This window comes from Micromonospora sp. NPDC005299, assembly GCF_042872345.1.
In the GTDB taxonomy this organism is placed as follows: Bacteria; Actinomycetota; Actinomycetes; order Mycobacteriales; family Micromonosporaceae; genus Micromonospora.
This window is the reverse complement of record NZ_JBIAKG010000001.1, coordinates 403,579-516,602: the sequence shown is the minus strand read 5'-3', so window position 1 is coordinate 516,602 and position 113,024 is coordinate 403,579. Positions and strand designations below refer to the sequence as shown.

Annotated in this window: 102 protein-coding genes and 4 pseudogenes (1 of these 106 running past the window's edge); 58 read left to right on the top strand and 48 right to left on the bottom strand. The window is 72.9% G+C overall.

From position 1 onward, the window contains the following. From ACFYPD_RS02450 to ACFYPD_RS02395, 12 genes are all read left to right on the top strand, one after another. On the top strand, positions 1–404 hold the final stretch of the coding sequence (locus tag ACFYPD_RS02450) for an NAD(P)H-hydrate dehydratase (protein ID WP_387107932.1). 1,066 nt of this gene lie to the left of the window's left edge; 404 of the gene's 1,470 nt are visible here — the last part of the coding sequence; the start codon falls outside the window, past its left edge; its stop codon occupies positions 402–404. 84 nt (positions 405–488) lie between these two features. Further along, positions 489–1,607: an alanine racemase gene (gene alr / locus ACFYPD_RS02445; protein WP_387107930.1), complete on the top strand. Its 1,119-nt coding sequence runs from the start codon at positions 489–491 to the stop codon at positions 1,605–1,607. Positions 1,608–1,765: 158 nt separating this feature from the next. Beyond that, positions 1,766–2,857: an alpha/beta fold hydrolase gene (locus ACFYPD_RS02440; RefSeq protein ID WP_387107928.1), complete on the top strand. Its 1,092-nt coding sequence runs from the start codon at positions 1,766–1,768 to the stop codon at positions 2,855–2,857. Further along, positions 2,854–3,336, top strand: coding sequence for a tRNA (adenosine(37)-N6)-threonylcarbamoyltransferase complex ATPase subunit type 1 TsaE (gene tsaE, locus ACFYPD_RS02435; RefSeq protein WP_387107926.1), 483 nt, complete (start codon positions 2,854–2,856; stop codon positions 3,334–3,336). The genes ACFYPD_RS02440 and tsaE overlap by 4 nt, the downstream gene beginning before the upstream one ends. Positions 3,337–3,398: 62 nt before the next feature. Further along, positions 3,399–4,100 carry a uracil-DNA glycosylase gene (gene ung / locus ACFYPD_RS02430; protein WP_387107924.1) on the top strand — a complete coding sequence of 234 codons (702 nt, stop codon included), beginning with the start codon at positions 3,399–3,401 and terminating at the stop codon, positions 4,098–4,100. Between the two features lie 78 nt (positions 4,101–4,178). Then, a complete protein-coding gene (locus ACFYPD_RS02425; protein WP_387107921.1) occupies positions 4,179–5,027 on the top strand; it encodes a maleylpyruvate isomerase family mycothiol-dependent enzyme in 849 nt (282 codons plus the stop codon). 60 nt (positions 5,028–5,087) lie between these two features. Continuing rightward, the gene (tsaB, locus tag ACFYPD_RS02420; RefSeq protein ID WP_387107920.1) at positions 5,088–5,765 is read left to right on the top strand and encodes a tRNA (adenosine(37)-N6)-threonylcarbamoyltransferase complex dimerization subunit type 1 TsaB; all 678 of its coding nucleotides are present in this window, start codon (positions 5,088–5,090) and stop codon (positions 5,763–5,765) included. Then, positions 5,762–6,214: a ribosomal protein S18-alanine N-acetyltransferase gene (gene rimI, locus ACFYPD_RS02415; RefSeq protein ID WP_387107918.1), complete on the top strand. Its 453-nt coding sequence runs from the start codon at positions 5,762–5,764 to the stop codon at positions 6,212–6,214. The genes tsaB and rimI overlap by 4 nt, the downstream gene beginning before the upstream one ends. Before the next feature lie 5 nt (positions 6,215–6,219). After that, positions 6,220–7,266 (top strand): tRNA (adenosine(37)-N6)-threonylcarbamoyltransferase complex transferase subunit TsaD, encoded by a 1,047-nt coding sequence (gene tsaD, locus ACFYPD_RS02410; protein ID WP_254334716.1) that lies wholly within the window; start codon positions 6,220–6,222, stop codon positions 7,264–7,266. A gap of 19 nt (positions 7,267–7,285) precedes the next feature. Beyond that, positions 7,286–7,540, top strand: coding sequence for a hypothetical protein (locus ACFYPD_RS02405; RefSeq protein ID WP_091262671.1), 255 nt, complete (start codon positions 7,286–7,288; stop codon positions 7,538–7,540). Positions 7,541–7,613: 73 nt separating this feature from the next. Further along, on the top strand, positions 7,614–9,320 hold the full coding sequence (locus ACFYPD_RS02400; protein WP_387107915.1) for an ABC transporter ATP-binding protein: 1,707 nt from the start codon (positions 7,614–7,616) through the stop codon (positions 9,318–9,320). Further along, positions 9,317–11,065: an ABC transporter ATP-binding protein gene (locus ACFYPD_RS02395; RefSeq protein ID WP_387107913.1), complete on the top strand. Its 1,749-nt coding sequence runs from the start codon at positions 9,317–9,319 to the stop codon at positions 11,063–11,065. Before ACFYPD_RS02400 ends, ACFYPD_RS02395 begins: the two co-directional genes overlap by 4 nt. Before the next feature lie 53 nt (positions 11,066–11,118). On the opposite strand, the gene ACFYPD_RS02390 is transcribed toward ACFYPD_RS02395, so the two are convergent. From ACFYPD_RS02390 to ACFYPD_RS02360, 7 genes are all read right to left on the bottom strand, one after another. Beyond that, positions 11,119–11,856, bottom strand: a complete 738-nt coding sequence (locus ACFYPD_RS02390; RefSeq protein WP_387107910.1) for a DUF4142 domain-containing protein — start codon at positions 11,854–11,856, stop codon at positions 11,119–11,121. Between the two features lie 124 nt (positions 11,857–11,980). Next, positions 11,981–13,162, bottom strand: coding sequence for an ROK family protein (locus ACFYPD_RS02385; protein WP_387107907.1), 1,182 nt, complete (start codon positions 13,160–13,162; stop codon positions 11,981–11,983). A 26-nt stretch (positions 13,163–13,188) separates the two neighbouring features. Then, a complete protein-coding gene (locus tag ACFYPD_RS02380) occupies positions 13,189–14,448 on the bottom strand; it encodes a sugar ABC transporter permease (protein ID WP_387107905.1) in 1,260 nt (419 codons plus the stop codon). After that, positions 14,445–15,260 carry an ATP-binding cassette domain-containing protein gene (locus ACFYPD_RS02375; protein WP_387107902.1) on the bottom strand — a complete coding sequence of 272 codons (816 nt, stop codon included), beginning with the start codon at positions 15,258–15,260 and terminating at the stop codon, positions 14,445–14,447. Before ACFYPD_RS02375 ends, ACFYPD_RS02380 begins: the two co-directional genes overlap by 4 nt. A 106-nt stretch (positions 15,261–15,366) precedes the next feature. Beyond that, complete coding sequence (locus ACFYPD_RS02370) at positions 15,367–16,467, bottom strand: sugar ABC transporter substrate-binding protein (RefSeq protein WP_387107899.1); 1,101 nt, start codon at positions 16,465–16,467, stop codon at positions 15,367–15,369. Between the two features lie 185 nt (positions 16,468–16,652). Further along, the gene (gene ybaK, locus ACFYPD_RS02365; RefSeq protein ID WP_387107897.1) at positions 16,653–17,132 is read right to left on the bottom strand and encodes a Cys-tRNA(Pro) deacylase; all 480 of its coding nucleotides are present in this window, start codon (positions 17,130–17,132) and stop codon (positions 16,653–16,655) included. A 75-nt stretch (positions 17,133–17,207) separates the two neighbouring features. Next, a complete protein-coding gene (locus ACFYPD_RS02360; RefSeq protein WP_387107894.1) occupies positions 17,208–18,431 on the bottom strand; it encodes a methyltransferase domain-containing protein in 1,224 nt (407 codons plus the stop codon). A 313-nt stretch (positions 18,432–18,744) separates the two neighbouring features. Between ACFYPD_RS02360 and groES the strand changes: the two genes are divergently transcribed. From groES to ACFYPD_RS02345, 3 genes are all read left to right on the top strand, one after another. Beyond that, positions 18,745–19,059: a co-chaperone GroES gene (gene groES / locus ACFYPD_RS02355; protein WP_018222648.1), complete on the top strand. Its 315-nt coding sequence runs from the start codon at positions 18,745–18,747 to the stop codon at positions 19,057–19,059. A 70-nt stretch (positions 19,060–19,129) separates the two neighbouring features. Further along, positions 19,130–20,773 (top strand): chaperonin GroEL, encoded by a 1,644-nt coding sequence (gene groL / locus ACFYPD_RS02350; protein WP_387107891.1) that lies wholly within the window; start codon positions 19,130–19,132, stop codon positions 20,771–20,773. Positions 20,774–20,897: 124 nt separating this feature from the next. After that, on the top strand, positions 20,898–22,559 hold the full coding sequence (locus ACFYPD_RS02345; RefSeq protein ID WP_387107888.1) for a molybdopterin-dependent oxidoreductase: 1,662 nt from the start codon (positions 20,898–20,900) through the stop codon (positions 22,557–22,559). A 362-nt stretch (positions 22,560–22,921) separates the two neighbouring features. Here ACFYPD_RS02345 and ACFYPD_RS02340 read toward each other — a convergent pair whose 3' ends face one another. Then, on the bottom strand, positions 22,922–23,305 hold the full coding sequence (locus ACFYPD_RS02340) for a WhiB family transcriptional regulator (protein ID WP_387107885.1): 384 nt from the start codon (positions 23,303–23,305) through the stop codon (positions 22,922–22,924). Positions 23,306–23,562: 257 nt separating this feature from the next. On the opposite strand from ACFYPD_RS02340, the gene ACFYPD_RS02335 reads away from it, so the two are divergent. Further along, entirely contained in the window at positions 23,563–24,378 is an 816-nt protein-coding gene (locus tag ACFYPD_RS02335) for a response regulator transcription factor (protein WP_387107883.1), read from the top strand. Positions 24,379–24,387: 9 nt separating this feature from the next. On the opposite strand, the gene ACFYPD_RS02330 is transcribed toward ACFYPD_RS02335, so the two are convergent. Then, entirely contained in the window at positions 24,388–24,792 is a 405-nt protein-coding gene (locus tag ACFYPD_RS02330) for a DUF5319 domain-containing protein (protein ID WP_387107880.1), read from the bottom strand. Between the two features lie 197 nt (positions 24,793–24,989). Here ACFYPD_RS02330 and guaB point away from each other — a divergent pair, with 197 nt between their 5' ends. The 4 genes from guaB to ACFYPD_RS02310 all read left to right on the top strand — a co-directional run bounded on the left by guaB (position 24,990) and on the right by ACFYPD_RS02310 (position 30,716). Continuing rightward, entirely contained in the window at positions 24,990–26,552 is a 1,563-nt protein-coding gene (gene guaB / locus ACFYPD_RS02325; protein ID WP_387107878.1) for an IMP dehydrogenase, read from the top strand. A 30-nt stretch (positions 26,553–26,582) separates the two neighbouring features. After that, complete coding sequence (locus tag ACFYPD_RS02320; protein WP_387107875.1) at positions 26,583–27,701, top strand: GuaB3 family IMP dehydrogenase-related protein; 1,119 nt, start codon at positions 26,583–26,585, stop codon at positions 27,699–27,701. A 72-nt stretch (positions 27,702–27,773) separates the two neighbouring features. After that, positions 27,774–29,168, top strand: a complete 1,395-nt coding sequence (locus ACFYPD_RS02315) for a M1 family metallopeptidase (RefSeq protein ID WP_387107873.1) — start codon at positions 27,774–27,776, stop codon at positions 29,166–29,168. 90 nt (positions 29,169–29,258) lie between these two features. Further along, positions 29,259–30,716 (top strand): M1 family metallopeptidase, encoded by a 1,458-nt coding sequence (locus tag ACFYPD_RS02310; RefSeq protein ID WP_387107870.1) that lies wholly within the window; start codon positions 29,259–29,261, stop codon positions 30,714–30,716. Between the two features lies 1 nt (position 30,717). Here the strand turns inward: ACFYPD_RS02310 and ACFYPD_RS02305 are convergent, their stop codons facing one another. Continuing rightward, entirely contained in the window at positions 30,718–31,830 is a 1,113-nt protein-coding gene (locus ACFYPD_RS02305) for an LCP family protein (protein WP_387107867.1), read from the bottom strand. Between the two features lie 146 nt (positions 31,831–31,976). Here ACFYPD_RS02305 and ACFYPD_RS02300 point away from each other — a divergent pair, with 146 nt between their 5' ends. Together ACFYPD_RS02300 and guaA are read left to right on the top strand one after the other, a co-directional pair. Next, positions 31,977–33,674 (top strand): FAD-dependent oxidoreductase, encoded by a 1,698-nt coding sequence (locus tag ACFYPD_RS02300; RefSeq protein ID WP_387107865.1) that lies wholly within the window; start codon positions 31,977–31,979, stop codon positions 33,672–33,674. 68 nt (positions 33,675–33,742) lie between these two features. Next, on the top strand, positions 33,743–35,296 hold the full coding sequence (guaA, locus tag ACFYPD_RS02295) for a glutamine-hydrolyzing GMP synthase (protein ID WP_387107863.1): 1,554 nt from the start codon (positions 33,743–33,745) through the stop codon (positions 35,294–35,296). A 7-nt stretch (positions 35,297–35,303) separates the two neighbouring features. Here the strand turns inward: guaA and ACFYPD_RS02290 are convergent, their stop codons facing one another. Continuing rightward, entirely contained in the window at positions 35,304–35,666 is a 363-nt protein-coding gene (locus tag ACFYPD_RS02290) for a PspC domain-containing protein (RefSeq protein WP_387107861.1), read from the bottom strand. A gap of 144 nt (positions 35,667–35,810) precedes the next feature. On the opposite strand from ACFYPD_RS02290, the gene ACFYPD_RS02285 reads away from it, so the two are divergent. The 3 genes from ACFYPD_RS02285 (at position 35,811) to ACFYPD_RS02275 (ending at position 39,055) form a co-directional block, all read left to right on the top strand. After that, the gene (locus ACFYPD_RS02285) at positions 35,811–36,758 is read left to right on the top strand and encodes an NUDIX hydrolase (RefSeq protein WP_387107858.1); all 948 of its coding nucleotides are present in this window, start codon (positions 35,811–35,813) and stop codon (positions 36,756–36,758) included. 128 nt (positions 36,759–36,886) lie between these two features. Further along, positions 36,887–37,798 carry an NUDIX domain-containing protein gene (locus ACFYPD_RS02280; protein ID WP_387109152.1) on the top strand — a complete coding sequence of 304 codons (912 nt, stop codon included), beginning with the start codon at positions 36,887–36,889 and terminating at the stop codon, positions 37,796–37,798. 345 nt (positions 37,799–38,143) lie between these two features. Beyond that, a complete protein-coding gene (locus tag ACFYPD_RS02275) occupies positions 38,144–39,055 on the top strand; it encodes a CDP-alcohol phosphatidyltransferase family protein (protein ID WP_387107857.1) in 912 nt (303 codons plus the stop codon). 57 nt (positions 39,056–39,112) lie between these two features. Here the strand turns inward: ACFYPD_RS02275 and ACFYPD_RS02270 are convergent, their stop codons facing one another. The 3 genes and pseudogenes from ACFYPD_RS02270 to ACFYPD_RS02260 all read right to left on the bottom strand — a co-directional run bounded on the left by ACFYPD_RS02270 (position 39,113) and on the right by ACFYPD_RS02260 (position 42,937). Next, positions 39,113–40,360 (bottom strand): phosphatidylserine decarboxylase, encoded by a 1,248-nt coding sequence (locus ACFYPD_RS02270; RefSeq protein WP_387107855.1) that lies wholly within the window; start codon positions 40,358–40,360, stop codon positions 39,113–39,115. A gap of 517 nt (positions 40,361–40,877) precedes the next feature. Next, a pseudogene (locus tag ACFYPD_RS02265) lies at positions 40,878–41,156 on the bottom strand (hypothetical protein); the annotation flags it as partial. Further along, positions 41,153–42,937, bottom strand: coding sequence for a PspC domain-containing protein (locus ACFYPD_RS02260; RefSeq protein ID WP_387107853.1), 1,785 nt, complete (start codon positions 42,935–42,937; stop codon positions 41,153–41,155). The gene ACFYPD_RS02260 and the pseudogene ACFYPD_RS02265, both read right to left, overlap by 4 nt. A gap of 177 nt (positions 42,938–43,114) precedes the next feature. Between ACFYPD_RS02260 and ACFYPD_RS02255 the strand changes: the two genes are divergently transcribed. Together ACFYPD_RS02255 and ACFYPD_RS02250 are read left to right on the top strand one after the other, a co-directional pair. Next, the gene (locus tag ACFYPD_RS02255) at positions 43,115–44,368 is read left to right on the top strand and encodes a PspC domain-containing protein (RefSeq protein ID WP_387109149.1); all 1,254 of its coding nucleotides are present in this window, start codon (positions 43,115–43,117) and stop codon (positions 44,366–44,368) included. Between the two features lie 2 nt (positions 44,369–44,370). After that, a complete protein-coding gene (locus ACFYPD_RS02250; protein ID WP_387107850.1) occupies positions 44,371–45,051 on the top strand; it encodes a response regulator in 681 nt (226 codons plus the stop codon). A gap of 21 nt (positions 45,052–45,072) precedes the next feature. Here the strand turns inward: ACFYPD_RS02250 and ACFYPD_RS02245 are convergent, their stop codons facing one another. Continuing rightward, entirely contained in the window at positions 45,073–45,810 is a 738-nt protein-coding gene (locus ACFYPD_RS02245; RefSeq protein WP_387107848.1) for a PIG-L deacetylase family protein, read from the bottom strand. A gap of 430 nt (positions 45,811–46,240) precedes the next feature. Between ACFYPD_RS02245 and ACFYPD_RS02240 the strand changes: the two genes are divergently transcribed. The 5 genes from ACFYPD_RS02240 to ACFYPD_RS02220 all read left to right on the top strand — a co-directional run bounded on the left by ACFYPD_RS02240 (position 46,241) and on the right by ACFYPD_RS02220 (position 51,996). Next, positions 46,241–47,884: an ABC transporter substrate-binding protein gene (locus ACFYPD_RS02240; RefSeq protein WP_387107846.1), complete on the top strand. Its 1,644-nt coding sequence runs from the start codon at positions 46,241–46,243 to the stop codon at positions 47,882–47,884. A gap of 146 nt (positions 47,885–48,030) precedes the next feature. After that, the gene (locus tag ACFYPD_RS02235) at positions 48,031–48,957 is read left to right on the top strand and encodes an ABC transporter permease (protein ID WP_387107843.1); all 927 of its coding nucleotides are present in this window, start codon (positions 48,031–48,033) and stop codon (positions 48,955–48,957) included. Beyond that, entirely contained in the window at positions 48,950–49,933 is a 984-nt protein-coding gene (locus ACFYPD_RS02230; RefSeq protein ID WP_387107841.1) for an ABC transporter permease, read from the top strand. Before ACFYPD_RS02235 ends, ACFYPD_RS02230 begins: the two co-directional genes overlap by 8 nt. A 25-nt stretch (positions 49,934–49,958) precedes the next feature. Then, the gene (locus ACFYPD_RS02225; protein WP_387109147.1) at positions 49,959–50,987 is read left to right on the top strand and encodes an ABC transporter ATP-binding protein; all 1,029 of its coding nucleotides are present in this window, start codon (positions 49,959–49,961) and stop codon (positions 50,985–50,987) included. Next, positions 50,980–51,996, top strand: coding sequence for an ABC transporter ATP-binding protein (locus ACFYPD_RS02220; RefSeq protein WP_387107838.1), 1,017 nt, complete (start codon positions 50,980–50,982; stop codon positions 51,994–51,996). The genes ACFYPD_RS02225 and ACFYPD_RS02220 overlap by 8 nt, the downstream gene beginning before the upstream one ends. An 82-nt stretch (positions 51,997–52,078) precedes the next feature. Here ACFYPD_RS02220 and ACFYPD_RS02215 read toward each other — a convergent pair whose 3' ends face one another. Continuing rightward, positions 52,079–52,432 (bottom strand): chorismate mutase, encoded by a 354-nt coding sequence (locus tag ACFYPD_RS02215; RefSeq protein ID WP_387107835.1) that lies wholly within the window; start codon positions 52,430–52,432, stop codon positions 52,079–52,081. Between the two features lie 290 nt (positions 52,433–52,722). Here ACFYPD_RS02215 and pcrA point away from each other — a divergent pair, with 290 nt between their 5' ends. Beyond that, positions 52,723–55,176 (top strand): DNA helicase PcrA, encoded by a 2,454-nt coding sequence (gene pcrA / locus ACFYPD_RS02210; RefSeq protein ID WP_387107832.1) that lies wholly within the window; start codon positions 52,723–52,725, stop codon positions 55,174–55,176. 61 nt (positions 55,177–55,237) lie between these two features. Here the strand turns inward: pcrA and ACFYPD_RS02205 are convergent, their stop codons facing one another. Both ACFYPD_RS02205 and ACFYPD_RS02200 read right to left on the bottom strand, forming a co-directional pair. Then, entirely contained in the window at positions 55,238–56,020 is a 783-nt protein-coding gene (locus ACFYPD_RS02205) for a M23 family metallopeptidase (RefSeq protein WP_387107831.1), read from the bottom strand. A 250-nt stretch (positions 56,021–56,270) separates the two neighbouring features. Next, positions 56,271–56,981: a M23 family metallopeptidase gene (locus ACFYPD_RS02200; RefSeq protein ID WP_387107829.1), complete on the bottom strand. Its 711-nt coding sequence runs from the start codon at positions 56,979–56,981 to the stop codon at positions 56,271–56,273. A gap of 386 nt (positions 56,982–57,367) precedes the next feature. Here ACFYPD_RS02200 and ACFYPD_RS02195 point away from each other — a divergent pair, with 386 nt between their 5' ends. From ACFYPD_RS02195 to sucD, 4 genes are all read left to right on the top strand, one after another. Next, on the top strand, positions 57,368–57,772 hold the full coding sequence (locus tag ACFYPD_RS02195; RefSeq protein ID WP_387107828.1) for a cobalamin B12-binding domain-containing protein: 405 nt from the start codon (positions 57,368–57,370) through the stop codon (positions 57,770–57,772). Between the two features lie 1,183 nt (positions 57,773–58,955). After that, positions 58,956–59,510 (top strand): hypothetical protein, encoded by a 555-nt coding sequence (locus ACFYPD_RS02190; RefSeq protein ID WP_387107825.1) that lies wholly within the window; start codon positions 58,956–58,958, stop codon positions 59,508–59,510. A gap of 186 nt (positions 59,511–59,696) precedes the next feature. Further along, positions 59,697–60,875, top strand: a complete 1,179-nt coding sequence (sucC, locus tag ACFYPD_RS02185) for an ADP-forming succinate--CoA ligase subunit beta (protein ID WP_387107823.1) — start codon at positions 59,697–59,699, stop codon at positions 60,873–60,875. A gap of 2 nt (positions 60,876–60,877) precedes the next feature. Then, on the top strand, positions 60,878–61,765 hold the full coding sequence (gene sucD / locus ACFYPD_RS02180; protein ID WP_387107821.1) for a succinate--CoA ligase subunit alpha: 888 nt from the start codon (positions 60,878–60,880) through the stop codon (positions 61,763–61,765). Between the two features lie 57 nt (positions 61,766–61,822). Here the strand turns inward: sucD and ACFYPD_RS02175 are convergent, their stop codons facing one another. Continuing rightward, positions 61,823–62,092: a DUF4190 domain-containing protein gene (locus ACFYPD_RS02175; protein WP_387107818.1), complete on the bottom strand. Its 270-nt coding sequence runs from the start codon at positions 62,090–62,092 to the stop codon at positions 61,823–61,825. 159 nt (positions 62,093–62,251) lie between these two features. Between ACFYPD_RS02175 and ACFYPD_RS02170 the strand changes: the two genes are divergently transcribed. Beyond that, on the top strand, positions 62,252–63,580 hold the full coding sequence (locus ACFYPD_RS02170) for a DUF6350 family protein (protein WP_387107817.1): 1,329 nt from the start codon (positions 62,252–62,254) through the stop codon (positions 63,578–63,580). A gap of 64 nt (positions 63,581–63,644) precedes the next feature. Here ACFYPD_RS02170 and ACFYPD_RS02165 read toward each other — a convergent pair whose 3' ends face one another. Next, complete coding sequence (locus ACFYPD_RS02165) at positions 63,645–64,229, bottom strand: hypothetical protein (RefSeq protein WP_387107814.1); 585 nt, start codon at positions 64,227–64,229, stop codon at positions 63,645–63,647. 246 nt (positions 64,230–64,475) lie between these two features. Here ACFYPD_RS02165 and purN point away from each other — a divergent pair, with 246 nt between their 5' ends. The 4 genes from purN (at position 64,476) to ACFYPD_RS02145 (ending at position 70,074) form a co-directional block, all read left to right on the top strand. Beyond that, complete coding sequence (gene purN, locus ACFYPD_RS02160; protein WP_387107813.1) at positions 64,476–65,096, top strand: phosphoribosylglycinamide formyltransferase; 621 nt, start codon at positions 64,476–64,478, stop codon at positions 65,094–65,096. Further along, complete coding sequence (gene purH, locus ACFYPD_RS02155; protein ID WP_387107812.1) at positions 65,093–66,664, top strand: bifunctional phosphoribosylaminoimidazolecarboxamide formyltransferase/IMP cyclohydrolase; 1,572 nt, start codon at positions 65,093–65,095, stop codon at positions 66,662–66,664. Before purN ends, purH begins: the two co-directional genes overlap by 4 nt. A gap of 246 nt (positions 66,665–66,910) precedes the next feature. Further along, entirely contained in the window at positions 66,911–67,294 is a 384-nt protein-coding gene (locus tag ACFYPD_RS02150; protein WP_387107811.1) for a hypothetical protein, read from the top strand. A gap of 146 nt (positions 67,295–67,440) precedes the next feature. Next, a complete protein-coding gene (locus tag ACFYPD_RS02145; protein WP_387107810.1) occupies positions 67,441–70,074 on the top strand; it encodes a glycosyl hydrolase in 2,634 nt (877 codons plus the stop codon). A gap of 68 nt (positions 70,075–70,142) precedes the next feature. On the opposite strand, the gene ACFYPD_RS02140 is transcribed toward ACFYPD_RS02145, so the two are convergent. The 5 genes from ACFYPD_RS02140 to ACFYPD_RS02120 form a co-directional block, all read right to left on the bottom strand. Continuing rightward, positions 70,143–71,171 carry an ABC transporter ATP-binding protein gene (locus tag ACFYPD_RS02140; protein ID WP_387107808.1) on the bottom strand — a complete coding sequence of 343 codons (1,029 nt, stop codon included), beginning with the start codon at positions 71,169–71,171 and terminating at the stop codon, positions 70,143–70,145. Further along, complete coding sequence (locus ACFYPD_RS02135) at positions 71,155–72,192, bottom strand: ABC transporter ATP-binding protein (RefSeq protein ID WP_387107805.1); 1,038 nt, start codon at positions 72,190–72,192, stop codon at positions 71,155–71,157. The genes ACFYPD_RS02140 and ACFYPD_RS02135 overlap by 17 nt, the downstream gene beginning before the upstream one ends. Positions 72,193–72,199: 7 nt before the next feature. Further along, a complete protein-coding gene (locus tag ACFYPD_RS02130) occupies positions 72,200–73,156 on the bottom strand; it encodes an ABC transporter permease (RefSeq protein WP_387107804.1) in 957 nt (318 codons plus the stop codon). Between the two features lie 72 nt (positions 73,157–73,228). Continuing rightward, positions 73,229–74,167: an ABC transporter permease gene (locus tag ACFYPD_RS02125; protein ID WP_387107802.1), complete on the bottom strand. Its 939-nt coding sequence runs from the start codon at positions 74,165–74,167 to the stop codon at positions 73,229–73,231. A gap of 146 nt (positions 74,168–74,313) precedes the next feature. Further along, positions 74,314–75,921, bottom strand: coding sequence for an ABC transporter substrate-binding protein (locus ACFYPD_RS02120; protein ID WP_387107800.1), 1,608 nt, complete (start codon positions 75,919–75,921; stop codon positions 74,314–74,316). Positions 75,922–76,332: 411 nt separating this feature from the next. On the opposite strand from ACFYPD_RS02120, the gene ACFYPD_RS02115 reads away from it, so the two are divergent. Then, positions 76,333–77,196 (top strand): bifunctional methylenetetrahydrofolate dehydrogenase/methenyltetrahydrofolate cyclohydrolase, encoded by an 864-nt coding sequence (locus tag ACFYPD_RS02115; protein WP_387107798.1) that lies wholly within the window; start codon positions 76,333–76,335, stop codon positions 77,194–77,196. A gap of 101 nt (positions 77,197–77,297) precedes the next feature. After that, positions 77,298–78,248 carry a malate dehydrogenase gene (gene mdh / locus ACFYPD_RS02110; protein WP_387107796.1) on the top strand — a complete coding sequence of 317 codons (951 nt, stop codon included), beginning with the start codon at positions 77,298–77,300 and terminating at the stop codon, positions 78,246–78,248. A 149-nt stretch (positions 78,249–78,397) separates the two neighbouring features. On the opposite strand, the gene ACFYPD_RS02105 is transcribed toward mdh, so the two are convergent. Further along, the gene (locus ACFYPD_RS02105) at positions 78,398–79,201 is read right to left on the bottom strand and encodes an MBL fold metallo-hydrolase (protein ID WP_387107793.1); all 804 of its coding nucleotides are present in this window, start codon (positions 79,199–79,201) and stop codon (positions 78,398–78,400) included. Between the two features lie 135 nt (positions 79,202–79,336). Between ACFYPD_RS02105 and ACFYPD_RS02100 the strand changes: the two genes are divergently transcribed. Beyond that, positions 79,337–80,554: an NADP-dependent isocitrate dehydrogenase gene (locus tag ACFYPD_RS02100; protein WP_387107791.1), complete on the top strand. Its 1,218-nt coding sequence runs from the start codon at positions 79,337–79,339 to the stop codon at positions 80,552–80,554. 260 nt (positions 80,555–80,814) lie between these two features. Here ACFYPD_RS02100 and galT read toward each other — a convergent pair whose 3' ends face one another. The 3 genes and pseudogenes from galT to cysC all read right to left on the bottom strand — a co-directional run. Next, positions 80,815–81,888, bottom strand: coding sequence for a galactose-1-phosphate uridylyltransferase (gene galT / locus ACFYPD_RS02095; protein WP_387107789.1), 1,074 nt, complete (start codon positions 81,886–81,888; stop codon positions 80,815–80,817). Next, entirely contained in the window at positions 81,885–82,673 is a 789-nt protein-coding gene (locus tag ACFYPD_RS02090) for a DeoR/GlpR family DNA-binding transcription regulator (protein WP_387107787.1), read from the bottom strand. Before ACFYPD_RS02090 ends, galT begins: the two co-directional genes overlap by 4 nt. Before the next feature lie 150 nt (positions 82,674–82,823). Continuing rightward, positions 82,824–83,729: pseudogene (gene cysC, locus ACFYPD_RS02085) on the bottom strand (adenylyl-sulfate kinase); the annotation flags it as partial. On the opposite strand from cysC, the pseudogene ACFYPD_RS02080 reads away from it, so the two are divergent. From ACFYPD_RS02080 to ACFYPD_RS02060, 5 genes and pseudogenes are all read left to right on the top strand, one after another. Further along, a pseudogene (locus ACFYPD_RS02080) lies at positions 83,722–84,402 on the top strand (ATP-binding cassette domain-containing protein); the annotation flags it as partial. The pseudogenes cysC and ACFYPD_RS02080 sit on opposite strands and share 8 nt — an antisense overlap. Continuing rightward, positions 84,395–85,276, top strand: a complete 882-nt coding sequence (locus ACFYPD_RS02075) for an ABC transporter permease (protein WP_387107785.1) — start codon at positions 84,395–84,397, stop codon at positions 85,274–85,276. The pseudogene ACFYPD_RS02080 and the gene ACFYPD_RS02075, both read left to right, overlap by 8 nt. Next, complete coding sequence (locus ACFYPD_RS02070; protein ID WP_387107782.1) at positions 85,273–86,226, top strand: ABC transporter ATP-binding protein; 954 nt, start codon at positions 85,273–85,275, stop codon at positions 86,224–86,226. The genes ACFYPD_RS02075 and ACFYPD_RS02070 overlap by 4 nt, the downstream gene beginning before the upstream one ends. A 3-nt stretch (positions 86,227–86,229) precedes the next feature. Continuing rightward, a complete protein-coding gene (locus ACFYPD_RS02065) occupies positions 86,230–86,940 on the top strand; it encodes an ABC transporter permease subunit (protein ID WP_387107779.1) in 711 nt (236 codons plus the stop codon). Between the two features lie 181 nt (positions 86,941–87,121). Then, positions 87,122–87,601 carry a hypothetical protein gene (locus ACFYPD_RS02060; protein WP_262283917.1) on the top strand — a complete coding sequence of 160 codons (480 nt, stop codon included), beginning with the start codon at positions 87,122–87,124 and terminating at the stop codon, positions 87,599–87,601. Positions 87,602–87,672: 71 nt separating this feature from the next. Here the strand turns inward: ACFYPD_RS02060 and valS are convergent, their stop codons facing one another. The 7 genes from valS to ACFYPD_RS02025 form a co-directional block, all read right to left on the bottom strand. After that, positions 87,673–90,237: a valine--tRNA ligase gene (gene valS / locus ACFYPD_RS02055; RefSeq protein ID WP_387107778.1), complete on the bottom strand. Its 2,565-nt coding sequence runs from the start codon at positions 90,235–90,237 to the stop codon at positions 87,673–87,675. A 318-nt stretch (positions 90,238–90,555) separates the two neighbouring features. Then, the gene (locus tag ACFYPD_RS02050; protein WP_387109144.1) at positions 90,556–92,421 is read right to left on the bottom strand and encodes an ABC transporter ATP-binding protein; all 1,866 of its coding nucleotides are present in this window, start codon (positions 92,419–92,421) and stop codon (positions 90,556–90,558) included. Positions 92,422–92,471: 50 nt separating this feature from the next. Next, a complete protein-coding gene (locus tag ACFYPD_RS02045) occupies positions 92,472–94,286 on the bottom strand; it encodes an ABC transporter ATP-binding protein (protein WP_387107775.1) in 1,815 nt (604 codons plus the stop codon). 37 nt (positions 94,287–94,323) lie between these two features. Continuing rightward, positions 94,324–94,836 carry a methylated-DNA--[protein]-cysteine S-methyltransferase gene (locus ACFYPD_RS02040; protein ID WP_387107772.1) on the bottom strand — a complete coding sequence of 171 codons (513 nt, stop codon included), beginning with the start codon at positions 94,834–94,836 and terminating at the stop codon, positions 94,324–94,326. Then, positions 94,833–96,320, bottom strand: a complete 1,488-nt coding sequence (locus ACFYPD_RS02035) for a DNA-3-methyladenine glycosylase 2 family protein (RefSeq protein ID WP_387107769.1) — start codon at positions 96,318–96,320, stop codon at positions 94,833–94,835. Before ACFYPD_RS02035 ends, ACFYPD_RS02040 begins: the two co-directional genes overlap by 4 nt. Positions 96,321–96,578: 258 nt before the next feature. After that, positions 96,579–97,073 (bottom strand): hypothetical protein, encoded by a 495-nt coding sequence (locus ACFYPD_RS02030; RefSeq protein ID WP_387107766.1) that lies wholly within the window; start codon positions 97,071–97,073, stop codon positions 96,579–96,581. Further along, positions 97,070–97,579: a SigE family RNA polymerase sigma factor gene (locus tag ACFYPD_RS02025; protein WP_387107764.1), complete on the bottom strand. Its 510-nt coding sequence runs from the start codon at positions 97,577–97,579 to the stop codon at positions 97,070–97,072. Before ACFYPD_RS02025 ends, ACFYPD_RS02030 begins: the two co-directional genes overlap by 4 nt. Before the next feature lie 174 nt (positions 97,580–97,753). Here ACFYPD_RS02025 and ACFYPD_RS02020 point away from each other — a divergent pair, with 174 nt between their 5' ends. Continuing rightward, positions 97,754–98,218, top strand: a complete 465-nt coding sequence (locus ACFYPD_RS02020) for a hypothetical protein (RefSeq protein WP_387107762.1) — start codon at positions 97,754–97,756, stop codon at positions 98,216–98,218. Positions 98,219–98,430: 212 nt separating this feature from the next. Here the strand turns inward: ACFYPD_RS02020 and ACFYPD_RS02015 are convergent. Further along, positions 98,431–99,204, bottom strand: a pseudogene (locus ACFYPD_RS02015) (EamA family transporter); the annotation flags it as partial. Between the two features lie 94 nt (positions 99,205–99,298). On the opposite strand from ACFYPD_RS02015, the gene ACFYPD_RS02010 reads away from it, so the two are divergent. The 4 genes from ACFYPD_RS02010 to ACFYPD_RS01995 all read left to right on the top strand — a co-directional run bounded on the left by ACFYPD_RS02010 (position 99,299) and on the right by ACFYPD_RS01995 (position 102,787). Beyond that, the gene (locus ACFYPD_RS02010; protein ID WP_387107759.1) at positions 99,299–99,811 is read left to right on the top strand and encodes a MarR family winged helix-turn-helix transcriptional regulator; all 513 of its coding nucleotides are present in this window, start codon (positions 99,299–99,301) and stop codon (positions 99,809–99,811) included. Positions 99,812–99,841: 30 nt separating this feature from the next. Then, the gene (locus ACFYPD_RS02005; RefSeq protein ID WP_387107757.1) at positions 99,842–100,588 is read left to right on the top strand and encodes a Type 1 glutamine amidotransferase-like domain-containing protein; all 747 of its coding nucleotides are present in this window, start codon (positions 99,842–99,844) and stop codon (positions 100,586–100,588) included. Between the two features lie 36 nt (positions 100,589–100,624). Continuing rightward, the gene (gene ychF / locus ACFYPD_RS02000; RefSeq protein ID WP_387107754.1) at positions 100,625–101,710 is read left to right on the top strand and encodes a redox-regulated ATPase YchF; all 1,086 of its coding nucleotides are present in this window, start codon (positions 100,625–100,627) and stop codon (positions 101,708–101,710) included. 636 nt (positions 101,711–102,346) lie between these two features. Then, entirely contained in the window at positions 102,347–102,787 is a 441-nt protein-coding gene (locus ACFYPD_RS01995; RefSeq protein WP_387107751.1) for a hypothetical protein, read from the top strand. A 966-nt stretch (positions 102,788–103,753) separates the two neighbouring features. On the opposite strand, the gene ACFYPD_RS01990 is transcribed toward ACFYPD_RS01995, so the two are convergent. Together ACFYPD_RS01990 and ACFYPD_RS01985 are read right to left on the bottom strand one after the other, a co-directional pair. Beyond that, positions 103,754–104,515, bottom strand: coding sequence for a hypothetical protein (locus tag ACFYPD_RS01990; RefSeq protein ID WP_387107749.1), 762 nt, complete (start codon positions 104,513–104,515; stop codon positions 103,754–103,756). Positions 104,516–104,714: 199 nt separating this feature from the next. Continuing rightward, positions 104,715–105,680, bottom strand: a complete 966-nt coding sequence (locus ACFYPD_RS01985) for a phosphotransferase enzyme family protein (protein ID WP_387107746.1) — start codon at positions 105,678–105,680, stop codon at positions 104,715–104,717. Positions 105,681–105,785: 105 nt separating this feature from the next. Here ACFYPD_RS01985 and ACFYPD_RS01980 point away from each other — a divergent pair, with 105 nt between their 5' ends. Beyond that, positions 105,786–106,022 (top strand): hypothetical protein, encoded by a 237-nt coding sequence (locus ACFYPD_RS01980; protein ID WP_387107743.1) that lies wholly within the window; start codon positions 105,786–105,788, stop codon positions 106,020–106,022. Positions 106,023–106,036: 14 nt separating this feature from the next. Here the strand turns inward: ACFYPD_RS01980 and ACFYPD_RS01975 are convergent, their stop codons facing one another. From ACFYPD_RS01975 to ACFYPD_RS01960, 4 genes are read right to left on the bottom strand one after another with little or no spacing between them, the layout of a single operon-like run. After that, on the bottom strand, positions 106,037–106,963 hold the full coding sequence (locus ACFYPD_RS01975; RefSeq protein ID WP_387107742.1) for a hypothetical protein: 927 nt from the start codon (positions 106,961–106,963) through the stop codon (positions 106,037–106,039). Positions 106,964–107,015: 52 nt separating this feature from the next. Further along, the gene (locus tag ACFYPD_RS01970; RefSeq protein WP_387107740.1) at positions 107,016–107,564 is read right to left on the bottom strand and encodes a GNAT family N-acetyltransferase; all 549 of its coding nucleotides are present in this window, start codon (positions 107,562–107,564) and stop codon (positions 107,016–107,018) included. A 53-nt stretch (positions 107,565–107,617) separates the two neighbouring features. After that, entirely contained in the window at positions 107,618–107,986 is a 369-nt protein-coding gene (locus ACFYPD_RS01965; protein WP_387107738.1) for a hypothetical protein, read from the bottom strand. Between the two features lie 34 nt (positions 107,987–108,020). After that, positions 108,021–108,737 (bottom strand): vancomycin high temperature exclusion protein, encoded by a 717-nt coding sequence (locus ACFYPD_RS01960; RefSeq protein ID WP_387107735.1) that lies wholly within the window; start codon positions 108,735–108,737, stop codon positions 108,021–108,023. 61 nt (positions 108,738–108,798) lie between these two features. On the opposite strand from ACFYPD_RS01960, the gene ACFYPD_RS01955 reads away from it, so the two are divergent. Then, on the top strand, positions 108,799–109,254 hold the full coding sequence (locus ACFYPD_RS01955) for a hypothetical protein (RefSeq protein ID WP_387107734.1): 456 nt from the start codon (positions 108,799–108,801) through the stop codon (positions 109,252–109,254). On the opposite strand, the gene ACFYPD_RS01950 is transcribed toward ACFYPD_RS01955, so the two are convergent. The 4 genes from ACFYPD_RS01950 to ACFYPD_RS01935 all read right to left on the bottom strand — a co-directional run bounded on the left by ACFYPD_RS01950 (position 109,232) and on the right by ACFYPD_RS01935 (position 111,212). Continuing rightward, positions 109,232–109,984 (bottom strand): class I SAM-dependent methyltransferase, encoded by a 753-nt coding sequence (locus tag ACFYPD_RS01950; protein ID WP_387107731.1) that lies wholly within the window; start codon positions 109,982–109,984, stop codon positions 109,232–109,234. The genes ACFYPD_RS01955 and ACFYPD_RS01950 overlap by 23 nt on opposite strands. A gap of 1 nt (position 109,985) precedes the next feature. After that, positions 109,986–110,348, bottom strand: coding sequence for a PH domain-containing protein (locus tag ACFYPD_RS01945; RefSeq protein ID WP_387107728.1), 363 nt, complete (start codon positions 110,346–110,348; stop codon positions 109,986–109,988). A 108-nt stretch (positions 110,349–110,456) separates the two neighbouring features. Then, positions 110,457–110,774 carry a hypothetical protein gene (locus ACFYPD_RS01940; RefSeq protein WP_387107727.1) on the bottom strand — a complete coding sequence of 106 codons (318 nt, stop codon included), beginning with the start codon at positions 110,772–110,774 and terminating at the stop codon, positions 110,457–110,459. Positions 110,775–110,903: 129 nt separating this feature from the next. Continuing rightward, positions 110,904–111,212, bottom strand: coding sequence for a 4a-hydroxytetrahydrobiopterin dehydratase (locus tag ACFYPD_RS01935; protein WP_387107725.1), 309 nt, complete (start codon positions 111,210–111,212; stop codon positions 110,904–110,906). 184 nt (positions 111,213–111,396) lie between these two features. Between ACFYPD_RS01935 and ACFYPD_RS01930 the strand changes: the two genes are divergently transcribed. Next, positions 111,397–111,834, top strand: a complete 438-nt coding sequence (locus ACFYPD_RS01930; protein ID WP_387107722.1) for a (deoxy)nucleoside triphosphate pyrophosphohydrolase — start codon at positions 111,397–111,399, stop codon at positions 111,832–111,834. An 85-nt stretch (positions 111,835–111,919) separates the two neighbouring features. Here the strand turns inward: ACFYPD_RS01930 and ACFYPD_RS01925 are convergent, their stop codons facing one another. Further along, positions 111,920–113,023, bottom strand: coding sequence for a succinate dehydrogenase/fumarate reductase iron-sulfur subunit (locus tag ACFYPD_RS01925; protein ID WP_387107720.1), 1,104 nt, complete (start codon positions 113,021–113,023; stop codon positions 111,920–111,922). Position 113,024 lies beyond the last annotated feature (1 nt).

Sequence of the window (113,024 nt, the reverse complement as noted above, 5' to 3'; positions counted from 1 at the left end):
TGCGCGGGCGGGACGCGCCGATCGTGGTGACCCCGCACGACCGCGAGTACGCCCGGCTGTGCGGCGAGACCCCGGGGACGGACCGGGTGGGGGCGGCGCTGCGGCTGGCCGCCTGGATGAACGCGGTGGTGCTGCTCAAGGGCGACCGGACGATCATCGGCACCCCGGACGGCCGGGCCTACGTCAACCCGACCGGGACCCCGGTGCTGGCCACCGGGGGCACCGGGGACGTGCTGGCCGGGCTGCTCGGCTCGCTGCTCGCCGCCGGGGTGGCCCCGGAGCGGGCGGCCGCCGCGGCGGCGTACCTGCACGGGCTGGCCGGTCGGGAGGCGGCGCGCGGCGGTCCGGTGACCGCGCCCGACGTGGCGACCGCGCTCCGCCCGGTGCTGGCCCGCCTGCCCTGACCACGACGGCGGCCGGCACGCGGCCGACAGGCCGGCCGCGCGGCTCGCGGCCATGGTGATCACCGGCGGAAGTAGGCTGAGGGCATGTGGCAGTCGGAGGTGCGCGTCGACCTGGACGCGATCCGGGAGAACGTGGCCCGGCTCAAGTCGGGCACCAGCGCCGAGCTGATGGCGGTGGTCAAGGCAGACGGCTACGGCCACGGCATGGTGCCGGCGGCCCGGGCGGCGCTCGACGCCGGGGCGGACTGGCTCGGCGTCTGCACGCTCGACGAGGCGCTCCTGCTGCGGCAGGAGGGGGTCACGGCGCCCGTGCTGGCCTGGCTGCTCGACCCGGGGCTGCCGCTGCACGACGGGGTCGCCGTCGGTGTCGACCTGGGCTGCGCCAGCCTCACCCAGCTCGACGAGATGATCGAGGCGGGTCGGCGGGCGGACCGTCCGGCCCGGCTGCACCTCAAGATCGACACCGGGCTGTCCCGCGGCGGGGCCACCGTGGCCGACTGGCCGGCGCTGCTGGAGGCCGCCGCGAAGGCCCAGGCCGACGGCCTGGTCGAGGTGGTCGGCGTGTGGAGCCACTTCGTGTACGCGGACTCGCCCGGACACCCCACCACCGACCGGCAGTTGGCGGTGTTCCACGAGGGGCTGGAGATGGTGGAGCGGGCCGGGCTGCGCCCCCGCTACCGGCACCTGGCCAACTCGGCGGCCACGCTGACCCGCCCGGACACCCACTTCGACCTGGTCCGCCCCGGCCTGGCCGTCTACGGCCTCTCCCCGATCGAGGGCGAGCAGTTCGGCCTGCGCCCGGCGATGACCGCCCGGGCCCGGGTCATGCTGACCAAGCGGGTCCCGGCCGGCACCGGCGTCTCGTACGGCCACACCTACCTGACCGAGCAGGAGGCGAACCTGGCGGTCGTCCCGCTGGGCTACGCCGACGGGGTGCCCCGGCACGCCTCGAACACCGGCCCGGTGCAGCTCGCCGGCAAGCGACGGACCATCTCGGGGCGGGTCTGCATGGACCAGTTCGTCATCGACTGCGGCGAGGACGAGGTGGCCGCCGGGGACGTGGCCACCCTCTTCGGCAGCGGCGCGGACGGCGAGCCCACTGCCGACGACTGGGCCGAGGCGGTCGGCACCATCAACTACGAGATCGTGACCCGGTTCGGTGGCGTCCGGGTGCCGCGCGTCTACGACGGCGAGCGGCCGTGAGCGCGAGGAGTGAGCCGGGGTTGCGAGCCCCGCAGTCGCGAGCCGAGGTGGCGCCGTGAGCGCGAGGAGTGAGCCGGGGTTGCGAGCCCCGCGGCCGCGAGCCGAGGTGGCACCGTGAGCGCGAGGAGTGAGCCGGGGTCGCGAGCCGAGGCTGCACAGTGAGTCAGCGGTTCCGGGTTCCCCGGCCGCGGACCGCCGCCGGCCGGGTCGCCGGGGTGGTCGGGGCCGCGCTCGGTGTGGCCGCCGCCGGGGTCGCCGCGGGTGTGGTGAGCGAGCGGGTTCTCATCCGCCGCCTCAAGTCGGACCCCGCGGATCCGTACGCCGACGAGGTCTTCGGCGACCTGCGCTACGACGCGGCGTACCCGCTGGAGATGCCGGACGGCACCGACATCCACGTTGAGGTGGTCGAGCCGACCCGCCCGGTCGCCGGGCACCCGACCGTGGTGCTGGTGCACGGCTTCTGCCTGGACATGGGGACGTTCCACTTCCAGCGCAAGCTGCTCGCCGCGCGTGGCGACTACCGGATCGTCGCCTACGACCAGCCCGGGCACGGTCGCTCGGGGAAGTTGGAGGGCGGCGACTACGACCTGGCCGCGCTGGGCCACACCCTGCGGCGGGTGATCGACGAGGTGGCCCCCGAGGGGCCGCTGGTGCTGATCGGCCACTCGATGGGCGGCATGACGATCATGGCGCTGGCCGAGCTGTATCCGGAGCTGTTCGGCGACCGGGTGGTCGGCACGGTGCTGATGGCCACCTCGGGCGGGCTGCTCGCGGAGACCAAGCTGGTGGCGCCCGCGCTGCTCGGCCGGGTCGGCGCGCCGGTGATCTACATGATGAGCAACGCCACCCGCTACGGCGGCACCGTGATCGACAAGGCCCGCAAGTCGACCTCCAACGTGGCCTGGCTGCTGACCCGCAAATACGGCTTCGGCACCCCGAAGCCCAGCCCGGCCCTGGTGTCCTACGTCGAGACGATGAACTCCCGCACCTCGGCCGACACGGTCACCCGCTACCTGCGCACGCTGGCCACCCACTCCCGGTTCCCGGCGCTGGCCGCGCTGGCCGGCACGCCGGTGCTGGTGATCGTGGGGGACAAGGACATGATCACGCCGGTGACCCACTCCGAGGAGATCGTCCGGCGGCTGCCGCACGCCGAGTTCGTGAAGATCCACGACAGCGGCCACGTGGTGATGTTGGAGCACGCCGACGAGGTGAACGCGGCACTGGAGAGGTTCCTGGAATCGCTGTGACAACGGTCCTTGAGTTGAAGACGGTCGACGACACGCACGAGTTCGGCCGCCGGCTGGCCGGGGTGCTGCGCGCCGGTGACCTGCTGCTGCTCAGCGGCCCGCTGGGCGCCGGCAAGACGGCGCTGACCCAGGGCATCGGCGCCGGCCTCGGGGTGCGCGGCGACATCACCTCGCCGACGTTCGTGATCGCCCGGGTGCACCGGCCGGATCCGGCCCGGGGCGGCCGGGTGAGCCTGGTGCACGCCGACGCGTACCGGCTGGGGGAGTCGGCCGACCCGCGTGCCGAGATCGACGATCTGGACCTGGACGCCTCGGTGGACGAGGCGGTCACCGTGGTCGAGTGGGGCGAGGGGATGGTCGAGCAGCTGGTCGACGCCCACCTGCGGGTGCGCATCGACCGGCGGGACGACGACACCCGGGTGGTGAGCCTGGAGCCGGTCGGCGGCGACTGGGCCCAGCGGCTGGCCACCCTGGACTGACCCCTTGTCGTACCCGCTGCCTACAGTGCCGGGGACCGTTCCGACGCGGTGAAAGGTTGCCGATGCCCGACGACACTCCCTTCCTCGACCTGCTGGCGCTCCTGCCGGACGACTGGCGCGCGGCGCTCACCCCGCACCTCGATCCGGCCCGCACGGCGGCGCTGGCCGAGTTCGTCGCCGGGGAATACGCCACCGGCACGGTCTTCCCGCCGGTCGAGGACCTGTTCTCCGCCTACCGGCTGTGCGGGCCGGAGCAGACCCGGGTGCTGATCCTCGGGCAGGACCCATACCACAAGGCGGGGCAGGCGCACGGTCTGAGCTTCAGCGTGCGTGAGGGGGTGGCGGTGCCGCCGTCACTGCGCAACGTCTTCAAGGAGTTGGGCGAGGACCTGGGCGTGCCGAAGCCAGCCGGCGGCAACCTGAGCGGCTGGGCGGCGCAGGGTGTGCTGCTGCTCAACGCGGTGCTGACCGTCCGGCAGGCCACCCCGGGCTCGCACGCCAACAAGGGCTGGGAGGAGTTCACCGACGCCACGATCCGGGCCCTGGACGCGCTCGACCGGCGGGTGGTCTTCCTGTTGTGGGGCGGCTACGCGCGCAAGAAGGCCGCCCTGGTCACCAACCCGAACCACGTGGTGCTGGAGGCCGGCCACCCCAGCCCCATGAACCCGCGCGGCTTCCTGGGCAGCCGGCCGTTCAGCGCGGCCAACAAAGCGCTCGCCGACGCCGGCCTGCCCACCGTCGACTGGGAACGCATCGCCGGCTGACCCCTGACGCAGGGCTGTCGTTCCGTGGCGGACGGTAGTAGGCTCTGCCCCGTTCGCGCCCGGAGCGGGGAGGTGACCGTGTCGGCGACCATCACCTCGGACGGCTGGTCGACGGTGCCGGCGGCGCTGTCGGAGACCGCCGACCGGTTCCTGGCGCTGGCCCGCTCGGTCCCGCCGGACACCATGGTCACCGCCGACTGGACGGCCGCCGAGACCTTGGCGCACCTGGCCTCGATCGCCTGGCTCTACGTCGGGTTGGTCGACCCGACCGGCGAGCCGTTGCCGGTCCCCGGGCTCGGCGAGCGGCTTCCGCTGGTCACGGTCGACACCGTGGCCGACGCCAACGACCTGGTGCTGCGGCACCTGACCGAGCGCGACCCGGCACACCTGCTCGACCGGCTGCGCCGCGATGTCGACCGGCTGCTGGCGGCCTGCGCCGACCGCCGCCCCGACGAGGTGGTGCCCTGGCTCGGTGACGCCCGGGTCCCGCTCCCCGGTCTGTTCGCCCATCTGGTCAACGAACTGCTGCTGCACGGCTGGGACCTGGCCCGGGCGACCGGCCGGTCGTGGTCGGTCCCGTCCCGGGACGCGGTGCTCTTCCTCGACCTCTTCCTGGCCGGGGTGGTCCGGCACGGCTACGGCCGGCTGCTCGACGGGGTGGAGCCGCCGCGCCGCCGGATCGTGGTGCGGTTCGTCTCGGCGTACGCGGCGCCGCTGACGCTCGCGCTGGCCGACGGGCGGGTGCGGTTCGCGGCCCCCGACGAGCGGCCGGATGTGCGGATCCGTTTCGACCCGGCGACGCTCAACCTGATGATGTTCGGGCGGATCAGCCGGGCCCGCGCCGTGCTCACCGGCCGGGTCCGCGTCGCCGGTCCCCGCCCCTGGCTGCTGCCGCAGTTCCTCAGGGTCTTCCGCACCCCGAGCTGAGCCGCGAAGCGGGAGGGGCGTCACCGCCGGTAACCGGTGCGGCGACTAGGCTGGCATACCGTGCTCGTACTCGTGGTGGACTCCTCGACGCCCGCGGTGACCGCGGCGCTGGTCGAGGTCTCGGAGGACGGCGTCGCGGCCCGCGCGCAGCGGTGCACGGTCGACGCCCGCGCGCACGGCGAGCTGCTCGCCCCGCAGGTCGACGCGGTGCTGGCCGACGTCGACGCCCGCCCCGCCGACCTGGCCGCGATCGTCGCCGGGCTCGGTCCCGGCCCGTTCACGGGGCTGCGGGTCGGCCTGGTCACCGCCGCCACCATGGGCCAGGTGCTCGGCATCCCCACGTACGGGGTCTGCTCGCTGGACGGGATCGGCCACCCGGTGGCCGCCGGCGAGCCGGTGCTGGCGGCGAGCGACGCCCGCCGCCGGGAGGTCTACTGGGCCGTCTACGACGGCGCCGGCCAGCGCATCGCCGGGCCGAACGTGGACACGCCGGCGGTCGCCGCCGAGCGGGCCCGGGATCTGGCCGTCACGGTGGCGGTGGGTGACGGCGCGCACCGGTACGCCGACGTCCTCGGCCTGCCGGTCCGCGACGAGCCGCGTTACCCGGACGCCCTGGCGCTGGCCCGCCTTGCCGCGGAGCGGATCCGCGCGGGCGCCCCCGGCGAGCCGCTCACCCCGCTCTACCTGCGCCGCCCGGACGCGGTCGCGGCCACCGGCCACAAGCCGGTCCTGCCATGAGTCAGGTCCGACTGGGCCGCTTCCGCTGGTGGCACGTCGACCAGGTGCTGCCCCTGGAGGCGGACCTGTTCGGCGCCGAGCAGTGGTCCCCGGCGATGTTCTGGAACGAGCTGGCCAACGGCCACCACTATCTGGTCGCGACCGACGACGATGGCACGCTGCTCGGCTACGCCGGGCTGATGGTGGCGCCGCCCGACGAGGCGTGGGTGCAGAACATCGCGGTCCGCCGAGACGCGCAGCGCCGGGGGATCGGCCGGCTGCTGCTGGAGGCGCTGCTGGCCGAGGCGGCCCGGCGCGGGGTGCGCAGCACGCTGCTGGAGGTCGCCGCGGACAACGCGCCCGCGCAGCGGCTCTACGCGATGTACGGCTTCGAGCCGATCGGCGTGCGCCGCGGCTACTACCAACCGAGCAACACCGACGCGCTGGTCATGCAGCGCAACGAGGACTGACGCGCATGGCTGACGAACCACTGATCCTCGGCATCGAGACGTCCTGCGACGAGACCGGGGTGGGCATCGTCCGCGGGCACACCCTGCTCGCCGACGCGCTGGCCTCCAGCGTCGAGGAGCACGCCCGGTTCGGCGGCGTGGTGCCCGAGGTGGCCAGCCGCGCCCACCTGGAGGCCATCGTGCCGACCATGGACCGGGCGCTGCGCGAGGCCGGGGTGACGATCGCCGACATCGACGCGATCGCCGTCACCTCCGGGCCGGGCCTGGCCGGCGCGCTGCTCGTCGGGGTCGCCGCCGCCAAGGGGTACGCGGTGGCCGCCGAGAAGCCGGTGTACGGGGTGAACCACCTCGCCGCGCACGTGGCCGTGGACACCCTGGAGCACGGCCCGCTGCCCGAGCCGGCCATCGCCCTGCTGGTCTCCGGCGGGCACTCCTCGCTGCTGCGCGTCGACGACCTGGCCCGGGAGGTCACCCCGCTCGGCTCGACCATCGACGACGCGGCCGGTGAGGCGTTCGACAAGGTGGCCCGGCTGCTCGGGCTGCCCTTCCCGGGCGGCCCGTTCATCGACCGGGAGGCGCGTGCCGGTGACCCGGCGGCGATCGCCTTCCCGCGCGGGCTGACCGCGGCCAAGGACCTGGCCGGGCACCGCTTCGACTTCTCCTTCTCGGGGCTGAAGACGGCGGTGGCCCGGTGGGTGGAGGCGCGGCAGCGGGCCGGCGAGGCGGTGCCGGTGGCCGACGTGGCCGCGTCCTTCCAGGAGGCGGTCTGCGACGTGCTGGTCGGCAAGGCGCTGGACGCCTGCCGGAGCAGCGGCATCGACACCCTGGTGATCGGCGGTGGGGTGGCGGCGAACTCGCGGCTGCGGGCCATGGCGGAGCACCGGGCCGCGAAGCACGGCGTCCGGGTGCGTACGCCCCGGCCGAAGCTCTGCACCGACAACGGCGCCATGGTGGCCGCACTCGGCTCGCACCTGGTCGCCGCGGGCGTCGCCCCGAGCCGGCTGGACCTGCCGGCCGACTCGGCCATGCCGCTGACCGTGGTCAGTGTCTGAGGCGGGGGAGGGGACCGACGTGATCGTCCGGATGTGGGAGGCGAAGGCCGAGCCGTACGGGTTCGCCGACCTGATCACCTGGGTGTGCGAGACCGCGCTGCCCGAGTTCGAGCACGAGCCGCTGCACCTGTCCAGCGAGGTGTTCTCCTCCACCGACCACCGGGTGGTGGTCATCTCGAAATGGCGGAGCAACCCGCGGGAGCTGCCGGAGCCGCCCATGCGGCTGGTCGCCCGGCCGCCGCACAGCTGGGACTTCACGCAGGTCGATCGCTGACCCGGCGGGGCCGCCTGACCGGCGGGAAACTGGTTGGCGTCCACCCCGGCGCGGCACCTAACGTCGGGTGGTCATGCGTTTCTCACCTGCCGGCGATCCCGGCACTCCCGACGCCCGGTCCGCCACCCGTTACCTGGTCTGGCTCGCCGGTCGGCACCCGCTGCTTTTCGGCGGCGCCATCGCCCTCGGTGTCACCTGGATGCTGGCCCAGGCGCTGATGCCGGCCGCTGTCGGCCGGGCCATCGACGCCGGCCTCACCCACCGCGACCCGGACGCCCTGCTCCGCTGGGGTCTCGTCCTGCTCGGGCTGGGCGTCGTCCAGGCGACGACGGGCATCCTGCGGCACCGCTGCGCGGTGCACAACTGGCTCGGCGCCGCCTACCGGACGGTGCAGGTCACCGTGGACGCCACCAACCGGCTCGGCGCCGCGCTGCCCCGCCGGGTCGCCGCCGGTGAGGTGGTGAGCATCGGCACGGCCGACATCGAGCACATCGGCAGCGCCGTGGACATCACGGCCCGGGGCACCGGCGCGGTGGTGGCCATCGCCACGGTGTCGGCGATCCTGCTCACCGCCTCCGTGCCGCTCGGCCTCGTGGTGGTGCTCGGGGTGCCGCTGCTCATGGCGCTGGTGGCGCTGCTGATCCGGCCGCTGCACCGGCAGCAGGCCGCCTACCGGGAATCGACCGGTGAGCTGACCGCCCGGGCCGGGGACATCGTCTCGGGGCTGCGGGTGCTGCGCGGGGTGGGCGGCGAGCCGGTGCTGGGCGCCCGCTACCGGGAGCAGTCGCAGGCGTTGCGGGCGGACGGCCTGCGGGTGGCCCGGGTGGAATCCCTCATCCAGGCCGCGCAGATCCTGCTGCCCGGCGTCTTCGTGGTGCTGGTGACCTGGCTCGGGGCCCGGTTCGCGCTGCGCGGCGAGATCAGCGCCGGCCAGTTGGTCTCCTTCTACGGCTACACGGCGTTCCTGGTCAGCCCGCTGCGCAACCTCACCGAGGCGGCCGACAAGCTGACCCGGGGGCACGTCGCGGCCCGCCGGGTGGTGCGGCTGCTCCGCCTCGCCCCGGAGTTCACCGACCCGGCCAGGACGGTGCCGGTGCCCGCGGGGCCGGGCGAGCTGGTGGACGTGCGCTCCGGGCTGGTGCTGCGGCCGGGCCGGCTCACCGCGCTGGCCGCCACCGCGCCCGAGGACGCCGCCGAGATCGCCGACCGGCTGGGCCGGTACGTCGACGGGGACGTGACGCTGCACGGCGTACCGCTGCGGGATGTGGCGCTGGCGACGGTGCGCGAGCGGATCCTGGTGGCCGACAACGACGCGCAGCTGTTCAGCGGCGCGCTCCGCACGGAGCTGGACCCGCGCGACCGGGGGGATCGCCACGCCGTCGAGGCGGCGCTGGTGGCGGCGAGCGCCACGGACATCGTCGAGGCGCTGCCCGGCGGCCTGGACAGCCCGGTCGCCGAGCGGGGCCGGGAGTTCTCCGGCGGGCAGCGGCAGCGGCTGCGGCTGGCCCGGGCGCTGGTCGCCGACCCGGAGACGCTCGTCCTGGTCGAGCCGACCAGCGCGGTGGACGCGCACACCGAGGCGCGGATCGCCGACCGGCTCGCCGCCGCCCGGCGCGGCCGGACCACGCTGGTCTGCACCACCAGCCCGCTGGTGCTCGGCCGCGCCGAGCACGTGGTCTTCGTGGAGGACGGCAAGGTGGTCGCCGAGGGCCGCCACGACGAACTGCTCGCCGCCGAGCCCCGCTACCGGGCCACGGTGAGCCGGGAGGAGGACCGGTGAGCAACGCCCTGCCCGTCGCCGACGCTCAGCAGGTCCGCCGGTACGCGCGGGAGCTGGCCCGCCGACACCCGCGCGGCCTGGCCGCCGCGCTGGGCCTGCACGCGCTCGCCGCGGCGGCCGGCCTGGTCGCGCCCCGGCTCCTCGGCGACCTGGTCGAGGGGATCTCGCGCGGCGTCGGCGCGGTGACCGTCGACCGGGTCGCCCTGGCCATCGCCGGCTTCGTGGTCGCCCAGTCGGTGCTGGTCCGCTTCGCCCACCTGGCCTCGGCCCGGCTCGGCGAGCGGGTCCTCGCCGAGCTGCGCGAGGAGTTCGTCGACCGGGTGCTCGCCCTGCCGCTGTCCACGGTGGAGCGGGCCGGCACCGGCGACCTGCTCACCCGCACCTCCCGGGACGTCGCCGCGCTGTCCCGGACGGTCCGGTTCGCCGCCCCGGAGACGCTGATCGCGGCGGTCACCGTGCTGCTGATCCTCGGCGCGCTGGTGCTGACCGGCCCGCTGCTGGTGGTGCCCTGCCTGCTCGCGGTGCCCATGCTGGTCGCCGGCACCCGCTGGTACCTGCGCCGGGCGCCGGCCGGCTACCTGCGGGAGAACGCCGCATACTCCGACATCACCGACGGGATCAGCGAGACGGTCGAGGGTGCGCGGACCACCGAGGCGCTGCGCCAGCAGGCCCGCCGCCGGGCCCGCACCGACGCCGACATCCGCCGGTCGTACGCGGCCGAGTACTACACGCTCAGCCTGCGCACGGTCTTCTTCCCGGTCGCCGAGATCGGCTACCTGCTGCCGGTGGTCGGCACCCTGCTGCTCGGCGGCTGGTTCTACCTGAAGGGCTGGGCCAGCCTCGGGCAGGTCACCGCGGCCACCCTCTACGCCCAGCAGCTGGTGGACCCGGTCGACCGGCTGCTCTCCTGGCTGGACGAGTTCCAGGTCGGCGGCGCCTCGCTGGCCCGACTGCTCGGCGTGGCCGCCGAGCCGGCCGGAGCCTCCACCCCGGCACCCGACCGGCGGCCGGTCGCCGACAACGGGCGGCTCGCCGCCCACGACGTCCGGTACGCGTACCGCGCCGGCCACGACGTGCTGCACGGGGTGACCCTGGTGCCCCGGCCGGGGGAGAAGCTGGCCATGGTCGGCCCGTCCGGCGCGGGGAAGTCCACGCTGGGCCGGCTGCTGGCCGGGGTGCACGAGCCGCGGGCCGGCACGGTGACCGTGGACGGGCGGCCGCTGTCCGGGCTGCCCCTGGCCGAGCTGCGCACCCACGTCGCGCTGGTCAGCCAGGAGCACCACGTCTTCATCGGCACCCTCGCCGACAACGTGGCGATGGTCCGCCCGGACGCCGGCCCCGCCGAGGTACGCGCGGCGCTCGCCGCGGTCGACGCGCGGGACTGGGCGGAGGCGCTGCCGGACGGGCTGGACACCCGGGTCGGTGCGGGCGGGCACCCGCTCTCGCCGGCGCAGGCGCAGCAGGTCGCGCTGGCCCGGCTGGTGCTCGCCGACCCGCACACCCTGGTGCTGGACGAGGCCACCTCGCTGATCGACCCGCGGGCGGCCCGGGCGCTGGAACGCTCGCTGGCCGCCGTGCTCCAGGGCCGGACCGTCATCGCCATCGCGCACCGGCTCTTCTCCGCCCACGACGCGGACCGGGTGGCGGTGGTCGAGGACGGCCGGATCACCGAGCTGGGGTCGCACGACGAGCTTGTCGCGGCCGGCGGCTCCTACGCCGCACTCTGGCGGTCCTGGCACGGCTGAGCGAAAAAGCCCCCACCGGGCACACCGGTGGGGGCCTCGCGCGTGCGGCGCGCTCAGGAGCGGCGGAGCAGCCGCCAGGTCGCGTACCCGCCGGTGGCCAGGGCGAGCAGGAAGACGGCCCACACGACGGTGGTGCTGACCTGGATCCCGCCGTTGCTGCCGACGTTGGCCCCGGCGGCGGCGATCAGCGAATCGCTCTGCGCCGGGGGCATCGCCGGAGGCGGGAGCTGCTGCCAGCGGACCAGCCCGGTGCTCTCCAGCATCAGCATGTGATTGGTGACGAAGGTGTTCGTCTGGTCGGCGAGCTTGCGCACGATCGGGTCCCGGGTGCTGGCCCGGACCGCGCCGATCACCGGGAAGATGTTGCCGTGCGCGACCCGCAGCCGGGTCACGAAGATCTGGTCGAACTGGGCGCCGGTGGCGTTCTGCATCTCGGTCAGCCACCCCTGCTGCTGGGTGGTCGGGGTGGTCGGCAGGGTGGCGCCCAGCTTGTTCGCGGCCTCGACCACGAGCTGGTCCAGCACGCCGTGCTGTCGCGCGATCTCCGCGCCGATCTCTCGTACCCGCTTCGACTGGCCCTTCTCGGCGGCCATCTGCCCGGCCGGCATCTCCCAGAGCCCGGCCAGTCGTACCCCGTTGAGCAGCGTCATGTCGGCGGCGTTGAGCTGCACACCCGGGTTGGGCGCGGCCTGTGCGGTGCCGGGAAGGACGCCGATCCCCGCGGCGAGCGCGACGAGCAGCAGGATCACCCGGTGCGCCAGCCGGCGGCGTGCGGATTCCAGCGGTGCCATGGTTGCGGTGCCTCCTCGGTCCGGACCGGTACGCGGGATGGCGCGGACGGCCGCCCCCGCGGCCGTCCGTCCGCCCACTGGTACGGATCACGAGCCGTTTCAGTTCACCGGATTTGGCAGCCGGTCAGCCGACGTCGAGCGGGTCGGCGAGGAGGCGTTCGAAGGCCAGCTCGGCGGCGCCGATCAGCGCCGCGTCGTCACCGAGTTTCGGGGTGCGCAGCCGCACGTGTTCCAGGCAGGCGGGCAGCCCGTTGGAGTTGAGCCGGCTGCGCACCTGGGCGGCGGCGGCCAGGTAGAGGTCGCGCATGGTGCCGCCGAAGATGACCATCTCCGGGTTGAAGATGTTGACCAGGTTGGCCACGCCGAAGCCGAGCCAGTCGCCGGCCTGCCGCACCGCGGTCTGGGCCCGCGCGTCGCCCCGGTCGGCGGCGTCGAAGACGGCTAGCAGCGCCTCCCGGCCCCGGGCGTCGGAGCGGCCGGCGGCGCGGAGCAGCCCGTGCTCGCCGATCTCGGTCTCCCAGCAGCCGCGCCGCCCGCAGTCGCAGCGCATCCCGTCGCGGACCACCACCATGTGGCCGACCTCGCCGCTGTAGCCGCCGTGTCCGGTGAGCCGCCGCCCCCCGGCGATGATGCCGGCCCCGACGCCGACGTCCCCGTAGAGGTAGATGACGTTGTCGCAGCCGGCCGCGACGCCCCGGGCGTGCTCGGCGAAGGCGGCCACGTCGGCGACGTTGCCCACGGTGATGGGCACGTCGACGCCCAGCTCGGCGGCGAGCGCCGCGCCGATCGGCTCGTCCACCCAGCCGGTGGTCGGGCTGAGCCGGACCAGCCCGTCCTCGCGGCGGACCATGCCGCAGACCGCCACGCCGGCCCCGACGCAGATCGAGTCGGGCGGCACCGCCCGGTGCATCTCCCGGACCGCGTCGGCCAGCAGCGGTGCGGCCTCCTCGGCGACCAGGTTCCGCGGCCGTTCCAGTTCCCGGCGGTCGAGCACCTCACCGCCGAGCCCGACCCGCGCGGCCCGCAGCCGGTCCACCTCGACGCTGTACGCGTACGCGTAGACCCGGGCCGACTCGGGCCGGACGACCAGCGAGGGTCGTCCGGCCCGGCCGGTCTCCTTCGGCGTCCCCTCGCTGACCAGACCGGCGCCGGCCAGGTCGGCGGTCAGCGCGCCGATGGTGCTGCGGTTGAGGCCGAGCGCGGTGGTCAACTCGGCGCGGCTGGTGGCCCCCCGCACGTGCACGTACCGGAGCAGTGCGCCCAGGTTCTGCCGACGGATCTCGTCCTGGCTCGGTCCCGCGCGCATCGCCACCGTCATGTTCCGTGCCGGGTTCAGCGGGTGCCGGTCGCGGCGGCCCGCCGCCGGGACAGCGCGTCGATGGTGGCGGCGGCGAGCAGCACCACGCCGGTGACCACGTACTTCACGCCCGAGCTGTAACCCATCAGTCCCATACCGTTGTCGATGACCGCGACCACCGCGCCACCGAGCACGGCGTCGAGGACCCGGCCCTTGCCGCCGAAGAGGCTGGTGCCGCCGATCACCGCCGCGCCGACGGCGTAGAGCAGTACGTTACTGCCACCGGTGTTGGGGTCCACCGAGTTGGCCCGGCTGGCCGCCACGATGCCGCCGATCGCCGCCATCGTGGAGCAGATGACGAAGACGGAGATGCGGATCCGGTCGACGCTGATGCCGGCCCGGCGGGCCGCCTCGGCGTTGCCGCCGACCGCGTAGACGTGCCGGCCGTAGCTGGTGCGCTGGAGCACGAAGGTCCAGAGGACCAGCAGCAGCGCGATGATCGGCACCACGATCGGTACGCCCTTGAGCGAGACGACCAGCACGTTGCGGCTGCGCTCCAGGTTGAGCACGTAGACCGCGGCGCCGAGGATGACGGCGAGGCCGGCGATCCGGGCGACCACCACCGCGAACGGGTCGGTGAGCAGGCCGCGCGCGGCCCGGTTGCGGTGGCGCAGCAGTTGCACGGCCGCGTACCCGGCGACGGCCACCGCGGCCAGCGCCCAGCCGAGCGCGGGGGAGAGGTTGCGGTTGGCGATGGCGAGGACGGTGTCGTCCCGCACCGAGATGTTGGAGCCCTCCTTCATGAGCATCAGCACGATGCCCTGGAAGGCGAGGAAGCCGGCCAGGGTCACCACGAAGGAGGGGATGCCGACCTTCGCCACCAGCAGGCCGAGCCCGGTGCCGATCACCAGGCCGGTGCCGACGGCGGCGAGCACCGCGACGTACCACGGGTAGCCGAGTTCGGTGACCACGTTGGCCAGGATGGCGGCGCAGACGCCGCTGGCGAAGCCGGCGGAGAGGTCGATCTCGCCGAGCAGCAGGACGAAGACCAGCCCCATCGCGATCAGGGTGACCGCGGCCCCCTGGGTGAACAGGTTGGCGAAGTTGCCGGCCGTGAAGAACGACGGGCGGGCGATCGAGAAGCCGACGGCGAGCGCGAGGAGCATGAACACCGCGGGCAGCGCGCCGATGTCGCCGCCGCGTACCCGGCGCCAGTAGTTGCTGAGGTGGGTGCCGACGGTGGGCGTCGGCGCGACCGCGCCGGGGCCCTCCTTCTGGACGGCGGTGGTGGTCATCGGACGGCTCCTGGAGTCGTGTCGGCGGGCGCGGCGCCGGTGCCGTTGCTGCCCTGGTCGGCGAGGCCGAGGTTGCCGGAGCGACCGGCGGTGATCAGCTCGACCACCTGGGAGTGCGTGATGTCGGTGGTCTTCACCTGGGCGACCATCTGGCCGAGGTAGAGCGCGGCGATGCGGTCGGAGACCGCGAAGACGTCGTTCATGTTGTGCGAGATGAGCACCACGGCCAGGCCGTTGTCGGCGAGCCGGCGGACCAGCTCCAGCACCTGGGCGGTCTGCGCGACGCCGAGGGCGGCGGTCGGCTCGTCCAGGATGACCAGCCTGCTGTTCCAGAGCACCGCCTTGGCGATGGCCACGGTCTGCCGCTGGCCGCCGGAGAGGCTGGACACGTGCTGGCGCAGCGACTTGACGGTCCGCACGCTCAGCCCGGCCAGGGTCTCGGCGGCCATCTGCTCCATGGTCGGCTCGTCGAGCACGATGCCGCTGCGCTTCTCCCGGCCGAGGAACATGTTCTGCACGATGTCGAGGTTGTCGCAGAGCGCGAGGTCCTGGTAGACGACCTCGATGCCCAGCGCGGCCGCGTCGCGCGGGCTGTTGATGCTCACCGGCCGGCCGTCGAAGCGGAACTCACCGCCGTCGGTGGGATGGATGCCGCTGATGCACTTGACCAGGGTCGACTTGCCGGCGCCGTTGTCGCCGACCAGCGCGGTCACCTCGCCGGGGTACGCGGCGAAGGCCACGTCCCGCAGCACCTGGACGGGACCGAAGCTCTTGTCGATCCCGCGTAGCTCCAGCAGGGGGGTTGCGGACACGGGGTTCTCCTTCGGAAACGGAGGGAAGGTCTCGGATCCCGTCCAGCGTGGGCGCCGCCCGGCACGGGTGTCCGTGCCGGGCGGCGCCGCCTGGTTGCGGGGTGGGTCAGCTGATGCCGGCGTCGGCGCAGAGCTTGGCGAAGGCGCCGGTGCAGAGCTCGTCCTTGGTGACGTAGCCGTCCGTCACGACGTCCTTCACGTTGTCCTTGTAGATCGCCTTCGGCTCCAGCAGCACGGCCGGGACGTCCCGTCCGCCCTCCGGGTCCTTGACCGTCTGACCGGTGTCCTTCTTCTCGCCCTTGGCCAGCCCGATGGCCAGCTCGGCGGCGGCGTCCGCCTCCTTCTTGACCGCCTTGTAGACCGTCATGCACTGGTCGCCGACGAGGATGTTCTGCAGGCCCTCCTTGGTGGCGTCCTGACCGGTCACCGGGACCTTGCCGTTGAGCTTGTTCTTCTTCAGCACCGAGATGGCCGCGTTGCCGAGGCCGTCGTTGGCGGCCAGCACCCCGTCGATCTTGCCGCCGGCCTTGGTGAGCTGCTGCTCGAAGATCGTGGCGGCCTGCGCGTTGTCCCAGGCCGGCACGGAGTCGTCGGCGACCTTGGTGTACTCCTTCGCGTCGAACTTCGGCTTGAGCACCGAGTCGTACCCGTTCTTGAACAGGGTCGCGTTGTTGTCGGTCGGCGAGCCGTTGAGGTAGGCGATCGAGGGGTTCTTGGCGCCCTTGTCGGTCAGGCACTTGCTCAGGCCCTCGCCCTGGAGCTTGCCGACCGCCTCGTTGTCGAAGCTGACGTAGTACTGGGCGCTGCCGCCCAGGGTCAGCCGGTCGTAGTCGATGGTGGCCACGCCCTGCGACTTGGCCTTGTCGAGCACGGCCTTGCCGGTGCCGGAGTCCAGGTTGACGATCATCAGCACGTTGACGCCGTTGGTGATCATCTGGTCGGCGATGGTCTGGAAGGCGTTCTTGTCGTTCTGGGCGTTCTGGATGTCCGAGTCGACGCCGGCCGCGTCGAAGGCCGCCTTGAGGAACTTGCGGTCCGCGCCCTCCCAGCGGGCGGAGGACTTGCTGTCGGGGAGGATCACGCCGACCTTCGGCTTCTTGTCGGTCGAGCCGCCGGCCTGGTCGGAACCGCCGTTGTCACCGCAGGCGGCCATGCTGCCGGTCGCCAGAAGACCGACGGCCGCGAAGGTGAGGAAGCCCTTGCGCATATGCATGGGTCCTTTCGGGGGTTGGGGGAGTTGTTGTCGGTGTTTTGTTGTGCCCGGCAACGTATTCCTCCCGTCCCGAGCCGCGCAAGAGAGCCGAGGTCAGAAGTTTGTTGGCGGCAGTAACAATTCAGCAACGCAACTGACACCCCTCGGTCACCGCAGGGAGAGCGCTTCCCGGGGCGGCCTCAGCGGGTGGCGATCGGCGCGGTGACGGCCCCGGTCAGCGCGACCAGGTCGGTTGGGGTGAGCTGCAGTTGCAGGCCGCGGCGCCCCGCCGAGACGTAGACCGTCGGATGCTCCAGCGCGGAGGCGTCGACGATCGTGGGCAACCGCTTGCGCTGACCGAGCGGGCTGATCCCGCCGCGGACGTACCCGGTCGCGCGCTCGGCCACCGTCCGGTCCGCCATGGCCGCCCGCTTCCCGCCGGCCGCGGCGGCGAGGGCCTTGAGGTCCAGCTCGCCGGTGACCGGCACGACCGCCACGGTCAGCCCGCCGTCGACCTCGGTGACCAGCGACTTGAACACCCGGGCCGGGGGCACCCCGAGGGCCGCCGCGACCAGGGCGCCGTAATTCGGCGCGTCCGGCGAGACGTCGTACGGGTGGGTGCTGTGCGCGATCTTCCGCTTGGTCAGCAGTGCCGTCGCCGGAGTGCCCTGTCCCGCCATGAGCGACAAGCTAACCCGGCCCCCGCCCGGCGGGCGAGCAGAAACCGCCAGGCGGGAAGCGGCCGACCGGTCGGCTCAGGCGGCCGCCGGACGGCAGATCAGCACGGTCGGCGCGCCGGCCACCCGGGTCAGCACCAGGCTGGCCGCCCCGTCGCCGGCCAGCTTCAGGTCCCGGCGCAGTTTCTCCGGCTCCAGCGCCGAGCCGCGCTTGAGGATCTCCACCCGGCCGATCCGGCGCTCCCGCAGCAGGGCGCGCAGCCGCTTCAGCGAGAACGGCAGGATGTCGGTGATCTCCAGGCAGCGGGCGAACGGGGTCGGCCGGGCCTCGTCGCCGTACAGGTAGGCGATGGTCGGGTCGGCCAGCGTCGCGTCGAGGTTGTCGGCCAGTTCGGCGACCAGGTGCGCGCGCACCACCGCCGGGTCCGGGTCGTACAGGAATCGGCGGGGTCGGCCCACCGGCGCCTCGGCGTCGCCGCTGCCGGTGAGCTGATAACAGGGAACCCCTGCTCCGGAGGCGTGAAGAAGAGGCCCTTCCTTCTCCCGGAGCACGGTGGCGCGGCGGGGCGCCTCGGCCAGTGGGCCGCACCAGAGGGTCGCCTCGACCAGGTCGCCGTCCACGCTCACCCACTCCGCCTCGGCGCCCGCCGGGATCAGCGCGTGGTCCAGCCCCGGGGCCACCTTCACCACCGTGCGCGGCACCCGTTCGGCCAGCCCCGTGACGAAGTCCCAGGGCGGCGAGTAGGCGTTCGGGTCGAAGATCCGCCGGCCGGTGCCGGCCTTCCGGCGGGCCGGGTCGCAGAAGACCCCGTCGACCCGGGTCACGTCGAACGCCGTGGCGTCCCCACACTCCACGGTGAACAGGTCGGCCAGCCCGGCCGCCTCGGCGTTCGCGGCGGCCATCGCGGCGGTCACCGGGTCCGCCTCCACCCCGTACACCCGGATGCCGGCGCGGGCCGCGGCCAGCGCGTCCGCCCCCAGGCCGCAACCCAGGTCGGCGAGCGTCGCCACGCCCGCGGCGCGCAGGCGTTCCGCCCGGCGCCGCGCCACGACCCCCCGCGTGGCCTGCTCCAGCCCCGCCCGGGTGAGGAACATGCCGGACGCCGCCGGGCCGAACTTGCCGCCCGCGCGCCGGCGCAGCTCCGCCTGGGTCAACGCCGCCGCGGCGAGCCCGGCCGGCACCCCGGCGGAGCGGAGCGCCGCCGCCGCCGTCAGCGGGTCGCCGCCGGCCACCCGCGCCGCCGCGTCGAGCGCGGCCGCCCCCTCGGGGGTACGCAGGGCGGCGAACTGGTCCAGGTCCACCCGGGCATTCTCCCGGCCACCTCCCGGGCGGCCGGCCCGGACCCCTGATGCACGTCATGATCGACCCCGGCGTGCCCGAATCAGGGCGACACGAGCTGCGGCGCGTTGGCACTCTCCTTGACGGAGTGCTAGCCGAGGAATAACCTGCGATTAGCACTCTCACCCTGAGGGTGCCAACGCCCGGGCCCTGGTGTCCGGGGGTTGAGCGCCAGGCGGACCGGCACCCGCGACGACGGCCCCGCCCGGTGGCATGTGGCAGATTGACGCTGGTCGGCGTGCCGACCGGCAACGACACCAAGTACCCCAGGAGGGTATGCCCGTGACTACCGCGACCAAGGTTGCGATCAAGCCGCTCGAGGACCGCATCGTGGTCCAGGCGAACGAGGCCGAGACCACCACCGCCTCGGGCATCGTGATCCCCGACACCGCCAAGGAGAAGCCGCAGGAGGGCACCGTCCTCGCTGTCGGCCCGGGCCGGATCGACGACAAGGGCAACCGCGTGCCGATCGACGTCAAGGTCGGCGACACCGTCCTCTACTCGAAGTACGGCGGCACCGAGGTCAAGTACGCCGGCGAGGAGTACCTGGTGCTCTCCGCCCGCGACGTCCTCGCGGTCATCGAGAAGTAAGCAACCGATCAGTGTCGTTGCCCCGGTCCGGCTCGCCGGGCCGGGGCAACGTCGCTTCGAAGGGATACAGATGGCGAAGATCCTGAGCTTCTCGGACGACGCCCGGCACCTGCTGGAGCACGGTGTCAACGCCCTCGCGGACGCGGTCAAGGTCACTCTCGGCCCGCGCGGGCGCAACGTCGTCCTGGACAAGAAGTTTGGTGCGCCCACGATCACCAACGACGGCGTGACCATCGCCAAGGAGATCGAGCTCACCAACCCGTACGAGAACCTCGGCGCGCAGCTGGTCAAGGAGGTGGCGACCAAGACCAACGACGTCGCCGGCGACGGGACCACCACCGCGACCGTGCTGGCCCAGGCCATGGTCCGCGAGGGCCTGCGCAACGTGACCGCCGGAACCAACCCGGCCGGCCTCAAGCGGGGCATCGACGCGGCGGCCGCCAAGGTCTCCGAGGCGCTGCTCGGCCGGGCCGTCGAGGTGGCCGACAAGGAGTCGATCGCGCACGTCGCGACGATCTCCGCGCAGGACGCCACCATCGGCGAGCTGATCGCCGAGGCGATGGAGCGGGTCGGCCGCGACGGTGTCATCACCGTCGAGGAGGGCTCCGCCCTCACCACCGAGCTGGAGGTGACCGAGGGTCTCCAGTTCGACAAGGGCTTCATCTCGCCGAACTTCGTCACCGACGTGGAGGGGCAGGAGGCGGTCCTGGAGGACCCGTACATCCTGATCACCACGCAGAAGATCTCGGCGATCGAAGAGCTGCTGCCGCTGCTGGAGAAGGTCCTCCAGAACAACAAGCCGCTGCTCATCATCGCCGAGGACGTCGAGGGCCAGGCCCTGTCCACGCTGGTGGTCAACGCGATCCGCAAGACCATCAAGGTCTGCGCCGTGAAGGCCCCCGGCTTCGGCGACCGCCGCAAGGCGATGCTGCAGGACATGGCGATCCTGACCGGCGCCGAGCTGGTCGCCCCGGAGCTGGGCTACAAGCTCGACCAGGTCGGCCTGGAGGTGCTCGGCACCGCCCGCCGCGTCGTGGTCGACAAGGAGAACACCACGGTCGTCGACGGTGGCGGCCAGTCCACCGAGGTCGCCGACCGGGTCGCCCAGATCCGCAAGGAGATCGAGGCCTCGGACTCCGAGTGGGACCGGGAGAAGCTGGCCGAGCGGCTGGCTAAGCTCTCCGGCGGCATCGCGGTGATCAAGGTCGGCGCGGCCACCGAGGTCGAGATGAAGGAGCGCAAGCACCGCATCGAGGACGCCATCGCCGCGACCAAGGCCGCGGTCGAGGAGGGCACGGTCCCGGGTGGCGGCGCCGCCCTGGCCCAGATCCTGCCGGTGCTCGACGACGACCTGGGCTTCACCGGTGAGGAGAAGGTCGGCGTCTCGATCGTGCGCAAGGCGCTGGTCGAGCCGCTGCGCTGGATCGCGCAGAACGCCGGCCACGACGGCTACGTGGTGGTGCAGAAGGTCGCCGGCAAGGAGTGGGGCAACGGCCTCGACGCCGCCACCGGCGAGTACGTCGACCTGGTCAAGTCCGGCATCCTCGACCCGGTGAAGGTGACCCGCAACGCGGTCACCAACGCCGCGTCGATCGCCGGCCTGCTGCTCACCACCGAGAGCCTGGTGGTGGAGAAGCCGGAGAAGGCCGAGCCGGCCGACGCCGGTCACGGCCACGGCCACGGGCACGGCCACCAGCACGGCCCGGGCTTCTGATCCCAAGCCGTACGGCCTGACGTCAGGGCACACCGCCACCCGGCGGTGTGCCCTGACCCGTATCTGCTTACGGAACGCTGACGAGGTTGGCGATGGCCCGCTCCGAGCGACGACACTGGTCGCCGTGAACAGCATGTCGCGCGGTCAGGCCGCGCTGGCCGGGGTCACGGCCGCCGCCGTCGCGATCGGCGTCGCCGAACCGGTGGCCGTCCTCACCGGCCCCCGCTCGGCCCCGCTCATCGCCGTCGGCGGGCTGGTCGTCGACGTGGTGCCGGAGCCGCTCAAGCAGTTCGCCATCGCGGTCTTCGGCCGGTACGACAAGATCGCTCTCCTGGTCGGCACGGCGGTGCTGCTGGCCGCGATCGCGGCGCTGTTCGGCGTGCTGGCGGCCCGGCGGCTCCGGATCGGCCTGGCCGGCATCGCCGCGTTCGCCGCCCTCGGGGTCGCCGCCGCGCTGACCCGGGCCGGCGCGGACGCCTTCGACGCGCTGCCCTCCCTGGTCGGCGGCCTGCTGGGGGCGTTGACGCTTTGGGCCTTCGTCGCCGGTCCGCTCGGAGAGGGCGCCAGGCCGTGGGCGTCGTCGGTCACGCCGGAGCCAGGGCCGCCCGCGCCCACGTCGTCCGCGCCCACGCCGTCCGCGCCCACGCCGCCCCCGGCCGTCGCCGCGCTCGCACGGGACGACACTCCGGCCGGGTGGGAGCCGCTCGATGGCGGCGACCACGAGTCGCGCCGACGGTTCCTGCGCGGCGTCGGCCTGCTGGCCGGCACGGCGGCGGTGGCCGGGCTGGGCGGGCACTGGCTGGCCGGGCGGCGGGGCGTCTCGGCGGCCCGGGAGGCGGTGCGGCTGCCCACGCCGGCGGCGCCCGCCCCGCCGGTGCCGGCCGGCGCGGACCTGTCGGTGAGCCGGCTCGCCCCCTTCGTCACCCCGAACCGGGAGTTCTACCGGATCGACACCGCCCTGGTGGTGCCGCAGGTGGACCCCGCGACCTGGCGGCTGCGCGTCCACGGCCGAGTGCGCAATCCGATCGAGCTGAGCTTCGACGATCTGCTCGCCCGGCCGATGGTCGAGCGCTACGTCACCCTGGCCTGCGTCTCCAACGAGGTGGGCGGCGACCTGATCGGCAACGCCCGCTGGCTGGGTGTGCCGATAAGGGAACTGCTGGACGAGGTCGAGCCGGAGGAGGGGGCGGACCAGGTGGTCGGCCGCTCGGTCGACGGCTGGACCTGCGGCACCCCCACGGCGGTGCTGCGGGACGGGCGGGACGCGCTGCTCGCGGTCGGGATGAACGGCGAGCCGCTGCCGGTCGAGCACGGCTTCCCCGTGCGGATGGTGGTGCCCGGCCTCTACGGGTACGTCTCGGCCTGCAAGTGGGTGACCGAGCTGGAGCTGACCAGCTTCGCGGACTTCGACGCGTACTGGGTGCCGCGCGGGTGGTCGGCGCAGGGGCCGATCAGGACGCAGTCCCGGATCGACACGCCGCGCCGGCGCAACCCGCTCACCGCCGGCCCGGTCACGGTCGCCGGGGTGGCCTGGGCCCAGCACCGGGGCATCCGCAACGTCGAGGTACGCGTCGACGGCGGTCCCTGGCGGGAGGCGACCCTGGCCCCGACGGTCTCGGTGGACACCTGGGTGCAGTGGTCGTGGCGCTGGGACGCCACCCCGGGGGACCACACCCTCCAGGTCCGGGCCACGGACTCAGCGGGGGAGACCCAGCCGGAGCAGCGGCGTCCGGTCGCCCCGGACGGCGCCACCGGCTGGCACACCGTCCCCGTCAAGGTCGGCTGATCCGCGCCCGTCAGGGCCGTGACAGGTCGGCTACGGTGACCCGCCGCCCGGGGATCGGGCCCACCGTCCGTCGGGTCGGCAGGATCCTCGTCTGAGGCTACGAACTTGATGTCGTGAACGACTCGGACGCGGGCACCCGCGACGCCGGCGGAGACGACCTACGTCATCAAGTTTGTGGGGACACGGGCGGCGTCCGTCCCTGCCTGGCGAGTCATCTACGTCATCAAGTTCGTAGTCCCCGCCAGGTCTCTCCAGGGCCGGCGGTGGGTCGCGCGGACGACGCCGGCGGGACGGCAGCGCCGAAAACGCGGCGAAGCCGCGCCCCGGGAGAGGAGCGCGGCGTCGCGATGGTCGGGTCGCGGTCAGGCGACCTTGCGCTGGTCCGGGACGGCGGACTTGTGCGGCCGGCCGAGGCGGGCCTCCAGCCGGGCGACGTCCACCCGGGCCTGCCGGCGGTCGGCCAGATCCTCCCAGCCGAGGGCCAGCAGCCGCAGCCGCTCCGACTCGCTGAAGCCGCCCCACACGCCGTAGGGCTCGCGGACCGCGAGGGCGTGGGCGGCGCACTCGGCGCGCACCGGGCAGGCACGGCAGACGGCCTTGGCGCCGGACTCGCGGCGCAGCCGCGACGAGCCGCGCTCGCCGTCCGGGTGGAAGAACTGCGCGCTGTCCCGCCCGCGGCAGGCACCGAGCCGCTGCCAGTCCCAGAGGTCGACAATGGGTCCGGGAAGTCTGCGTACGTTCGACATCAGCACCCCTCCTCCCGCGCGGCACCGCGGAGAAATCTTCGTGGTCAGCTCCTACCGGGGCGGTGGTCCGCGCGGGACACCGATTCCGGAGTGACCCCTCGGTACCCGGGCTTTCCCGCGCTCACACATCTGTGATCGAAAACCTCGGACAGTTGGCGGCATATGCCCCATCTGCCGGAAAAGTTCGGATGATTGCCCGGAACCTCCTCCCGAGCACACCCCGTCGTGGTCTGCTCTGAGGCGGAGAGGAGACCACTGTGCGTAGCGTTCTCGTGTGCGTTCGGACACCACTCGCAGCCCAGCACCTGACCTCCGCGGCGGCGCGGCTCGGGCTGTCGGGCGTGCTCCGGACGGCCGTCTCCGATCCCGAGGTGATGCTGCGGCTCGCCGAGCGCCAGGTCGACGTGGTGCTCGCCGACACCGCCCTCACCCGGCCGGACAGCGCCGGCTTCGTCCGGCGGGTGCTCGCCCGCGCCCCGCAGGCCGCCGTGCTGCTGCTCGGCGCCGAGGAGTCGGAGGCCGCCGCGGCCACGATCAGCGCCGGGGCGCGGGGCCTCATCCAGAACGCCGACCACGACCTGACCAGCGCGGTAGCCAAGGCCCTGCTGCTGCTCTCCGCCCCCGGGCGCACGAACCGGCACCGGGTCACCGACCCGGCCCGGGACGCCGCGGCGGTCGGTGGGCCGGCCCGGTCGGCCGCGCCGGGGCGTACCCCGGCCGGGCCCGCGTGGCCGGCGGGTGCGGCGGAGGGTCCCGGTGGGGCGCCCACGGTGGTTCCCGTGCAGCGCGGCGAGGACCCCGCCGACCCGGCGGCAGCCGAGGCGGAGCCCGCGCCGGCGGGCGGCCCGCAGCGGCCGGCGCGCACCCCGCGCAGCGCCATCGGCCTCACGGAGCGTGAGCTTCAGGTGCTGCTCGGCATGGCCGAGGGGAAGAGCAACGCGGAGATCGGGCGGGAGCTGTTCGTGTCGGAGGACACCGTCAAGACGCACGCCCGCCGGCTGTTCCGCAAGCTGGGCGCGCGCGACCGGGCGCACGCCGTGGCCGCCGGCTTCCGCGCCGGCCTGGTCGCCTGAGCCGGCGGCTCACTCCTCGGCGGAGTCGTCGGTGCCTTCGGTGAGGGTGTCGTGCACGCCGTCGGCGTAGCCGCGGGCGTAGTCCCAGCTCACGTAGTGGTCCGGGTCGGGGTCGTAGGCCGGCTCGTGCACCCGGGGCCGCCCCGAGTCGAGCAGGTGGCGCAGGTTGCCGCGGAGCAGGTCCCAGTCGAAGTAGTGCGGCTCGCGGCAGTCCTCGCACTCGATGACCAGGCCGCGGACCCCGATCGGCTGCAGCAGGGCCTGGTAGATCTCCAGGTCGGCAAGATCCTCCAGGACGTCCTGCCGCTCGATCTCGGTCAGCGGGTCGAGCGGGTCGTCCTGGCGCGGGTCGTGCAGACCGGCAGCCGGATCGGCCGGGTCGCCGTTGAACGGGTCGATGGGCTCGTCGTGCACCCCCTCACCGTAGTCCCCGACCCGCCGGAAAGTCCGCCCCGGCGACTCCCTGTGGCGCCGCCTACCCGGGCCCGCCGCTGCCGGGGGCGGAGCAGCTCAATGGGTACGATGAAGCGACGCGCCGTCTTACCGGCGTGCGCCGGTGCCCGCGCGCGCCGCCTCGCTGCAGCCCGTCCGACCAGCTCAGGGGAGCAATCGTGGAGAATTCGCCCAGCACCGAGATCCCGGCCGGCCGCGGCGGCGGTGAGCTGGGCGGCCAAATGCCCGAGCTGCCCACCGGCTCGGCCCGGCTGGTGCCGCTCGGGCTGACCTTCGACGACGTGCTCCTTCAGCCGGGCGAGTCGGACGTGGTGCCGAGCCGGGTGAACACCCGCACCATGCTCACCCGCCACATCGAGCTGAACGTCCCGCTGCTGTCCAGCGCGATGGACACCGTCACCGAGGCGCGGATGGCGATCGCCATGGCCCGCCAGGGCGGCATCGGGGTGCTGCACCGCAACCTCTCCGTGGAGGACCAGGCGCTCCAGGTCGACCTGGTCAAGCGCTCCGAGTCCGGCATGATCACCAACCCGGTGACCGCCAGCCCGGACGACACCCTCCGCGAGGTCGACGCGCTCTGCGGCCGCTACCGCATCTCCGGCGTGCCGGTGGTCGACGGGCAGGGCGAGCTGGTCGGCATCGTGACCAACCGCGACATGCGCTTCGTCTCCGACCCGGCCACCCCGGTCCGCGACATCATGACCCGGGCTCCGCTGATCACCGCCCGGGTCGGGGTGAGCAAGGACGAGGCCCTCGACCTGCTGCGGCGCCACAAGGTCGAGAAGCTGCCGATCGTCGACGAGGCCGGCAAGCTGCGCGGGCTGATCACGGTCAAGGACTTCACCAAGAGCGAGCAGTACCCGAACGCCACCAAGGACGAGGCCGGCCGGCTCCGGGTCGCCGCCGCGGTGGGCGTCGGCGAGGACGCGTACAAGCGGGCCCGCACCCTGGTCGACGCCGGGGTGGACATGCTCATCGTGGACACCGCGCACGGCCACCAGCGGGCCGTGCTGGAGATGGTCGCCCGGCTCAAGAAGGACGTCGCCATCGACATCGTGGGCGGCAACATCGCCACGTACGCGGGCGCGAAGGCGCTGGTCGACGCGGGCGCCGACGGCGTCAAGGTGGGCGTCGGCCCGGGCGCCATCTGCACCACCCGGATCGTGGCCGGGGTGGGCGTGCCGCAGATCACGGCGATCATGGAGGCCGCGCGGGCGGCCCGCCCGGCCGGCGTGCCGGTGATCGGCGACGGCGGCATCCAGTACTCGGGCGACATCGCCAAGGCGCTGGTGGCCGGCGCCGACACGGTGATGCTCGGCAGCCTGCTGGCCGGCTGCGAGGAGAGCCCGGGCGAGCTGATCTTCATCAACGGCAAGCAGTACAAGGCGTACCGGGGGATGGGCTCGCTCGGCGCGATGCAGTCCCGCGGCCAGGCCAAGTCCTACTCGAAGGACCGCTACTTCCAGCAGGACGTGACCAGCGACGAGAAGCTGGTCCCGGAGGGCGTCGAGGGGCAGGTGCCGTACCGGGGTCCGCTCGCCCAGGTCGCCCACCAGCTCACCGGCGGGCTGCGGCTGGCGATGGGCTACGCGGGTGCCGAGAGCATCCCCGAGCTGCACCAGCGCGGCCAGCTCATCCGGATCACGGCGGCCGGCCTCAAGGAGAGCCACCCGCACGACATCCAGATGACCGTCGAGGCGCCCAACTACCACACCCGCTGACCCACCACCCCCAACCACCTGGAGTCCCCCATGCGTGACGTGGTCGAGATCGGGCTGGGCAAGACCGCGCAGCGCGGCTACCACCTGGACGACATCGCCATCGTGCCGAGCCGTCGCACCCGGGACGTCGACGACGTCTCCACCGCGTGGCAGCTCGACGCCTACCAGTTCGGCATCCCCTGCGTCGCGCACCCCTCGGACGCGACCATGAGCCCCTCCTCGGCGGTGCGGCTCGGCCAGCTCGGCGGTCTCGGCGTGCTCAACGTCGAGGGCCTCTGGACCCGCTACGAGAACCCGGCCAAGGTGCTGGAGGAGCTGGGTGGCCTGGACGAGGACGCCCGGGCCACCAAGCGGCTCCAGGAGGTCTACGCGGAGCCGATCCGTCCCGACCTGATCGCCGAGCGGGTCCGCGAGCTGCGCGACGGCGGCGGCACGGTGGCCGTCCGGGTCTCCCCGCAGCACACCCTGGCGCTCGCTCCGGTGATCCTCGACGCCGGCGTGGACATCCTGGTCATCCAGGGCACCATCGTCTCCGCCGAGCACGTCTCCACCACCGACGAGCCGCTGAACCTCAAGGAGTTCATCGCCGACCTCGACCTGCCGGTCATCGTCGGTGGCTGCACCGACTACAAGACGGCGCTGCACCTGATGCGCACCGGCGCGGCCGGCGTGATCGTCGGCATCGGCGGCGACGACTGGTCCACGACCGAGTCGGTGCTCGGCATCCGGGTGCCGATGGCCACCGCCATCGCCGACGCCGCCGCGGCCCGCCGCGACTACCTCGACGAGACCGGCGGCCGGTACGTGCACCTGATCGCCGACGGCGACATGCAGACTTCCGGCGACATCGCCAAGGCGCTCGGCTGCGGGGCGGACGCCGTGATGCTCGGCGAGCCGCTGTCGCTCTGCGAGGAGGCGCCGGCCGGCGGTGCCTGGTGGCACTCGGCCGCCAGCCACCCGTCGCTGCCGCGGGGCGCGTTCGAGGTGGCCGGCGAGCCGCTCGGCTCGATGGAGAAGCTGCTCTTCGGCCCGGCCGACGAGCCGGACGGCCAGCTCAACCTCTTCGGCGGGCTGCGCCGGGCGATGGCCAAGTGCGGCTACCGCGACCTCAAGGAGTTCCAGAAGGTCGGCCTGGTCCTCGACCGCTGACCGGATGAGCGACCGTCGGCGCGGGTGGGGATTCCGATCCCACCCGCGCCGTCGCGCGTCTAGGCTCGGCGGATGACGCGGGGCCGGCCGTGGGGCGCAGCGGTGCTCGCCGTCGCGCTGCTGGCCGGCGGCTGCACCGGGGACGACGACGGGCGGTTCCACCCGGGCGCGGCGGACGTGGGCGACCCGTACGTGCCGGGGTCCGGCAACGGCGGCTACGACGTCGGGCACTACGCGCTGACGGTCCGCTACGACCCGGCTGACGACCGGCTCACCGGCGAGGCCGTCCTGACCGCCACCGCCACCAGGGCCCTGTCCCGGTTCCAGCTCGACCTGGCCGGCCTGACCGTCGACCGGGTACGCGTCGACGGCGCCCCGGCGAAGCACCGGCGTGACGGCGCCGAGCTGGTCGTCACCCCGGCGCACGGCCTGCCGGCCGGGCAGCGGTTCACCGTCGAGGTGGCGTACGGCGGGGTGCCCGAGCCGCTGCCCAGCGCCGAGCTGGGCGACGGCGGATTCCAGGCCACCGGGGACGGGGCGATCGCGCTGGGCCAGCCGGAGTCGGCGAGCACCTGGTACCCGGTCAACGACCACCCCTCCGACAAGGCCACCTACGACCTCCAGGTGACCGTCCCGGACGGGCTCGCCGCGCTGAGCAACGGGGTGCCGAAGGGGAGCGAGAGCACGGGCGGCTGGACCACCTGGCGCTGGTCCGAGGGCAGCCCGATGGCCAGCTACCTGTCCACCCTGGTGATCGGCGACTATCGGGTCGCGACGGGCACCCACGCCGGGAAGCCGATGGTCACCGCCGTCGCCGGCAAGCTGCCCGCGGACGGGCCGGCCGCCGCCTCGGTGGCCCGCACCGGCGAGATCGCCGACTTCCTGGCCGGCCGATTCGGGCCGTACCCGTTCGACGCGTACGGCGGGATCGTGGTGGCCGACGACCGGATCCGGTACGCGCTGGAGACCCAGTCCCGTCCGGTCTACGGGCCCGGCTTCTTCCGCGGCACCCGGCCGAACACCGAGGTGGTCGCCCACGAGCTGGCCCACCAGTGGTTCGGCGACAGCGTCTCGGTGGCCCGGTGGAGCGACCTCTGGCTCAACGAGGGCTTCGCCACGTACGCGGAATGGCTCTGGACCGAGCACGACGGCGGGCGCACCGTCGAGCGGGCCTTCGCCGACCGGTACGCGGTCACCGACTGGACCAGGCCCTCGGTGGACCCCGGCCGCGCCGCGATGTTCGGCGACGCGGTCTACCAGCGCGGCGCGCTGGCCGTGCACGCGCTGCGCCGCGCGGTCGGCGACGCGACCTTCTTCCGCATCCTGCGCGGCTGGCTCGCCGAGCGTCGGAACGGCACCGCCACCACGGCCGACTTCGTCGGGTACGCCGAGCGGACGGCCGGGAAACCGCTACGCCCGCTCTTCGACGCCTGGCTGGTCGGGGCGAGCGCGCCGGCCCTGCCGTGACGCGGACGTGATCGTCGCCGGTTAGGCTGCCGCGGGCGGAGCGGCCCCGGGCAGGGCCGCCACGGTTCTGGTCCGGGAGGGATCGAGGCGATGGCGCGGCGCGGCGGACGACGACGGCTCGGGCTGCTGCTCTGTGGAGCGCTGCTGCTCACCGGGTGCGGTGCGACCGAGCCGGACCGGGCCACGCCGGGGCTCACCGCGCCCAGCCCGACGTCCGAGCGCAGCTTCGCGCCGGGTGCGCCCGGCGCCGGAGACGCCTACTTCCCGAGTTACGGCAACGGCGGCTACGACGTCGCCCACTACACGGTGAAGGTGCGCTACGACCCGGCGTCCGACCGGCTCACCGGCACCACCGCCCTGCGGGCCACGGCGACCGCCAACCTGTCGGCGTTCAACCTGGATCTGGCCGGGCTGACGGTGCGTTCGGTCACCGTGGACGGAGCGAAGTCCGGCCACACCCGCGCCGGCAACGAGCTGGTCGTCACCCCGGCCACCGGTCTCACCTCCGGCAACGGCTTCGTCGCCGAGATCCGGTACGACGGCCAGCCGGCTGCGCTGGACAACGACGTGCTCGGCGAGAGCGGCTGGCTGCACACCTCCGACGGGGCGGTCGCGCTCGGCCAGCCGGAGTCGGCCAGCACCTGGTACCCGGTCAACGACCACCCCTCCGACAAGGCCACCTACGACATCGAGATCACCGTGCCGAAGGGGCTCACCGCGGTCAGCAACGGGGTCCCGAAGGGACGGAGCACCAAGGGCGGCTGGACCACCTGGCGCTGGTCCGAGGACGCCCCGATGGCCAGCTACCTGACCATGGTGGCGATCGGGAAGTTCCGGGTCACCACCGGCGAGCACAAGGGACGGCCGGTGTACAGCGCGGTCACCACGCAGGTGGCCGAGGGTGCGCCGGACCGGTCGATCGCGCGGACCGTCGAGGTGGCCGACTACCTGGAGAGCATTTTCGGGCCGTACCCGTTCGACGCGTACGGCGGGGTGGTGGTCGCCGACGACCGGATCCGGTACGCGCTGGAGACGCAGAGCCGGCCGGTCTACTCGGCCGGGTTCTTCCGGCAGGGCGACAACTCCGGCGTGGTCGCGCACGAACTGGCCCACCAGTGGTACGGCGACAGCGTCTCCCTCCAGCGCTGGCAGGACATCTGGCTCAACGAGGGGCTGGCCACGTACGCCGAGTGGCTCTGGGCCGAGCACGCCGGGGAGTCCACCGTCCAGCGCACCTTCGAGCAGAGGTACGGGGCCGCGTCGAGCCAGGTCTGGCGTACGCCGCCGGGCAAGCCGGGGTTGGCGAACCTGTTCGGCCGGTCGGTCTACGAGCGGGGCGGGATGTCCGTGCACGCGCTGCGGGTGGCGGTCGGCGACAGCGCCTTCTTCACCATCCTGCGCACCTGGGCGGCGGAGAAGAAGAACGGCAACGCCACCACCGACGAGTTCGTGGCGCTCGCCGAGCGGGTCTCCGGCAAGAAGCTCGACAAGCTCTTCGACGCCTGGCTGTACGGCACCGAGCGCCCGCCGACCCCGAAGCCGCTCTGAGTCAGGTCTTCACTCTCAGCGAGGGGTGCGCGGCCAGGTACGCGTCGGCGCTGCCGCCCCGCAGCGCGGTGAGGAACTGGCGGCCCACCGGCCGGAGCTGCTCGCCCCGGTAGGACCCGCCGCTGCCCACCGCGTCGCCGGGGAGGCCGACCAGGACGAACTTCTCCGCCGGCAGGCCGCCCAGGGCGTACGCGAAGTCGACCAGCCGGCGGCCGCCGCCGACGTACACCAGGGTCTTGCCGAGCGCGGCGACCACCTGCTCGACCCGGTCCGGGTCGCGGGCCAGCCCCTGGTCGAGGATCTTCCGGGCCAGCGCCCGGATGAGCTGCTGCTGGTGCCGCTGCCGGGTGTAGTCGCCACCGGCTGTGTAGCGCTGACGGGCGTAGTCGAGCGCCTGCCAGCCGGTCAGGTGCCGGTTGCCCGGCTGGTAGACCATCTGCGGCCCGGTGTAGGTGCTGCCGACCCGGTCCCGGTAGCGCCCGTCCGGCCGGCGGTGGATCGAGACGACCCGCTGGTCGACGTGAAGGTCCACGCCGCCGAGGGTGTCGACCAGCTTGTCGAAGCCACCGAAGGTGATCACCGCGCCGGCGTCGATGCGCAGCCCGGTGTACCGGCTGACCGTGGTGCGCAGCAGCTCGTACCCCTGGGCGGTGCTGGGGTGCTTCTTGTCGCCGGGGACCCGGCTGCCGTAGCTCATCGCGTGGGTGAGCTTGGTCCGGCCGCCCGGGTAGCCGGCCTTCGGGTAGGCCGGGATGTCGACCACCAGGTCGCGGGGGAGCGAGAAGAGGTACGCGCGGCCCAGTCCGGCCGGCACGTGCAGCACCAGCACGGCGTCGGCGTGCGGCTCCCAGCCCGGCACGCTGACCCGGGTGTCCACCCCGACCAGCAGCAGGTTGAGCGGTCCCTTCAGGTCGGCGCCGGGCGGCGGGGTGGGGCTGGAGGTCACCGGGGCCGGCGTGGTCGGCGTGGCGGGGGACGGGCTCGGCGCGGCCGGCCCGGCGACCGGGCCGGGTGACGTCCGGGAGACGAGCCGCGTGGTCACCACCGCGCCGGCGGCGACCAGTACCACGGCCACCAGGGCGGCCAGCCCGAGCAGCCACCGTCGTCGCGTCATCGTGGTCTCCTTCCCCCGTCTTCCACTCGACGCGCGACGGAGGGCCGTCGGTTGCCCGGGCGGGAATCCCGTTGGATCGAGCGCTCTGCATGATCTGCGAAAAACTCTCGCTGGCGCTATAGCTACCGGTCGGTAATGATGCGTGCATGCGGTACGACGTGGTCGTCATCGGGTCCGGTTTCGGCGGCAGCGTCACGGCGCTCCGGCTGGCCGAGAAGGGTTACACCGTCGGGGTCCTGGAGGCCGGCCGGCGCTTCGCCGACGACGAGTTCCCCCGCACCTCCTGGCGGGCGCGGCGCTTCCTGTGGGCCCCGAAGCTCGGCTGCTACGGCCTCCAGCGGATCACCCTGCTCCGCTCGGCCGACCGGAAGGCCGGCGGCGGGGTGCTGGTGCTCGCCGGCGCCGGGGTCGGCGGCGGCTCGCTGGTCTACGCGAACACGCTCTACGAGCCGCTCGACGCGTTCTACGCCGACCCGCAGTGGCGGGACATCACCGACTGGCGCGACGAACTGGCCCGCCACTACGACCAGGCGAAGCGGATGCTCGGCGTCACCGCGTACCCGATCCACACCGGGGCGGACCGGGCCATGCGGGCGGTGGCCGAGCGGATGGGGGTGGGGCACACGTTCCACTCGACGCCGGTGGGCGTGCACATCGGCCGCCCCGGTGAGCGCGTGCCCGACCCGTACTTCGGCGGGGTAGGCCCGGACCGGACGGGGTGCAGCCACTGCGGCTCGTGCATGACCGGCTGCCGGCACGGCGCGAAGAACACGCTGGTCAAGAACTACCTCTGGCTGGCCGAGCGGCTCGGCGCGCAGGTCCACCCGCTGACCACGGTGACCGCGGTACGCCCCGCCGCCGACGGCGGCTACGAGGTGCACACCGAGCGCACCGGCGCCTGGGTGCGCAAGCGCCGCCAGGTGATCCACGCCGACCAGGTGGTCTTCGCGGCCGGCGCGCTGGGCACCCAGCGGCTGCTGCACGAGATGAAGGCAACCGGGGCGCTGCCCCACCTGTCGTCCCGGCTCGGCGAGCTGACCCGCACCAACTCGGAGGCCATCCTCGGCGCCTCGGTCGGGCCCGGCCAGGCCCGGCGGCGCGGCCTCGACTTCACCGAGGGGGTGGCGATCACCAGTTCGTTCCACCCCGACCCGCAGACCCACATCGAGCCGGTCCGCTACGGCAAGGGCTCCAACGCCATGGGGCTCCTCCAGTCGCTGCTGGTCGACGGCGGCCCGCACCGGGTCCGGCGGTGGCTCGGCAGCATCGTCCGGCAGCCCGGGCTGGCCGCCCGGATGCTCTCGGTGCGCGGCTGGTCCGAGCGCACCGTGATCGCCCTGGTCATGCAGTCGGTCGACAACTCACTCACCACCCGCCTCCGGCGCGGCCGGTTCGGCCGCCGGCTGGTCTCCGGGCCGGGGCACGGCGCGCCCAACCCGACCTGGATCCCGGCCGGCAACGAGGCGGTGCGGCTGCTCGCCGAGGAGATCGACGGCACGCCCGGCGGGGCGGTCACCGAGCCGTTCAACATCCCGATGACCGCGCACATCCTGGGCGGCGCGGTGATCGGCGACAGCCCGGAGCGCGGGGTGATCGACCCGTACCACCGGGTGCACGGCCACCCGGGGCTGCACGTGGTGGACGGCGCGGCGGTGTCGGCGAACCTGGGCGTGAACCCGTCGCTGACGATCACCGCGCAGGCCGAGCGGGCCATGTCGTTCTGGCCCAACCGGGGGGAGGACGACCCCCGCCCGCCGCTCGGTGCGCCCTACCGCCGGCTCGTCCCGGTCGCGCCGAAGCAGCCCGCCGTGCCCGCCCACGCCCCTGCCGCGCTGCGCCTCTGAGCGACGCGGCGCGCGACACACCGGGGCGCGGCCCGCGCCGAGGGTGACTGTCGGTAGGGTTGCTGCACATGAGCACGCCTCGCCCCGTCCTCGTGGTGGACTTCGGAGCCCAGTACGCCCAGCTCATCGCGCGCCGCGTCCGCGAGGCGAAGGTCTACTCGGAGATCGTCCCGCATTCGATGCCGGTGTCCGAGATGCTGGCGAAGGACCCGGCCGCGATCATCCTGTCCGGCGGCCCGTCCAGCGTCTACGCGCCGGACGCCCCGCAGATCGACGCCGGGATGTTCGACACCGGGGTTCCGGTCTTCGGCATCTGCTACGGCTTCCAGGCCATGGCGCAGGCGCTCGGCGGCACCGTGGCGCGCACCGGCAACCGCGAGTACGGCGGCACCCCGCTGCGCGCCCGCCCGGAGGCCGGCGTGCTGCTCCGCGACCTCCCCGACGACCTGCCGGTGTGGATGAGCCACGGCGACTGCGTCACGGAGGCCCCGGCCGGCTTCGCGGTGACCGCCGAGTCGGCGGGCGCGCCGGTCGCCGCGTTCGAGGACCTGACCGGCCGCCGGGCCGGGGTGCAGTTCCACCCGGAGGTCGGGCACACCGCGCACGGCCAGGAGATGCTCGCCCGCTTCCTGCACGACATCGCCGGCATCGAGCCGACCTGGACGCCCGAGAACATCATCGACGAGCAGGTGGCCCGGATCCGGGCGCAGGTCGGTGACAAGGAGGTCATCTGCGGCCTCAGCGGCGGCGTCGACTCGGCGGTCGCCGCGGCGCTGGTGCACAAGGCCGTCGGCGACCAGCTCACCTGCGTCTTCGTCGACCACGGCCTGCTCCGCGCGGGCGAGGCCGAGCAGGTGGAGAAGGACTACGTCGCCGCCACCGGCATCAAGCTCAAGGTGGTCGACGCCCGCGAGCGGTTCCTCGGCGCGCTGGCCGGGGTGACCGACCCCGAGCAGAAGCGCAAGATCATCGGCCGGGAGTTCATCCGGGTCTTCGAGGCCGCCGCCCGGGAGATCGCCTCGCACGGCGACGTCGAGTTCCTGGTGCAGGGCACCCTCTACCCGGACGTCGTGGAGTCCGGCGGCGGCACCGGCACCGCCAACATCAAGAGCCACCACAACGTCGGCGGGCTGCCCGAGGACCTGAAGTTCGCCCTCGTCGAGCCGCTGCGCACGCTGTTCAAGGACGAGGTCCGCGCGCTCGGCCTGGAGCTGGGGCTGCCCGAGGCGATGGTCTGGCGGCACCCGTTCCCCGGCCCGGGCCTGGCCATCCGGATCATCGGCGCGGTCGACGAGGAGCGCCTCGCGGTGCTCCGCAAGGCCGACCTGATCGCCCGGCAGGAGCTCACCGCGGCGGGCCTCGACCGGGGCGTCTGGCAGTTCCCGGTGGTGCTCCTGGCCGACGTGCGCAGCGTCGGCGTGCAGGGCGACGGGCGCAGCTACGGGCATCCCGTGGTGCTGCGCCCGGTCTCCAGCGAGGACGCGATGACCGCCGACTGGTCCCGGCTGCCCTACGAGGTGGTGGCCCGGATCTCCACCCGGATCACCAACGAGGTCGCCGAGGTCAACCGGGTGGTCCTGGACGTGACCAGCAAGCCGCCGGGCACCATCGAGTGGGAGTGACGCCGGGTCAGGCCGCCGGCGGCGTCGGCGGCTGAGGCGCCGGCCGGGGCGCCGGCTCGGGCGTGGCCGGCGCCGCGTACGGGCCCGGGGTCGTCGGCGGGACCGGCGGCCAGCCGGGCGCGGTGCCCGGGGGATGCGGCCAGGCGGGCGCGCCCGCCGGCTCCTCGGGCATCAGGAACCACATGATCGGGTACGCCAGCGCGGCGATACCGCCGGTGAGCAGGGTGGCGACCGCGAAGGCCACCCGCACGAGGGTGGGGTCGACGGCGAAGTAGCGGCCGAGGCCGCTGGCCACGCCGGCGAGCATCCGGTCGGTGACCGGCCGGCGGAGCTGCTTGTACGGGGCCTGGGAGGGGTTCGTGGAGGTCATGTCTCCACGGTCCCGCGCGGTCCGGCGGACGACCTCGGTGACCGCCCGGACTCCTACCCTGACGCGCCCCTGAGGCGCCAGCCAAGAGTCAGGAATCTGACTCTTTTCGATGTCGGTCACGGCATCCGGGGAGAATTTCCTCCCGTGACCACCTTGCTGGAGCCGCTGCGCAGGATCGCGGCATACGCAGTTTGTGCTGATTCAGACGGCCGAGTGTTGCTGGTCCGCGCATCGGAGCGCTCCGGCACCCCCGGCACGTGGTCGCTGCCCGGCGGGGCGGTCGACCACGGTGAGGACCCCAAGCACACCGTCGTCCGGGAGACCGCCGCCGAAACCGGGCTCTCGGTCGCCGTCGCCGCCCTCCAGGACGTCCTCGCCGACATGCGGGCGCTGCCCGAGCGCGGCATCACGATCCACACCGACCGGCTGCTCTACACGGTCTCGGTGCGGGGCGGGACGCTCGCCGACCGGGTCGACCGCCCCACCGACCTGGCCCGCTGGTTCACCCTCGACGAGGCCCGGGAGCTTCCGCTGCGCTCGTTCGCGGCGCGCGCCCTGGGCCTGCCCACCTCCTCCGACGACATCGTGCCGGAGGAGGTGCCCGAGTTCCCCTCGTTCTACGCCGTCCCCGGTCCCGACGGGCTGCACCGGGCGCAGCGCTTCGCCGCGTACGCCGTGGTGACCGACCCGGAGGAGCGGGTGCTGCTCACCCGGGTCTCCGACGGCTACCCGGGCGCCGGCTGCTGGCACCTGCCCGGCGGCGGCACCGACTACGGCGAGCAGCCGGGCGCCGCCCTGATCCGGGAACTGGTCGAGGAAACCGGGCAGACCGGCCGCCTGGTCGAGCTGCTCGGGGTGGCCAGCCACCGGGACGCCGCCTCGCTCGGCCCCGAGGGCTACCCGATCGACTGGCACGGCGTACGCGCCTTCTACCGGGTGGTCGTCGACCAGCCCGCCCCGCCCACGGTGGCCGACGTCGGCGGCTCCACCTGCGAGGCCCGCTGGTTCCGCCGCGAGGAGCTGGGCGCCCTCCCCACCGACCGCCTCACCGAGGTGACCGCCGAAGCCGTCCACGCCGCCCACCTGATCTGACCCCCCCCGCCCCCTCACCCTCACCGCCGCCCCTCAACGGCGATCATGAAGTTATTGCCAGGACACGCCGAGCCGGCGGGCAATAAATTCATGATCGACGGACTGGGCGGACGGGGGAGTGGGTGCGGGTGGAGGAGCGGCGGCGGATCGGGGCGTACGGGGTGCTGCGGGACGAGCGCGGGCGGGTGTTGCTGGCGCGGGGGTCGGATGCGTGTCCCTATCCCGGGGTGTGGCAGCTGCCGGGGGGCGGGATCGAGCACGCCGAGCACCCCGCGCGGGCCGTCGAGCGCGAGTTCGCCGAGGAGACCGGGCTGGCCGTCGCGGCCGGCGCCATCCGGGCCGCGGTCGCCGACGTGGCCGCCTTCCCGGCCGACGGTGTCGCGGTGCACACCGACCGGTTGGTCTTCGAGATCGAGGCGCGCGGCGGTGAACTGCGGCCGGAGCCGGCGGGCGGCAGCGACGAGCTGGGCTGGTTCACCCCGGACGAGGCGGCGGCCGTGCCGCTGATGCCGTTCACCGCCGACCTGCTCGGGGTGCCGGTGTCGCCCCTGCCGGCGGACCTGCCCCGGGCGCTGCCGCCCGGCCCGGTCGCCCCGGACACCGACCGGCGGCAGCGCTTCGCCGCGTACGGGCTGGTCACCGACCCGGCCGGGCGGGTGCTGCTCACCATGATCGCCGACGGCTACCCGGGCGCCGGGAGGTGGCACCTCCCCGGCGGCGGCACCGACCATGGGGAGCAGCCCGCCGCCGGCCTGCTCCGCGAACTGGTCGAGGAGGCCGGCCAGCTCGGCCGGGTGGTCGACCTGCTGGCCGTGGACAACCTGCACAACCCGGCCGCGCTCGGCCCGGAGGGGCGGCCGCTGGACTGGCACGGCGTACGGGTCGTCTATCGCGTCCGGGTGGACGCCCCGACCGAGGCGGTGGTGACCGAACTCGCGGGCGGCTCCACCGCGCGGGCCGCGTGGTTCGCCCCCGACCAGGTCAGTGGCCTGCGGATGACCGAGGTGGCGGCCCGCGCAACCGGGCATCGGGGTAGCTGACGCCCGCTCACCGAGCCGCCGTGGGCCGCCTCCGGTACAGTCGGTAGGTGGGATTGGCCGACGAAAACGGGCGATGAAGCCCGAGATGGGAATAACTGAGCGGTTCGCGCGGTTAAGAGAGTTATAAGTACCGCCGGCAGCTATCGCCAATCCCCTATCCCCTGTGCAATGGTGTACTCCGCAAATGGGCTGCCGGGCCCGAAAGGTCCGGCACGAGACAGCCGGACACCCGCCCGCGTGGCGGTAACCCGATCCGGTGATGGAGGAAACGTGCCGAGAGCCCCATGGCGCCGGCGTCGTACGACTGACAGTCCGCGCCCCGCAGGGCGTCGCTGGGCGGGCCGGTTGCGCCGCAGCAGCACGTTCGCCCGCCAGGTGCTGCTGGTCCGGGTGGGCCGCCGGGACGGCGACGCCGTCACCGGGACCGACCTGGTCACTCCCGACCGCCGCTGGTCCGACCGCCAGCGTCGCCGCTACGGCCGCTACGAGGCCGAGGTCGAGGCCGTGATGCCGGTCAGCCCGGCGCTCGGCCCGGCCACGCCGGTCGACGAGTCGCCGGCCATGTCGATCCCGCTGCTGCCGGGCGAGCGCACCGCCGCCCGCCGGGCGAAGTTCGCGCTGGTCAACGCCTGCACCCTGAGCAGCCTCATGCTCGGCATGCTGGCGATCTTCCTGGCCATGCAGAGCGAGGTCCGGATCGCGGCACTCTGCCTGATCGCCTGCGTCGCGTTCGACGGCCTGGACGGGGCGCTCGCCCGCAAGCTCAATGTGGCCAGCCCGTTCGGCGCGCAGATGGACTCGCTGGCCGACATGTGCTCGTTCGGCCTCGCCGCGCCGGTCGTGGTCTACGCCTCGCTGGCCGGCTCGGTGCCGCCGGCGGCTGCCGCGGTCGCCTGCGCCCTGGTCGCGGCCTGCGCCGCCATCCGGCTCGCCCGGTTCAACGTCTCGCCCAAGGACGGCCGGTTCTTCTGCGGCGTGCCGACCACGATGGCGGCCGCAGTGCTGGCCCTGACCGTGGCGATCGGGGTGCCGGTCTCCGGCCTGGTCATGGTCGCCGGCGTGGCGCTGCTCGCCTTCGCCATGGTCTCCAGCTTCCCCTACGCGAAGCTCGCCCGGCTGGTGAAGCTGCCGCCGTGGCTCTGGCTGGCCCCGGTGGTCGGCGCGCTGGTCGACATCCGGCTCACCTTCGCCCTCGTGGTGGTGGGCTACCTGGTCAGCGGCCCGGTCCTCTGGCTCCGCCAGCGCCACACCGCCTGACCCGTACCACCGAAAAGGGGCGCCGCGAGAGCGGCGCCCCTTTTCGCGTCCGTGGGATCAGCTCCAGCGGGCGATGACCGTCGACCCGCCGACCACCTTGTCACCCGGGCCGACCAGCGGCTCGGCGGCGTCGGCCGGCAGGTAGACGTCGGTGCGCGAGCCGAACCGGATCAGGCCGAAGCGCTCGCCCCGGGCCAGCAGCGCGCCCACCGGCGCCCGCTGCACGATCCGGCGGGCGATCAGCCCGGTGCGCTGCGCCACCACCACCGTGCCGTGGTCGGTGTCCAGCACCGTGTACGCGGCCACGTTGTGCTCGGCGTCCGGCTTCATGGCGTTGACGAAGCCGCCGTCGGCGACGAAGTAGTCGACCACCTTGCCGGCCACCGGGGAGCGGTTGACGTGCACGTCCAGCACGGACAGGAAGACCGCGATCCGCAGCCACTCCCCGTCGCCGAAGCGCTCGTCGTGCAGCCGCTGCACCGAGAGGACCTGACCGTCCGCCGAGGCGACCACGGCCGACGGGTCCTCCGGCACGTCCCGCTCCGGGTCCCGGAAGAACGCCGCCACCGGGGCGGCGGCCAGCGCAGGCAGCAGCCAGAGCCGGGACTTCGGCCGGGCGGCCCGGGCCAGCGCGGCCAGGCCGAGGGTGATGCCGGCCGCGGCCACGCCGTTGGAGTCGATGTGCATGCTCCGGGTCAGCGGCACGCTCGACGGCCGGTACGCCGGCGAGAGCGAGGCGGCCAACGCGGCCGGCGCCGGAGTGGAGCGCAGGTGGTGCACGCGTACCGGCGGGGAGTTGCGCAGCACCAGGTCGGTGCGGACGCCGTGCAGCACCCCCTGCCGGTCCAGCTCGGCCCCGGCGCCCTCGGTGCGGAACAGCGGCGCGGCCACGCTCAGCACGGCCCCCTCGGCGAGGTACTTCGCCAGCCCGTCGACGGCGGCGCGGGCCTCCTCGGCCGTGCCGGTGAACGGCTCGGCCACGATCACCACCGCGGCGGCGTCCGCCTCGGCGAGGGCGTCGACCACGCGTACCCGGTCTTCCACCCAGCGGCCCTGGGCCGTGAGGTGCGCGCGGAGCGCGGCCGCGGAGGCGCCCTCCGCCGGCACGACGGTGAGCCGGTCGCCGGGGAGCAGCGCCTCGATCGCCGCGGCCAGCACCGCGGACTCCGGGGTCGCGCCGACCAGCAGGCCGGCCTTCGCGTCGTTACGCCGGGCGAACTCGCTGACGAGGGTGCGGGCGGCGCGCTCGCCGACGCGGACCGCACCGGCGGGGCCGGTGACGCGCACGGCGGGGGACTGGGTCATCTCGGACGGGCTCCTGACGAGGTAGAGACGGACGGCGGCGGAACCGACCCGGGCGTCCCGGTCGACCGGGCGCCCCGGCCGCGACCGGGGCGCCACGGGTGGGCCGGCCGGCGGAGTCGAGATCTCCACCAGCCAGCATAGGCGGCGCCGTCGGCGGCCCGCACCGCCGCGGTCAGCCGGGCCCGTCCCCGCCGCTACGCGGGCCGCCCCCCGGCCGGTCCGCCGCCTCGTCGACCACCGGCAGCTCGCGGGTGACCGGCCCGGTCGTGTCGTTCCGGCCCTCGGCCGCGGCCGGCAGCTCGCGGGTGGCCGGCCCGGTCGTGCCGTCCCGCTCCTCGGCGGCGGCCGGCAGTTCGCGGGTCACGGGCTCCGCCCGCCCCTCCGGCGCCGGCTCGACCGGGGGCAGCTCGCGGGTCGCCGGCTCGCCCGGAATCTCCGGCGACCAGCGTGGCTCGGCGTCGAACGGACGGTCCTCCCGCGCCGCGAGCGGCGCGTCGGTCACGGCGCCCCCGACCCACTCGTCCGCCTCCTCGCCGGTGGGCGTGGCGCCGGCCGGCGTGCCGGTCTCGTAGGGGGCGGACACGGTGGCCTCCGCCGGTTCCGGCTCGGTGTGCCGGCCCGAGCGCAGCGCGCCGACCAGCCCGAGCAGTCCGATCAGGATCAGCGCGCCGGCCAGGAACCAGCCCACCGGGGGCAGTGCCAGCCCGAGGATCCGGGCCAGCAGCCACCAGGCGGACAGCCCGAGGAAGGCCAGCCCGAAGGCGAACGACACGATGTCGGTGCGGTGAGCCTTCACCGGGTCACCTCCAGGTTTCCGGCGTTCACGTGGACCAGCAGGCGCAGCGTGCCGCCGCCGCGACCGTCCGGCCCGAGGTCGGTGTTCTCCCACTGGCGGCCGTTCAGCCCGCCGGTCCGCCGGCCGAAGACGTTGGCGTCACCGGCGTTGACGTCGGCCACCGTGGTGACGTCGACGTTCGGCGGCACGACCACCGTCGCCTTGCCGAAGTTGACCTCGACCGTCACCTGGGTGTCCTTCTTGTCGAAGTCGACCGCGCGCAGGTCGAGCACGGCGTCGCCGAAGTTGTTCTCGTACCGGTCGGCCAGGTCGCGGTAGTCGGCCGGGGCCCAGGTGACGTTTCCGTCGATCCCGCGGACCCGGTCGTAGGACTCGGCGACGGTGGCGATGCCGAGCGCCGCCGCGGTCACCAGACCGAGTGCGATCAGCCAGCGGGCCCGGCCGAACCAGGTGCCCACGAGCAGCCCGAGCCCGATGGTGGCCAGCACCGCGGCGAAGTAGCCCGCCGCGCCGACCGGGAAGACGTCGAGCAGGTCGAGCATCGCCACCAGGCCCAGTGCCAGGAAGATCAGCGAGAAGGTGACCGCGCCGAGCGCGGAGCGCTCCTTCGGCCGCTTCGGCGGCCGGGCCGGGCGGGCCGGCGGCGGGGCGGGCGGGGTCGACCCGGCGTACGGGCCGTGCGGGGCGAACGGCGGCCGGTAGCCGCCCGGCGGCAGTGGCGCGCCCACCGGGGCGGGCGGCGGCACGGCGACGGGCTCGCCGTAGGGACTGCCGGTCGTCGGCGCGGCGGACCACGCCGGGGTCGCCTCGGCACCGGGCCACGCCTCGCCGGTCCGGCTGCCCGGGACTGCCGGCGGCCGCGCCACGGTGGGCTCCGGCTCGGACCAGGCGGGCCGGGCCACGGTCGCCGCCGGCCAGCCGGCGGCGGACACCGGCGCGGGCGGGTATCCCGGCTCGGGCCGGGCGGCCGGCGGGGCGGTGACCGGCGGCTCGCCGGACCACGGCGCCTCGGCGGGCGTGCCGGACCAGGGTGCCGACGGAGTGGCCGGCGTCGGGACCGGCCCGGCGGCGGCCGGCACGTCGGGAGCGGGCGCGGCGGTCGACGGCGCCGGCCAGGCCACCGGGGGGACCGGACCCGGCGGCGGGCCGGGGGGCGCGCCGGGCGCCGCCGTCCGGGTCGCCGGGCCGCGCTGGTCGCGGTTGAGCAGCAGCGCGCCCCCGATCAGGATCACCGCGCCGAGCAGGATCGCCCGGAACCCGTTGGTGACGACGTAGCCGAAGCCGACCGCGACCACGATGCTGAGCACGATCACGGTGATCGGGGACATGCTGGACCGGCCGCGGCCGAGCATCGACTCCACCGGCGAGGCGGTGTCCCCCTCGCCCGGGATGATCAGCCACGCGGTGACGTAGACCAGGATGCCGATGCCGCCGAAGAAGCCCAGCACGGCCAGGAGCACCCGCCACAGCACCGGGTCGGTGTTGGTGGCCCGGCCGATCGCCGCGCAGACACCGGCCAGGTAGCGGCCCTCCCGGGGGCGGACCAACCCGTACCGGGAGGTGAAGCCGGCGCCGCCGGGCGGTGGGGCGTACCCGGTGGGTGGCGGGTCGGCGAACGGGGCGCCGCCGGTGGGCGGCGCGCCCGGCGGCGGCGGGGTGGACCCGAACGGCGGGGGTGCCGTGGCGTCGGCGGCGGTGGGCGCCGGCCCCGGCGGGGGTGGCGGTGGCCCGTCCTGTGCTGCCGCCCCGGGGCGGGGCGGACGGGCAGCTTCCTCGGTCATGCCTCCGATCCTGCTGCCCCGGCCGCCCGAGCGTCCTCAGGACCCGACCCTGACCCCACCCTGAGATCCCGGGGCCGAGGATGTCCGGGGCGTCCCCGTGGTCCGGGGCGGTCCGGCCGTGTGACGATCGGTTCGTCGGCCGCCGCCGGCACACCGTCCGCGACCCGGGAGCCTCCGATCAGCAGCACCGTCACCCCGCACCCCCCGCGCCTCTACCGGGCCACCGAGCACCGGCTGGCCGCGGGGGTGGCCGCCGGCCTCGCCGAACACCTGGGCATCTCGGTGCTCCGGGTCCGGGTGGCCTTCATGGTGCTGCTCGGGCTGAGCGGGCTCGGGCTGCTGCTCTACGCGGCCTTCTGGGCGGTCGTCCCGCTCCGGCCCGGCGACACCGCCGTTCCGCCCCGCCGCGACGTCGCCCAGCTGCTGCCCTTCGTGGCGATCGGGCTGGGCGTGCTGCTGCTCCAGGTCGTCGCCTTCGACTCGGTCGGCGCGGCCGGCACCGCCGGCTGGCTGGTCGCCATCATCGCGGTCGGCGCCGGGGTCATCTGGCACCAGTCCGCTCCCGAGCGCCGCCGGCAGTGGGGCGGCTCGATGGCGGTGCCCTGGCTGGGCGCGGTGGTGGAGGAGAGCGACCGGCGCGCGTTCGTGCTCCGCTTCATCGGCGGCGGGGTGCTCGTCGCGGTCGGCATCATCGGCGTGGCGGCGGTCTACTCGCCGGCGCAGAACTTCGACGCGGTGCTCAACGGCATCATCTTCGCGCTCGTCGGGCTGGCCGGGGTGGGCGTGGTGACCGGCCCGGTGCTCTGGCGCACCTGGAACCAGCTCCGCTCGGAGCGCGAGGCACGCATCCGGGAGCAGGAGCGGGCCGAGCTGGCCGCCATGGTGCACGACCAGGTGCTGCACACCCTCGCCCTGATCCAGCGCAACGCCGCCGACGTCAAGACGGTGCAGCGGCTGGCCCGGGGCCAGGAGCGGTCGCTGCGGAACTGGCTCTACAAGCCGACCGCCTCGCCGACCGAGCGCTTCGCGGCCGCTCTCGAGCAGGCGGCCGCCGAGGTGGAGGACACCTTTGCCATCACCGTGGAGACGGTGGTGGTCGGCGACCGGGAGACCGACGAACGGGTCGGGGCGTTGGTCGCCGCGGCCCGGGAGGCGCTGGTCAACGCGGCCCGGCACGCCGAGGTACGGACCGTGTCGCTCTACGCCGAGGTGGAGCCGGAGCAGGTGAGCGCCTTCGTCCGGGACCGGGGCAAGGGCTTCGACCCGGATACCGTGGAGGATCACCGGCACGGGGTCCGGGGTTCGATCATCGGACGGATGAAGCGGCACGGCGGCCGGGCCGAGATCCGGTCCGAGCCGGGAGAGGGGACCGAGGTCCGGCTGATCCTGCCGATCAGCGGCTCCGGCTCCACGGCGGAAAGGGACAGATGATCATGGCTGAGCAGGAACCGGTCGAGGGCGCGGCGCCCCGGGGCGGGCGGCTGCGGGTGTTCCTCGTCGACGACCACGCGATGTTCCGGGCGGGCGTCCGCGCCGAGCTCGGCGCGCGCGTCGAGGTGGTCGGCGAGGCCAGCACGGTGGCGGAGGCGGTCAGCCGGATCGCGGCGATGCAGCCGGACGTGGTGCTGCTCGACGTGCACATGCCCGACGGCGGCGGCCGGGCGGTGCTGGAGGCGATGCGGCGTACGCACCCGCAGGTGCGGTTCCTCGCGCTGAGCGTGTCCGACGCCGCCGAGGACGTGATCGGGCTGATCCGGGCGGGCGCCCGGGGCTACGTCACGAAGACCATCTCGCCGGAGGAGCTGACCGACGCGATCCGGCGGGTGGCCGACGGGGACGCGGTGTTCAGCCCGCGGCTGGCCGGCTTCGTGCTGGACGCCTTCGCGGCCCGGCCGGACGCGCCGGTGGCCGATCCCGAGCTGGACCAGCTCACCAACCGGGAGCGCGAGGTGCTCCGGCTGCTCGCCCGGGGGTACGCGTACAAGGAGATCGCCCGGGAGCTGTACATCTCGATCAAGACGGTCGAGACGCACGTCTCCAACGTGCTGCGCAAGCTCCAGATGTCCAACCGGTACGAGCTGTCCCGCTGGGCCGCCGACCGCCGGTTGGTCTGACCACTCCGGCGGCCCGGGGCGTCACTCCGTGGTGCGCAGCACGGTGAACGCCTCGGCCAGCCGGCCGGGCGGGAGGCCGGCGTTGTCGGCCACGGTGGTGAGCCGGTCCCGGATCCAGGTCGGCACGTCCAGGTGGGCGGTCTGCGACCGGTGCGCCTCCATCGCGGCGATCTTGCGGTCGACCTGGTCGGTCACGTCGATGGCGTGGTCCGGGCCGGGCCCGCCGGCGTACCAGATCTCCCGGACCACCCACGGTTCGAGCCCTTCGTCGAGCAGTTCCGGGAAGGCGAAGCGGTTGCGGGAATCGGGGTAGACGGCGCAGGTCGCCGCCTCGCCGACGGCCAGGTGGTCGGGGTGGCTCGGGCCGGTCAGGTGCTCCCAGCGCCGCAGCGGCGAGCTGGTCAGCACCCGGTCCGGCCGGAATTCACGGATCGCGGCGCTGATCTGCCGGCGCAGCGTCAGGCTGGCGGTGAGGATGCCGTCGGTGTGGCCGTCGAGGAAGTCGACCCGGCGCACGCCGACCGCGGCGGCCGCGGCCCGCTGCTCCGTTTCCCGCCGTGCCGGCATCTCCTCGCGCGGCGTGTCGTCGAAACCGCCGGAGTCCCCCCGGGTGGCGATGAGGTAGGCCACCTCGATACCCTCATCCACCCAGCCGGCTATGGTGCCCGCACAGCCGAAGTCGACATCATCCGGATGGGCAAAAACTGCCAGGACTCGGCGGACGTCGGGAAGGACCGGAGCGGACGCAGGGAAGCTCACAGCGCCGAGCCTACGCGGGTGATCTCGCCCCGTCTGGCCATGTCTTGCCTGTTCAGAGCGGTCCGATCCGCGTCTTTCATGATCTTTTCTCAAGTATCGGCAACGTGGCGACCAACTAACGGCTTGATAACGGCACCTTCACGCAAAGGGCCGGTGGGTGTCACAGTGGCAACACCTCACCCCCCGGTGTGAGGCACCCCGTCGGGCCCCCCGGCCACGTGACGTCGCCGCCAGGCGCCGCCGCGTGGCCGTCGACCCTGCGCGGTGTCCTCGTCGAAGGGTGTGGCGCCCGGCGGATCGGTGCCCCTGGGGTGTCCCGATTTCCTCTGCGGTAACCGACGACCTGTGGTTCGGGCCGTCGGCGGTGTCACCCCCCACACGTGCGTGAAACCCACGACGGAACCAGGTTAGAAAGAGGAGGCCCCTCGGAATGAGAGTCTCGAAGCGGGCGAGCGGCGCGCTCGCGGTGGGCGCGGCAATCGCGCTCGTCGCGTCCGGCTGCTCCAGCGGCAACGACGACGGCGGCGACGCCAGCGCCAGCAAGGACGGCGCGATCGTCATCGACGGCACCCAGCCGGAGAACCCCCTGGTTCCGGCGAACACCACCGAGACCGGTGGCGGCAAGATCATCGACTGGGTCTGGAGTGGCCTGGTCGAGTACCCCAACAACGGTGGGGCGCCGCAGAACCTGCTGGCTGAGTCGATCGAGACGAGCGACTCGAAGGTGTTCAAGATCAAGATCAAGCAGAACACCAAGTTCCACGACGGCACCACCGTCAAGGCCGAGAGCTTCGTCAAGGCCTGGAACTGGGCGGCCTACGGCCCGAACGGCGCGCAGAACGCCTCCTTCTTCGCCGACATCCAGGGCTTCGAGGACACCTACACCGAGGACCCGGACGGCCCGGACGGCCCGAAGAAGGCCCCGGAGCCGAAGGCCAAGGAGCTGTCCGGCCTCAAGGTCATCGACGACTGGAACTTCGAGGTCACGCTCTCCGCGCCGACCGCCGTGTTCCCGACCAAGCTCGGCTACAGCGCCTTCATGCCGCTGCCCGACGCCTTCTTCGCCACGACCCCGGCGGAGTTCGGCAAGAAGCCGATCGGTAACGGCCCGGTCAAGCTGGTCTCCTGGCAGGACGACGTCGAGCTGAAGCTCACCCGCTTCGACGACTACAGCCTGCGCGACAAGATGAAGATCAAGGACGTCACCGTCAAGATCTACCAGGACGACACGGCGGCCTACAACGACCTGCTCGCCGGCAACCTGGACTTCCAGCAGCAGGTCCCGGTCTCCTCGCTGGCCGGTGACAAGTGGAAGACCGACCTGGGCGAGCGGGCGATTCAGACCACCGTCCCGTCGAACGGCATCATCGCCTTCCCGATCTACGACAAGCGGTTCCAGAACAAGGACCTGCGTCGCGCCATCTCCCTGTCGATCAACCGGCAGGAGGTCACCGACAAGATCTTCTTCGGTAACCGCAAGCCGGCCGACAGCTGGGCCAACCCGCTGACCCCGGGCGCAACCCCGGGCGACTGCACCGCCTGCAAGTTCGACCCGACCGAGGCCAAGCGGCTTCTCCAGCAGGCCGGTGGCTTCCAGGGCAAGCTGACCCTGTCGTACAACGCGGACGCCAGCCACAAGGAGTGGATGGAGGCCGTCGCCCAGCAGATCAAGACCAACCTGGGCATCGACGCCGTCGCCGTGGGCGTGCCGACCTTCGCGGTCTTCCGGGCCAACATCAACGCCTACAAGATGACCGGCATGTACCGCGCCGGCTGGCAGCAGGACTACCCGGACGTGGAGAACTGGATCAACCCGCTCTACGTCACCGGTGGTTCCTCGAACGACGGCAAGTACAGCAACCCGCAGGTGGACGCCCTCGCCAAGGAGGCCTCCGCGGCCCCCAGCCTCGACGAGGCCCACAAGAAGTTCGCCGAGGCCGTCAAGCTGATCGACCAGGACGTCCCGGCGGTCCCGATCTACTTCAGCGGCGAGCAGTCCGGCCACTCGGAGAAGATCAAGAAGATTGAGCTGACCAACGTCGGCGAGCTCGACGTCACCTCGGTCGAGCTCTGATCCGAACGGTCTGACCCCGGGTCGGGCTCGCCTACCGGTGAGCCCGACCCGGGGCCGTTCCGCGAGGGGGTGTACAACGGACCCCTCGCACGTTGTCACCATCCGTGTCGGCCGCCCGACGCGCCCCTTGTCTGGAGGACCACCCCATGGGCCGTTATCTTGTGAGACGGCTGCTGCAACTCGTACCGGTGTTCATCGGTACGACGTTCCTGATCTATTGGCTCGTCTGGTCGGTGCCCGGCGACCCCTTCGCCGGCAAGTGCGGCGACCGCGGTTGCCCGCCGAACTACCGGGCCATGATGACCGAGAAGTACCATCTCGACGATTCGATCTGGGTGCAGTACGCCAGCTACATGAAGAACCTTTTCCAGGGCGATTTCGGTATCACGTTCGGCGGTCGCGCGATCAGCGACATCATCGCCACCTCGTACCCGAACACCCTGAAGCTGGCGGTGGTCGCGCTCGCCATCGAGGCCGTCATCGGCCTCGGCGCGGGCGTCCTGACCGGTCTCCGGCGTAACGGCTTCCTGGACAACCTGGTCCTGATCTCCACCCTGTTCCTGATCGCGCTGCCGGTCTTCGTCATCGGCTTCGTGCTCCAGTGGATGCTCGGCGTCAAGTGGGGGATCATCAACCCCACCGTTTCCAACGAGATGCGGTTCAGCGAGCTGATCGTGCCGGGCTTCGTGCTCGGCAGCGCCTCGATGGCGTACATCGCCCGGGTGGCGCGGACCAGCATCGCCGAGAACCGGCGGGCCGACTACGTCCGCACCGCCATCGCCAAGGGCCTCCCCATGCGCCGGGTCGTCGGCGTGCACCTGCTGCGCAACTCGCTCATCCCGGTGGTCACCCTGCTCGGCACCGACCTCGGCGCCCTGATGGGTGGCGCGATCGTGACCGAGGGCATCTTCGGCATCAACGGCATCGGCCGCCAGGTGCTGCGGGCCATCGTCACCAAGGAGAGCGCTACCGTTGTCGGCATCGTGGTGGTGCTGGTGGTCGTCTATCTCGTGATGAACCTGCTGGTGGACCTGCTCTACGCCGCCCTGGACCCGAGGATCCGCTATGAGTGACCCGAGTACCGCGTCGATCGTCTCGACGCCGCCCGCGACCATGCCGACCGAGGCCGGTTCCGGCGCGCCCGTCAACGCCGGCCTGCCGGAGAGCGCGCGGAAGCAGAAGCCGCGCGGCCTGCTCGGTGACGCCTGGCGGGACCTGCGTCGCAAGCCGCTGTTCTGGATCTCCACCGCGTTCATCGTGCTGTTCATCGTGATGGCCGCGTTCCCGTCGCTGTTCACCTCGGGTGACGCCGTCAACGGCGCGCTGTCCCGCAGCCGGGTCGAGCCGTCGTCCGACGCCTGGTTCGGCTACGACGTGCAGGGCCGTGACGTGTACGCCCGGGTGATCTACGGCGCCCGCGCCTCGATCGTGGTGGCGCTGCTGTCGACCATCGGCACCCTGCTGATCGGTGGCACGATGGGCATCATCGCCGGCTACCGCGGCGGCTGGGTGGACGGCCTGCTCTCCCGGATCGCGGACATCTTCTTCGGCCTGCCGTTCGTGCTCGGCTCGATCGTCATCCTGACCACGTTCAACGGCTCGGGCACCGACAACAACGAGTGGCAGATCATGGGGCTGGTCATCATGTCCCTGACCGTGCTGAGCTGGCCGGTCGTGATGCGGCTGATGCGCTCCTCGGTGCTCGCCACCAAGGAGGCCGACTACATCGTGGCGGCCCGCGCGCTGGGCGCCGGCACCGGCCGGATCATCCTCAAGCACCTGCTGCCGAACTGTCTGGCCCCGCTGCTGGTCTACGGCACGATCATGGTCGGTTCCTTCATCGGCGCCGAGGCCACGCTGTCCTTCCTGGGCATCGGCCTGAAGAGCCCGGTGGTGTCCTGGGGCATCATGATCAGTGAGGCGCAGAACTACATCCGCGTCTCGCCGTTCCTGCTGTTCTTCCCCTCCGCGTTCCTCGTCACCGCGGTGCTGAGCTTCGTCATGCTCGGCGAGGCGGTCCGCGAGGCCCTCGACCCGAAGCTCCGATAGGGGAACTGAGTTGTCCGACATTCTCGTGTCCGAGCAGTCCGCGCCGGGCGCCGACGGATCCGGCCGCCCCTCGGGCCGCCTGCTCGAGGTCGACGGCCTGAAGGTGGAGTTCCGCACCCGGGACGGTGTCGCCAAGGTCATCAACGGGGTGACGTACCACGTCGACGCCGGAGAGACCCTCGCCGTGCTCGGTGAGTCCGGCTCCGGCAAGAGCGTCACCGCGCAGACCATCATGGGCATCCTCGACACCCCGCCCGGCTTCGTCACCGGGGGCCAGGTCCGCTTCCACGGCAAGGACATGCTCAAGATGTCCGCCGAGCAGCGGCGCCGGATCCGGGGTGAAGGCATTGCGATGATCTTCCAGGACTCGCTCTCCGCCCTCAACCCGGTTTTCACCGTCGGCTTCCAGATCGCCGAGCAGTTCCGCATCCGGCGCGGCATGAGCCGCTCGGACGCCAAGAAGCGCGCGATCGAGATGCTCGACCAGGTGAAGATTCCGAACGCCAAGGGCCGGTACAGCAACTACCCGCACCAGTTCTCGGGTGGCATGCGGCAGCGCGCCATGATCGCCATGTCGCTGGCGCTCGACCCCGAGGTGCTGATCGCCGACGAGCCCACCACCGCGCTGGACGTGACCGTGCAGGCCCAGATCATGGACCTGCTCGGCGAGCTTCAGCGGGAGCGGCAGATGGGCATGATCCTGATCACCCACGACCTCGGCGTGGTCGCCGACGTCGCGGACCGGATCGCGGTCATGTACGCCGGCCGGATCGTCGAGGAAGCCGACGTGTACGACCTGTACGCCAAGCCGGCGCACCCGTACACCCTCGGCCTGCTCAACTCGATCCCGCGGATGGACGAGAAGGGGCAGGAGCTCCGGACCATCAAGGGCCTCCCGCCGAACCTGATGAACATCCCGCCGGGCTGCGCCTTCAACCCGCGCTGCCCCATGGCGCAGCCGGTGTGCCGGGAGAAGGTTCCCCCGCTGTTGCAGTTGGGCCGCGGCCGGGCCAGCGCCTGCCACTTCGCCGAGGAGCTCGTGAACCGTGACTGAGAACATCATCGAGGTCCGTGACCTGGTCAAGCACTACCCCGTGACCCGGGGTGTGGTGTTCAAGAAGACCATCGGTCAGGTCAAGGCGGTCGACGGCGTCTCCTTCGACCTGAGGGCCGGCGAGACCCTCGGCGTGGTCGGCGAGTCCGGCTGCGGCAAGTCGACGCTGGCCCGGGTGCTGATGAACCTGGAGAAGCCGACCGCCGGTCAGGTGCTCTACAAGGGCCAGGACATCTCCAAGCTCTCCGGCGGCGCGCTGCGGCGCCTGCGCCGGCAGATCCAGCTGGTGATGCAGGACCCGTACACCTCGCTGAACCCGCGCATGACGGTCGGCGACCTGATCGGCGAGCCGTTCGAGATCCACCCCGAGGTGGCGCCGCGGCGGTCCCGCCGGGACAAGGTCAAGGAACTGCTCGACCTGGTCGGCCTCAACCCGGAGCACATCAACCGGTATCCGCACCAGTTCTCCGGCGGCCAGCGGCAGCGCATCGGCATCGCCCGGGCGCTCGCCCTGCGGCCCGAGGTCATCGTCTGCGACGAGCCGGTGTCGGCCCTGGACGTGTCGATCCAGGCGCAGGTCATGAACCTGCTGGAGAAGCTCCAGGCCGAGTTCGGCCTCTCGTACGTCTTCATCGCCCACGACCTGTCGGTCGTGCGCCACCTCTCCGACCGGGTCGCCGTGATGTACCTGGGCAAGATGGTGGAGGTCGGCACCGAGGACGAGATCTACGAGCGGCCGACCCACCCGTACACCCAGGCGCTGCTGTCGGCGGTGCCGGTGCCCGACCCGACCGTGCGGGAGAGCAAGGCGATCATCCGGCTCCAGGGTGACGTCCCCTCGCCGGTCAGCCCGCCCTCGGGCTGCCGGTTCCGCACCCGGTGCTGGAAGGCGCAGGACGTCTGCGCCCAGGAGGCGCCGCTGCTCCAGATCCGGCCGGGCTCGGACCACCCGAGCGCCTGCCACTTCGCGGAGAAGCGGGCGATCGTCGCCACCCACGACGCGGCCTGACCCACCCGGACCGCCTGCCGGCGTCAGCTCGACGCCGGCAGGCGGTTCGTCGTATCCGGCGACTCCGCGCCGCCGGGACCCCTCACAGCGGTCCGCGGCCGGCGCGCAGCAGCAGGAGCGCGAGCGGGGTGCCGTCCGCGCCGAGCGCCTGGCGGAACCGCTCCAGGATCTCCCGCTCCCGGGAGAGCACCAGCCGGGTGCCGCCGGAGGCCATCCGGGTGGCCCCGACCTCCTGGGAGAGCGCGGCCCGCTCCTGCCAGAGCGCGATGATGGTGCGGTCGATCTCGTCGATCCGCTCCCGGATCTCGCTGATGCGCTCGGCCGCCGCCGAGTCGTCGGTGCCGGTCCCGGCCGCCGCGGCCCCGGTCGGGTCACCGCCGGCGGGCCGGTCGTGCGGCGCCAGGCTGCCGCTGGACTCCACCACATCAGTCATCATCGTCGTACCCCTCGGGGTCTCGGGCCCGGTACCCGGATCCCGGGACGGAAAAGCCCCGGGCTCCAGGAGCCCGGGGCTTTTCGTAGGTCTGTGATCAGGCGCGACCCACGGCTGCCGGACTCCCGGTGCCGTAGTAAAAGTAGTAGCGCTGACCGAACATGCCGTCGAGTATGCCGACCCGCGGGCCGCACGCGCAAGGAAACCTGCCAACAGGTGGGACGTGACGCCGCCTTCTCGTCGGCGCCGCGCGGGCGGGAAGTGTCCGGCGGTCGGCATAGACTTCCCGTGCGATGCATCCTCTCTTCGACATTCCCGCGTCCCCGCCCGCGCCGGAGCCCGGTGCGACCCCGCCGCACCGGTCCGGGTCCGACGACGACTCCGGCCCGGCGCGTCCGTCGCCGCGCCGTGACCTGAGGCCGTCGGCCCGGCCGGACCCGCAGGCCCTCCTCGCCGGCCTGAACGGTCCCCAGCGGGACGCCGTCACCCACGCCGGGTCCCCGCTGCTCATCGTGGCCGGCGCCGGCTCCGGCAAGACCCGGGTGCTGACCAACCGGATCGCCTACCTGCTCGCCGCGCGGGACGTGCACCCCGGCGAAATCATCGCGATCACCTTCACCAACAAGGCCGCCGGTGAGATGAAGGAGCGGGTGGCCGCCCTGGTCGGCCCGCGTGCCCGGTTGATGTGGGTGTCGACCTTCCACTCGGCCTGCGTCCGGATCCTTCGCGCCGAGCACGAGCACGCCGGCCTCAAGTCCACGTTCTCGATCTACGACGCGGACGACTCCCGCCGGCTCATGCAGTTGGTCGCCCGCGAGCTGGACCTGGACCCGAAGCGCCACCCGGCGCGCGGCCTGGCCGCCCAGGTCTCCAACCTGAAGAACGAGCTGGTCGACCCGGAGGAGTTCGCCGGCCGGGCCAAGGGCCCCAACGAGCGGGCGCTGGCCGAGGCCTACACGCTCTACCAGCGGCGGCTGCGCGAGGCGCACGCGCTGGACTTCGACGACCTGATCATGACGACGGTGCACCTGCTCCAGTCGCATCCGCACGTGGCGGAGAGCTACCGGCGCCGGTTCCGGCACGTGCTGGTCGACGAGTACCAGGACACCAACCACGCCCAGTACGTGCTGATCAAGGAGCTGGTCTCCGGCACCGAGGGCATCCCGCCGGCCGAGCTCTGCGTGGTGGGTGACGCCGACCAGTCGATCTACGCGTTCCGCGGCGCCACCATCCGCAACATCCTGGAGTTCGAGCGCGACTTCACCGACGCCCGGACGATCCTGCTGGAGCAGAACTACCGCTCCACCCAGACCATCCTCAACGCCGCCAACGCCGTGATCGACCGGAACACCTCCCGCAAGCCCAAGCGGCTGTGGAGCGACGCCGGGGCCGGCGAGCAGATCGTCGGCTACGTGGCCGACACCGAGCACGCCGAGGCGGACTGGGTGGCCCGGGAGATCGACCGGCTGGTCGACGCCGGCGACACCCGCCCGGGCGACGTGGCCGTCTTCTACCGCACGAACGCCATGTCCCGCGTCTTCGAGGAGGTGTTCATCCGGGTCGGCCTGCCCTACAAGGTGGTCGGCGGGGTGCGCTTCTACGAGCGCAAGGAGGTCCGCGACGCGCTGGCCTACCTGCGCGCGGTGGTCAACGACGACGACACGGTCAGCCTGCGCCGGATCCTCAACACCCCCCGCCGCGGCATCGGCGAGCGTGCCGAGGCGTGCGTGGAGGCGCTGGCCGGCCGGGACCGGATCTCCTTCGGCGCGGCCCTGCGCCGGGCCAAGGACGCCCCGGGGATCTCCACCCGGGCCGCCAACGGCATCGCCGAGTTCGTCGCGCTGCTCGACGAGGCGCGGGAGCTGGCCGCCACCGGCACACCGGAGGAGGTGCTGGAAGCCCTGTTGACCCGCTCGGGCTACCTGGCCGAGCTGGAGGAGAGCCTCGACCCGCAGGACGCCGGCCGGGTGGACAACCTCCAGGAACTGGTCAGCGTCGCCCGGGAGTACACCGAGCGGATCGAGGCGCTGGGCGAGGACGACGAGCGGGCCACCCTGGCCGGTTTCCTGGAGCAGGTGGCGCTCGTCGCCGACGCCGACCAGATCCCCTCCGACGACCCGGACCACCAGGGCGTCGTGACCCTGATGACGCTGCACACCGCCAAGGGGCTGGAGTTCCCGGTGGTGTTCCTGAGCGGCCTGGAGGACGGCGTCTTCCCGCACCTGCGCTCGCTGGGCGACACCCGCGAGCTGGAGGAGGAGCGGCGGCTGGCCTACGTGGGCATCACCCGCGCCCGGCAGCGCCTCTACCTGTCCCGGGCGGTCACCCGCTCGGCCTGGGGCGCGCCGGCCTACAACCCGCCGTCGCGCTTTCTGGAGGAGCTGCCGACCGAGCTGGTCCGCTGGGAGCGCACCGAGGGGTCGTACACCTCGTGGGCCGGTGGGGGCGGCGGCGTCGGCGGCCGGGCGGACCGTGCGCCCGGCGGGCGGGGCGGCTTCACCGGGGGCACACCCAAGGCGACCCAGCTCGCCAACCGGCTCGGGGTGGATGCCAGCCGGCTGTCCACCGCGAGCGAGCTGAAGCAGGCGCCCAAGGTCTCGGTGGGCGACCGGGTCAACCACCAGCGCTACGGCCTCGGCCGGGTGCTGGCGGTGGAGGGGCACGGTCCGGGCGCGCGGGCGCAGATCGACTTCGGCGACCAGACCATGTGGCTGGTCCTCCGACACGCCCCGATCGACAAGCTCTGAGCCGAGTGGGGCCCGGCCCGGCGACGTGCCGGACCGGGCCCCTCCCTCGTGCCGTGGCCCGTCAGCAGGCCACGTCGATGCCCCGGGCACGCAGGAACGGCGCCGGGTCGATCTGGTTCCACATGGCGCCCTTGTGCACCTCGAAGTGCAGGTGCGGGCCGGTGGCGTCACCGGTGGCGCCCTCGTAGCCGATGACCTGGCCGGCCTTCACCTTGTCGCCGACGGCGACGATCAGCCGGCTCTGGTGGGCGTAGTGGGTCAGGTAGCCGTTGGCGTGGTCGATGAAGACCGAGTTGCCGTAGCCGTCGCCGGCGTCGCCCGCCTTGACCACGGTGCCCGCCGCGGCGGCGTGGATCGGCGTGCCGGCCGGCATGGCGAAGTCGATGCCGGCGTGCAGGGTGCCCCACCGCTGCCCGTAGCAGGAGGTGATCTCGGCGCCCTTCATCGGGATGATCCAGGCCGGCGTCGGCTTGGTGGTCTTCTTCGGCTTCGGCTTCGGCTTGGCCGGGGCGGTCTTCGTCGGCTTCGGGCTGGCCGCGCTCGGGCTCGGCGACGCGGTGGCCGAGGGAGTGGCCGGGGCGGTCGATTCGCGGGCCGAGCGATCGGCGCGGGCGGCAGCCTCAGCGCGCGCCTGGGCGTCGAAGTCGACCGCGGCGGGGGTCGGGGCACCCCGGTCGACGGTAGCGACGGAGACGCCTCCGACGCCGAGGCCCAGCAGGGCCACCGCGCCGACGACGAAATATGCGGTACGCCGGACCGGGCGCTGGCGCCGGTGCCGGGCGGGAGCGATGTCCGGGGTGTTCTCGTTCTGGATGGAGCTGTCTTCCTGCACGGAAACCTTCATCAGTCGAGGGGCACGTGACCTCGAAATACTGGTGGCGGCCCGGGTCGCGCCGGGTACGGGGTTCCGGAGGAGCGGCGAGGCGCGTGACACCACCTGCCCGGCTTTCCGCCTAACTAGGCGGTTTGCTGCGAAAAAGGATCATGGGCGGCTGTGGTGCCGGCCACAATCGAGGCTGTGACCCAGCAGACTTTGCCACAGACGAAACCGCCCGGATCAACTGATCCGGGCGGTCAACGGACGATACGGAGCGTCAGGAGGCGGCTACCTCGCTGTAGATTGCCTCGACTTCGAGCTGGATGTCCACTCCGCGGTCCTTGAGCCACGGCACCGGGTCCAGCGGCTGGCCGTTGACATGGATCTCCAGGTGCAGATGCGAACCGTAGGAGTGGCCGGTGTTGCCGACCAGGCCGAGCTGGTCGCCCGCCTTCACCTGCTGGCCCTCCTTGACGGTGACCGCCGAGGAGTGGCCGTAGATGGCCTCGCTGCCGTCCGCGTGCTGGACGATCACCGCGTAGCCGTAGCCGCCGAACCAGCCGGCCTTGGTGACCTGGCCGTCGTGGATCGCCCGGTAGGGCGTGCCCTCCGGGGCGACCAGGTCGATGCCGGTGTGCAGCTTGCCCCAGCGCATGCCGTAGGGCGATTGGAAGTCGTAGCCGTGCAGGGGGAGCAGCCAGGTGTCCTGCTCGGCGGCGGTCTTGCCGGCGCGGTCGTCACGGGTGGCGCGGTCCGCGCTGTCGGCCCGGGCCGCGGCGTCCTGGCTGGTGATCGAGGCCTGCTTGAGCTCGTCGAGGACCGACGGGCTGACGCTCTTGGCGTCGGGGAGGGCGTTCGCGCCGAGGGCGACGATGCCAGCTCCCACGAAGGCGGTGGTGACGACCGCCGCGTAGCGGCTCCGCGGGGGGGTGGGTACGCGGCGGCGGCCGCGATATCTATCGGGCTCAGACGACAGGCGCTGGCGCACGCACACCCTCCGTTGTCGGGGATCCGATGCGACCTCGGACCGTTCGGTGAAGCTCGGTCGAACCTCCGGTGTCGCGTCGTCACCCGTCCGTGGACCTGATGACAACCGTGGACACGTTAGCCAACTGCCACTCCTGTCACAAGCTGAAGCGCCGAATTGGCGTTTCGTTCTGTCCGTTTCCATCCCCTCTTGTCATAGCTCGTGCCGCCGGTCGGGTGGCCCGACGACCGCCCGTTCGTCGCGGACAGTGACCATTCGGCGGAGGTGTCCGGCTTCCGGGCCGCGCCGTCGGGCGGTAAGGCGCAGCCCGAGTTTCCGGCCCCGGGCAGGGCGGGTTACCGTTCGTTCAGGTCAGGAGTGCCGGAGCCGGTGAAAGGTGTGCACTGATGAGCTCTCGTATCCGGGTCGTCGTCGCGAAGCCCGGCCTGGACGGCCACGACCGGGGCGCGAAGGTCGTCGCCCGTGCCCTGCGGGACGCGGGCATGGAGGTCATCTACACCGGCCTGCACCAGACCCCGGAGCAGATCGTGGAGACCGCGATCCAGGAGGACGCCGACGCGGTGGGCCTCTCGGTGCTCTCCGGCGCGCACATGACCCTCTTCAAGCGGGTCCTCGAGTTGCTCGCCGAGCGCGACGCCACCGACATCGTGGTCTTCGGCGGCGGCATCATCCCGGACGGCGACATCCCGGAACTCCAGCGGCTCGGCGTCGCCAAGATCTTCACTCCGGGCGCCACCACCCAGTCGATCGTGGAGTGGGTCCGGGAGAACGTCGCCCAGCCGGTCGCCTGACCCTTCCCGGGCGGCGTGACTCTTCGGGGACGCCGATGTGGCGGGCCGCCACGGTCGGGTGTGCCCTTGTCGGTCGGCCGCTACGAGCTTGATGACGTGAACGGATCGGACCCGGTGGGTGTTCTTCCGAGCCTGTCAAGCTGACGTCGTCGGCGACTCAACGCGGTCGGACGACTCAACGCGGTCAGAAGGCTCAGCGCGGTCGGACGACCAGCGCGGCCTGCGGTCGACCCGGGCGTGAGTCGTTTACGACATCAGGTTGGTAGCGGGTCAGGAGGTGAAGCCGGGGGTCGGCGGGTCTGGTGCCCCGCTCGGCGGCCTGGCGCACCGCGGTCGGACTCGCGCCGGCTCGCGTGGCGCGGTCCACCGCCCTCAACCCGGCGCCGAAGTGGCGGCGGCGAGGTGGCGGTGTCGCGGTGGCCGGGATGTCGCCAGGTCGGCGATGTGGTGACGGGTCGGCGATGTGCGGACAGGGGGAGGGGCCGGACGCACCCCTCACACGCCCGGCCCCTCTATGCACGATGCCCCGCCGCCACCCCTCGACCGACAGGGCATCGGCCGCTCCCGTCGTCGCGCCTGACCAGCGCTCCGACATCAGACTCAACGACGCCCCCAACAGGGGGTTACGCCTGTTCCCCAACATCCCCCGGACGGCTGACGGCCGCCGCCCCGGGCACTCCGGACGGCCCGGTTTCCAGGGTCTCGCGGCGCGGGGGTGGGCCGTATGGTGTGCCTGCCCGGACCGCGTCACTGCGGTCGACGACCCCCGCCGGGAGCCGCCGTGACCCAGCCGCCGTACCCGCAGCCCGATCCCGCCGGCGGCCAGCCCTCGCCGCCCCCGCCCTCCGGCGGGTGGCCGGCGCCGCAGCAGCCCGGCCCGGGGTGGCCAACGCCGCTCCGGCCGCCCGTCGGGTGGCCCGCGCCGCAGCCTGGTCAGCCTGGGCCGGCCGGGCCGGCACCGCAGCAACCGGCTCCGGTCGGCTGGGGTGCCCCGCATCAGCAGCCGGCGCCGGGTTGGCCCGCTCCGCACCAGCAGCACGGCGCTCCGTACCAGCAGCCGGCGCCGGGTTGGCCCGCTCCGCACCAGCAGCACGGCGCTCCGTACCAGCAGCCGGCGCCGGGTTGGTCGGGCGCGCCGCAGACGTACTACCCCGGTGGCGTCGGGCCGGGCCAGCCGCCGGCCGTGCCGACCGCGAAGCGGATCCCGGAGGACCAGCCGTTCGTGGTCCGGCCGAGCCTGCGCAAGCGGGCGCTGACCCTCGGCCTGGTGACCCTCGTGATCGGCCTGGTGATCGCCTGCCCGATCGGCCTGGCCGCGTCGTCGGAGGGCGGCGGTGCCGGACTGCTCTTCATCATTCCGGTGGTGATGGTCGTCTTCGCCGTGCCGGTCGGCCTCCAGCTCTGGCTGGTTTCCTCGGGCGGCCCGGTGCTCGCGGTCGGGCCGGCCGGGCTGTGGATCAAGACGCGGCCGACCCGGGGGCAGGCGATCTGGCTGCCGTGGGAGGTGGTCGAGCGGGTCTACCTGCGGCGCTGGGGGCTGGAGAAGATGCTCTGCGTGAAGCCGCGGGACCCGCGGGTCGGCAGCGGGTTGGGCGCGTTCACCGCGCTCGACTCCGGGATGCAGCAGGCATTCTTCGGCACCGGCTTCACCGCCACCGTCAACCACGCTGACCGGAGCGAGGACGAGATCATGCGAGCCGTGGTCGGGTATGCGGCCGGTCGCTGCCGGGTGGGCTGAGCCCGGCGCGACACAGAGGTGGCTGTGCATTACCGCACACCGTGCACCCGCTCGGTTGCCGCCGGTTCCCATCTCGTTAGGCTGCGGCAAATGGCCTGTCTCATCTGATGACAGGCGTCAAACTGATTTTCCAACGCTGGTGGCGGCGCGACGGCGCGCCGCGGAGACGGGACGGGACGCGCAAACGTGGACCTGTACGAGTACCAGGGGCGGGACCTGTTCGAGCGGCACGGGTTGCCCGTGCTCGCCGGCGGCGTCGCCACTACCCCGGAGGAGGCCCGTGCGATCGCCGAGCGCCTCGGCGGCCGGGTTGTCGTCAAGGCGCAGGTGAAGGTCGGCGGCCGCGGCAAGGCGGGCGGCGTGAAGCTGGCCGAGGGCGCGGAGGAGACGGTGGCCCGCGCCACCGACATCCTCGGCATGGACATCAAGGGTCACACGGTCCACAAGGTCATGATCACGGTGACCGCGGACGTGGCCGAGGAGTACTACTTCTCGTACCTGCTCGACCGGGCGAACCGCACCTTCCTCTGCATCGCCAGCGTGGCCGGCGGCATGGACATCGAGCAGGTCGCCGCCGAGACCCCCGAGAAGGTCGTCAAGGCCCCGATCGACGCCAACACCGGCGTGGACGAGGCGAAGGCGCGGGAGATCGTCAGCGCGGCCGGCTTCCCGGCTGAGATCGCCGACCAGGTGGTCGAGGTCGCGGTCAAGCTGTGGCAGGCGTTCGTCGCCGAGGACGCCACGCTGGTCGAGGTGAACCCGCTGGCCACGACCAAGGACGGCAAGCTGCTGCTGCTGGACGCCAAGGTCACCCTCGACGAGAACGCCGCGTTCCGGCACCCGGACCACGAGGCACTGGTCGACCAGGCGTCGGTGGACCCGCTGGAGCAGGCCGCCAAGGAGAAGGACCTCAACTACGTCAAGCTCGACGGCGAGGTCGGCATCATCGGCAACGGCGCGGGCCTGGTCATGTCCACCCTCGACGTGGTCGCGTACGCCGGTGAGCGGCACGGCGGCGTCAAGCCGGCCAACTTCCTCGACATCGGCGGCGGCGCGAGCGCCGAGGTGATGGCGAACGGCCTGGAGATCGTCCTCTCCGACCCGTCGGTGAAGAGCGTCTTCGTCAACGTTTTCGGCGGCATCACCGCCTGCGACGCGGTCGCCAACGGCATCGTGCAGGCGCTGGCGCTGCTCGAGCAGCGCGGCGAGAAGGCCACCAAGCCGCTCGTCGTGCGCCTCGACGGCAACAACGCCGAGGCCGGTCGGGCGATCCTCGACGGCGCGAACAACCCGCTGATCCAGCGGGTCGACACCATGGACGGCGCGGCCGAGCGGGCCGCCGAGCTGGCAGCTGCGGGGGTCTGACAATGGCTATCTGGCTGACCAAGGACTCCAAGGTCATCGTGCAGGGGATGACCGGTTCCGAGGGTTCCAAGCACACCCGGCGGATGCTCGCCGCCGGCACCAACGTCGTCGGCGGCGTCAACCCGCGCAAGGCGGGCCAGAAGGTCGACTTCGACGGCACCGAGCTGCCGGTGTTCGCGTCCGTCGCGGACGCCATGAAGGAGACCGGGGCGGACGTCACGGTCATCTTCGTGCCGCCGCAGTTCACCAAGGCCGCGGTGGTCGAGGCGATCGACGCCGGCATCGAGCTGGCCGTGGTGATCACCGAGGGCGTGCCGGTGCACGACACCGCCGCGTTCTGGGCGTACAACGTGGCCCAGGGTGAGCGGACCCGGATCATCGGCCCGAACTGCCCGGGCATCGCCTCGCCGGGCGCGTCCAACGCCGGCATCATCCCGGCCGACATCACCGGCTCCGGCCGGATCGGCCTGGTCAGCAAGAGCGGCACGCTGACCTACCAGATGATGTACGAGCTGCGGGACATCGGCTTCTCCACCTGCGTCGGCATCGGCGGTGACCCGATCATCGGCACCACCCACATCGACGCCCTGGCCGCCTTCGAGGCGGACCCGGAGACCGACGCGATCGTCATGATCGGTGAGATCGGTGGCGACGCCGAGGAGCGGGCGGCCGAGTTCATCAAGGCCAACGTCACCAAGCCGGTGGTCGGCTACATCGCCGGCTTCACCGCCCCGCCCGGCAAGACCATGGGCCACGCCGGCGCGATCATCTCCGGCTCGGCGGGCACCGCCGACGCCAAGAAGGCGGCGCTGGAGGCGGTCGGCGTGAAGGTCGGCAAGACCCCGACCGAGACCGCCAAGCTGATGCGGGAGATCATGTCCGGCCGCTGAGCGGTCTTGTGACGTGCCGAGGGGGTCGACCGGGTCCGGTCGACCCCCTCAAGCTTTCTACCGGTACCAGTAGGGGGTGTAGTAGTTGCCCCGGGCCTGGATGATGGCGCTGGCGACGATGTTGATGACGCCGAACGCGATGGCCAGCCAGCCGAGCAGCGGGGACTTGCCGAAACGCTTCGCGTCCCGGATCGACAGGTAGCCGAAGACGATGCCCAGGATGCCGCAGCAGAGCAGGCCGGTGATGATCCCCAGGACGCCCCAGAGGGTGGTCCGGTCCCGGCCGGCGGCCGGTGGCGGCGGGGGCGGCGGATACGGAGCGTTCACGGCTTCCTCCGAGCGGTCTGTGCCGCGACAGGAAAGGTCGCGTCCTGGGCCGAGGCTAGACCGGATCCGGGCCGTCGAGCCGGTGGATCAGGGAACTCGCCGCGGTCCCGGGGCGGTATCGGACTGCCGTCGCCCGCGCGGCATGCCAGAGTAGAGCCGATGTCACGCGTCACCCCTGACCAGCCCCGCCACCCCGCCGCCGAGGTCGCCGCCGACGCCCGGCCGACCGGCCGCGCCCGGCGGGCGCCGCGGGTGCCCGCGCCCCGGTCGGGCGAGCCGCCGCGCGGCCGGGCCCCGCTGCCCGTCGCCGCCGGGGTGGCGGCCCTCTGGGCCGCCGTGACGTCGTGGCTGCCGGTCACCCTGGTGCTCGGTCTGGTCCAGCTCAGCGAGGACGCCGGCTCGCTGCCCGGCGCGCTGCGCGCCGGCCTGGTCGGCTGGCTGCTCGGGCACGGCGTGCCGCTGGAGACCTCCGCCGGGCCGCTCGGCCTGGCGCCGCTCGCCCTGACCGCGCTGGCCTTCTGGCGGCTCACCCGCGCCGGGGTGCACGTCAGCCGGGCCGTCGGCGCCCGGGGCAACCGCTCGCCCGGGCAGGCGCTCACCGTCGCGGTCGCCGTCGGCATCGCGTACGCGCTGCTCGGCGCCCTCGCCGCGATCGCGGTCGGCGCGGGCGGGCTGCGGGTGTCCCCACTCCGGGCCGGGCTGACCTTCGCGGTCCTCGGCGGGCTCGCCGCCCTGGTCGGCGCGCTGCGGACTACCGGTGTCTGGGTCCTGCTGGCCCGCCGTGCCCCGGCGGCGCTGCGCGACGGGGTGCGCACCGGGCTGGTCGCCGGCCTGCTGCTGCTCGGCGCGGGCGCCGGGGCGGCCGGGCTGGCCGTGGCCACCGGGGGCGGCGACGCGGCGGACATGATCGGGGCGTACCGGACCGGGGTGGCCGGTCAGGGGGGCATCACGCTGGTCAGCCTCGCGTATGCGCCGAACGCCACCGTCTGGTCGGCCAGTTACCTGCTCGGTCCCGGGTTCGCCGTCGGCACCGACACCGCCGTGCGGACCAGCGAGGTCTCCGTCGGCGCGCTGCCGGCCGTACCGTTGCTGGCCGGCCTGCCGCGCGGGCCGGTGGACGGGCTGGGCGCCGCGCTGCTCGCGGTGCCGGTGCTGGCCGCGATGGCGGCCGGCTGGCTGCTGGCCCGGCGGCTGCTACGGGTCGCGGCCGAGGACCGCGCGCCGGTCGGCTGGTCCACCCTGCTGGTTCCGGCGGCGCTCGCCGGCCCCGTCGCGGGGCTGCTGCTGGGCCTGGCCGCGGCGGCCTCCGGCGGCCCGCTCGGCGGCGGCCGGCTGGCCGAGATCGGCCCGGCGGCGTGGCCGGTGGCGGGCGTGGCCACCCTGGTGGTCGCCGTCGGCGCGCTCCTCGGCGCCGCGGCCGGCCGGAGCCTCACCCGCACCCCCACCCCGTCGCGTCCCACCGCCCCGCCCCGCCGCGCCGACCACTGACCGGCGCGCCGGGAACGGCGGCGGGGGCGACCGGCGGTGCCGGACGCCCCCTCGTGGAGCCGGTTCAGGAACCGAGGTTGCCCAGGTTGATCGCGGCGCCGGCGATGGCGTTGATGATGCCGATGATCACGCCGATGCCGCCGCAGATGAGGGCGGCCTTGGCCTGGCCGGCGTTGTTCGCCTCGCCCGCCTGGACCTTCTTCTGGCCCAGCACGCCGAGCACGACGCCGGCGATGCCGGCCGGGATGCCGATGATCGGGCAGCAGAGGCCGAGCACGATCGAGGCGATACCGGCGATCATGCCGATCAGGCCGAGCGTGTTGTTCTGGCCGCCCTGGCCGGTCGGGTAGCCGGCCTGCGGGTACTGGGGCGCGGCGCCGTACGGCTGCTGCTGCGCGTACGGGTCCTGGCCGTAGGGCTGGCCGGAGGTCGGCTGCCCGTACGGCTGGCCCGAGGTCGGCTGCTGCCCGTACTGGGGTGCCTGCGGCGGCTGGGCGTACGGGTCCTGCCCGTACGGCTGGCCCGAGGTGGGCTGCTGCCCGTACTGCGGGGCCTGCGGCTGCTGGCCGTACGGGTCGTACTGGGGGGAGGTCGGGTCCTGGTTCGGCTGCTGGCCGTGCGGGTCCTGACCGGGGTAACCGGGCTGCATCTGCGGAGCGCTCCTCAAACTGGGGGTCGACGGTCCATGGTCGGGTTATTGCCGCTCATCATTCCGCCCGGACACGGGACGCCGCGGCACACGGGCCCGGGACCAAGGTCACGATGCCGACGCCCGGCCGGGCGTACGCACGGCACCGGGCGACGGCAGCGTATCGTGTCGGCGCCACGAGGGAGATCACCAGCGGCGGCGCCGCCCGAGCGTCGGACGCCCCGTCCAGCCCGATAGGGTTGCCGCGTGACCGAGCCCGCGTCCGTCGCCCGCCTCGTCGTCCTCGTCTCCGGCTCCGGCAGCAACCTCCAGGCGTTGCTGGACGCCGCCGCCGACCCCGCGTACGGGGCCCGGGTGGTGGCCGTGGGCGCCGACCGCGACGGGATCGCCGGCCTGGATCGGGCCGCCGCGGCCGACGTGCCGTCCTTCGTCGAGCGGCTGAAGGACCACCCGACCCGCGAGGACTGGGACAAGGCGCTCACCGCCCGGGTCGCCGAGCACCGGCCGGACCTGGTCATCAGCGCCGGCTTCCTCAAGCTCGTCGGCCCGCAGTTCCTGGCCGCGTTCGGGGACCGCTACCTGAACACGCACAACACCCTGCTGCCGGCGTTCCCCGGCATCCACGGCCCGCGGGACGCGCTGGCGTACGGCGTGAAGGTCACCGGGGCCACCCTGTTCTTCGTCGACGCCGGGATGGACACCGGCCCGATCGTCGCCCAGGTCGCCGTGCCGGTGCGGGACGACGACGACGAGGAGACGCTCACCGAGCGCATCAAGGCCGCCGAGCGGCGCCAGCTCGTCGAGCAGGTCGGTCGGCTGGTCCGTGAAGGTTGGACGATCACCGGTAGAAAGGTCACCGTTCCGTGAGTGCCACTGAGGACGTCCGCCGCCCGATCAAGCGGGCGCTGGTCAGCGTCTACGACAAGACCGGCCTGGTCGAGCTGGCCCGGGCCCTGCACGAGGCGGGGGTGGAGATCGTCTCGACCGGCAGCACCGCGTCGACGATCTCCGGCGCGGGCGTGCCGGTGACCCCGGTCGAGCAGGTGACCGGTTTCCCGGAGATCCTCGACGGCCGGGTGAAGACGCTGCACCCGAAGATCCACGGCGGCCTCCTCGCCGACCTGCGCAAGGACGCGCACGCCGCCCAGCTCGACGAGCACGGCATCGCCGGCATCGACCTGCTGGTCTCCAACCTCTATCCGTTCCAGGCCACGGTCGCCTCCGGCGCGAGCCAGGACGAGTGCGTCGAGCAGATCGACATCGGCGGTCCGGCGATGGTCCGGGCCGCGGCGAAGAACCACGCCTCGGTGGCCGTGGTGACCGACCCGGCGGCGTATCCGGCGCTGCGGGCCGCGCTGGCGGAGGGCGGCTTCACCCTGGCCCAGCGCCGGGCGCTGGCCGCCCGCGCGTTCGCCGACATCGCCGACTACGACGTGGCCGTCGCCGAGTGGTTCGCCCGGGAGCTGGCGCCGGCCGCCGACGGGTGGCCGGCGTTCGCCGGGCTGGCGCTGCGCCGCCAGGCGGTGCTGCGCTACGGCGAGAACCCGCACCAGGCGGCCGCCCTCTACGCCGACCCGGCCAGCCCGGCGGGCCTGGCCCAGGCCGAGCAGCTGCACGGCAAGGAGATGTCCTACAACAACTACGTCGACGCCGACGCCGCCTGGCGGGCCGCGAACGACTTCCCCGAGCAGCCGGCGGTGGCGATCATCAAGCACGCCAACCCGTGCGGCATCGCGGTCGGGTCGGACGTGGCCGAGGCGCACCGCCGGGCGCACGCCTGCGACCCGGTGTCCGCGTACGGCGGGGTGATCGCGGTCAACCGGCCGGTCTCGGTGGAGCTGGCCCGGCAGGTCGCGGAGATCTTCACCGAGGTGCTGGTGGCGCCCGGCTTCGACGAGGGCGCCCTGGAGGTCCTCCGGGCGAAGAAGAACATCCGTCTGCTGCGGGCTCCCGAGTTCGATCCGCTGCCGGCCGAGTGGCGACAGGTCACCGGCGGCGTGCTGGTGCAGCTGCGGGACCGGATCGACGCCGGGGGCGACGACCCGGCGAACTGGACGCTGGCCACCGGCGAGGCGGCCGACGAGGCCACCCTCCGTGACCTGGCGTTCGCCTGGCGGGCGGTCCGGGCGGTGAAGAGCAACGCGATCCTGCTGGCCCGGGAGGGCGCCACCGTCGGCGTCGGGATGGGCCAGGTCAACCGGGTCGATTCGGCGCAGCTCGCGGTGAGCCGGGCCGGCGCCGAGCGGGCCCGCGGCTCGGTCTGCGCCTCGGACGCGTTCTTCCCGTTCGCCGACGGCCCGAAGATCCTCATCGAGGCCGGGGTCCGGGCGATCGTCCAGCCCGGTGGCTCGATCCGCGACGAGGAGACCATCGCCGCCTGCAAGGAGGCCGGGGTGACCATGTACCTCACCGGCACCCGGCACTTCTTCCACTGATCCCGGACCCGGAACGGGGGCGCGGCCGACCGGCCGTGCCCCCGTTTCACATTGTGTCGGTCCACGTCGGAGCGCTGTCACGTCGAGGCGGCTGACCAGCCGAAAGTACGACCGCCGCACCATTGCCTGAGCGCAAAAGTTGTTGCTAGCGTGGGTCCGGCAAGCGATCGATCCTCCCCGTTGTCTCCCGCTGGCCGGCGGTGAACCGCCCGCCGGAGTTGCCCCCCTCGCCCGACAGGTATGCCCATGCGCGTGCTCGACCGGTTGACCGCCGTCGTCGTCGCGCTGGCGTTCGTCCTGGCCGGCCTGGGCGCTCCCGCCTGTACGGAGACCCTCGAACCCGGCGCGGTGGGGACCTTCACGCACCGGTCGATCGTCCACGACGGACCCGCGCACCTCGCGCCCGGCCATGCTTCGTCGGAGCTGCGGACGGAGTTCTCCGGCGGACCCTGCGGTGACCACCGCGCCGGGGTCGCCTCCGGCGACGGACCGGACGATGTCCTCCCGGCCGCGCCGCCGCGGGTCGGCACGCCCCCGCCGACGACCGCCGCGACCGGCTACCGGCAGCCGGCCGTCCCGTTGCCGCCGCGCGGCACCCTGCCCGCCCGGGCCCCACCGGCCGTCGCCTGACCTTCCCCGCGCACCCGAACGCCGCGAGGGTCGAGGCCACCCCCGGACCCGCTGGGTCCGTTCACGACAGCGCCACGGTCGCCATCGGCAGCCGTGGTTTCCTCCCGGGCCACGCGCCCGGGCCCCCTGAATCCTGGAGGATTCACATGTCCACATTCCGCTGGCGCAAGCCGGCGACAATCGCGGGCGCGCTGGTGCTCACCGCCGCGCTCGGTGGCGTGGTCGCCACCAACCACGAGGTGCGGGAGGCGCTCGGCCTGGCCGAGGAGCCCGGCGCCAACATGCCCTGGCACCCCAGGGAGTTCATGGAGATGGCGGCCGGGGAAGACTCGGCCGAGGCCGGTGAGGAGGCCTTCGAGGCCCGCACCATCGCCGAGCAGTTCGCCCAGGCCCGCTACGCGCCGGGCATCGTCGCGCCGGGCGCGTACGCCAACGCTGTCAGCCAGCTCAACGCGATGGCGGCGACCAAGGGCACCTGGCGCGAGGTCACAAAGATCAAGTATGACGGCGACGACCCGCGCTACCGCGACTACGCGTCCAACTCCTCCGGGGGTGCCGGCCTGGTCACCGGCCGGATCACCGGCCTCGCGTCGGACAACAGCGGCCACGTGTACGCGGCCGGCGCGGACGGCGGCGTGTGGCGTTCCTCGATCGGCGGCGGGAGCTGGACGCCGATCACGGACGCGCTGCCCACGCTGTCCAGCGGCGACGTCGTGCTCGCCGCCGACGGTTCGCTGTGGTACGCCAGCGGCGAGGGGAACACCGGCGGCACCTCGTACGTCGGCGCCGGCGTCTACCGGCTGGGCAACCCGACGTCCGGCACCTTCAAGCCGACCGACCGGGTCGGCGGGACCGAGCTGGAGAGCACGGTCATCAACAAGCTGCGCTTCTTCGACGGCAAGGTCTGGGTCGCCACCAACCGGGGCCTGTTCTCGCACGCGATGAGCAGCACCTCGGGCGCCTGGAAGCTGGAGTTCGCGCCGAACCCGAGCTACCTGCCGGGCGGGGCGAACGCGGGCGACGCGAACGCCGCGTACAAGAACATCGTCAACGACGTGGCCCAGGACCCGCGCAAACCGAAGCACGTGGTGGCTGCCTCGGCCTGGCGCTCCGGCGACACCTACAACGGCTTCTACGACACCGCCGACTACACCGCGGGCGGCTGGACGAAGGTCAACCCGACCGGCGCCATGCCGGCCGACGACATCGGCTACGTGACGTTCGCCTTCTCCGCCGACGGCGGCAAGCTGTACGCGATCAACCAGTCGCCGCGGCTGCTCAACAAGCCGGCCGGCAACGTGAACAGCTACCTGGACGGCATCTACGTCTCCAACACCGGCAACCCGGCCGGCCCCTGGAACAAGATCGCCGACTCGTCGAAGCTGGGCAACTCCGGCTCGGCGCTCAAGCAGACGGTGATGGGCAAGGGCTACGGTCCGGGCATCCAGGCCTGGTACAACCAGTTCCTGGCGGTGGACCCGGCCAACCCGAAACACGTCTGGGCGGGCCTGGAGGAGGTCTACGAGTCGACCGACGCCGGTGCCAACTGGAAGACCGTCGGCCCGTACTGGAACTTCAACTTCTCCTGCTGGAACATCCACGACGCCCAGAACACCTGCAACAAGACCACCCACTCCGACCAGCACTCGGTGGCCGTGGGCAACGGCTTCGTCTACGTCGGCAACGACGGCGGCGTCTACCGGCGGCCGATCAACGGAAAGACCGACAAGGACGGGCACGCCACCGACTGGCAGAGCCTCAACGACGGGACCATCGACGCCCTTCAGTACTACTCGGTGGCGCTGGGCAAGGACCCGGCCAGGGCCGGCACCGTCGTATCCGGCGGCCTGCAGGACAACGGCGCCTCGATCCTGCGCCCCGGCGACAGCCAGATGGGCTCGCACTTCGGCGGTGACGGCGGCGACTCCCAGGCCGATCCGGCCAACGGCTGCCGGCAGGTCCAGGAGTACACCAACCTGGCCATGCGGGTGACCGAGAACTGCAACGCCAACACCGGTTCGGGCACGCCGGCGGACTCCACCTCGCGGGACATCCAGCCGTACACCTCGTCGCCGGGCGACGAGCTGGCCCGGTTCATCGCGCCGTTCGCGCCCGACGACCACGACGCGAACGTCTGGGTCGCCGGTGGCCAGCACGTCTGGGCGAACACCAAGGGCTACTCGATACAGAACGGCAAGGGCTGGACCAACGTGTTCGACCTGGGCGCCGGTCGCACCGCCACCTCGGTGGCGGTCTCCGGCGGCACGGCGTACGTCGGCTGGTGCGGCCCGTGCAACAACGCCGGCTTCGCCCGCGGCCTCGCGGTCGGCAAGGTCACCGACCCGTCGAGCTGGCACCAGGTCGCCTTGCCGGGCGACTTCCCCAACCGGTTCCTCCAGGGCGTCGGGATCGACCCGGCGAACCCGTCGCACGCCTACCTCGCAGTGAACGGCTTCTCCCGCCGGTTCACCGAGGGGCCGGGCGCCGGCTTCGGTCACGTCTTCGAGACCAGCGACGCGGGCGCGACCTGGAAGGACGTCTCGGCGAACCTGCCGGACGTGCCGGCCAGCTCGATCAAGGAGCTGTCCAACGGCGGTCTGGTGCTCGCCACCGACCTGGCCACGTTCTACCGCGCCCCCGGCGCCACCGACTGGCAGCGGCTCGGCGCCGGCCTGCCGCTGACCGTCGGGATGGACGTCGAGTACAACGCGGCCGACAACTCGGTCTACGTCGCGACCCACGGCCGCGGCATCTGGGCGTTCGACCTCGCCCAGCTCTGACCGGGCACCCCGTGCGGAGGCCCCGTCCCCCCTTCCTCCGGGGGACGGGGCCTCCGTCGTGCTCAGGGTCAGGCGCCGGGACGTACCTCGGCGAAGTGGCAGGCAGAGGGGTGCGGGTCGGCCGCCCGGCGCACCGCGAGCGGCTCCTGGGTGGCGCAGACCTCCTGCGCCTTCCAGCAGCGGGTGCGGAACCGGCAGCCCGAGGGCGGGTCGGCCGGGCTGGGTACGTCACCGGTGAGCCGGATGATGGTCCGGTCCTCGCGCGCGTCCGGGTCGGGCACCGGCACCGCGGAGAGCAGCGCCTGGGTGTACGGGTGGGTGGCCCGCTCGTAGATCTCCTCCTCGGTGCCGATCTCCACGATCTTGCCGAGGTACATGACCGCCACGCGGTCCGAGATGTGCCGGACCACCGACAGGTCGTGCGCGATGAAGATGTACGACAGCCCGAACTCGTCCTGGAGCTGCTCCAGCAGGTTGATGACCTGCGCCTGGATGGAGACGTCCAGGGCGGAGACCGGCTCGTCGCATACGATGATCTCCGGGCGCAGGGCTAGCGCGCGGGCGATGCCGATGCGCTGCCGCTGGCCGCCGGAGAACTGGTGCGGGTAGCGGTTGATGTGCTCGGGGTTGAGGCCGACCACGTCCAGCAGCTCCTGCACCCGCCGCCGCCTGCTGCCCTTCGGCGCCGCCTCCGGGTGGATCTGGAACGGCTCGCCGATGATGTCGCCGACCGTCATCCGCGGGTTCAGCGAGGTGTACGGGTCCTGCATCACCATCTGCATGTTGCGGCGCAGCCGGCGCAGCTCGGATCCGGACGCCTTCAACAGGTCCCGGCCCTCCAGGGTGGCCCGGCCAGCGGTCGGCGTCTCCAGGCGCATGAGCAGCCGGGCCAGCGTCGACTTGCCGCAGCCGGACTCGCCGACCACGCCGAGCGTCTCGCCGCGGCGCAGCTCGAAGCTGACCCCGTCGACCGCCTTGACCGCGCCGATCTGCTTCTGGAACAGCACGCCCCGGTTGATCGGGAAGTGCTTCACCAGGTTGTCGACGGAGAGGATGGTCTCGCCGCGGACCTTGGTCGGGCTAGCGGGCGCTGTCATCACGGACCTCCTGCGCGAAGTGGCACGCGCTGGTCCGGCCGTCGCCGAGGACCAGGTCGTGCGGCACCACGTCCACGCAGACCTGCTGCACGTACGGGCACCGGGGGTGGAACGGGCAACCGGAGGGGATCCGCATCAGGTTCGGCGGCAACCCCTTGATCGTCGACAACGCCTGGCCGCGGACGTCCATGCGCGGGATCGACTCCAGCAAACCCTTGGTGTACGGGTGGGCGGGCGCCCGGTACAGCGAGCGCACGTCGGCGTGCTCGACGATCCGGCCGGCGTACATGACGGCGATCCGGTCCGCGACGCCGGCGACCACGCCGAGGTCGTGGGTGATCAGGATCATCGCCATGTTGAGGTCGCGGCGCAGGTCGGCCAGGAGGTCCATGATCTGGGCCTGCACGGTGACGTCGAGCGCCGTCGTCGGTTCGTCGGCGATCAGCACCTTCGGGTCCAGGGCGAGCGCCATGGCGATCATGACGCGCTGCCGCATGCCGCCGGAGAACTGGTGCGGGTAGTCGCCGAGCCGCTTCGCCGCGGCCGGGATCTTCACCAGGTCCATCAGCTCGACGGCCCGTCGGCGGGCGTCGGCCCGGGACATCCCCTCGCGTTGGCGCAGCGTCTCGCCGATCTGCCAGCCGACCGGGAAGACCGGGTTCAACGCGGAGAGCGCGTCCTGGAAGATCATCCCGATCTCCTTGCCGCGCACCTGCCGGCGCTGCTCCTCGGACTGGGTCAGCAGGTCCCGACCCTGGTAGAGGATCTGGCCGGAGCGGACGTGCGCCGGGGGCGTGTCCAGGATGCCCATGATCGCCTGGGCGGTGACCGACTTGCCGGAGCCGGACTCGCCGAGCACGGACAGGGTCTCGCCCGCGTCGAGGTGGTAGGTCACCCCGTTGATCACCTTGGCCACGCCCTCGGTCGTGCGGAACTCGACGTGCAGGTCCCGTACCTCGAGCAGGTGGCCGCCCGGCGGAGTGGGGGAGGCCGGCGTGGGCTGGACAGCGGACTGGGTCATGAGGGTCTCACCGCAGCTTCGGGTCGAAGGCGTCGCGGATCGCGTCGCCCAGCATGATGAAGGCGAGCACGGTCAGCGCGAGGAAGGCCGAGGGGACGATCAGCGGGGTCGCCGACTCCCGCATGTGGATGCGGCCGGTGTCGATGTCCTGGCCCCAGGAGATGGTCGGGGCCTTCAGGCCGATGCCGAGGAAGCTCAGCGTCGCCTCGGCGGCGATGAACGAGCCGAGCGCGATGGTGAGCACCACGATCGCCGGGGCGAGCGCGTTCGGCAGGATGTGCCGCCACATGATCCGGCCGTTGCGGGCGCCGAGCATCCGGGCCGCGGAGACGTAGTCCTGCTCCTTGGCGGTGATCACCGAGGAGCGGATCACCCGGGCCGCGGTGGTCCAGCCGAGCACCGCCAGCACGAAGATCACCGCGAACAGCCGGACGTTGTCGCTGCTGGTGCTCAGCCGCTTGAGCAGCACGATCGCGGCGAGCAGCAGCGGGATGCCGAGCACGATGTCGATCACGCGGGACAGCACCGCGTCCACCCAGCCGCCGAAGTAGCCGGCGAGCATGCCGACGACCAGCGCGATCACGCCGGTGGCCAGCGCGGCGAGGGCACCTACCAGCAGCGAGGCCCGGGTGCCGTAGACCGCCCGGGCGTAGACGTCGCAGCCCTGGAAGTCGTACCCGAAGATGGCCCCGCCGGACGGCCCGGCGTGCTGCCGGGAGAGCAGGCAGTCACGCGGGTCGTTGGCGGTGAACAGCGACGGCACGGCGGCCATCGCGGTGATCAGCACGACCAGGCCCAGGCTGATCCAGAAGATCGGGTTGCGGCGCAGGTCCCGCCAGGCGTCGCCGGCCAGGCTGCGCGGCTTCTGCGGTGCGCCGACCTGGTTGGGTGTCCCCGGCTCGCCGGCGACGCCCCGCCGCGCGGCCTGGTTCTCCGTGGCCGCCACCGTTTCGAAGTCACTCATGCCCGCACCTCGCTCCGCTCGGCGCGGCCACGAGCGACCCAGCACACCGCGTTGATGATTCGTTCGCTGCGCTCACTCATAGCGGATCCTCGGGTCGAGTACGGCGTACAGGACGTCCACCACCAGGTTGGAGAGCAGATAGACCACGACGAGCACGCTGACGATGCCGACCACCAGCGGGCCGTCCTCGGTGCGGATGCCGCGGAAGAGGTTGAAGCCCACGCCGGGGATGTTGAACACGCCCTCGGTGATGATCGCGCCGCTCATCAGGTTGCCCAGCTCGACGCCGAGGAAGGTGACCACCGGGATGAGCGAGTTGCGCAGCACGTGGACGCTGACGATGCGCCGCTTGACCAGGCCCTTCGACCGGGCGGTCCGGACGTAGTCGGCGCGCAGGTTCTCCGCCACCGAGGTGCGGGTCAGCCGCAGGGCGGTGGCCAGCGACAGCGAGCCGAGCACGATGCCGGGCAGCAGTAGCGCGTAGAGGCTCGGTTGGGCCCCGGCGGTGGCCGGGAAGAGCTGCCACTTGACGCCGAGGAAGTACTGCGCGAGCGGTGCCAGGACGATGGTCGGGATGCCCAGCACCAGCAGGGTGAGCACCAGCGTCGAGTTGTCGAAGATGCCCGCCCGACGGATGCCGGCGATCACGCCGGCAGTGACGCCGAAGACGATGGCCACGGCGAGCGCGATGAGCGCCAGCCGCACCGTGACCGGCCAGGCCTGCTGAAGGATGTCGCCGATCTGCCGACCGGTGAGCGACTGGCCCAGGTCGCCCTGGAGCAGGTTCTTGACGTAGTCGAGGTAACGGTAGAAGAAGCCGCCCACGCCGGTCTGGTCCAGGTGGTACTTCTGCGTCAGATATGCCCGCTGGGCTGCCGTCACCGGCCGCTCCCCGGCGAGGGCCTGGATCGGGTCGCCCTGCCCGGCGAACATCAGCGCGTAGACGATCAGCGTGGTCCCGAAGAACGCGAGGACCATCTGCAGGAGGCGCCGCAGGATAAAGCGGAACATGCTTGCCAGTCTCTCCGGAAAAGCGCGAAAGGTGCGCTGGATGACATTCTGGCGCACCGCAAGTTGGCGACCGGGTGCCAGCGGCCCGGGCCGCCACGTGCTCCGGGCCACCCGGGTCGCCCCGGGTGGCCCGTGCCGCGGTCAGCTCAGCTGGCCGCCTCGATCTTGACGAGGTTGACCCGCTGGAACAGGTCCATCTGGACGTTCTTGACCTTGCTGGAGTGCCCGTACACGTTCTCGCCGAAGCGGAGCGGGATCACCGGCATGTCCTTGGCCAGGATGTCCTCGGCCTGCTGGTACTTCTTGAGCGCCTCTTCCTGGGTGGGCGCGGCCGAGCCCTCCTTGACCAGGCGGTCGAACTCCGGGTTGCTGTAGCCGTAGTAGTTCGACGAACCGTTGGTGCTGTACAGCGGGCCGAGGTAGTCCTCCATGGACGGGTAGTCCATGACCCAGCCCATCCGGAACAGGCCCACCGGCTGCTTCTTCTCGACCTTGGTCAGCAGGTCGGCGAACTTCGGCTCGGCCGAGCCGACGCAGTCGACGCCCAGGTTGGCCTTGAGCTGGTTGCAGGTCGCGTCGACCCAGTCCTTGTGACCGCCGTCCCCGTTGTAGGAGATGGTGATCTTCGACGGGCCGCCGGCGGCCTGGTAGAGCTTCTTGGCCTCGGTCGGGTTGAACTGACCGGCGGCACCCGTGGTGTTGTCCCGGTAGCCCGGCAGGACCGGCGAGACGAACGAGCGGGCCGACTGCTGCGAACCCTTGAAGATCGACTTGGTGATCTCGTCACGGTCGATCGCCATCGAGATCGCCTTGCGCACGTCCGGCTTGCTGTAGTCCTTCTCGAAGGTGGGGAAGGCCAGGAACTGGAACGACGACATCGGGCTGGTCTGGTAGTTGTCGCCCAGGTCGCTCGGCGCGGTGCTCAGGTTCTCGGTCGGGATCGTCGGCAGCACGTCGAGGTTGTCCGACTGCAGGTCCGAGTACGCCGCGGTGAGCTGCTGGTAGACCCGGAACTCGACGTCCTTCACCTGGGGCTTCTCGCCCGGGTACGCGTCGAAGCGCTCGACATCAAGCTTGCTGTCGTGCTGCCAGGTGCCCTTCATCTTGAACGGACCCTGGCCGATCGGCGCCTGCTCGTACGAGTCGTTGAGCACGCCCGGCGCGGAGAACGCGGCCTTCGGCAGCGGGTAGAACGCGGTGTAGCCGAGCATGGACTTGAAGTCGATGTACGCCTCGGAGAGCGTCACCTGGAAGGTCAGGTCGTCCAGCTTCTTCAGGCCGGACATCGTCTTGGCCTTCGGCTTGTCGCCCTGCAGGTCCTGGTAGCCCGCGATCTTCTCGAAGAAGTAGCTGGCGCCCTGGCCGTTGGGCGCGTACGCGCCGTAGTTCCAGGCGTTGATGTAGTCCTCGGACGTGACCTTCTCGCCGTTGTGGAAGGTGAACCCGTCCTTGAGCTTGATCGTCCAAACCTTGTTGTTGTCGGACGGCGTCACCGACTGGGCCGCGACCTCATACGGCTTGTTCTGCGCGTCGTAGTCGACGAGCGGGCTGAACAGGCCGGCGAGCACCTGCGAGCCGGACGTTTCGGTGGTGTTGGTCGGAACCAGGTGCTGCGGCTCGGAAATCTGGATACTGACCGCCGCATCCTGGCCGCTACCGCTCGATCCGCTGTTCCCGCCGCTGCCGCAGGCCGCCAGGCCCAGCGTCACCACGAGCGGGAGGGCGGTCCAGGCGGCGAGTCTACGAACTCGCATGAACTCTCCTCATCTCCTCACGCTGCGCAAGCAGGCCCGGCGCTGGGTAACACTGCGCAACGAGCGGTAACGGTAGGTCGCGAACGCCCCGATCGACAACGAGAGCGTTGCGAACCGATAACGGAACGTGCCGGCGGGGGTTGTCGTCGCCGGACCGGCCTGCTAAGGAAATGCCCTGCATGCGGGCTGGTCAGGGCTTTTCTGTCGCCCGGCCACGCCGTGTGGCCGGGTCGCGGCCTGCCCGGGTGGATGTGCCGACGCTGTCCGGGCCGTCCGGTCCCGCGCCGACTGTCCGTCCCGGCGGGTGGCGCAGTCCACATTTGGTGACTCTCGGTGACTTAACCCACGTCACGGATCGTCACCCTTCGCCGTCGTCGGCCCGGCGGGCGCGGGGCGTGAGACGATCCATTCGTGACGGCGACCATCCTGGACGGCAAGGCGACCGCGGCGGAGATCAAAGACGAGTTGCGGACACGGGTCAAGGCGCTGGCGGAGCGCGGCATCACCCCCGGGCTCGGCACGGTCCTGGTGGGCGAGGACCCGGGCTCCCAGGCGTACGTCAACGGCAAGCACCGCGACTGCGCCGAGGTGGGCATCGCCTCGATCCGTCGTGAGCTGCCGGCCGACGCGACCCAGGATCAACTCGACGCGGTGCTGACCGAGCTGAACGCCGACCCGGGCTGCCACGGCTACATCGTCCAGCTGCCGCTCCCGGCCCACCTGGACACGCAGCGGGCGCTGGAGATGATCGACCCGGACAAGGACGCCGACGGCCTGCACCCGGTCAACCTGGGCCGGCTGGTGCTCGGCTACGACGCCCCGCTGCCCTGTACCCCGCGCGGCATCGTCGAGCTGCTCCGCCGGCACGACGTGCCGCTGCGCGGCGCGAAGGTCGCGCTGGTCGGCCGGGGCAACACCGTGGGCCGGCCGCTCGGCCTGCTGCTCACCCGGCGCAGTGAGAACGCCACCGTGACCCTCTGCCACACCGGCACCCTGGACCTCGCCGCGCAGACCCGCGAGGCCGACGTCGTCATCGTCGCGGCCGGCGTGCCGGGGCTGCTCACCGCCGACATGGTCAACCCGGGCGCGACCGTGGTGGACGTCGGCATCACCCGGGTGATCGGGGCCGACGGCAAGGGGCGCTACACGGGCGACGTCGACCCGGAGGTGGCCGGGGTGGCCGGCAAGCTGGTGCCGATGCCGGGCGGGGTCGGCCCGATGACCCGGGCCATGCTGCTGACCAACGTCGTCGAGCGGGCCGAGCGGCAGGACTGAGCCGCCCAGGCACGTCATAACCGTCCGCCCCTGGCCCGATCGGTGCCAGGATGGCTGATACGGTCCGGAAAACCGACTGGTATCAGGGGAGTGGGACGACCATGGGTAAGAAGGTCACTGTCGTCGGGGCCGGCTTCTACGGCTCCACCACCGCACAGCGCCTGGCCGAGTACGACGTCTTCGACACCGTCGTGATCACCGACATCGTGGAGGGCAAGCCGGCGGGTCTCGCGCTGGACCTCAACCAGTCGCGCGCGGTCGAGGGCTTCGAGACCAAGGTCGTCGGCGTCACCACCGGGCCGAACGGCGAGGGCTACGAGGCCATCGAGGGTTCCGACGTCGTCGTCATCACCGCCGGCCTGCCCCGCAAGCCGGGCATGAGCCGGATGGACCTGCTGGCGACCAACGCCAAGATCGTCCGCCAGGTCGCCGAGAACGTCGCCAAGTACGCCCCGAACGCCGTCGTCATCGTCGTCTCCAACCCGCTCGACGAGATGACCGCGCTGGCCCAGCTCGCCACCCAGTTCCCGAAGAACCGGGTGCTCGGCCAGGCCGGCATGCTCGACACCGCCCGGTTCACCAACTTCGTGGCCGAGGCGCTCAACGTACCGGTGAAGTCGGTGAAGACCCTGACCCTGGGCTCGCACGGCGACACCATGGTGCCGGTCCCGTCGAAGAGCACGGTGGACGGCAAGCCGCTGCGCGAGGCCATGCCGGCCGAGCAGATCGAGGAGCTGGTCGTCAAGACCCGCAACGGTGGCGCCGAGGTCGTCGCGCTGCTGAAGACCGGCTCGGCGTACTACGCCCCGTCGGCCGCCGCCGCCCGGATGGCCAAGGCCGTCGCCGAGGACTCCGGCGACGTCATGCCGGTCTGCGCCTGGGTCGACGGGCAGTACGGCATCTCCGGCGTCTACCTGGGCGTCGAGGCCGAGATCGGCGCCGAGGGCGTCAAGCGGGTCGTCGAGACCGACCTGGACGCCGACGAGCTGGCCGCCCTCAAGGAGGCCGCCGAGGCCGTCCGCGCGAAGCAGGCCGACGTCGCCAACATGTGACCTGAGAACCACCGCCGAAGGGCGGGCCGGCTGACGCCGGCCCGCCCTTCGCGCATCCAGTCCCCACCCCCACCCCCACCCCCGCCTCACGGCGTTGATCATGAAGTTATCGCCGTCCGCACCGGCGTGTCGTGGCAATAACTTCATGATCAACGCGGGTGGGTGGGCGGGCGCGGGTGGGGGGTGAAGGGGGTGCCCAGGTGCGGGGTGGCCAGGGTGAGGGGGGTGAGGGTGTTCAGGAGGGTTGTTCGGGAGGTGGCCGCCGTTGCTGGATCCTCCTCGTGGGCGTAGGCCAGGGTGGGGTCGATCAACTGGAGGGTGTGGACCAGGAGGTCGCCGGTCACCAGGAGGCGGTCGTCGCCGTCGTCGACCAGCACCGACTGGTGGCCGGGCGTGTGACCGGGGGTGCTCAGCACGCGTACCCCGGGGGTGAGGGTGGTGTCGCCGTCGACCACCCGGAGCTGGCCGGCGGCGCGCAACGGCCCCAGGAGCCGGGCCGGCAGCTCGGGGTGGAACAGCTCCAGCGCGGCCAGCTCGGCGCGCTGCACCAGGTGGTCCGCGTTCGGGAAGAGCAGGCCCGCCCAGCCGATGTGGTCGGTGTGCAGGTGGGTGAGCACCACGGTGCGGACGTCCGCCGGGTCGATGCCGGCGCCGGCCATTTCGGCTGGCAGCCGGCCGGGCACCGGCGCCCAACTCGCGGCGAGCGCGTCGACCGGGCCGATCCCCGCGTCAACCAGGGTGACCGGCCCGTCACCGGTACGCAGCGCGAACGCGCGGAACGGCAGCCACCAGCGACCGTCCGGGGTGACCGTGTCCGGGTCCCGTCGGTAGGCCTCGCGCCACTGCTCCGCGGTGGCGTCCGGGAACGCCTCGGCGCGCGGTTGGAAGAAGGGACCCGCCCCGTCGAGCAGGGCGGTGACCGTGATAGACCCGACCGTGTGAGTGAGCGGCATCCGGGAAGGATGTCACCGCGGCCCGTCGCGGGCGGCCCCGTTCTCCGGCGGGGTGAGGCCGGCTGGGGAGCCCCGGTCAGTTTCCAGTACGCTCGTACTGCTTGAGCACGTGTCCCCCGAGAGGAGCGCCGGCCGATGGCGAAGATCAAGGTAAACAACCCGGTCGTGGAAATCGACGGCGACGAGATGACCCGGATCATCTGGAAGCAGATCCGGGAGCAGCTGATCCTGCCCTACCTCGACGTCGACCTGCACTACTACGACCTGTCGATCCAGCACCGCGACGAGACCGACGACCAGGTCACCGTCGACGCCGCCAACGCCATCAAGGAGCACGGCGTCGGCGTCAAGTGCGCCACCATCACCCCGGACGAGGCCCGGGTGGAGGAGTTCGGCCTCAAGAAGATGTGGCGGTCGCCGAACGGCACCATCCGCAACATCCTCGGCGGCGTCGTCTTCCGTGAGCCGATCATCATGTCCAACGTGCCGCGGCTCGTCCCCGGCTGGACCAAGCCGATCATCATCGGCCGGCACGCCCACGGTGACCAGTACAAGGCCACCGACTTCGTCGTGCCCGGCCCCGGCAAGGTGACCGTCACCTACACCCCGGCCGACGGCTCCGCGCCGATGGAGATGGAGGTCGCCAACTTCTCCGGCGGCGGCATCGCCATGGGCATGTACAACTTCGACGAGTCGATCCGGGACTTCGCCCGGGCCTCGTTCCGGTACGGCCTGGACCGCAACTACCCGGTCTACCTGTCCACCAAGAACACCATCCTCAAGGCGTACGACGGCCGGTTCAAGGACATCTTCGCCGAGGTGTTCGAGAACGAGTTCAAGGCCGAGTTCGACGCGGCCGGCATCACCTACGAGCACCGGCTGATCGACGACATGGTCGCCGCCGCGCTCAAGTGGGAGGGCGGCTACGTCTGGGCCTGCAAGAACTACGACGGTGACGTCCAGTCCGACACCGTCGCGCAGGGCTTCGGCTCGCTGGGTCTGATGACCTCCGTGCTGCTCTCCCCCGACGGCCGCACCGTCGAGGCCGAGGCCGCGCACGGCACGGTCACCCGGCACTACCGGCAGTGGCAGAAGGGCGAGAAGACCTCGACCAACCCGATCGCCTCGATCTACGCCTGGACCCGGGGCCTGGCCCACCGGGGCAAGCTGGACGGCACCCCGGCGGTCACCGAGTTCGCGAACACCCTGGAGCAGGTCATCGTGGAGACCGTCGAGGGCGGCCAGATGACCAAGGACCTCGCGCTGCTCATCTCGCGGGACGCCCCGTGGCTGACCACCGACGAGTTCATGAACGCGCTCGACGAGAACCTGGCCCGCAAGATCGCGGCCTGACCGTCACCGTTCGCACCGGAGCCCGTCGGCCGTCGCCGGCGGGCTCCGTCGCGTCCGTGGCGTGGCGTCACCCGGGGCGGGGACGCCTCGTTGAACAGGGTGGACGTGATGCCAGTCCCGTCCAGGAAGGTTGACCGCGGTCGCCTCGCGGCTTGAGCGCCGAGCAGCCAACCTTCCCGGCTGTCGCGCACAGCCAGCCGTCCCTTCCCTCGCGGGGGGCCCTGTCCCGGGCCCCCCGCGCCCTGTTGTGGGGCGGGAGGTCAGGCGGCCCGGAGCAGTTCCGCGGCCCGCTCGGGGGCGATGTCGTTGATGAACACGCCCATCCCCGACTCGGAACCGGCCAGATACTTCAGCTTGTCCTTGGCGCGCCGGATGCTGAACAGCTGCAGGTGCAGGTGCCCCAGCTCCCGGTCGACGTGCACCGGCGCCTGGTGCCAGGCGGCGATGTAGGGCATCGGCAGGTCGAACAGCCCGTCGAAGCGGCGCAGCACGTCCAGGTAGAGCGGCCCGAAGGCGTCGCGCTCGGCGTCGTCCAGCGCCGGGATGTCGGGCACCGGGCGGTGCGGGGCCACGTGCACCTCGAACGGCCAGCGGGCCGCCGCGGGCACGTACGCCGTCCAGTGCTCGTTGCTCGCCACCACCCGGTCGCCGGCGGCGCGTTCGGCGGCGAGCACGTCGGCGTAGAGGTTGCCCCCGGTGCGCGCGGCGTGCCGGCGGGCGGCGGCCAACATGGTCCGGGTCCGCGGCGTGACGAACGGGTACGCGTAGATCTGGCCGTGCGGGTGGTGCAGGGTCACCCCGATCTCCACGCCCCGGTTCTCGAACGGGAAGATCTGCTCCACCCCGGGCAGCTCGCTCAGCGCGGTGGTGCGGTCGGCGATGGCGTCGAGCACGGTCCGCACCCGGCCGGGGGAGAGGCTGGCGAACGAGGCGTTGTGGTCGTCGGTGAAGCAGACCACCTCGCACTTGCCGCGCCCCGGCCGGACCGGGGTGAACGGCGTGATCTCCGCCGGTTCCTCGGCGACCCGCTGGCTCAGCGACGGGAACCGGTTCTCGAAGACGACCACGTCGTAGTCGGGGGCGGGGATCTCGCTGAGCCGGTCGCCCCGCGAGGGGCAGAGCGGGCACTGGTCGGCCGGGGGGAGGAAGGTCCGGGTCTGCCGGTGCACGGCGACCGCCACCCACTCGTCGGTCAGCGGGTCGTACCGGAGCTGCGACGCGTGCGGGGGCGGCGGAAGCTCCCGCCGGTCCGGCTGGTCGCGGACGGCGTCGTCCCGCTCGTCGAAGTAGATCAACTCGCGGCCGTCAGCCAGCTCGATCTGCGTACGCTTCACTCCGCTCCCTCCATGCCCGACACGATCACCAGTTCGCCAACCCTGTCCTCGAGTACCCGTCGCGCATCGGGTCCCAACCGGTCGTCGGTGACCAGCACGTCCGCCTCGTCCAGGCCGGCGATCGAGGAGATGCCGACCGTGCCCCACTTGGTGTGGTCGGCGAGCACCACCAGCCGGTCGGCGGCCGCCACCAGGGCCCGGTCCGTGTCCGCCTCCATGAGGTTGGGGGTGGTGAACCCGGCCCGCTCGCTGATCCCGTGCACGCCGAGGAAGAGCAGATCCAGGTGGAGCGCGCCGATCGCGGCCACGGCCAGCGGGCCCACCAGCGCGTCCGAGGGGGTGCGCACCCCGCCGGTGAGCACCACGGTCTGGTCCGGCCGGCCGCCGACGTGCAGGATCTCGGCCACCGGCAGGGAGTTCGTCACCACGGTCAGGCCCGGCACGTCGGTCAGGCGGCGGGCCAGTTCGGCGGTGGTGGTGCCGGCGGAGAGCGCGATCGCGGCGCCGGGGCGGACCAGTTCCGCGGCCCGGCCGGCGATGGCGGCCTTCTCGACGGACTGGCGGACCGACTTGGCGCGGAAGCCGGGCTCGTCGGTCGAGCCGGGGCCGGCCAGCGTCGCCCCGCCGTGCACCTTGGCGAGCAGGCCCTGGTCGTGCAGCGTCTCCAGGTCGCGCCGGATGGTCATGTCCGAGACGCCGAACTCGGTGGCCAGCTCGGTGACCCGGACGCCTCCGGCGGCGCGGACCCGTTCCAGGATGACCGCCTGCCGCTGTCGCGCCAGCACCCCGCCGTCACCTCCCGAATCCCGACCCGTCTCCAAGCGGTCGAACGTGTTTCAACAAAGACGAACACTACCGCGCAACGGAGGACAACGGAAGCAACGCGGAACCGCCGCCGTCCCGGGGCGGGACGGCGGCGGTCGGTCGTGCCGGAATCAGGCCGGCTGGAGGCGGGGCTCCACCCAACCGGTCTCGGTGAGGTGCTCCATGACCCGCTGGACCGCCTCCTCGACGGTCACGTCGGTGGTGTCCACCACCAGGTCGGCGTCGGTCGGCTCCTCGTACGGGTCGTCGATCCCGGTCATCCCGGTGATCAGGCCGGCCCGGGCCCGCGCGTACAGGCCCTTGCGGTCGCGCTGCTCGCAGACCTCCAGCGGAGTGGCCACGTGCACCAGCAGGAAGCCGGCCCCGGCCGCGTGCGCCATCTCCCGGGCGGTGCCCCGGGCGGCGGCGTACGGGGCGATCGGGCAGCAGATCCCCACGCCCCGGTGCCGGGCGATCTCGGCGGCCACCCAGCCGATCCGGCGCACGTTCAGGTCCCGGTCGGCTTTGCTGAAGCCCAGCCCGGCCGAGAGCTCCCGGCGCACCACGTCGCCGTCGAGCAGGGTGATGGTCCGGTCGCCGCCCTCGCGCAGCTGGTCGGCCAGCCCGCGGGCAATGGTCGACTTGCCGGAGCCGGAGAGGCCGGTCAGGAAGATCACCAGGCCGCGGTGCCGGCGCGGCGGGCGGGCGCGGGCCAGCTCCTTGGCCACCGCCGGCGGGGTGTGCCACTCGGGCAGCGGGAAGCCCCGATCCAGCAGGTCGTCGATCTCCTCCTGGCGGAGCGCGAGCCGCCGGTTGCGCGGCGGGATGTCCTCCCGCCAGCGCCACTGCCCGTCGCGGCTGTCGTAGGCCAGCTCGCGGGGCACCAGCACCCGCAGGCCGGCCCCGGAGAGCATCCCCTCGGTGGAGAGCAGGTGGGTGACCCCGTAGGCGGCGGCGACCCGGGCCCGGAGCAGCGCGTCGCTGATCTCGTCGCGCCGCCTGGCCAGCGGCACCGCCACCAAAGTGGCCGGGGGCATGCCCGAGCACGACGCCCTCCCACCCGACCTCTCCGCCGCCGAGCTGGTCACCCACCTCGGCCGGATCAGCGGGCTGCCCCGCACGGTCGCCCGGGAGCGGGCCTCCGAGGCGCTGCGCCACGTCGGCCTGCACGAGGAGCGGCACCGGGCCGTCGGTGGCTACTCCACCGGCATGAAGCAGCGGGTGAAGCTCGCCCAGGCCCTGGTGCACGACCCGGACCTGCTGCTGCTCGACGAGCCGACCAACGGCCTCGACCCGGCCGGCCGGGACGCCATGCTCGCCCTGATCCACCGGATCGGCACCGAGTTCGGCATCTCGGTGGTGGTCTGCTCGCACCTGCTCGGGGAGGTGGAGCGGATCTGCGACACCCTGGTCGCCATCGACGGCGGCCGGCTGCTGCGCGCCGACCGCATCTCCGCCATGACCACCGCCACCGACGTGCTCGCCGTCGAGGTGAGCGAGGGTACGGACGAACTGGCCACCCGGCTCGCCGCGCTCGACCTGCCGGTGTCCCGGGAGGGGCGGCTGCTGCTCGTCCCGCTCGCCGACGACGCCACCTACGACCTGATCATCGGCGCCGTCGCCGAGCTGGACCTGCCGCTGCACCGGCTCGACCAGCGGCGGCACCGGGTGGCCGAACTCTTCGCCACGAGGGAGCCCAGCCATGTCTGAGCCGACCGGCGTCATCCATGACATCGGCTACCAGCGCTACACCGGCCCGCGGCTCGGCCGCCGGCACGTGTTCGGCGCGCTCTACCTGCACGGCCTGCGCACCGCCTTCGGGCTGGGCCGCTCCGCCAAGGCGAAGATCTTCCCCTGGCTGGTGATGGGCATCGTGCTGATCGTCGCCGCCGGGCTGACCGCGGTACGCACCCAGACCGGCCAGGTCGTCATGACGTACGCCCAGTTCGCCGACGCGATGAGCTGGCTGGTCATCTTCTTCGTCGCGGTGGTCGGTCCGGAGCTGGTCTCCCGCGACCTGCACAGCGGCGTGCTGCCGCTCTACTTCTCCCGCCCGCTGCCGCGCGGCGACTACGCGCTGGCCAAGCTCGGGTCGCTGGTCACCGCGCTCTGGCTGCTGCTCGGGGCGCCGCAGCTCGTGATGTTCCTGGGCGCCGCGTTCACCACCAAGGACGGGCTGGGCGGGGTCTGGGACGAGCTGCTCGACCTGCTGCCCGGCCTGCTCTACGCGGCGCTCTGGGCGGTGGTCTTCGCCTCGGTCGGGCTGCTCATCGCCTCGCTCACCGGCAAGCGGGCGTTCGCGGCCGGCGGCATCGTGGCGGTGTTCCTGATGACCGCCCCGATCGTCGGCATCCTGTCGATCATGCCGTCCCGCACGGTCAACGAACTGGCGATGCTCGGCTCGCCCACCGCCCTGATCCATGCTGTCGGCCAGTACACCCTCGGCGACCTGCTTGTACCCGGTGGACAGACCGAAGATCAGATCGGCGGCTTCGGGCCGCTCTACGTGGCCGTCGCCGCACTGCTGGTGGCCGGCTGCGTCACCCTGCTGCTGCTGCGATACCGGAAGGTGGCCGCCCGATGACCACGATCAGCGCGGAGCCGGCGGCCCCGGCCACCCCCGCCTCCACCCTCGACCTGGCCGGCGTCTCCCGCTGGTACGGCAACGTGGTGGCGGTCAACGACGTCACCATGCAGTTGGGGCCGGGCGTGACCGGCCTGCTCGGCCCGAACGGCGCCGGCAAGACCACCCTGCTGCACATGATGGCCGGCTTCCTCTCCCCGTCCCGGGGCGAGGTCACCCTCGACGGCATGCCGACCTGGCGCAACCCCGACGTCTACCGGCGGCTCGGCCTGGTCAGCGAGCGGGAGGCCGTGCACAGCTTCCTCAGCGCGTACGAGTTCGTGCTGGCCAGCGCCAAGCTGCACCGGTTGCCCGACCCGGAGGCGGCGGCCCGGCGGGCCATCGCGCTGGTCGAGATGGAGGCGGCGCAGGACCGGAAGATCGGCACCTACTCCAAGGGCATGCGGCAGCGCACCCGGGTGGCCGCCGCCCTGGTGCACGACCCGCAGGTGCTGCTGCTCGACGAGCCGTTCAACGGGATGGACCCGCGGCAGCGGCTGCACATGATGGACCTGCTGCACCGGCTCGGCGACGCCGGCCGGACCATCCTGTTCAGCTCGCACATCCTGGAGGAGGTCGAGCAGGTCTCCGGCACCGTGCAGGTGATGGTCGCCGGCCGGCTTGCCGCCTCCGGCGACTACCGGACCATCCGTCGGCTGATGACCAACCGGCCGCACGTCTTCCGGGTCCGTTCCACCGACGACCGGGCCCTCGCGGTCGCGTTGATGGCCGAGGAGTCGGTGACCGGGGTGGAACTGGGCCGCGACGGGCTGACCGTGCAGGCCGGCGACTACGGCGCCTTCACCCGTGCGCTGCCGAAGATCGCGCTGGCCCGGAGCCTCCGGGTCCGGTCGCTGACGCCCGAGGACGAATCGCTGGAGAGCGTCTTCTCCTACCTGGTGGGGAGCTGAACGATGTCGACCGTTTCCTGGATCACCGCGCGCGGCCTGTTCGGCCGGCGCCGCTTCCTGCTGCTCCTCCCGCTGCCCGCGCTGCTGCTGGCGCTGGCGATCCTCTCCCGCTCGCTCGGCGTCGACCCGGGCGAGTGGGGGCCGGCCGTGCTGGTCGGGCTCGGCCTGGCCGTCGTGCTGCCGGTGGTCGCGCTGATCGTCGGCACCGGCGTGCTCGGCGCCGAGATCGACGACGGCACGGTGGTGCACATCCTCACCAAGCCGCTGCCGCGCTGGCAGATCGTCCTGCCGAAGCTGGCGGTGGCCGCCGGCGTCACGGCGGTCACCGTCGCCGTGCCGCTCTACGTCGCGGGCGTGCTCGCCCATTCGGTACGTCTCGGCCTGGCGCTCGCCGTCGCCGCGTCGGTCGGGGCGCTGGCCTACTGCGCGTTCTTCGTCGCGCTCAGCCTGCTCACCCGGCGGCCGGTGCTGCTCGGCCTCGTCTACGTGCTGATCTGGGAGGGGCTGCTCGGCAACTTCGTGAGCGGCACCAAGGTGCTCTCCATCCAGCAGTACGTGATCGCGCTCGCCGACCGGATCGCGCCGACCGAGCTGCTCGCCACGGACGTGTCGGTGCCGGTCGCTTCGGTGATGAGCGCGCTGATCGCGGTCGGCTTCACCGCCCTGGCGATCGACCGCCTCCGCTCGTTCAGCGTGGCCGGCGAGACCAGCTGACCCGGATGACAGGGCCCCGCCCGACGCCGCCGACCGAGGCGCGTCGAGCGGGGCCGGCCCGTGCCCGGGGAGGTGTCCGAGGTGGATCAGCGGGCACCGGGCTGCCGGCGTCACCCACCCGGGATGACGCCCACCTCTGGTAGCTTCCGGCGGCGAAAGCACGAGACAACGGGGAGAAACGATGCGCTCAACTCGGCTCGCACTGCTGATTCCGGCCACCGTGGCGGTGCTCGTCATGGCCGGCTGCGACGACGGCGACAAGCCGGCCGCGTCCGGTGGCACCGGCACGGCGACCACGGCCCCGGCCGCCGTGCCGAGCGCCACGGCGACCGCCGCTCCGGGCATGGACGCCGCCACGAAGTCCGCCTGCGCCACCATCGACAAGGACATCCAGACCGCGCTCAAGAAGGTCGCCTCGGCGGAGAAGATCGGGCCGCCGGCCGGGCACTCCGCGGTCAGCGCCCAGTACTCCGCGGGCGCGGCCTCGCTCTACGCGAACGCCTTCACCACCAGCACCGCCGTCAACGACGCCGTGAAGGACGTGGCGACCGAGATGTCGGAGCTGGCCGACACGTGGGCGACGGCGCCCAAGAAGGCGCCGAGCAAGACCGCGCTCACCAAGGCCGTGAAGCAGCTCGAAACCGCCTGCTCGGCCACCTGAGCCGGATCGCGCCGGGAAGGAGTGGCTGTCCGGCGACAACCACTCCTTCCGTCGGGCCGGCCGCGCGCGGCTCAGAACGCGCAGGCGATGACGAGTTCGGTGGTGCGGTCGGGGAGCAGGTCGAGCTTGGCGATCCGCCCCGCCGCCCGGACGTCGTCGGCCACCAGGGTGAGCCGCTCGAGCAGGGCGGCCGGTCCGAGTGCCTCGGCCAGCGGCACCTCCGCCTTCATCGACAGCTTCCGCTCCGACTTGGCCCGGCGCACCTGACCCAGCGCGTCGGCGGCCAGCCGCAGCAGCTCCGGATCACCCGGCCCCTGCACCGCCCGGCCCACCTCGTAGGTGGTCGGCCAGGGGGCCCGGTGCACGGAGCCGTAGCGCCACCACGACCAGACCTCCTCGGTGACGAAGGGCAGCACCGGCGCGAAGAGCCGCAACTGCACCGAGAGCGCGGTGGCCAGCGCCGCCCGGGCCGAGTCCGCCCCCGGCCCGGTGCCGTAGGCGCGCTCCTTCACCAGCTCGATGTAGTCGTCGCAGAACCGCCAGAAGAACGCCTCCGTGGCGATCAGCGCGGCTGTGTGGTCGTACCCGTCGAAGGCGGTGGTCGCGGTGGCGACCACGCCGGACAGTTCGGCGAGCATGGCGGTGTCCAACGGCGCGGTGGCCGGGGCCCGCAGCGCGTCGGCGGCGCCCAGCCCGAGGGCGAACTTTGAGGCGTTGAGCAGCTTCGTGGCGAGCCGGCGACCCACCTTGATCTGCGCAGAATCGAAGGCCAGGTCCATGCCGGGCTTGCCGTTGGCCGCCCAGTAGCGGACCGCGTCGGAGCCGTGCTGCTCCAGCAGGCCCATCGGGGTGACCACGTTCCCCTTGGACTTGGACATCTTCTTCCGGTCGGGGTCGAGGATCCAGCCGGAGAGCACCGCGTTCCGCCAGGGCAGCACGCCCTGCTCCTGGTGCGCCCGGACCACCGAGGCGAAGAGCCAGGTCCGGATGATCTCCTGGCCCTGCGGGCGCAGGTCCATCGGGAAGACCCGCCGGAACAGGTCCTCGTCGGTCTCCCAGCCGCCGACGATCTGCGGGGTCAGCGACGAGGTGGCCCAGGTGTCCAACACGTCCGGGTCGCCGACGAAGCCGCCCGGCGCCCCGCGCTGCGCCTCCTCGTAACCCGGCGGCGGATCGCTCGACGGATCGACCGGGAGCATCGACTCATCCGGTGTGAGACATTGGGACCAGTCCGGCTCGCCAGCGTCGTCGAGCCGGTACCACACCGGCACGGGCACGCCGAAGAAGCGCTGCCGACTGACCAGCCAGTCACCGGTCAGGCCGCCCACCCAGTGCTCGTAGCGGTGCCGCATGTGCTCCGGCACCCAGCGCAGCTCCCGCCCGCGGGCCAGCAGCTCCTCGCGCAGGTCGAGATCCCGGCCGCCGTTGCGCAGGTACCACTGGCGGGTGGAGACGATCTCCAACGGCCGGTCGCCGCGCTCGTAGAACTTCACCGGGTGGGTGATCGGGCGCGGCTCGCCCACCAGGTCGCCCGCGTCGGCGAGCAGCTCGACGATCGTGCGCCGGGCGCCGTTCACGGTCTGCCCCGCCAGCGCCGCGTAGGGCTCGGCGGGCACGCCGGCCGGCGGCTCCGGCAGCAGCCGCCCGTCCCGGCCGATCACCACCCGCGTGTCCAGCCGCAGCTCCCGCCACCAGGTCACGTCGGCCAGGTCACCGAAGGTGCAGACCATCGCGATGCCCGTGCCCTTGGCCGGGTCCGCCAGCGGATGCGCGCGCACCGGCACCTCGACCCCGAAGAGCGGGCTACGCATCGACGTGCCCACCAGATCCGCGTAGCGGTCGTCGTCGGGATGGCACACCAGCGCCACGCACGCCGGCAGCAGCTCCGGCCGGGTGGTGTCGATCAGCACCTCGCGCCCGCCCGGCCCGTGGAAGCGCAGCCGGTGGTAGGCGCCCGGCCGCTCCCGGTCCTCCAACTCGGCCTGGGCCACCGCGGTGGCGAACCCGACGTCCCAGAGCGTCGGCGCCTCCGCCTGGTAGGCCTCGCCCCGGGCCAGGTTGCGCAGGAACGCCCGCTGGCTGGTCGCCCGGGCCACCCGCCCGATCGTGGTGTAGGTCAACGACCAGTCCACCGACAGCCCGAGCCGCCGCCACAGCGCCTCGAAGACCTTCTCGTCCTCCGCGGTGAGCACCTCGCACAACTCGATGAAGTTGCGCCGGGAGATCGCCACCGGGTCCTTCCGGGCCGCCTCGCTCACCGGCGCGGCCGGCGGCTGCCAGCCCGGGTCGTAGGGCAGCGCCGGGTCGGGGCGCACCCCGTAGACGTTCTGCACCCGTCGCTCGGTGGGCAGGCCGTTGTCGTCCCAGCCCATCGGGTAGAACACCGTCCGGCCCCGCATCCGCTGGAACCGGGCCACCGTGTCGGTGTGCGTGTAGGAGAAGACGTGCCCCATGTGCAGCTCGCCCGATACGGTCGGCGGCGGGGTGTCGATCGCGTAGACGTCCGACCGCTCCTTCGTGCGGTCGAACGCGTACGTTCCGTCCTCCTGCCAGCGGCGCGCCCAGGTCTCCTCGATGCCGTCCAGGGTCGGACGCTCGGGGACGCCGGCGCGGGCCGTCCTCGCCGTGTCGGTCATCAGCCGATCGTAGGCAGCCGACCCCGGCCGCTCCACGACTTTCGGCCTCGTGGCGGTATCCGGCACCACCGTGGACGAGACCGGGCGCACGCCGTCGGGGACGCGATCCACACTGGTCCGCGTCGCCGCGTTCGGCCGGCTGCCCGGCACCCGTCGAGATCTTGGGCGCAAGCACCGTCCTCCGAGGCGGGGTCACGGTCGGTGCGCCGGCACGGCGACGACGGCGAGGGCCGGGACCATCGGTCCGGCGACGGACGAGGCGAGGGCCCCGGGCATCGGCTCGGCGGCCGAGGCGGACCGTGGTCGGGAGGCGGTTGCTCAGATCAGCGAGTCGCGCCACTGGCGGTGCAGGGCGGCGTACCGACCGCCGGCGGCGGCCAGCTCGGCCGGGGACCCGTCCTCCACGATCCGCCCGCCGTCGAGGACCAGCACCCGGTCGGCGATCTCCACGGTGGAGAGGCGATGCGCGATCACCAGCGCGGTGCGGTCCCGCAGGACGCTGCGCAGCGCCCGCTGCACCAGGCGCTCGGTCGGCACGTCCAGCGACGAGGTGGCCTCGTCGAGGATGAGGACCCGGGGGTCGGCCAGGAACGCCCGGGCGAACGCGACGAGCTGCCGCTGCCCGGCGGAGAGCCGGCCGCCCCGCCGGTGCACGTCGGTGGCGTACCCGTCGGGGAGCGCGGCGATGAAGTCGTGCGCGCCGATGGCCCGGGCGGCGGCCTCCACGGTCGCGTCGTCGGCGTCCGGGCGGCCGAACCGGATGTTCTCCGCGACCGAGCCGCTGAACAGGTGGTTCTCCTGCGTGACCAGCACCACGGCCCGGCGCAGCTCGGCGTCGGCCAGGTGGCGCAGGTCGACCCCGTCCAGGCTGACGGTGCCGGACGCCGGGTCGTGGAACCGGGCCAGCAGCTTGGCGATGGTGGACTTGCCGGCGCCGGTCGGCCCGATCAGCGCGACGGTCTGCCCCGCCGGCACCGTCAGTTCCAGCCCGGACAGGATCGGCGCCTCGGGCCGGTAGCCGAAGTGGACGCGGCGGAACACCACCCCGCCCCGCCCCGGTCCGGCGGGCAGCGGCACCGGCCGCGCCGGTTCGGCCACGGCCGGCCGCTCGTCGAGCACCCCGGCCAGCTTCTCCAGCGCGGCCGTGGCCGACTGCAACGCGTTGTAGAACTGGCTCAGCTCCTCCATCGGCTCGAAGAACCGGCGCAGGTAGAGCAGGAACGCGGCGAGCACCCCGACCTCGGTCCGCCCGCCCAGCACCCGCCAGCCGCCGTAGCCGAGCACCGCCGCGGCGGTCAGGTTGCCGATCAGTCGGATGCCCGGCGAGTAGACCGCGATGAGCCGGAACGCGCGGAGGCTGGCCTGCCGGTAGTCGTCGTTCACCGTTGCGAAGATGCGCTGGTTGCGGGGCTCCCGCCGGTAGGCCTGCACCGCCCGGATCCCGCGCAGCGACTCGACGAAGTGCACGATGACCAGCGCCACCGCCTCGCGGGTCCGCCGGTACGCCCCGGCGGAGGCGCGGGCGAACCAGCGGGACAGCCAGAACAGGAACGGGAAGGCGAGCAGGGTGACCGCGGCCAGCGGCAGGTCCAGCCAGAGCAGGATGCCCGCCACCGACAGCACCGACAGCGCGGCCATCACCAGCTTGTCGATCCCGCCGTCGACCAGTTCGGCGATCGAGTCCAGGTCGCTGGTCAGCCGGGACACCATCCGGCCCGAGGTGTAGCGCTCGTGGAAGCCGACGTCGAGGCGGAGGAAGTGGCCGTACACCCGTTTGCGGAGGTCGAGCAGGACGGCCTGGCCGATCCGGGCGGCGAGGGCGAGGAAGGCGCGCCGGGTGGCGTACTCGATGCCGGTGGCGACGACGAACGCGGCGGCGACGGCGACCAGCGGGCCGGCGTCGCCGGCGCGCAGCGGCCCGATGCCCCGGTCGATGCCGAGCATCACCAGGTACGGGCCGGCCATTGCGGCGGCGTTCTGGGTCAGCAGCAGGGACACCGCCACCCCGAGCCGGGCCCGGTGCGGGCGGAGCAGGTCGCGGAGCAGGGCCCGGCTGCGGGCCCGGAGCCGGGCCACCGCCTCCGGCGACGAGTCCTCGGCCCGGCTGCGGTCGGCGTCGGGGTCGGTGGCCCGGCCGCGCCACCGGGACAGGTCCAGGTCGGGATCGCCGCGCTGCCGGGGCAGGCCGGGGTCGCCGCGCTGCCGTGGTACCCGGGGTGGCCCGGCGGCTCCGGTCACGACCGCACCAGGCCGACGCCGTCCGCCCGCCGCTCCGGCTCGGCGGAGAGGACCGCCCGGTAGGCCGGGACCCCGGCCAGGAGTTCGGAATGGGTGCCCACGGCGACGATCCGGCCGCCGTCGAGCAGCGCCACCCGGTCGGCGAGCGCCACCGTGGACGGCCGGTGCACCACCAGCAGCGCCGTGGTGTCCCGCAGCACCCGGCGCAGGGCCGCCTCGACCAGCGCCTCGGTGTGCACGTCGAGTGCGGAGAGCGGGTCGTCGAGCACGAGCAGCGCGGGCCGGCCGAGCACCGCCCGGGCCAGCGCCAGCCGCTGCCGCTGCCCGCCGGAGAGGGAGAGCCCCTGCTCGCCGACGCGGGTGGCCAGCCCCCACGGCAGGTCGTACGCGAATTCCGCCTGGGCCAGCGCGAGCGCGGCCCGGACCTCCTCCTCGGCGGCCTCCGGCCGGCCCAGCGTCAGGTTCTCCCAGACCGACATGGAGAACAGGGTCGGCTCCTCGAAGGCCACCCCGACCAGCCGGCGCAGCGAGCCGAGCCGCAGGTCGCGCAGGTCGTGCCCGTCCAGGGTGACCCGGCCGCCGGTCACCTCGTGCAGCCGGGGGACCAGGGACAGCAGGGTGCTCTTGCCGCAGCCGGTCGCCCCGACCAGGGCCAGCGTCTCGCCCGGCTCCACGGTCAGCTCCACCTCGCGCAGCACGGGCAACGGGCTGCCGGGGTAGCGGAAACTCACCCGCTCGAAGCGGAGCCGGCCGCGCACCTCGGTGCGGTCCAGCGCGCGGGCGTGCGGAGCGTCGACGATGGACGGCCGGGTGTCGAGCACCTCCTGGATCCGGTCGGCGGCGGTCGCCGCCTCCTGCCCGTTCGCGATGATCCAGCCGAGCGACTGCACCGGCCACACCAGCATGAGCTGGAGGCTGACGAAGGCGACCAGTTCGCCGATGCTGAGCCCGCCCCGGGCGACGGCGGCGGCGCCGGCCACCAGCACCACCCCGAGGGTCAGGTTGGGCACCAGGTCGAACAGGGCGGAGGTGCGGGCCAGCAGCCGGGCCTTGCGGATCCCGGTGTCGTGCAGCCGGCGGGCGCCGGTGGCGAACCGGCCGGCCAGTTCCGGCCCCCGCCCGTACGCCCGCATGGTGCGCAACCCCTGGGCGGTCTCCTCGACCAGCGTGGCCACGTCGCCCTGCTGGTCCTGCATCCGCCGGGACGCCGCGTGGTAGTGCCGGGCGAACCGGCGGCTGATCAGGAACAGCGGGACGGCGCTGGCCCCCACCAGCAGGCCGAGCCAGGGGTGCAGCCGGATCAGCAGCACCACCACGGCGGCGTAGGTGATCAGGTTGAGCACCAGGAAGAGCAGGCCGAAGGAGAGGAACCGGCGGATCACCGACAGGTCGCTGGTGATCCGGGAGAGCAGTTGGCCGGACTGCCACCGGTCGTGGAAGTCGGTCGGGAGGCGCTGCAGGTGGGCGTAGATGTCGGCCCGGATGGCCGCCTCCATGCCGACCGAGGAGGAGGACTGGGTCCACCGCCGGATGAAGATCAGCACTGCCTCGGCCAGGCCGAGCAGCAGGGCGAGGGTGCCCAGCCGGAGCAGCCCGGCCGGGTCGTGCCGGGCCACCGGCCCGTCCACCACCCGCTGGACCACCAGGGGTACGGCCAGGCTCGCCGCCGTGGCGGCCAGGGCGGCGAGCAGCAGCCAGGCGAACTCCGGCGCGTAGGGGCGGAGGTAGGGACGCAGTCGCCAGAGGTTGCGCAGCGGGCGGGGACGGGCGTCGTGACACGCCGCGGGGTTGCCGTCGCTCTGCGCAGGCACTACCCGACGGTAGCGGCAGGGGGCGACAGTACGGGTGTCAGCTAGCCGTCACCCGTCCCTCATGCCCGAGAAGCCACTTCTTCACGTCCAGCCCCCAGCGGTAGCCGCCGAGCGTGCCGTCGGTGCGCAGCACCCGGTGGCAGGGCACGAAGAGCGCGGCGGCGTTGCGGGCACAGGCCGCCGCGGCGGCGCGGACCGCCGCCGGCCGCGCGGCCAGCGCGGCGAAACCGGTGTACGTCACCGGGTCGCCCGGCTTGACGTCGCGCAGCACCTGCCAGGCCTGTGCCATGAAGGCGCCGCCGGTCTGCTGCTCGACCGGGACGGTGTCGATCGCGGTCAGCTCCCCGGCCAGGTAGGCGCGGACGGCCGCGGTCACCGGGCCCAGGTCGGCCCGGTCGCGCAGCGCGCCGCGCAGTCCGGGGTGGACCAGGGGTACGAGGGTCGCCGGGTCGGCGGTGAAGCCGGCCGCGCGTACCGCCCCGTCGGGTACGGCGAGCACGCTCAGCGGGCCGGCGGGGGTGTCGATGACGGTGCTGTCCAGTGTGGTCATGCCGCTCTCCAGAGTCGGATCACCGCGTACGACCGCCAGGGGCGCCAGCGGTCCGCGTACGCGTGCAGGGTCTTCGGGTCGTCGGGCAGGCCGAGCGCGGCGGCGCCCCGGCGTACGCCCAGGTCGGTGGGGAGGAGGACGTCGGGGTCGCCGAGCGCGCGCATGGCCACGTAGCCCGCGGTCCACGGCCCGACCCCGGGCAGCGCGGTCAGCCGCCGTACCGCCTCCTCCCGGTCCCCACCCGGTGCGAGGTCCAGTTCCCCGTCCGCGACGGCCCGCGCCACCGCCCGGATCGTCTCCCGCCGCGCCCCCGGCATCCGGAACGCGCTGTCCGCCGCCCCGAGCACCTCCTCCGCGCTCGGAAACGCCCGCAACCCCACCGGTCGATCATGAGGTTGGCCGTGGTCTTGGAGATCGACTTCGCCGTCAACCTCATGATCGACGGGCCGGGCGGTGGCCGTGAGGAGGTGGGTCAGGGTGGTTCGTGCCGAGCGGAGGGAGATCTGCTGGGTCGTGATGGCGCGGACGGCCATCTCGAAGCCGTCCACGGCGTGCGGGAGGCGGACGCCGGGTTCGGCGGCCACCGCGGGGGCCAGGACGGGGTCCGCCGCCAGGGTGGCGTCGACCGCGGCGGGGTCGGCGTCCAGGTCGAGCAGCCGCCGGCAGCGGGCCACCGCCGGGGCCAGGTCGCGCATGTCGGCCAGCCGCAGGGTGGCGGCCACGTGCCCGTCGGCCGGGGCCAGCGACACGGTGCCGGGCCCGTGCGGCAACCGCAACCCCCGGTGGTACGCCCCGTCGCGGACCTCCTCGACACCGGGCAGCGCGCGCAGCGCCAGGAAGTCCAGCAGCGCCCCCGCGTGCAACGGCGGCCGGTACGCCAGCCGCAGCGTGATGGTGCCCGCCCCGCCTACCGCCCGCCGGCCGCCCCGGCTGACCCGCAGCTCGGACGGGGTGGCCCCGTACACCTCGCGGACGGTGTCGTTGAACTGCCGGACGCTGCCGAACCCGGCGGCGAACGCCACCTCGGCCAGCCCCAGCCCGGTGGTCTCGATGAGGATCCGGGCGGTCTGCGCCCGCTGCGCGCGGGCCAGCGCCAGCGGCCCCGCGCCCAGTTCGGCCCGGAGCATCCGGTGCAGGTGCCGCTCGGTGTAGCCGAGCCGCGCCGCCAGCCCCGGTACGCCGTCCCGGTCGACGACCCCGTCGGCGATCAGCCGCATCGCCCGCCCGACCACGTCGGCCCGGACGTCCCACTGGGGCGAGCCCGGGGCGGCGTCGGGGCGGCAGCGGCGGCAGGCCCGCAGCCCGGCGCCCTGCGCGGCGGCGGCGGACGGGAAGAACCGGACGTTCTGCCGCTTCGGCGTCGTCGCCGGGCAGGACGGCCGGCAGTAGATCCCGGTCGACGTCACGCCGGTGTAGAACCAGCCGTCGAACCGCTGGTCGCGGCTGTCGACGGCCCGGTAGCACCGCTCGAAGTCGAGTTCCATGACACCGATCCTGCCTCGCAGGTCGGGCCGTCGGCTGGCGGGATTCGGACGCGGCCGTGCGCGACCGCCGTCAGCGCTCGAAACCGGGACCCGGGAGCGGCCTTGCGCGGTCGCCTATCACCCGGCGCGGCCGGTGAGTGGAACGCCATGGAGGTCACCGGGGGCGGGAAATGTCCATGCGGTTCCGGGCGGGGATCGGGTCGACCCGGCCGGGCGCCGTCTGCCGGGGCAGTGACGGCGCCCGCCGGGTCGCCGGGGTCAGCGGCGTGGGCTGGGGGACGGGGTGGGCCAGGGGCCGGGCACGCCCGGGCCGCCACCGGGGCCCTCGGGGGAGGGGACCGCGGTCGGCTCGCCCGGCCGGCTCGGACTCGGCACGGGCCGGCCCGGCCGGCCCGGCGGCGAGGCGCTGGGCACGGGGGCCGTCGGGTCGCCGGGCGGGCCCGGCACGGCGGTGGGCGGACCGCTGGGCGACGGGACCACGGTGGGTTCGGCGGGGGACGGGGACGGGCCGGCGGGGGTCGGGGGCGCCGACGGGGCGGCCGGGCGGGGAGCGTCCCCGCCGCCGGCCGCCAGGGCGATCGGCGCGCCGATCAGCACGGCGGCCACCACGCCCGCCGCGCCGAGTGTCACCGTGGTCCGCCGGCGGTTCCGGGACCGGCGCTCCGCCGGGGTCAACTGGTCCTGCACTCTGGGTGCCTCCTCGGCAAGGTCGGAGAGGGTGGCGCGGATGAGGTCCTCGAAGGGCGTGGTCACCGCCGTACCTCCAGGAGTTCGACGTCCGGCATGAGCTGGCGCAGCCGGGTCACCGCCCGGTGGGTCCGGCTGCGTACCGTGCCGACCGTGCAGCCCAGCGCCTCGGCGACCTGGGTCTCGGTGAGGTCCTCGTAGTAGCGCAGGACCAGCACCGTGCGCTGGGCCGGCGGCAGCAGCCGCAGCGCCGCCCGCATCGCCAGGCGTACGTCGGTGCCGCCGCTGGGGTCCGGCTGGACCGCCTCGTCGGCCCCGGTGAGCGCCGTCTCCCGGACTCGTCGCAGCCGCCGCCACCAGCTCACCTGCTCCCGGTACATGACCGTGCGCAGGTAGCCCTCCGGGTCGGCGTGCCGCAGCGTCCGCCACCTCGGGATGGTCTTGGCCAGCGCCGACTGGAACAGGTCCTCGGCCGCGTGCCGGTCGCCGGTGAGCAGGTACGCCACCCGCATCAGGGCCGGCGTGCGGCTGGTCACGAACTCGGCCAGGCGGGCCCGGTCGTCCTCGTCCACCCACCCTCCCGCTCGTCGTCGTCACCAATACAGACGCCCCAGCTCACGGCAGCTATCCCTGTCGTGGCAACGGATTCCGCCGACGAAAGTGTCGGTAGTGGTCGGTACCGTCGCGCCACCAACTCAAGAAAAGGTGCGGGGCATGGTGAGCGTGGCCGGGCGGGGTGTCCGCTGATGCGGTCGGGGCGGGCACGGCTGGACGCTGCGGTGGTGCAGTGCTTCTACGACCGGATGCGGGTGGTGGCGCCGGCCGCCTACGGGGCGATCGAGCGGGACCGGGCCGACGACCCGGGACGTGTCTTCGCCGACACCGCCTGCGGTCGGCTGGTCGGCTCGCTCGACCCGGCCGGGCTGCGCGCGCTCGGCATGTGGGCGCACCACTGGTGCATGCGCTTCTACGACGACGACACTTGGGTCGGCCTGCGGCTGGTCCGGGAGCTCGCCGGCCGGGCCAGGCTGGGCTGGACGGTCGACGAGGTGCGCTGGCTGCTCGACCAGTCGCACGCGGCCGCGCCGTCCGCGGCGCACCGGTTCACGCTGCCGCTCGCGGCGGCGGCGGAACTGCCGCCCGGGGCGCTGCCCGAGGGCGTGGCGGCCGATGTCCCGGTCGACGACTGGCGCCGGCTGCGCGCCGGTTGACGGGCGCATCCACCGGGCGCGGCCAGTCGCGGCAGTTGGCCGGGCAGCGACCGGCCGGCGCCTGGAACGGGGGCGGCCGCTCCCGTGAGCTGGCCGGGCAGCGCCGGCTGACCGCCCCGCTCGCCCGGCGCGACCCGCCCGGGGAGCTGGCCGAGCACCATGGCGGCGATCGCCACCGCGAAGCCGGCGAGCTGGGTCGGGCTGAGCGCCTGCCCGAGCACCAGCCAGCCGAGGGTCGCGGCGGTCAGCGGGCTGAGCGCGCCGAGCACCGACACCCGGGTGACCGGCAGTCGGGCCGCGCCCCGGAACCACAGCGCGTACGCCAGCGCGGTGCCGGCCAGCCCGAGCCACGCGTACCCGAGCAGGGCCGGCCCGTCCGGCGCGGGCGGCGCGCCCTCGACGGCGGCGGCGACCGGCACGATCAGCAGGCCGCCGGCGACGAGCTGCCAGCTGGTCGCGGCGAGGGTGCCCACTCCGGGCGGCCGGCCCCAGCGGCGGGTGAGCACCAGGCCGGCGGCCATCGCCGCGGTGCCGGCCAGGCCGGCGGCGACGCCCAGCGGGTCGAGGCCGGCGCCCGGCCGCAGCACCACGAGGGCGACCCCGGCCGGGGCGGCGAGCGCGGCGAGCAGCGCCGGCCGGCCGGGCCGGTCCCGGAGCAGGGCGACGGTGAGCGCGGCGACCAGCAGCGGTTGGGCGGCCCCGAGCACGGCCGCGGTGCCGCCGGGCAGCCGGTACGCGGCGACGAAGAGCAGGGGGAAGAACGCCCCGATGTTGAGCGCGCCGAGCAGGGCGGCCCGCCCCCACCAGACACCGTGTGGCCGCCGGCGGGTCAGCGCGAGCAGCAGGAGGCCGGCCGGCAGGGCGCGGATCGCGCCGGACCAGAGTGGCCGGTCGGCGGGCAGCAGCTCGGCGGTGACCAGGTAGGTGGTGCCCCAGGTGGTCGGGGCGACGGCGGTGAGCGCGATGTCGGTCCAGCGGCGGGCCACGACGACCTCCTTTCCTCGCTGCTAAGTAGCTTAGCTCTAAGCTAATCAGTGCCGAGTGAAAGCGGAAGTGCGACGTGGGGCACAATCGACAGCCGTGGCAACCGACGACGTGGACCTGATCGTCGAGCAGTGGCGCCGGGAGCGGGCCGGCATGCGGCCCGAGCCGATGGCCGTCTTCGGCCGCATCTACCGACTGGCCCGGCTGGTCGGCGACCGCCAGGAGAAGGTGTACGCCGGCTGGGGCATCGGCCGGGGCGAGTTCGACGTGCTCGCCGCGCTGCGCCGGTCCGGCGCGCCGTACACCCTGGCGCCGAAGGCGCTCGCGGCCTCGCTGATGCTCACCTCCGGCGGGATGACCGGCCGGCTCGACCGGCTGGAGCGGGCCGGGCTGGTCCGGCGCTCGCCCGACCCGGCCGACCGGCGGGCGCTGCGGGTCAGCCTCACCGACGCCGGACGCCGGGTGATCGAGGAGTCGGCCGAGGCCGGGCTGGAGGTGCAGCGGCGGATCCTCGACGCGCTGCCCACCGCCGACCAGGACCGGCTGGCCGATCTGCTGCGCACACTGCTCGCCGCGATCGAGGCGGAGCCGGCGGATCGGGCAGGATGATCTCCATCAGCACCGACCGGAAGGACGGCCATGCCCGCCAGTGAACCGACCATCGTCGCCACCAGCATGGGTTTCTTCAGCCGGCACCGCGGCCCGTGGGACGCCCGGCCCAGCCAGCTCTTCGACCTCATGGCCGAGCTGGCGCAGGCCGGCGACGCGCCGCGGGTCTGCTACCTCAACCAGGCGGTCGGCGACCAGCCCACCTCGTTCACCGTCTTCTACGGCGCGTTCGCCGGCACCCGGTTCCGCCCCTCCCACCTGGCGCTCTACCCGATGCCCAACGTCGAGGACATCCGCGCCCACCTGCTCGCCCAGGACATCATCTGGGTCGGCGGCGGCAGCGTGGCCAACCTCTGCGCCGTGTGGCGGGTGCACGGGCTGCCGGACATCCTGCACGAGTGCTGGCAGGCCGGCGTGGTGCTCGGCGGGGTCTCCGCCGGGTCGATCTGCTGGCACCTCGGCGGCGCCACCGACAGCTACGGCCCCAGCCTGCGCGCGTTCACCGACGGGCTCGGCTGGCTCCCGTACGGCAACGGCGTGCACTACGACAGCGAGGACCAGCGCCGGCCGCTCATGCACCGGCTGGTCGCCGACGGCACGCTGCCGACCAGCCACTGCACCGACGACGGGGTCGGGCTGATCTACCGGGGCACCCGGCTGGCCGAGGCGGTCGCCGACCGGGAGGGCGTGGCCGCGTACGAGCTGGTTCGCGCCGAGGACGGCACTGTGCGGGAGACCCGGATCGAACCCCGGTTGCTGCCCGCCCGGCCCGCCTGACCGGTCCTGGCGGCGAAGCGCGTAAGCTGGCTCGTCGTGAGTCTCACCATCGGCATCGTCGGCCTGCCCAACGTGGGCAAGAGCACCCTGTTCAACGCGCTGACCAAGAACGACGTGCTCGCGGCGAACTACCCGTTCGCCACCATCGAGCCGAACGTCGGCGTGGTCGGGCTGCCCGACGAGCGGCTGGCCAAGCTCGCCGAGATCTTCTCCTCGCAGAAGGTGCTGCCCGCGCCGGTCTCGTTCGTCGACATCGCCGGCCTGGTCCGGGGCGCCTCCAAGGGGCAGGGCCGGGGCAACGCGTTCCTGGCCAACATCCGCGACGCCTCGGCGATCTGCCAGGTGGTGCGGGCCTTCTCCGACCCGAACGTGGTGCACGTCGACGGCAAGGTCTCCCCGGCCGACGACATCGAGACGATCAACACCGAGCTGATCCTGGCCGACATCCAGACCCTGGAGAAGGCGCTGCCCCGGCTGGAGAAGGAGGCCAAGCTCCGCAAGGACCGGGCCGCCGCCGTCGAGGCCGCCAAGAAGGCCGTCGAGGTCCTCGACGGCGGCGCCACCCTCTATTCGGGCGCCGCCGCCGCCAAGATCGAGCTGGAACACCTGCGCGAGCTGCACCTGCTCACCACGAAGCCGTTCCTCTACGTCTTCAACGTCGACGAGGCCGAGCTGGGCAACGCCGAGTTCCTCGACGAGCTGCGCGGCCTGGTCGCCCCGGCCGAGGCGGTCTTCATGGACGCCAAGATCGAGTCCGAGCTGGTGGACCTGCCCGAGGAGGAGGCCCGCGAGCTGCTGGAGTCGATCGGGCAGTCCGAGCCGGGGCTGGACCAGCTCGTCCGGGTGGGCTTCCGCACGCTGGGGCTCCAGACGTACCTGACGGCCGGCCCCAAGGAGGCGCGGGCCTGGACCGTCCCGGTGGGCGCCACCGCCCCGGAGGCCGCCGGCGTCATCCACAGCGACTTCCAGCGCGGCTTCATCAAGGCCGAGGTGGTCTCCTACACCGACCTGGTCTCGGCCGGATCGATGGCGGCGGCGAAGGCCGCCGGCAAGGTCCGGATCGAAGGCAAGGAGTACGTCATGCAGGACGGCGACGTGGTGGAGTTCCGCTTCAACGTCTGAAACCGGCCCGTTCTAGCAGGTCAGGAGGGTGTGCCCCCGATCTGGGGCACACCAGGGGCACAACCCCACGCCTCATCGACCGCCCGGCGGGTGCGCTCCTCCGAGTCCGGCATCAAGGCGGCCCTAGACGGGCCGCATGCGCCGCCTGGGCAAGCGCCGGCCGCTGCCGCTGTCGCTCTGCGGGCCGTCACGCCTGACGCCCGGCGGCTGGCGCGGAGAGCGGGAGCCCGGTGGGCCGCCGCAGAACGACAGGATCGTTGACTGGGTGGTGATGTGGCCGGCAGCCGGCGGGGGCGCGGCGGTCGTCGCACCGCCGCGCCGTAGGGCGAGTCACCGCCGGCCGTGGTGGGGATGCGGCGCGAAGGATGCGGGGCCGCCCCTCCGGCCTCAAGGGTGCTTCGCATCGCTGCGCGACGGCCCTTCGGGCCGCCCTTGACCCCGGAGCCTCTGCGACCCCTCGGGCCGGCGTTGCCGGCAGGCGGACGGTGGACGGAAGGCTGATCGCTTGTAGCCGTGAAGTACGGCACGCTTGCATCGGCGGCCCAGCCGGGGAGCCGCTTTCGCGCGGCTGGAAGTTGAGCCGAGCCGGCAGCTCGGTGACGCGATGGGGTGCCGTTGCGGAGGTTGGAGGCGTTGATGGTGGGGAACGCGCGCCGCGATGCCGGCTCATTCGGCTGTGGCGTGGCCTGGTTCTTTTGGAACATTCCGATCGCGCTGGCGGCAATCTCGCTGGTCTTCGTGGCGGTCACCCTGGCTGACCAGGTCTCGTCCGGCGACGGAGTGGACGTGTCCAGGCTGACCGCCGGTTACCTCCTCGCCGTGCCGTGCTTCACCTTCCTCGCGTGGTTGGGCGGCTCTAGCCTGATCGCAGCAATCTGGGCGACCGGCACTCGGAACCGTCTCCTCGCGCGGTTGCCGGTCGTTGTCGTACCCGCGCTGCTAGCCGTGCCCGCGTCGGAGGACGGCTTTCAGATGGCCTTCTACGTCGGCTCCGGCCTGGCCCTGGCGCTGGCCTTACGGCTGCCTGAGGGCTCCGGGACGATCGAGCCAGCGAGTGTCCGAGGATCTAGTGGGTGACTATCTGGGTGACGACGGGTACGAGCGACGGCGGACGTCCACGGACCCCGATGGATGGTCAACGCACCTGGATGCCTGTGGCGACGCAGGTCAGCGCGCTGTGATTGTTGCCTCGGGTCAAGGGGTCATCGGCCCGAATCCGGCCGTCCCGACAGTGGCCGAGTTAGCCAGGACTGGGGGTGCATCGGGTGTAGGGAACGTTGCCAAGATCGGGGAAACCCCCCAGGTCAGAGATGGCGGTGTCACCTGCCTGTGTGTAGGTGAGGGTGAAGAGGACCGGCATTGGCGCTGGGCAGGGCATGAGCACGTCGAACGTAATCGTCAACCAGGTGATGGCGCCCGGTGGGAGTGGGCGCGGGGTCCTGGCGTCCATGTACGACAACTGGCCGCAGCTTCCCCATCCGCTCGTCGTTGCTCGCAGCCCGTTCAACGGAAGGACCGGTTCGATCCGGTCAAGCGTCGTGGTGGTGGCCGATCGGTTGACAATCTCAACGCCCAGTTGCAACCTGTCGCCGAGTTGAGCCGAACACCGGTTGCCGGTCCCGGTCACCGGCTGTGCCTCGGCCGTCACAATTGAGGCGGTTGTCGGCGCGTGCGGGCCGGGTCTGGCGGTATGGGCTTGGGTCTCGGCGCGTCGGATGCCGGCGAGGTATCCCGTGATGGCCCCGACGACGAGCGCGATAGCGATGGGGCCGGCGATTCCGGGTCCCCGCCACCATGGCAGGGGTGGCCTACGAGGCCCGATCTCGATGACGTCCATCTCGTTGTCGCGAGATTGCGATCCGCTAGTGATGGCACCGACCTCCGGTCTGGTTGGTCCATCGGCATTGACGCCTTTCATGCACCCAACTTATGTCGGACAGCCAGAACGCGTGGGCCCGAAGCACCGTTCACGCTGGTGGCGGGACAGCGGCTCTATGTTCCGCTTCAACGTCTGAACCCGGCGGTCAACGCCAACGAACACCATCACACCGCCGAAGCGGAATCGCGCGGGGTGGCGCTTGGCGTCGGGTCGCCTCCCGGCCTCCGCCGCTTCAGTCGGGCCACGCCGGTGCTGTTCAGACCGACACCCCAGATCAGGAGTACGACCAGCCACTGGGCCCAATTCGCTGCGCTCATCCGGCCCGAGAGCAGGTTCCGGACCGTGGCGTAGGGGGTGAAGGCCCGTGCAGGCTGGAGGACGTCGACCCCGCCCAGCAGGGCCCACAGGCCCAGCGGCAGCACGATGGTGGCGAGGCATGCGACGACAGCAGGCCGCACCAGCAGGCCCAGCCCGGTCCCCACCAGTTGGGCGACGATCTGCACCAGTACGCTGCCCAGCGCGATGGTGGCGGCGTGCCGCCAGGGATCCGGGGCGGTGCCCGACGGTGCGAGCGCGAGAGTAGCGGCGCATGCCAGGACTCCGAAGAGTCCGACAGCGGCGGCCAGGAGCGTCGCCGCCAGCAGGGTGGGGGTGAACCGTGCCGGGCGGGGTGCCCGGCGCAGGTCGCGAGCCAGCAGGACGCCGAGGAACGGCACCGTCACCGACATCAGGCTCTGCACCGGGTCCGAGAGGGTGGAGAAGGTCAGGTCGCCGGGCTGCTCCGCCGCGGCCAGCGCCAGGGCGGCCAGCAGGCCCAGCAGCAGAGTGATCGTGATCAGCCACCGTCGGGGCCGCGTCCCGACGGAACGCCGGAGCGCATCGAGAACCGCCCGGTCAAGGCCCGCCGATTGCTCATCGATGTCCACAGTGTGCTTTCGCAAATCCCCGCCCCCGTCCTGCCCTTTCCGTCACGTTCTCCTGTCCGGACCGGGCAGCGCTGTCCCGAACACGGAATCGTGCTCGAACTGTCGCTGATTTCGGTCCCACTTCACTGTCTGGCGTCGTAGCGGCTCCACGTTCCGCTTGCCAACCGACCGTCGACAGCGCCCGCCGGTCTGGCGAGGGTCAGGGCGCGTAGCTGGGGTCGGCGACGCTCTCGGCGATGCGGGTCAGCCAGTGCAGGTCGTTGGCGCGAGATTCCGGACTGGCCCCGGGGTTGAGGATGCTGCGTAGAAATAGGGCGACATCGTCGAGGTGCCGTTCGCTGCGGTAGTAGCTCAGCATGGTCTGGTCCGGTTCCCACGGCCCATAGCCTCGGCGGAAGAGTTCGGCGCGGTGCGCGTTGATCGGGTGGTCGCCGAAGTCCTGGCTGTGGACGAACATCAGGTCCCGCTCGCGGGGCGCGAGGATCGGCGCATCCCAGTCGACGACGTGCAGGGGGCCGTCGCCGTCGGCGATCAGGTTGCCGGGGTGGATGTCGGCGTGGCAGACGACGTGTCGACCTTGCGTCACGCGGGAGGCGAGGTCGTCGACCGTGTCCGACAGCCGGTGCAGGGCGGCAGCGTACCGGTCCCAGAAAGCGCCGAGGGCTTCGCTCGCCGCGGCCTGCTCGCCGAGGGTGCGCAGCCGCTCGCCCGCGCTCGACCGGTAGGTCTCGACCGGCAGGACCGTGGCGATGTCGGCGCTCGGCGTGACCGCGTGCAGCCGGCCCAGGAACTCGCCGTACTCGATCCACTGGCGATCGGTGAGGCCGCGGCCCCACCGACTGCCGCCATCGTGGAACGGGTAGAGCAGCAGCCGGTAGTCCCCGAACCCGCGACTGGCTGCGCCGTCCGGCAGGTCGATCGGCGCGACGACCTGCCGGACGCCCTGCGCCCGCAGGAAGCCGGGCAGCAGGACGGCCGCGCCGGTGTACTCGCCGCGGCGCATCTTCAGGAAGTAGCGCTCGCCGTCGGACGTGTCCACCCGGTACGCCCATGCGTGCCCGTCGAGCCCGACCGGCATGAACACGAGATCGGCGATGTCCACGGCCCAGGCGGCGGCGACCTCGGCGGCCAGCAACCGTTCGTCGACGCCAGGCTTGTCGAGCATGACCGGAGCGTTGCAGCCGGCAGTCCGGCCGGCAAGGCGGTTTCGCCCGCCGTCGGCGCGGGCCGGGACGGTGGCGCCTCAGAGCTGCACCCGGACCGGGTCCGGATGCGCCCGACCGACCCGTCCGGCTTCCGCGAGGCGTGGGACACCCTGGAGCGGCTCTGGGGCGGGACCGTCGAACGGGCCGGCCGGCTGCGACCCGAGCTGCTGCACGGGTCGGTCGATGTCCGGGAGTGCCTGCTGGTCGTCCTCAACGAGGAGTGGGAGCACCGGCTCTACGCGGAGCGCGACCTGGACGTGCTGGAGGCACGCGACGCCTGGCCGGCCCCCTCCCGGCCGTAGCGCGGGCGGCCGGTTCAGGCTGACCCGTTGACCAGCTTGCGGAGCGCGGCGACGGCCGCCCGGTCGCTGACGTCGGCGTAGATCTTCTTGTCCGGGCCGGCCAGGACGACGTACGGGCAGGCCTGGTCGTCGCCGGTCATGGCCTTGTCGAGCAGCTTGCGGCCGGTCGACACCTCGTACACCCGAAGGCGCCAGCTCGCCCGCAGCAGCGTCAACGTCAGCGGCTTCGGATCGTCGTACTTGCAGCGGCGGATCGTCGCGCCGCTGCTGACCCGGTCCAGGCAGGCGACCATCTGCACCTTGGTGGGTGCCTCCGGCGCCCAGGTCTGCTCCACCTTCTTCGACAGGCCCTGCGAGAAGTAGTAGGTGCCGTCCTGGTAGCGCAGCCCGGAGCCGTCTCCGATGAGCAGCACGAGCGGGTGCGGCGCCTTGCCGGCGCGTTTCGGCGACTGCGGGTAGTAGACGTCGTCGTCGCACACCCGGTTCAGGTCGGAGATCTCCTCCGCCGGGTACGCGCTGGCCTGCGGCCCCTGCTGCACCGGCTCTTCCCTGACGTCGGGCTCGGCGGTCGCGGCCGGGCTGCGGCCCGTCGTGGGCGCCGGGGGCGCCTCCCGTGCCGGTCCGGATGCGGTGGTCGTCGCCGAGCGCAGCAGGAGCACGCCTCCGGTCAGGCCGAGGCAGCCCACCAGCAGCACCACGCCCACGATCACGCCGGCGACGACGAGAGCGCGGTTGCGCGGGCCGGGTGGGGACGCCCACGGCATCTGCGGCTGCGGCGCGAACGGAACCGGTTGCTCTCCCGCGGCTGGCGCGTACGGCGGCGAGCCGTAGCTCGACGGCGGCCGCGCGAGTGGGTGCGGCGCGGTGCGATCGGCTGATCGGGTGCCCGGCACCGGGTCCATCGCCGGTCCCGCGCCCGATTCGGCCCCCGTGCCGGTCATGCGCAGTTCCTCTTTCGATCGATCGAGGCGAAGCGCGAATGTAGCAGGACTTTCAGCCCGGGTGGGGGCGGGTACGCGGTGCCTGGAGCGTGATCCAGTAACGCCGGGCGGGGCCCAGTTCGGTGTCCCGGACGTCCTCGAGGACGCCACCCAGGCGCTCGATGGTGCGCGCCGAGGCGGTGTTGCCGTCGGCGCAGACGAGCAGCACCCGCTCCAGGCCGAGCCCGCGCGCCTCGTCGAGCATCCGGCCCAGCGCCCAGGTGGCCAGGCCCCGTCGCCGCGCCGACGGCCGGATGCCGTAGCCGATGTGGCCGCCCACCCGCAGCAGGAAGTCGTCGAGTTCGTGCCGCAGCGCGATCCCACCGAGCACCGTGTCGCCCTCGACGATCCACCGGTACGTGCATTGCACCCCGCCCGGGTCCGGCATCCGGTCCGACTCGTCGGTCAACCGGGCCACCCAGGCCGTGAACCCGGCCGGGGAGACCACCTCGTCGGCAGGGCGCAGCCCGAAACCGTCCTCGTGGCGGCCGGGTCCCCACTCCCGGTGGGCCGCCAGCCAGGCGGAGTGCAGCCGGGTGGTGGGCGCGATCAGCTCGGGCATCCGGCGACGATAGCGCCGGCCCGGTGGACGGCACCACGGAGCCTCGGCCCCGGCTAGTCAATCCCCTGCGGAACGAGGACCTGGTCGTGCAGGACGTCCCGGCAGCGCAGCAGCCGCACGGTGATCTCGTCGAACAGCGCGGGGTCGGTCCGGCCACCGCGCCACACGGCCCGCAGCGCGGCCTGGCCCACGGCCAGTTGGGTGGCCGCCCCCTCGACCAGATTGGCGTACTCCTCCCGGCTCGCCGGCGGGGCGGACCGCGCCGCCTCGCGGGCCGCGAGCAGCGGCGCCCCGGTCCGGGCGAAGATCTCGTCGGCGTCCGCGTCACCCGCGCCGAGCCGGGACAGCACGTGCTCCAGTTCGGTCGCCGCGACGGTCATCCGACCGACCGCCGCCAGGGTCTCCTCGGCAAGCTTCACCACGCCGCGACCCTACCGCCGACCGGCCGGCCGCACGTCACCCCGCGCGCAGGGCGTCGTCCACACCGGTTTCGCGGCGGCCCAGATGGACGGGATCGCGGCCGGAGAACACGTCCACCGTGGCCTTGACGCAGGCGCCGTACTCCCGGGTGGCGCTGATCCGCCAGCGTTCCGCGTACCGGCGGGCGGTGTCGTCGCCCACGCCGTTGGCGGCCACGCCGAGGTGCCGGCAGACCGCCACGGCCCGGGGCAGGTGGAAGGACTGCGTCACCACGGTCGCCCGCTGCACGCCGAAGATGCGCCGAGCCCGGGCGCAGGAGTCGTAGGTGTCGAAGCCGGCGTGGTCGAGGACCACCTTCTCCGCCGGCACGCCCCGGTCGACCAGCCAGCGCCGCATCGCGTCGGGCTCGTCGTAGTCGTCGTTCATGTGGTCGCCGGAGACCAGGATGACGCGGACCTTGCCGGTGGCGAAGAGCCGCTGCGCGATCTCCAGCCGGGCGGTGAGGAACGGCGACGGGGTGCCGTCGGCCTCCACCTTGGTGCCCAGGACCAGGGCGACCGGGGCCTCCGGCACGTCGGCCTCGGTGAACAGGTGGTCCTCGGCGCCGCTGCGGATCCACGCCACGCTGGCCGCGGTGCCGGCGGCCAGCAGCGCCGCGCCGGCGACGGCCACCACCACGGCCCGGCGGATCCGGCGTACGGTCGGTCTGCGGTCGGTGCACCATCCCCTGACCCTTGCGAACAGCCCCCGCATGCGGGCGATTCTGTCAGGCGGCGGCGCGCACCGGAGTCCCGGCGGTGGGAGGAGGACGACGGTGGGGAAGCGGCATCCCGCGCTCGCGCGGCTCGACGTGCTGGTCGGACGGTGGACCGTGCAGCCGGAGGTCGAGGGTCTCGGTGCCGGCTGGACGGAGTTCGCCTGGGTGGAGGAGGGCCGGTTCCTCCGGCAGCACAGCGACGCCGACCCGGTGCCGGAGACCGCGCCGCCCGCCTGGCGGGAGAACAACCCGCTCCCGGCCACGCAGCTGATCGGCCTGGACGACACGGACGAGGAGTTCGCGGTGCTCTACGCCGATGCCCGCGGTGTGCACCGGGTCTACCGGATGACGTTCGCCGACGACGTGTGGCGGATGTGGCGGCAGGCGCCCGGCTTCCACCAGCGGTTCGTCGGGACGCTGCGTGAGGACGGCACCGCCATCGACGGCCGCTGGGAGCGGTCCGCCGACGGCATCGACTGGGCGCTCGACTTCACGCTGGCGTACCGGCGCTGACCGCCGGGTGCGCCGCGCGGGCGAGCACGATCAGCTCGCCGTCGTCGCCCGCGCCGACCGGCTCCCCGGCCCAGCCGCCGAGCACCCGCTCGACGGTGAAGCCGGACCCGGTGAGGGCGCTCCGCAGCTCCTGCTCGGTGCGGAAGCGCAGCGTGCCCGGGTGGCGCAGCTCCGCGCCGTCGGGCAGCAGGTAGTGGTGCAGGAAGCTGACCAGGCCGTCGCGCACGGCGGTCAGCTCGGTCCAGGCGTCCACCACCGTGCCGTCGGGCAGGGTGGGCCGGCGGCGGGAGTCGGTGGGGTTCCAGCGCTCCCAGCGCCGCGCGGCCGGGTCGCGCGAGTCGAACGCCAGCCAGCCGCCGGCGACCAGGGCCCGACGCAGGTGGCGGAGGGTGGCCTCCCACGCCCCGTCGTCCCGGATCTCCTGCGCCACGTGGCTGGTCAGCACGGCCACGTCGTACGCCGCGTCGGGCAGGTCGGCGGCGGTGCCGGGGATCCAGGTGACCCGGTCGCCGCCGGGCTTGGCTCGGGCGGCGGCGAGCGACCCCGGCTCCGGGTCGACGCCGGTCACGCGGTGACCGGCGGCCGCCAGGGCCAGGGTGAGCCGTCCGGTGCCGCAGCCCAGGTCGAGGACCCGGGTCGGTGTCCGCCCGACGAAGCGGAGGAAGAAATCGTCGTCGCGCCCCCACGCGTTGTCCGCGTCGTAGAGCGCCGTCGGCAGGTCGACCGGCACGTCAGGAGATGTGGTGGAGGATGACGTTGTGCACGTGGTGGCTCTTCTGCGCGCCCCGGAACTCCACCTCATAGGTGTGCGTGCCGACGTGGATGGCGATGGCCCCGGTGGAGAAGAACGAGCCGCCCCAGGACTTGTTGCTCACCACGCTCACGCTGGTGATCTTCGCATACGGGATGCTGGTGATCGCGTACCGCTTCCCGACGAAGGAGCGGTCCTGGATGATGACCCGGCGGTCGGTCAGACCGATGAAGCCGGTGCCCGTGCCGACCGCGTCGTAGACGGCGATGATCTGCTCGCCGGGCAGGAGGCCACTCTGGATCTGCTGGAACTGTTCCCTGCGGTCGTACGTCGGATCGGCCATGTCCCCGACGGTAGGTGGGGCGCGCCAGCCAACCCGGTGCCCGGCGAACGACGGCAGCCCCGTCCGCGTGGACGGGGCTGCCGGAGTCGGGGGGTCAGTGGCCGGGGGTCAGTGGTCGACGCGCGGGTCGTGGTCGCGGCTGCGGCTGCCGGCCTTGGCCAGGCCCCGGCTGATCAGGTAACCGACGGTCAGCAGGGTGATGTACCACCAGGCCTTGTCGGCGGCGAAGTAGTCGCCGCCGTTGTTCGCGGCGCCGTCGCCGACGGCGTTCGAGGCGATCAGGACGCCGATGACGGAGAGCAGGTAGACGGCCAGCTCGGTGGTCTTCCACGCCGGCTTGGTCTCCTCGCCGTGCCGGTGCAGGTGCCGTACGTCGCGGTCGACGTGGTCGGTGGCCCGGTTGGTGGCCGCGGTAGGCGTCGTCATGGTCAGCTCCTAAGGGGTTTTCACACATTCCGTCGCTTAAGGGAGCCTTGTGGTTCCCTGTGCCGGAAGTCCTACCCCGGAGGATTTAGTTGCTAACCAGAAACTTTCAGGGATCTTTCAGGAGAGCGCTCAGGGTTCGGTGACCGCGCGGACCGCGTCCTCGATGCGCGCCGCCAGCAGGACCTCGCCCTCGGTGAGCGGCTCCCCGTCGCCGTGGCCCACTTTGATCTGGGTGCGGTCGGCCCGGCGGCTGATCTCCGGACGCAGGCGCAGCGCGTCGGCGACCACCGCGACCCGCTCGGTGAGCGCGGCGTGCTGGGTGTCGTCGATGACGAGCGTGCGGCGGATCTGTTCGCCCTCCCGGGTCCATCCGGACAGCAGGGCGAGCGCGTCGCTGAGGTAGTCGTGCTTCGCCCGGCCGTTGAACAGCACGCGCATCACCGCACCTCCCAGGCGTCGTTGCCGGCTTGTGGCCAAATCGTCGCCATCCCGTGTCCCAGTCGACGCCCTCTAGTCTGTCGTCGCACAGATGGTGTGTCCACGCCCACACTTCCGTGTTCTGCTGACCTGACGGTCGACTCAGCTACCCAAACCGCCGATTGATCTGGCACGCTGGACGCCCGTGCGGACCGAACGGGTTAGCGGGAACGGGCAGGACCGACGGGAGCCGAAAGTGGTCGTCGGGGCGGCGATCATCGTGGACGGCCGGGTCCTGGCCTGCGCGCGCTCCGCGCCACCAGAGGTGGCCGGGCGCTGGGAGTTCCCCGGCGGCAAGGTGGAGCCGGGGGAGACCGAGACCGACGCGCTGGTCCGCGAGTGCGCCGAGGAGCTCGGCGTCCGGGTGGAGATCGGCGCACGGCTCGGCCGCGACGTGCGGATGGCCCACGGCCGTTCCGTCCTCCGGGTGTACGTCGCCCGTCTCCTGCATGGTGACCAGCCGAAGGCCCTGGAGCACCTGGAGTTGCGCTGGCTCGCCCCCGGCGAACTCGACAGCGTTCCCTGGCTGCCGGCCGATGTGCCGATCGTCGCCGCCCTGCGCCCGCTGCTCGCCGGCTCCTGAGCGCCGGAAGCGGACGCGGGGACAGAAACGGGACGGGGGCCGGCGGCATGTGCCGCGGCCCCCGTCGTCGTTGTCGGTGTGCTGCTCAGTGCTTCGGCTCGTCCTGCTGCGGGTGGGCGAAGTTCAGGTGCTCCGGCGGCAGCGGGAAGGTCACGTCGTCACCGAACGGCGACGGCGCCGCGGCCCGGTCGAAGGTCAGTTCGGTCAGCGGCAGCTTGCCGTTGACATCGACCGCGGGGGCGGTCGGGTGCGGCACCTCGCGGTGCCAGTTGACACCCTGCTGAGCCTCCCGCTCGGCCGCCGTGTCGTGCGAGCCGCCGGCGTGCGAGTGCACCCCGCCGTGGGCCGCGCTGGCGCTCACGGCGCTGCTCGAATGCCCGCTGGTCACGCTGGTCTGAGGCACCTGACCCCTCCGGAAGATCTTGCTACCAAGCCACACAAGGGGATCGTACCTGCGGTCGACGACCCGCTCCTTCATGGGGATGATCCCGTTGTCGGTGATCTTGATGTGCTCGGGGCAGACCTCGGTGCAGCACTTGGTGATGTTGCAGAAGCCGAGCCCCATCTCGGACTGCGCGTACTCCTTGCGGTCGGTCTTCGCGTCGAGCGGGTGCATGTCCAGCTCGGCGGCCCGGATGAAGAACCGGGGACCGGAGAACGCCTGCTTGTTCTCCTCGTGGTCGCGGATCACGTGGCAGACGTTCTGGCAGAGGAAGCACTCGATGCACTTGCGGAACTCCTGCGAGCGCTCGACGTCGACCTGCTGCATCCGGTAGTCGCCCGGGGCCACGTCGGCCGGCGGCGCGAACGCCGGGGTCTCCCGCGCCTTCTCGTAGTTGAACGAGACGTCGGTGACCAGGTCCCGGATGACCGGGAAGGTGCGCAGCGGGGTGACCGTGACGGTCTCCCCCTCCTCGAAGGTCGACATCCGGGTCATGCAGCTCAGCCGGGGCTTGCCGTTGATCTCCATGGAGCAGGAGCCGCACTTGCCGGCCTTGCAGTTCCACCGGCACGCCAGGTCCGGCGCGTCGGTGGCCTGGAGGCGGTGGATCACGTCGAGGACGACCTCGCCCTCGTTCACCTCGACCGTGTAGTCGCGGAGCTCGCCGCCGTTCTCGTCGCCCCGCCAGATGCGGAAGGGTCGCTTCGTGCCCGGCTTGCCGGTCGCCTGCGTCTTGTCAGTTCCCATT

Coding starts and splice junctions, on each gene's coding strand:
- ACFYPD_RS02310 (WP_387107870.1), top strand. CDS start 29,259: ATGGCGCGGCGCGGCGGACGACGACGGCTCGGGCTGCTGCTCTGTGGA.
- ACFYPD_RS01995 (WP_387107751.1), top strand. CDS start 102,347: ATGGTGGGGAACGCGCGCCGCGATGCCGGCTCATTCGGCTGTGGCGTG.
- ACFYPD_RS02005 (WP_387107757.1), top strand. CDS start 99,842: ATGCCCGCCAGTGAACCGACCATCGTCGCCACCAGCATGGGTTTCTTC.
- ACFYPD_RS02195 (WP_387107828.1), top strand. CDS start 57,368: ATGAGCTCTCGTATCCGGGTCGTCGTCGCGAAGCCCGGCCTGGACGGC.
- ACFYPD_RS02120 (WP_387107800.1), bottom strand. CDS start 75,921: ATGCGAGTTCGTAGACTCGCCGCCTGGACCGCCCTCCCGCTCGTGGTG.
- ACFYPD_RS02235 (WP_387107843.1), top strand. CDS start 48,031: ATGGGCCGTTATCTTGTGAGACGGCTGCTGCAACTCGTACCGGTGTTC.
- ACFYPD_RS02125 (WP_387107802.1), bottom strand. CDS start 74,167: ATGTTCCGCTTTATCCTGCGGCGCCTCCTGCAGATGGTCCTCGCGTTC.
- ACFYPD_RS01925 (WP_387107720.1), bottom strand. CDS start 113,023: ATGGGAACTGACAAGACGCAGGCGACCGGCAAGCCGGGCACGAAGCGA.
- ACFYPD_RS02240 (WP_387107846.1), top strand. CDS start 46,241: ATGAGAGTCTCGAAGCGGGCGAGCGGCGCGCTCGCGGTGGGCGCGGCA.
- pcrA (WP_387107832.1), top strand. CDS start 52,723: ATGCATCCTCTCTTCGACATTCCCGCGTCCCCGCCCGCGCCGGAGCCC.
- ACFYPD_RS02145 (WP_387107810.1), top strand. CDS start 67,441: ATGTCCACATTCCGCTGGCGCAAGCCGGCGACAATCGCGGGCGCGCTG.
- ACFYPD_RS02100 (WP_387107791.1), top strand. CDS start 79,337: ATGGCGAAGATCAAGGTAAACAACCCGGTCGTGGAAATCGACGGCGAC.
- ACFYPD_RS02075 (WP_387107785.1), top strand. CDS start 84,395: ATGTCTGAGCCGACCGGCGTCATCCATGACATCGGCTACCAGCGCTAC.
- ACFYPD_RS02380 (WP_387107905.1), bottom strand. CDS start 14,448: ATGACCACCACCGCCGTCCAGAAGGAGGGCCCCGGCGCGGTCGCGCCG.
- ACFYPD_RS02150 (WP_387107811.1), top strand. CDS start 66,911: ATGCGCGTGCTCGACCGGTTGACCGCCGTCGTCGTCGCGCTGGCGTTC.
- ACFYPD_RS02260 (WP_387107853.1), bottom strand. CDS start 42,937: ATGACCGAGGAAGCTGCCCGTCCGCCCCGCCCCGGGGCGGCAGCACAG.
- ACFYPD_RS02390 (WP_387107910.1), bottom strand. CDS start 11,856: ATGGCACCGCTGGAATCCGCACGCCGCCGGCTGGCGCACCGGGTGATC.
- ACFYPD_RS02205 (WP_387107831.1), bottom strand. CDS start 56,020: ATGAAGGTTTCCGTGCAGGAAGACAGCTCCATCCAGAACGAGAACACC.
- ACFYPD_RS02060 (WP_262283917.1), top strand. CDS start 87,122: ATGCGCTCAACTCGGCTCGCACTGCTGATTCCGGCCACCGTGGCGGTG.
- ACFYPD_RS02130 (WP_387107804.1), bottom strand. CDS start 73,156: ATGAGTGACTTCGAAACGGTGGCGGCCACGGAGAACCAGGCCGCGCGG.
- mdh (WP_387107796.1), top strand. CDS start 77,298: ATGGGTAAGAAGGTCACTGTCGTCGGGGCCGGCTTCTACGGCTCCACC.
- alr (WP_387107930.1), top strand. CDS start 489: ATGTGGCAGTCGGAGGTGCGCGTCGACCTGGACGCGATCCGGGAGAAC.
- rimI (WP_387107918.1), top strand. CDS start 5,762: ATGAGTCAGGTCCGACTGGGCCGCTTCCGCTGGTGGCACGTCGACCAG.
- ACFYPD_RS02040 (WP_387107772.1), bottom strand. CDS start 94,836: ATGACCACACTGGACAGCACCGTCATCGACACCCCCGCCGGCCCGCTG.
- ACFYPD_RS02320 (WP_387107875.1), top strand. CDS start 26,583: ATGCGTGACGTGGTCGAGATCGGGCTGGGCAAGACCGCGCAGCGCGGC.
- groES (WP_018222648.1), top strand. CDS start 18,745: ATGCCCGTGACTACCGCGACCAAGGTTGCGATCAAGCCGCTCGAGGAC.
- ACFYPD_RS02065 (WP_387107779.1), top strand. CDS start 86,230: ATGTCGACCGTTTCCTGGATCACCGCGCGCGGCCTGTTCGGCCGGCGC.
- ACFYPD_RS02290 (WP_387107861.1), bottom strand. CDS start 35,666: ATGACCTCCACGAACCCCTCCCAGGCCCCGTACAAGCAGCTCCGCCGG.
- guaA (WP_387107863.1), top strand. CDS start 33,743: ATGAGCACGCCTCGCCCCGTCCTCGTGGTGGACTTCGGAGCCCAGTAC.
- sucD (WP_387107821.1), top strand. CDS start 60,878: ATGGCTATCTGGCTGACCAAGGACTCCAAGGTCATCGTGCAGGGGATG.
- ACFYPD_RS02140 (WP_387107808.1), bottom strand. CDS start 71,171: ATGACAGCGCCCGCTAGCCCGACCAAGGTCCGCGGCGAGACCATCCTC.
- ACFYPD_RS01940 (WP_387107727.1), bottom strand. CDS start 110,774: ATGACGACGCCTACCGCGGCCACCAACCGGGCCACCGACCACGTCGAC.
- ACFYPD_RS02305 (WP_387107867.1), bottom strand. CDS start 31,830: ATGACGCGACGACGGTGGCTGCTCGGGCTGGCCGCCCTGGTGGCCGTG.
- ACFYPD_RS01935 (WP_387107725.1), bottom strand. CDS start 111,212: ATGCGCGTGCTGTTCAACGGCCGGGCGAAGCACGACTACCTCAGCGAC.
- ACFYPD_RS01960 (WP_387107735.1), bottom strand. CDS start 108,737: ATGCGGGGGCTGTTCGCAAGGGTCAGGGGATGGTGCACCGACCGCAGA.
- ACFYPD_RS02270 (WP_387107855.1), bottom strand. CDS start 40,360: ATGACCCAGTCCCCCGCCGTGCGCGTCACCGGCCCCGCCGGTGCGGTC.
- ACFYPD_RS02250 (WP_387107850.1), top strand. CDS start 44,371: ATGGCTGAGCAGGAACCGGTCGAGGGCGCGGCGCCCCGGGGCGGGCGG.
- ACFYPD_RS02215 (WP_387107835.1), bottom strand. CDS start 52,432: ATGATGACTGATGTGGTGGAGTCCAGCGGCAGCCTGGCGCCGCACGAC.
- ACFYPD_RS01980 (WP_387107743.1), top strand. CDS start 105,786: ATGCGCCCGACCGACCCGTCCGGCTTCCGCGAGGCGTGGGACACCCTG.
- ACFYPD_RS01970 (WP_387107740.1), bottom strand. CDS start 107,564: ATGCCCGAGCTGATCGCGCCCACCACCCGGCTGCACTCCGCCTGGCTG.
- ACFYPD_RS02340 (WP_387107885.1), bottom strand. CDS start 23,305: ATGTCGAACGTACGCAGACTTCCCGGACCCATTGTCGACCTCTGGGAC.
- ACFYPD_RS02135 (WP_387107805.1), bottom strand. CDS start 72,192: ATGACCCAGTCCGCTGTCCAGCCCACGCCGGCCTCCCCCACTCCGCCG.
- ACFYPD_RS02300 (WP_387107865.1), top strand. CDS start 31,977: ATGCGGTACGACGTGGTCGTCATCGGGTCCGGTTTCGGCGGCAGCGTC.
- tsaD (WP_254334716.1), top strand. CDS start 6,220: ATGGCTGACGAACCACTGATCCTCGGCATCGAGACGTCCTGCGACGAG.
- groL (WP_387107891.1), top strand. CDS start 19,130: ATGGCGAAGATCCTGAGCTTCTCGGACGACGCCCGGCACCTGCTGGAG.
- ACFYPD_RS02230 (WP_387107841.1), top strand. CDS start 48,950: ATGAGTGACCCGAGTACCGCGTCGATCGTCTCGACGCCGCCCGCGACC.
- ACFYPD_RS02370 (WP_387107899.1), bottom strand. CDS start 16,467: ATGCGCAAGGGCTTCCTCACCTTCGCGGCCGTCGGTCTTCTGGCGACC.
- ACFYPD_RS02170 (WP_387107817.1), top strand. CDS start 62,252: ATGTCACGCGTCACCCCTGACCAGCCCCGCCACCCCGCCGCCGAGGTC.
- ACFYPD_RS02105 (WP_387107793.1), bottom strand. CDS start 79,201: ATGCCGCTCACTCACACGGTCGGGTCTATCACGGTCACCGCCCTGCTC.
- ACFYPD_RS01945 (WP_387107728.1), bottom strand. CDS start 110,348: ATGGCCGATCCGACGTACGACCGCAGGGAACAGTTCCAGCAGATCCAG.
- ACFYPD_RS02035 (WP_387107769.1), bottom strand. CDS start 96,320: ATGGAACTCGACTTCGAGCGGTGCTACCGGGCCGTCGACAGCCGCGAC.
- ACFYPD_RS01985 (WP_387107746.1), bottom strand. CDS start 105,680: ATGCTCGACAAGCCTGGCGTCGACGAACGGTTGCTGGCCGCCGAGGTC.
- valS (WP_387107778.1), bottom strand. CDS start 90,237: ATGACCGACACGGCGAGGACGGCCCGCGCCGGCGTCCCCGAGCGTCCG.
- ACFYPD_RS02165 (WP_387107814.1), bottom strand. CDS start 64,229: ATGCAGCCCGGTTACCCCGGTCAGGACCCGCACGGCCAGCAGCCGAAC.
- ACFYPD_RS02400 (WP_387107915.1), top strand. CDS start 7,614: ATGCGTTTCTCACCTGCCGGCGATCCCGGCACTCCCGACGCCCGGTCC.
- ACFYPD_RS01975 (WP_387107742.1), bottom strand. CDS start 106,963: ATGACCGGCACGGGGGCCGAATCGGGCGCGGGACCGGCGATGGACCCG.
- ung (WP_387107924.1), top strand. CDS start 3,399: ATGCCCGACGACACTCCCTTCCTCGACCTGCTGGCGCTCCTGCCGGAC.
- ACFYPD_RS02070 (WP_387107782.1), top strand. CDS start 85,273: ATGACCACGATCAGCGCGGAGCCGGCGGCCCCGGCCACCCCCGCCTCC.
- ACFYPD_RS02315 (WP_387107873.1), top strand. CDS start 27,774: ATGACGCGGGGCCGGCCGTGGGGCGCAGCGGTGCTCGCCGTCGCGCTG.
- ACFYPD_RS02020 (WP_387107762.1), top strand. CDS start 97,754: ATGCGGTCGGGGCGGGCACGGCTGGACGCTGCGGTGGTGCAGTGCTTC.
- ybaK (WP_387107897.1), bottom strand. CDS start 17,132: ATGGCGGGACAGGGCACTCCGGCGACGGCACTGCTGACCAAGCGGAAG.
- ACFYPD_RS02385 (WP_387107907.1), bottom strand. CDS start 13,162: ATGCGCGCGGGACCGAGCCAGGACGAGATCCGTCGGCAGAACCTGGGC.